Source organism: Thermodesulfobacterium hydrogeniphilum (assembly GCF_000746255.1).
Lineage (GTDB): Bacteria > Desulfobacterota > Thermodesulfobacteria > Thermodesulfobacteriales > Thermodesulfobacteriaceae > Thermodesulfobacterium > Thermodesulfobacterium hydrogeniphilum.
Window position 1 is genome coordinate 115344 of sequence record NZ_JQKW01000007.1, and the last position, 115343, is coordinate 230686.

107 protein-coding genes (2 of these 107 cut by a window edge) are annotated in these 115343 nt (G+C 30.1%); 62 read left to right on the forward strand and 45 right to left on the reverse strand.

Annotated elements, in window-relative coordinates:
- Together flgK and flgL are read left to right on the forward strand one after the other, a co-directional pair.
- Positions 1-2457, forward strand: the 3' portion of a protein-coding gene (flgK, locus tag CC87_RS02945) for a flagellar hook-associated protein FlgK (RefSeq protein ID WP_038055976.1). 846 nt of this gene lie to the left of the window's left edge; only the last 2457 of its 3303 coding nucleotides appear in the window; its start codon lies beyond the left edge, outside the window; it ends in the stop codon at positions 2455-2457.
- Between the two features lie 16 nt (positions 2458-2473).
- A complete protein-coding gene (flgL, locus tag CC87_RS02950) occupies positions 2474-3415 on the forward strand; it encodes a flagellar hook-associated protein FlgL (protein WP_038055978.1) in 942 nt (313 codons plus the stop codon).
- Here flgL and CC87_RS02955 read toward each other — a convergent pair.
- On the reverse strand, positions 3410-4636 hold the full coding sequence (locus tag CC87_RS02955; protein WP_038055980.1) for a TolB-like translocation protein: 1227 nt from the start codon (positions 4634-4636) through the stop codon (positions 3410-3412). The two genes, flgL and CC87_RS02955, sit on opposite strands and share 6 nt — an antisense overlap.
- Positions 4626-6428: a triose-phosphate isomerase gene (locus tag CC87_RS02960; protein ID WP_038055981.1), complete on the reverse strand. Its 1803-nt coding sequence runs from the start codon at positions 6426-6428 to the stop codon at positions 4626-4628. Before CC87_RS02960 ends, CC87_RS02955 begins: the two co-directional genes overlap by 11 nt.
- Positions 6429-6611: 183 nt before the next feature.
- Between CC87_RS02960 and CC87_RS02965 the strand changes: the two genes are divergently transcribed.
- The 25 genes from CC87_RS02965 to der all read left to right on the forward strand — a co-directional run bounded on the left by CC87_RS02965 (position 6612) and on the right by der (position 31197).
- Complete coding sequence (locus tag CC87_RS02965; protein ID WP_038055984.1) at positions 6612-7817, forward strand: aminotransferase class I/II-fold pyridoxal phosphate-dependent enzyme; 1206 nt, start codon at positions 6612-6614, stop codon at positions 7815-7817.
- Complete coding sequence (gene selA / locus CC87_RS02970; RefSeq protein ID WP_038055986.1) at positions 7817-9199, forward strand: L-seryl-tRNA(Sec) selenium transferase; 1383 nt, start codon at positions 7817-7819, stop codon at positions 9197-9199. The genes CC87_RS02965 and selA overlap by 1 nt, the downstream gene beginning before the upstream one ends.
- Positions 9177-10715, forward strand: coding sequence for a tetratricopeptide repeat protein (locus CC87_RS02975; protein ID WP_038055989.1), 1539 nt, complete (start codon positions 9177-9179; stop codon positions 10713-10715). Before selA ends, CC87_RS02975 begins: the two co-directional genes overlap by 23 nt.
- A complete protein-coding gene (locus CC87_RS02980; protein ID WP_038055992.1) occupies positions 10712-11473 on the forward strand; it encodes an MBL fold metallo-hydrolase in 762 nt (253 codons plus the stop codon). Before CC87_RS02975 ends, CC87_RS02980 begins: the two co-directional genes overlap by 4 nt.
- Before the next feature lie 20 nt (positions 11474-11493).
- The gene (locus CC87_RS08850) at positions 11494-11664 is read left to right on the forward strand and encodes a DUF2703 domain-containing protein (RefSeq protein WP_084222173.1); all 171 of its coding nucleotides are present in this window, start codon (positions 11494-11496) and stop codon (positions 11662-11664) included.
- Positions 11639-11884: a DUF2703 domain-containing protein gene (locus CC87_RS02985; protein WP_038055995.1), complete on the forward strand. Its 246-nt coding sequence runs from the start codon at positions 11639-11641 to the stop codon at positions 11882-11884. Before CC87_RS08850 ends, CC87_RS02985 begins: the two co-directional genes overlap by 26 nt.
- Positions 11885-11899: 15 nt before the next feature.
- Positions 11900-12118 carry a hypothetical protein gene (locus tag CC87_RS02990; RefSeq protein WP_038055998.1) on the forward strand — a complete coding sequence of 73 codons (219 nt, stop codon included), beginning with the start codon at positions 11900-11902 and terminating at the stop codon, positions 12116-12118.
- A 10-nt stretch (positions 12119-12128) separates the two neighbouring features.
- Positions 12129-13523 carry a threonine synthase gene (gene thrC / locus CC87_RS02995; RefSeq protein ID WP_038056000.1) on the forward strand — a complete coding sequence of 465 codons (1395 nt, stop codon included), beginning with the start codon at positions 12129-12131 and terminating at the stop codon, positions 13521-13523.
- 25 nt (positions 13524-13548) lie between these two features.
- The gene (mreC, locus tag CC87_RS03000; RefSeq protein ID WP_156955568.1) at positions 13549-14370 is read left to right on the forward strand and encodes a rod shape-determining protein MreC; all 822 of its coding nucleotides are present in this window, start codon (positions 13549-13551) and stop codon (positions 14368-14370) included.
- Between the two features lie 2 nt (positions 14371-14372).
- A complete protein-coding gene (locus CC87_RS03005; RefSeq protein WP_038056005.1) occupies positions 14373-14879 on the forward strand; it encodes a hypothetical protein in 507 nt (168 codons plus the stop codon).
- A complete protein-coding gene (mrdA, locus tag CC87_RS03010; RefSeq protein ID WP_051920481.1) occupies positions 14866-16728 on the forward strand; it encodes a penicillin-binding protein 2 in 1863 nt (620 codons plus the stop codon). Before CC87_RS03005 ends, mrdA begins: the two co-directional genes overlap by 14 nt.
- A gap of 8 nt (positions 16729-16736) precedes the next feature.
- A complete protein-coding gene (locus tag CC87_RS03015) occupies positions 16737-17831 on the forward strand; it encodes an FtsW/RodA/SpoVE family cell cycle protein (RefSeq protein WP_038056007.1) in 1095 nt (364 codons plus the stop codon).
- Between the two features lie 111 nt (positions 17832-17942).
- Positions 17943-18368: a F0F1 ATP synthase subunit B family protein gene (locus CC87_RS03020; RefSeq protein WP_038056008.1), complete on the forward strand. Its 426-nt coding sequence runs from the start codon at positions 17943-17945 to the stop codon at positions 18366-18368.
- Positions 18365-18961 carry a F0F1 ATP synthase subunit B gene (gene atpF, locus CC87_RS03025; RefSeq protein ID WP_038056009.1) on the forward strand — a complete coding sequence of 199 codons (597 nt, stop codon included), beginning with the start codon at positions 18365-18367 and terminating at the stop codon, positions 18959-18961. The genes CC87_RS03020 and atpF overlap by 4 nt, the downstream gene beginning before the upstream one ends.
- Positions 18958-19506, forward strand: coding sequence for an ATP synthase F1 subunit delta (gene atpH, locus CC87_RS03030; protein ID WP_038056012.1), 549 nt, complete (start codon positions 18958-18960; stop codon positions 19504-19506). Before atpF ends, atpH begins: the two co-directional genes overlap by 4 nt.
- Entirely contained in the window at positions 19507-21051 is a 1545-nt protein-coding gene (gene atpA, locus CC87_RS03035; RefSeq protein WP_038056015.1) for a F0F1 ATP synthase subunit alpha, read from the forward strand. It abuts the gene before it with no gap.
- Between the two features lie 46 nt (positions 21052-21097).
- The gene (gene atpG, locus CC87_RS03040; protein ID WP_038056017.1) at positions 21098-21985 is read left to right on the forward strand and encodes an ATP synthase F1 subunit gamma; all 888 of its coding nucleotides are present in this window, start codon (positions 21098-21100) and stop codon (positions 21983-21985) included.
- A 43-nt stretch (positions 21986-22028) separates the two neighbouring features.
- Positions 22029-23450 carry a F0F1 ATP synthase subunit beta gene (gene atpD, locus CC87_RS03045; RefSeq protein WP_038056019.1) on the forward strand — a complete coding sequence of 474 codons (1422 nt, stop codon included), beginning with the start codon at positions 22029-22031 and terminating at the stop codon, positions 23448-23450.
- 11 nt (positions 23451-23461) lie between these two features.
- Complete coding sequence (locus tag CC87_RS03050; protein WP_038056020.1) at positions 23462-23890, forward strand: F0F1 ATP synthase subunit epsilon; 429 nt, start codon at positions 23462-23464, stop codon at positions 23888-23890.
- A gap of 360 nt (positions 23891-24250) precedes the next feature.
- Positions 24251-24826, forward strand: coding sequence for a 5-formyltetrahydrofolate cyclo-ligase (locus tag CC87_RS03055; RefSeq protein WP_038056023.1), 576 nt, complete (start codon positions 24251-24253; stop codon positions 24824-24826).
- Positions 24813-25511, forward strand: coding sequence for a YggS family pyridoxal phosphate-dependent enzyme (locus tag CC87_RS03060; protein WP_051920483.1), 699 nt, complete (start codon positions 24813-24815; stop codon positions 25509-25511). The genes CC87_RS03055 and CC87_RS03060 overlap by 14 nt, the downstream gene beginning before the upstream one ends.
- Positions 25512-25701: 190 nt before the next feature.
- On the forward strand, positions 25702-27885 hold the full coding sequence (locus CC87_RS03065) for a ComEC/Rec2 family competence protein (RefSeq protein ID WP_169740255.1): 2184 nt from the start codon (positions 25702-25704) through the stop codon (positions 27883-27885).
- A gap of 23 nt (positions 27886-27908) precedes the next feature.
- Positions 27909-28343: an archease gene (locus tag CC87_RS03070; RefSeq protein ID WP_038056025.1), complete on the forward strand. Its 435-nt coding sequence runs from the start codon at positions 27909-27911 to the stop codon at positions 28341-28343.
- Positions 28313-29890: an ASKHA domain-containing protein gene (locus CC87_RS03075; protein WP_084222175.1), complete on the forward strand. Its 1578-nt coding sequence runs from the start codon at positions 28313-28315 to the stop codon at positions 29888-29890. Before CC87_RS03070 ends, CC87_RS03075 begins: the two co-directional genes overlap by 31 nt.
- Complete coding sequence (gene der / locus CC87_RS03080; protein WP_038056029.1) at positions 29878-31197, forward strand: ribosome biogenesis GTPase Der; 1320 nt, start codon at positions 29878-29880, stop codon at positions 31195-31197. The genes CC87_RS03075 and der overlap by 13 nt, the downstream gene beginning before the upstream one ends.
- Here the strand turns inward: der and CC87_RS03085 are convergent.
- From CC87_RS03085 to CC87_RS03095, 3 genes are read right to left on the reverse strand one after another with little or no spacing between them, the layout of a single operon-like run.
- On the reverse strand, positions 31194-31973 hold the full coding sequence (locus CC87_RS03085) for an OmpA family protein (RefSeq protein ID WP_051920486.1): 780 nt from the start codon (positions 31971-31973) through the stop codon (positions 31194-31196). The two genes, der and CC87_RS03085, sit on opposite strands and share 4 nt — an antisense overlap.
- Positions 31973-32830, reverse strand: a complete 858-nt coding sequence (motA, locus tag CC87_RS03090) for a flagellar motor stator protein MotA (RefSeq protein WP_038056031.1) — start codon at positions 32828-32830, stop codon at positions 31973-31975. Before motA ends, CC87_RS03085 begins: the two co-directional genes overlap by 1 nt.
- Positions 32830-33342 (reverse strand): PilZ domain-containing protein, encoded by a 513-nt coding sequence (locus tag CC87_RS03095; protein ID WP_038056032.1) that lies wholly within the window; start codon positions 33340-33342, stop codon positions 32830-32832. Before CC87_RS03095 ends, motA begins: the two co-directional genes overlap by 1 nt.
- Before the next feature lie 186 nt (positions 33343-33528).
- Here CC87_RS03095 and CC87_RS03100 point away from each other — a divergent pair, with 186 nt between their 5' ends.
- Complete coding sequence (locus tag CC87_RS03100; protein ID WP_038056033.1) at positions 33529-34482, forward strand: manganese-dependent inorganic pyrophosphatase; 954 nt, start codon at positions 33529-33531, stop codon at positions 34480-34482.
- A 28-nt stretch (positions 34483-34510) separates the two neighbouring features.
- Here the strand turns inward: CC87_RS03100 and nadC are convergent, their stop codons facing one another.
- Positions 34511-35356, reverse strand: a complete 846-nt coding sequence (gene nadC, locus CC87_RS03105) for a carboxylating nicotinate-nucleotide diphosphorylase (protein WP_038056034.1) — start codon at positions 35354-35356, stop codon at positions 34511-34513.
- A gap of 105 nt (positions 35357-35461) precedes the next feature.
- On the opposite strand from nadC, the gene grpE reads away from it, so the two are divergent.
- The 15 genes from grpE (at position 35462) to CC87_RS03180 (ending at position 50575) form a co-directional block, all read left to right on the forward strand.
- Positions 35462-36073, forward strand: coding sequence for a nucleotide exchange factor GrpE (grpE, locus tag CC87_RS03110; RefSeq protein ID WP_038056036.1), 612 nt, complete (start codon positions 35462-35464; stop codon positions 36071-36073).
- Positions 36074-36104: 31 nt separating this feature from the next.
- Positions 36105-38021 (forward strand): molecular chaperone DnaK, encoded by a 1917-nt coding sequence (dnaK, locus tag CC87_RS03115; protein WP_038056038.1) that lies wholly within the window; start codon positions 36105-36107, stop codon positions 38019-38021.
- A gap of 59 nt (positions 38022-38080) precedes the next feature.
- Entirely contained in the window at positions 38081-39028 is a 948-nt protein-coding gene (gene pdxA, locus CC87_RS03120) for a 4-hydroxythreonine-4-phosphate dehydrogenase PdxA (protein ID WP_038056040.1), read from the forward strand.
- A gap of 45 nt (positions 39029-39073) precedes the next feature.
- A complete protein-coding gene (locus CC87_RS03125; RefSeq protein ID WP_038056042.1) occupies positions 39074-42739 on the forward strand; it encodes a hypothetical protein in 3666 nt (1221 codons plus the stop codon).
- On the forward strand, positions 42714-43466 hold the full coding sequence (locus tag CC87_RS03130) for an RluA family pseudouridine synthase (protein ID WP_051920488.1): 753 nt from the start codon (positions 42714-42716) through the stop codon (positions 43464-43466). The genes CC87_RS03125 and CC87_RS03130 overlap by 26 nt, the downstream gene beginning before the upstream one ends.
- Positions 43453-43653 (forward strand): CooT family nickel-binding protein, encoded by a 201-nt coding sequence (locus CC87_RS03135; RefSeq protein ID WP_038056044.1) that lies wholly within the window; start codon positions 43453-43455, stop codon positions 43651-43653. The genes CC87_RS03130 and CC87_RS03135 overlap by 14 nt, the downstream gene beginning before the upstream one ends.
- The gene (locus CC87_RS03140) at positions 43637-43834 is read left to right on the forward strand and encodes a hypothetical protein (RefSeq protein ID WP_038056046.1); all 198 of its coding nucleotides are present in this window, start codon (positions 43637-43639) and stop codon (positions 43832-43834) included. The genes CC87_RS03135 and CC87_RS03140 overlap by 17 nt, the downstream gene beginning before the upstream one ends.
- Complete coding sequence (argS, locus tag CC87_RS03145; RefSeq protein ID WP_051920491.1) at positions 43815-45467, forward strand: arginine--tRNA ligase; 1653 nt, start codon at positions 43815-43817, stop codon at positions 45465-45467. Before CC87_RS03140 ends, argS begins: the two co-directional genes overlap by 20 nt.
- Positions 45468-45483: 16 nt before the next feature.
- The gene (locus tag CC87_RS03150) at positions 45484-46155 is read left to right on the forward strand and encodes an SPOR domain-containing protein (protein ID WP_038056048.1); all 672 of its coding nucleotides are present in this window, start codon (positions 45484-45486) and stop codon (positions 46153-46155) included.
- Entirely contained in the window at positions 46149-46616 is a 468-nt protein-coding gene (locus CC87_RS03155) for an N-acetyltransferase (RefSeq protein WP_038056051.1), read from the forward strand. Before CC87_RS03150 ends, CC87_RS03155 begins: the two co-directional genes overlap by 7 nt.
- 103 nt (positions 46617-46719) lie before the next feature.
- Positions 46720-47040, forward strand: coding sequence for a TusE/DsrC/DsvC family sulfur relay protein (locus CC87_RS03160; RefSeq protein ID WP_038056055.1), 321 nt, complete (start codon positions 46720-46722; stop codon positions 47038-47040).
- Positions 46994-47527: a ComEA family DNA-binding protein gene (locus CC87_RS08590; RefSeq protein WP_051920493.1), complete on the forward strand. Its 534-nt coding sequence runs from the start codon at positions 46994-46996 to the stop codon at positions 47525-47527. The genes CC87_RS03160 and CC87_RS08590 overlap by 47 nt, the downstream gene beginning before the upstream one ends.
- Positions 47528-47597: 70 nt before the next feature.
- Positions 47598-48749 carry an acyl-CoA dehydrogenase family protein gene (locus CC87_RS03170; protein ID WP_038056057.1) on the forward strand — a complete coding sequence of 384 codons (1152 nt, stop codon included), beginning with the start codon at positions 47598-47600 and terminating at the stop codon, positions 48747-48749.
- 14 nt (positions 48750-48763) lie between these two features.
- Positions 48764-49558, forward strand: coding sequence for an electron transfer flavoprotein subunit beta/FixA family protein (locus CC87_RS03175; protein ID WP_038056058.1), 795 nt, complete (start codon positions 48764-48766; stop codon positions 49556-49558).
- 9 nt (positions 49559-49567) lie between these two features.
- On the forward strand, positions 49568-50575 hold the full coding sequence (locus tag CC87_RS03180) for an electron transfer flavoprotein subunit alpha/FixB family protein (RefSeq protein ID WP_038056059.1): 1008 nt from the start codon (positions 49568-49570) through the stop codon (positions 50573-50575).
- A 12-nt stretch (positions 50576-50587) separates the two neighbouring features.
- Here CC87_RS03180 and CC87_RS08855 read toward each other — a convergent pair whose 3' ends face one another.
- On the reverse strand, positions 50588-50953 hold the full coding sequence (locus tag CC87_RS08855; protein WP_281170001.1) for a uracil-DNA glycosylase: 366 nt from the start codon (positions 50951-50953) through the stop codon (positions 50588-50590).
- 171 nt (positions 50954-51124) lie between these two features.
- On the opposite strand from CC87_RS08855, the gene CC87_RS08990 reads away from it, so the two are divergent.
- From CC87_RS08990 to CC87_RS03190, 3 genes are all read left to right on the forward strand, one after another.
- Positions 51125-51286, forward strand: coding sequence for a hypothetical protein (locus CC87_RS08990; RefSeq protein ID WP_156955569.1), 162 nt, complete (start codon positions 51125-51127; stop codon positions 51284-51286).
- 161 nt (positions 51287-51447) lie between these two features.
- Complete coding sequence (locus tag CC87_RS03185) at positions 51448-52689, forward strand: DNA methyltransferase (protein WP_038056063.1); 1242 nt, start codon at positions 51448-51450, stop codon at positions 52687-52689.
- Positions 52689-53357 (forward strand): MjaI family restriction endonuclease, encoded by a 669-nt coding sequence (locus tag CC87_RS03190; protein WP_038056066.1) that lies wholly within the window; start codon positions 52689-52691, stop codon positions 53355-53357. The genes CC87_RS03185 and CC87_RS03190 overlap by 1 nt, the downstream gene beginning before the upstream one ends.
- Before the next feature lie 180 nt (positions 53358-53537).
- On the opposite strand, the gene CC87_RS03195 is transcribed toward CC87_RS03190, so the two are convergent.
- The 8 genes from CC87_RS03195 to leuC all read right to left on the reverse strand — a co-directional run bounded on the left by CC87_RS03195 (position 53538) and on the right by leuC (position 60796).
- On the reverse strand, positions 53538-54002 hold the full coding sequence (locus CC87_RS03195; RefSeq protein WP_038056071.1) for a Mut7-C RNAse domain-containing protein: 465 nt from the start codon (positions 54000-54002) through the stop codon (positions 53538-53540).
- Positions 54003-54005: 3 nt separating this feature from the next.
- Positions 54006-55808, reverse strand: coding sequence for an aspartate--tRNA ligase (aspS, locus tag CC87_RS03200; protein ID WP_038056073.1), 1803 nt, complete (start codon positions 55806-55808; stop codon positions 54006-54008).
- A gap of 71 nt (positions 55809-55879) precedes the next feature.
- Entirely contained in the window at positions 55880-56665 is a 786-nt protein-coding gene (locus tag CC87_RS03205) for a TatD family hydrolase (protein ID WP_038056075.1), read from the reverse strand.
- Positions 56665-57489 carry a metal ABC transporter permease gene (locus CC87_RS03210; protein ID WP_038056077.1) on the reverse strand — a complete coding sequence of 275 codons (825 nt, stop codon included), beginning with the start codon at positions 57487-57489 and terminating at the stop codon, positions 56665-56667. The genes CC87_RS03205 and CC87_RS03210 overlap by 1 nt, the downstream gene beginning before the upstream one ends.
- Before the next feature lie 5 nt (positions 57490-57494).
- Positions 57495-58226: a metal ABC transporter ATP-binding protein gene (locus CC87_RS03215; RefSeq protein WP_038056079.1), complete on the reverse strand. Its 732-nt coding sequence runs from the start codon at positions 58224-58226 to the stop codon at positions 57495-57497.
- A complete protein-coding gene (gene mazG, locus CC87_RS03220) occupies positions 58223-59005 on the reverse strand; it encodes a nucleoside triphosphate pyrophosphohydrolase (RefSeq protein WP_038056081.1) in 783 nt (260 codons plus the stop codon). Before mazG ends, CC87_RS03215 begins: the two co-directional genes overlap by 4 nt.
- 4 nt (positions 59006-59009) lie before the next feature.
- Positions 59010-59504 carry a 3-isopropylmalate dehydratase small subunit gene (leuD, locus tag CC87_RS03225; RefSeq protein WP_038056083.1) on the reverse strand — a complete coding sequence of 165 codons (495 nt, stop codon included), beginning with the start codon at positions 59502-59504 and terminating at the stop codon, positions 59010-59012.
- Positions 59505-59506: 2 nt separating this feature from the next.
- Entirely contained in the window at positions 59507-60796 is a 1290-nt protein-coding gene (gene leuC, locus CC87_RS03230; RefSeq protein WP_038056085.1) for a 3-isopropylmalate dehydratase large subunit, read from the reverse strand.
- A 188-nt stretch (positions 60797-60984) separates the two neighbouring features.
- On the opposite strand from leuC, the gene CC87_RS03235 reads away from it, so the two are divergent.
- Genes CC87_RS03235 through CC87_RS03245 form a run of 3 tightly spaced genes read left to right on the forward strand, consistent with a single transcriptional unit; the run spans position 60985 to position 65420 of the window.
- Positions 60985-61284 (forward strand): phasin family protein, encoded by a 300-nt coding sequence (locus CC87_RS03235; protein WP_038056086.1) that lies wholly within the window; start codon positions 60985-60987, stop codon positions 61282-61284.
- A gap of 26 nt (positions 61285-61310) precedes the next feature.
- Complete coding sequence (locus CC87_RS03240) at positions 61311-63002, forward strand: ABC1 kinase family protein (RefSeq protein ID WP_038056088.1); 1692 nt, start codon at positions 61311-61313, stop codon at positions 63000-63002.
- Between the two features lie 42 nt (positions 63003-63044).
- Positions 63045-65420 carry a Lon protease family protein gene (locus CC87_RS03245; protein ID WP_038056090.1) on the forward strand — a complete coding sequence of 792 codons (2376 nt, stop codon included), beginning with the start codon at positions 63045-63047 and terminating at the stop codon, positions 65418-65420.
- Here CC87_RS03245 and selB read toward each other — a convergent pair.
- Genes selB through purM form a run of 4 tightly spaced genes read right to left on the reverse strand, consistent with a single transcriptional unit; the run spans position 65417 to position 71312 of the window.
- The gene (gene selB, locus CC87_RS03250) at positions 65417-67342 is read right to left on the reverse strand and encodes a selenocysteine-specific translation elongation factor (protein WP_038056091.1); all 1926 of its coding nucleotides are present in this window, start codon (positions 67340-67342) and stop codon (positions 65417-65419) included. The genes CC87_RS03245 and selB overlap by 4 nt on opposite strands.
- 2 nt (positions 67343-67344) lie before the next feature.
- Positions 67345-69411, reverse strand: a complete 2067-nt coding sequence (gene glyS, locus CC87_RS03255) for a glycine--tRNA ligase subunit beta (protein ID WP_038056092.1) — start codon at positions 69409-69411, stop codon at positions 67345-67347.
- Entirely contained in the window at positions 69408-70253 is an 846-nt protein-coding gene (gene glyQ, locus CC87_RS03260) for a glycine--tRNA ligase subunit alpha (protein ID WP_038056094.1), read from the reverse strand. The genes glyS and glyQ overlap by 4 nt, the downstream gene beginning before the upstream one ends.
- A 12-nt stretch (positions 70254-70265) precedes the next feature.
- Complete coding sequence (gene purM, locus CC87_RS03265; protein WP_038056096.1) at positions 70266-71312, reverse strand: phosphoribosylformylglycinamidine cyclo-ligase; 1047 nt, start codon at positions 71310-71312, stop codon at positions 70266-70268.
- A gap of 91 nt (positions 71313-71403) precedes the next feature.
- On the opposite strand from purM, the gene CC87_RS08595 reads away from it, so the two are divergent.
- Entirely contained in the window at positions 71404-71865 is a 462-nt protein-coding gene (locus CC87_RS08595; RefSeq protein WP_051920495.1) for a hypothetical protein, read from the forward strand.
- Here CC87_RS08595 and CC87_RS03275 read toward each other — a convergent pair whose 3' ends face one another.
- Entirely contained in the window at positions 71866-72432 is a 567-nt protein-coding gene (locus CC87_RS03275) for a M23 family metallopeptidase (protein WP_169740256.1), read from the reverse strand.
- Positions 72433-72641: 209 nt separating this feature from the next.
- Here CC87_RS03275 and CC87_RS08995 point away from each other — a divergent pair, with 209 nt between their 5' ends.
- The gene (locus CC87_RS08995; protein ID WP_156955570.1) at positions 72642-72866 is read left to right on the forward strand and encodes a hypothetical protein; all 225 of its coding nucleotides are present in this window, start codon (positions 72642-72644) and stop codon (positions 72864-72866) included.
- 543 nt (positions 72867-73409) lie between these two features.
- Here CC87_RS08995 and CC87_RS03285 read toward each other — a convergent pair.
- The 7 genes from CC87_RS03285 to CC87_RS03315 are packed head-to-tail and all read right to left on the reverse strand — an operon-like array spanning position 73410 to position 80288.
- Entirely contained in the window at positions 73410-74087 is a 678-nt protein-coding gene (locus tag CC87_RS03285) for a cell division ATP-binding protein FtsE (protein WP_038056102.1), read from the reverse strand.
- Positions 74084-74779 (reverse strand): tetratricopeptide repeat protein, encoded by a 696-nt coding sequence (locus CC87_RS03290; RefSeq protein WP_245605484.1) that lies wholly within the window; start codon positions 74777-74779, stop codon positions 74084-74086. The genes CC87_RS03285 and CC87_RS03290 overlap by 4 nt, the downstream gene beginning before the upstream one ends.
- Positions 74715-75593 (reverse strand): hypothetical protein, encoded by an 879-nt coding sequence (locus tag CC87_RS03295; RefSeq protein ID WP_038056104.1) that lies wholly within the window; start codon positions 75591-75593, stop codon positions 74715-74717. The genes CC87_RS03290 and CC87_RS03295 overlap by 65 nt, the downstream gene beginning before the upstream one ends.
- On the reverse strand, positions 75590-77662 hold the full coding sequence (locus CC87_RS03300) for an urea transporter (protein WP_038056106.1): 2073 nt from the start codon (positions 77660-77662) through the stop codon (positions 75590-75592). The genes CC87_RS03295 and CC87_RS03300 overlap by 4 nt, the downstream gene beginning before the upstream one ends.
- The gene (locus tag CC87_RS03305) at positions 77659-79014 is read right to left on the reverse strand and encodes a type III PLP-dependent enzyme domain-containing protein (protein ID WP_038056108.1); all 1356 of its coding nucleotides are present in this window, start codon (positions 79012-79014) and stop codon (positions 77659-77661) included. The genes CC87_RS03300 and CC87_RS03305 overlap by 4 nt, the downstream gene beginning before the upstream one ends.
- Before the next feature lies 1 nt (position 79015).
- Positions 79016-80044, reverse strand: a complete 1029-nt coding sequence (locus tag CC87_RS03310) for an ATP-grasp domain-containing protein (protein WP_038056110.1) — start codon at positions 80042-80044, stop codon at positions 79016-79018.
- Between the two features lie 7 nt (positions 80045-80051).
- Entirely contained in the window at positions 80052-80288 is a 237-nt protein-coding gene (locus tag CC87_RS03315) for a PqqD family peptide modification chaperone (RefSeq protein ID WP_038056112.1), read from the reverse strand.
- 220 nt (positions 80289-80508) lie between these two features.
- Here CC87_RS03315 and fbp point away from each other — a divergent pair, with 220 nt between their 5' ends.
- The 3 genes from fbp (at position 80509) to carB (ending at position 86672) form a co-directional block, all read left to right on the forward strand.
- Entirely contained in the window at positions 80509-81474 is a 966-nt protein-coding gene (fbp, locus tag CC87_RS03320; RefSeq protein WP_038056114.1) for a class 1 fructose-bisphosphatase, read from the forward strand.
- Positions 81475-81542: 68 nt separating this feature from the next.
- Entirely contained in the window at positions 81543-83363 is a 1821-nt protein-coding gene (locus CC87_RS03325; protein ID WP_038056116.1) for a peptidylprolyl isomerase, read from the forward strand.
- A 54-nt stretch (positions 83364-83417) separates the two neighbouring features.
- Positions 83418-86672 carry a carbamoyl-phosphate synthase large subunit gene (gene carB, locus CC87_RS03330; RefSeq protein WP_038056118.1) on the forward strand — a complete coding sequence of 1085 codons (3255 nt, stop codon included), beginning with the start codon at positions 83418-83420 and terminating at the stop codon, positions 86670-86672.
- Position 86673: 1 nt separating this feature from the next.
- Here carB and CC87_RS03335 read toward each other — a convergent pair whose 3' ends face one another.
- Genes CC87_RS03335 through CC87_RS03355 form a run of 5 tightly spaced genes read right to left on the reverse strand, consistent with a single transcriptional unit; the run spans position 86674 to position 93036 of the window.
- Positions 86674-87462 (reverse strand): biotin--[acetyl-CoA-carboxylase] ligase, encoded by a 789-nt coding sequence (locus tag CC87_RS03335; protein WP_038056120.1) that lies wholly within the window; start codon positions 87460-87462, stop codon positions 86674-86676.
- Complete coding sequence (locus tag CC87_RS03340) at positions 87450-88109, reverse strand: biotin/lipoyl attachment domain-containing protein (protein WP_038056122.1); 660 nt, start codon at positions 88107-88109, stop codon at positions 87450-87452. The genes CC87_RS03335 and CC87_RS03340 overlap by 13 nt, the downstream gene beginning before the upstream one ends.
- A gap of 15 nt (positions 88110-88124) precedes the next feature.
- Complete coding sequence (locus CC87_RS03345; protein WP_084222181.1) at positions 88125-90335, reverse strand: acetyl-CoA carboxylase carboxyl transferase subunit alpha/beta; 2211 nt, start codon at positions 90333-90335, stop codon at positions 88125-88127.
- 9 nt (positions 90336-90344) lie between these two features.
- Entirely contained in the window at positions 90345-91736 is a 1392-nt protein-coding gene (locus tag CC87_RS03350; protein ID WP_038056124.1) for a biotin carboxylase N-terminal domain-containing protein, read from the reverse strand.
- A 7-nt stretch (positions 91737-91743) separates the two neighbouring features.
- On the reverse strand, positions 91744-93036 hold the full coding sequence (locus CC87_RS03355; RefSeq protein WP_038056126.1) for an adenylosuccinate synthase: 1293 nt from the start codon (positions 93034-93036) through the stop codon (positions 91744-91746).
- A 90-nt stretch (positions 93037-93126) separates the two neighbouring features.
- Between CC87_RS03355 and CC87_RS03360 the strand changes: the two genes are divergently transcribed.
- A complete protein-coding gene (locus tag CC87_RS03360; protein ID WP_038056128.1) occupies positions 93127-94713 on the forward strand; it encodes an ArnT family glycosyltransferase in 1587 nt (528 codons plus the stop codon).
- Here CC87_RS03360 and CC87_RS03365 read toward each other — a convergent pair.
- The 11 genes from CC87_RS03365 to CC87_RS03415 all read right to left on the reverse strand — a co-directional run bounded on the left by CC87_RS03365 (position 94696) and on the right by CC87_RS03415 (position 103971).
- Entirely contained in the window at positions 94696-95658 is a 963-nt protein-coding gene (locus CC87_RS03365; protein WP_038056130.1) for an NOL1/NOP2/sun family putative RNA methylase, read from the reverse strand. The genes CC87_RS03360 and CC87_RS03365 overlap by 18 nt on opposite strands.
- Positions 95645-96298 (reverse strand): HAD family hydrolase, encoded by a 654-nt coding sequence (locus CC87_RS08600; protein ID WP_051920498.1) that lies wholly within the window; start codon positions 96296-96298, stop codon positions 95645-95647. The genes CC87_RS03365 and CC87_RS08600 overlap by 14 nt, the downstream gene beginning before the upstream one ends.
- The gene (locus CC87_RS03375) at positions 96295-96573 is read right to left on the reverse strand and encodes a DUF167 domain-containing protein (protein WP_038056132.1); all 279 of its coding nucleotides are present in this window, start codon (positions 96571-96573) and stop codon (positions 96295-96297) included. The genes CC87_RS08600 and CC87_RS03375 overlap by 4 nt, the downstream gene beginning before the upstream one ends.
- Before the next feature lie 3 nt (positions 96574-96576).
- A complete protein-coding gene (locus tag CC87_RS03380; protein WP_038056134.1) occupies positions 96577-96879 on the reverse strand; it encodes a YggT family protein in 303 nt (100 codons plus the stop codon).
- Between the two features lie 3 nt (positions 96880-96882).
- Complete coding sequence (locus CC87_RS03385) at positions 96883-97881, reverse strand: PhoH family protein (RefSeq protein WP_038056136.1); 999 nt, start codon at positions 97879-97881, stop codon at positions 96883-96885.
- Between the two features lie 83 nt (positions 97882-97964).
- Positions 97965-99056, reverse strand: coding sequence for a histidinol-phosphate transaminase (gene hisC / locus CC87_RS03390; protein ID WP_038056138.1), 1092 nt, complete (start codon positions 99054-99056; stop codon positions 97965-97967).
- 13 nt (positions 99057-99069) lie between these two features.
- Positions 99070-100221 carry a SufB/SufD family protein gene (locus tag CC87_RS03395; protein WP_038056140.1) on the reverse strand — a complete coding sequence of 384 codons (1152 nt, stop codon included), beginning with the start codon at positions 100219-100221 and terminating at the stop codon, positions 99070-99072.
- Positions 100222-100225: 4 nt separating this feature from the next.
- Positions 100226-100993, reverse strand: coding sequence for an ABC transporter ATP-binding protein (locus tag CC87_RS03400; protein ID WP_038056142.1), 768 nt, complete (start codon positions 100991-100993; stop codon positions 100226-100228).
- A 135-nt stretch (positions 100994-101128) separates the two neighbouring features.
- Entirely contained in the window at positions 101129-102142 is a 1014-nt protein-coding gene (cydB, locus tag CC87_RS03405; protein ID WP_038056144.1) for a cytochrome d ubiquinol oxidase subunit II, read from the reverse strand.
- Positions 102143-102167: 25 nt separating this feature from the next.
- Complete coding sequence (locus CC87_RS03410) at positions 102168-103505, reverse strand: cytochrome ubiquinol oxidase subunit I (RefSeq protein WP_038056146.1); 1338 nt, start codon at positions 103503-103505, stop codon at positions 102168-102170.
- Positions 103506-103542: 37 nt separating this feature from the next.
- Positions 103543-103971: an RrF2 family transcriptional regulator gene (locus tag CC87_RS03415; protein ID WP_038056147.1), complete on the reverse strand. Its 429-nt coding sequence runs from the start codon at positions 103969-103971 to the stop codon at positions 103543-103545.
- Positions 103972-104222: 251 nt separating this feature from the next.
- Between CC87_RS03415 and CC87_RS03420 the strand changes: the two genes are divergently transcribed.
- From CC87_RS03420 to waaC, 5 genes are read left to right on the forward strand one after another with little or no spacing between them, the layout of a single operon-like run.
- Entirely contained in the window at positions 104223-106322 is a 2100-nt protein-coding gene (locus CC87_RS03420) for a polyribonucleotide nucleotidyltransferase (protein ID WP_084222183.1), read from the forward strand.
- Positions 106300-107133 carry a purine-nucleoside phosphorylase gene (locus CC87_RS03425; RefSeq protein WP_038056150.1) on the forward strand — a complete coding sequence of 278 codons (834 nt, stop codon included), beginning with the start codon at positions 106300-106302 and terminating at the stop codon, positions 107131-107133. Before CC87_RS03420 ends, CC87_RS03425 begins: the two co-directional genes overlap by 23 nt.
- Positions 107134-107136: 3 nt before the next feature.
- Entirely contained in the window at positions 107137-108600 is a 1464-nt protein-coding gene (locus CC87_RS03430) for an Rne/Rng family ribonuclease (RefSeq protein ID WP_038056152.1), read from the forward strand.
- A 3-nt stretch (positions 108601-108603) separates the two neighbouring features.
- A complete protein-coding gene (locus CC87_RS03435; RefSeq protein ID WP_038056157.1) occupies positions 108604-109182 on the forward strand; it encodes a D-glycero-alpha-D-manno-heptose-1,7-bisphosphate 7-phosphatase in 579 nt (192 codons plus the stop codon).
- Positions 109163-110176, forward strand: a complete 1014-nt coding sequence (gene waaC, locus CC87_RS03440) for a lipopolysaccharide heptosyltransferase I (protein WP_038056159.1) — start codon at positions 109163-109165, stop codon at positions 110174-110176. The genes CC87_RS03435 and waaC overlap by 20 nt, the downstream gene beginning before the upstream one ends.
- Here waaC and CC87_RS03445 read toward each other — a convergent pair.
- Positions 110173-111903, reverse strand: a complete 1731-nt coding sequence (locus CC87_RS03445; RefSeq protein WP_038056160.1) for an ABC transporter ATP-binding protein — start codon at positions 111901-111903, stop codon at positions 110173-110175. The two genes, waaC and CC87_RS03445, sit on opposite strands and share 4 nt — an antisense overlap.
- A gap of 9 nt (positions 111904-111912) precedes the next feature.
- Positions 111913-112776 carry a zinc metalloprotease HtpX gene (locus tag CC87_RS03450; RefSeq protein ID WP_038056164.1) on the reverse strand — a complete coding sequence of 288 codons (864 nt, stop codon included), beginning with the start codon at positions 112774-112776 and terminating at the stop codon, positions 111913-111915.
- 175 nt (positions 112777-112951) lie between these two features.
- Between CC87_RS03450 and CC87_RS03455 the strand changes: the two genes are divergently transcribed.
- Both CC87_RS03455 and CC87_RS03460 read left to right on the forward strand, forming a co-directional pair.
- Positions 112952-114814, forward strand: a complete 1863-nt coding sequence (locus tag CC87_RS03455; RefSeq protein ID WP_038056166.1) for an ASKHA domain-containing protein — start codon at positions 112952-112954, stop codon at positions 114812-114814.
- A 14-nt stretch (positions 114815-114828) separates the two neighbouring features.
- Positions 114829-115343, forward strand: partial view of a phosphatidylserine decarboxylase gene (locus tag CC87_RS03460; protein ID WP_038056168.1) — the 5' portion only. Its footprint extends 130 nt past the window's final position; 515 of the gene's 645 nt are visible here — the first part of the coding sequence; the start codon lies at positions 114829-114831; the stop codon falls past the right edge of the window.

A 115343-nucleotide genomic window follows, 5' to 3' on the forward strand; every position in this document is an offset into this window, starting at 1 on the left:
TTGGAACAACTTTCAGATGAGTATAATTATGAATATGTATCTGGAAATAAAGTAGTGGTTAATTCAACCACAGGTAATTTAATCAGTGAGGATGATAAGTTGTCTGAATTTGGATTGAGTGGAACAGTTTCTTTTACAATTAATGGAACAGACCATTTTGGAAATAATATAAATCAAACTATTAGTTTTGATTTAACTACTAATCCAGATACTACTGTTAGAGATTTGTTAGATAAAATAGAAGAAGCCTATAATTTTACAGTCAAAGCTTATATAAAAAATGGTAGACTATTTATAGAGGATCAATTTAGAGGGCCTGGAAAACTAAGTTTTTCAATTAGTGGGTCCTCTCAGCTTGATTTCGGTTCTTTTGATGATCCCGCTTTTCAAAGAAGGGTTACAGAGCTTAATTTAGCAGGAAAACTTAAGCTTTTCGGAGAAGAATTAATTAAAGCCGTAAATGAGCTCCATACACAAGGTGTTGGATTAACTTTTTATGAAAAAGAATTGGAAGGAGCTTATTCAGCTAATCAGTATATTAAAGAACTTCCATATTTCTTGGATCTTAAAAAGGATTCCACTGGAAATAATTTAGCAGGATTTTTTTATATATGGATTAAAGATCCTGCTGGTAAAATAACACCTGTAAAAGTAGATTTGGATGGCTTAAGTATAAATTCTACCTTAGATGATTTGGCAAATCAAATAAATTCAGCTTTAAATGAAGCAGGATTTTATACAAATTCTACTACTTGGGATATAAGAGCTTATATAAGGAACGGAAAACTTGTTTTTCAAGTCCAAGATGGTTATGCTTTTGGTTTTTCAAATGACACCTCAGGTATACTTCTCTCTACAGGAATAAATCTTTTTTTCAATGGTGATGATCCAGCATCTGTTGAGGTAAATCCTTTTTTAATTCAAAAGCCTGAATTAATCGCTACAGGAAAAATGGATATTACAGCTTTCAGAAGCGAAAGACCTTTATTTGGAATCTTTAAAAGTAACAATACAGTAAATGCTTCTCAAACTTTTGCTATAGATCGTATTTACTTAAAATATTATAATAATAAAGGAGAAAATATTCCTATTTTTACAGAAAATCCTAATCAAGAAAAGTTCTTCTTTGTTCTAAAAAATAATATAACAGAAAATACTAAATTAACAGACTTAGGATTTAGAGAAGGGGATACTATAACTTTTTCCGGTGGTCTTCATGATGGAACTTTGGTTAGTAGCACATCTTTCACTATAGATTCTTTTAGCACTGTTCAAGATTTGATAAACCAAATAAAAACAGCTTTTAATAATAAAATAAATATAAATATTAAAAATGGATTGCTTGTTTTTGAAGATGAAACTACAGGAAGTAATAACTTTACTTTAACTATTTCTTCTAACAATACTTCAGCTTTTGAAACAAATTTTGGACCAGAATATAGATGGGATATAGATAGTAATATAGGTTATTATGTAGAGATTCCTATTAATTCTTCCTTATCAGCAACTCCGGATACCCTTGCAGACATTTCAAGTAAAATAGATAGACTTCCTTATATAAGATCTTATATAGATACTACTGGTTATTTAGTTATGACTCTTGAACATGATCAAACTACAGCATATGGATTTGAAATAGGAGAAAACTATATAGGAAGTGATACAATTAATTATTCTGATAGTTTTGTTCAATTATTAAACAATCAACAAATGTATATTCCAGCTTTTAGATGGGATGGAACTTCCAATCCTACAAGAGTTATTACAGGTTTTGAAGGAATTCCTTTAGATGTGAATAATAATGATTATATCCATTTTTACCTTTTTGATAAAAATGGAGAACCAATAGAAGATATAGATATAGATGGAGATGGTAATCCAGATCCATTCAGAATAAATCTTGATAATTTGGATAATATATTTTCGCTTTTAAAGGAGATAAATAATCCAAAAAATGTACAATATGGACTTTCAGCTTGTTTAGACAGAGAGGGAAGATTCATTGTAGAAACTACAGGACTTTATGATACCAAAACTTTCATTGTGCAGGATGAAATAGAAACAGCATCAAATACCTATGTTCAGGCTCCAAATAATCTGGGTTTGATAAATTATCTTAAAGGCTATGAATTTAAACGTGGAGATAACAGAACTGCACAAAGCATTGCTGATTTAAGCTCTACTACAAGAGAAAAATTGAATTATTCGTCCTTAGAGGATTATTATGCCAGCATGGTGGGGGAAATTGGTGCTGTGACAAAATCTGTTAAAGAAAATAAAAATTTTTTAGATACTTTGATTTCACAACTTAAAGCTATAAAAGATAGCATTTCAGGAGTTTCCTTAGATGAAGAGATGTCTAATTTGATAAAATATCAGCAAGCTTTTATGGCCTCTGCAAAAATTTTATCAACTGTAGAGGACATGTTTGAAGCCCTTATTAATGCTAAAAGATGATAAAAGAGGTATTTAAATGAGAATAGGGTTTAATACCAAGTTTAACAGCATTTTAGCAGATTTAAATCGTCTTTCTTCAGATATAAATCTGACTCAATTAAAAATTTCTTCTGGAAAGAATTTCCTTAACCCTTCTGATAATCCTTCTGATGTAGTTATAAGCCTTAATTATAAAAAAAGTATCGGAAAAATTAATAAATATCAACAAGCTATAAATGATGGACTTGCTTTTTTAAAATCTCAGGAATCTACATTAGGAAATGTACAGGATTTAATTGCGAGAGCTAAAGTTCTTGCTATTCAGGCAGCCAATGCTACTCAAGATAAAAATGCTCGTAAAGCTATAGCTAATGAGATAGATGGTATTTTAAAAAGTATTTTAGGTCTTGCTAATTCACAGCTTGGTGAAAAGTATTTATTTGCGGGTCAAAAAACAAGTGGTTATGCCTCTGGAGAAACACCTTTTGAATTAATTAAAGAAAGTCTTCCTGATGGACAGGTTATAGAAAAAGTTATTTACAATGGTTCAGTAGAAAATTTTGAGATAAGTTATGATAAAGATATGAAAATGGAACTTGGAGAAAATGGACAAAAGATTTTTATGGATTCAGGAATTTTTGAAACTCTTATAGGTTTAAAAAGAACATTAGAAGCTGATAATCAGGTAGATTATAATAAAGAACAATATGATATTCAAAAATTTATTGGAAAATTAGACAATATATATAGTTATATTTCTACTAAAAGAGACAAAATAGGTGCACAGATTTCACATTTAGAAACCAAGAAAAATCTCTATGAGGACTTTAAACAGACTTTGCAAAGTAATCTTGGAAATATAGAAAGTGCGGATCTTGCAGAACTTGCTACTAAAATGCAACAACTAACCATAGCTTATGATGCTGCACTTAGAGCAACTGCCATGGTTAGTGGTCTAAGCTTGGTTAGATATCTATAATCTACTCCAATCAGGGTAAAGAAAGTTTTTTCCTTTTATATATAAATAGCTTAAATTAGAATCAAGATGAATTAAATATAATCCTGTGCCTTTGGGACCCTTTCCATAGGCTATAATATAATCACCTGTAGGTGAAAAAGCAGGATCCTCAAGACTTCCAGGAAAAACTATCTCTTTTTTATTATGGCTATGTAAATTATATAAAACTATGAAAGTATATCCTCCACTTTTTGCCAGATAAAGTAAATAGTCTCCTTTTGGAGAAAATCTTGGAGAAGTATTATATCTCACAGCTTTTGAGATTCTATAACTTTTTAGTGTATTTAAATCTAAAAGATAAATTTTAGGTTTCCCTGTTCTTCTGTCATATACATACGCTAAAAATCTACCATCTTTTGAAACAGAACCTACTTGATAAACACCTTCGCCTCTTAGTAAAACTTTTAGGATTCCGGTTTTAATATTAAATTCATTTATACCAATTTTACTCTTATTTTCGATAGTTAAAAATATTTTTTCTCCATCAGAAGACCAAACAGGAGTGGAACAAAGACCTTTTATGAAAAAACTTTTTTTAATATGTGTTTTTAAGTCATAAATCTCTAAAAAATACCTTCTTTTTTTATAAATTAAATAAGCTAATTTATCTCCTTGTGGAGAAAATTTGGGAAATAAAATAAGAGGAGCAGTTGTTATAAGATGAGGATTTACCTTTGAAAAATCACTAATATAAAGCTTATCTCCATAAGAAGTTCTTTTTACAAAAACAATTTTAGAAAAAGCTAAACCTTTGTAATTACTTAATTTTTCTATTACTTTATTGCAAAGAGAATAAACAACCAAATAGGGATAACTAAGAGGTCCTTCTATTTTATAAGATTCTAAGACTTTATTTTCCAATTTATCCCATAATTCCGCCACCAAACAGACTTTATTTCCCTTTTTTTGAACAACGCCCTTTATTAAATACTCTTTATGAAAGGTTTTAATAAGCGGTGAATTGGAAGAAGCCAAAATGAAAATATGATAGTTTAAAAGTCTGATTAAAATAGGTGTAAGTTTATAAGAAAGTTTTTTATCTCCTTCAAAATAAGAAACTTTTACGACAATTTTGCTAAAAGAATAAGGTTCTACTGTAATTTTAGGAATTTCTTCAGAAAAAAGAAACTTGTTAAAAAATAGAAATAATACTATTACTAAGAAAAAAGACTTAAATTTCATAGGAACCGTTTTCCATTTTCACCACATCTTCAAATTTGATGTCCATTCCCAGAATACCTGTAATTTCTTCATATTTATCTCTTATAGGTGTAGAGATAGTTATACATAGGTTTGAAGTAATTTTTGATGTGTAAAATTTAGAGGTATAAGTTTTACCTGTTTTCATAGGTCTTATAAACCACTCTCTGTCTTCAAAAGTTTCTTTGCCAAAGAATTCTGCGAATTTTTTAGCATATTGAAAATCATTAGTTAATCCTATGATAGGTTTTCCTTCAGCATCTACTACATAAATAAATTGCACATAAGGATGATCCTCCAAAAATTTTTTCAAAACTTTTCTGATTTTAGCTGGATCTAAGGATCTCACATCTGGATCTTGAGCAAGATCTTCAATATATTTTGTCATTAGATTTATTACAAAATCTCTCAAATGATCTAATTCAGAGATAAATAATTCAGGTATATATTTTTTAGTATAATTGAGCATTTCTTCATTAGATATAGGAGTGATTCTTCCTTTTTCATACTCTTCCAGTATCTTTTTATAGATTTTAGCTACACCAGGATGCCTTTTATCAATCCTTTTATCTCCTTCCAAACCAAAGTGGGTATTAATCCAATAAGCAATACCTGCAGTTCCGCTTTTATCAGTAATAATAATTTGAATAGGTCTTTTAAGTAATTTCCAAGTATCAAAGGAATTATAAATTTCTTCATTTTTAATAATTCCATCAATATGAATACCTGCTTTAGTAGCATTAAACTCTTCTCCTACAAATGGTTGTCTGGTAGGTATTTTCTCATGAAGAATGTTTTTATAATAATTGGTAATATCTGTAATTACAGTAGTATCCATACCATCGGAAGTTCCTCTCAAAGAGATATATTCAAAAACCATAGCTTCTAAAGGTGTATTTCCGGTCCTTTCTCCTATACCAAGAAGAGACGTATTTACATAAGTACAACCATATAACCAGGCTACAGAGGCATTGATTACAGCTCTATAAAAATCGTTATGTCCATGCCATTCAAGAAGTTCTTCAGGAACTCCGGCTTCCTCTATAAAAGCTCTGATTAACTTAGGTACACTAATTGGAAGACAGGCTTCAGGATAAGGAACTCCTACTCCCAATGTATCACAAAGCCTTATTTTTATATCTATTCCACTTTCTTCTCTTAATTTCATAAGTTCTATAGCAAAGGGAATTACAAAGCCATATATATCAGCTCTTGTAACATCTTCAAAATGGCATCTCGGTCTTATTCCAAGAGATAAAGCTTCTTTAACAATAGCTAAATAATCTTCCATTGCCTGTTTTCTATTCTTTTTAAGCTTTAAAAAAATATGATAATCAGAACATGAAGTGAGAATTCCAGTTTCTTTAAGACCGGCTTCTTTGACCAATTTTAGATCTTCCTTTTTTGCTCTGATCCAACCTGTAATTTCAGGATATTTATACCCTAAGGCTAAACATCTTTCTAAAGCTTCTTTGTCCTTGGCAGTATATAAAAAGAATTCGGTTTTTCTAATTATTCCCTTAGGTCCACTTAATTTGCTTAAAAATTTATAAAGAGTTTCTATCTGTTCAGGAGTATAAGGAACTCTGGCTTGTTGACCATCTCTGAAGGTAGTATCTGTAATATAAAATTTTTCAGCAGGTTGAGGAGGAATGTATTTTCCATCAAAAAAGATTTTAGGAGGTTCTGAATAAGGAAAAAAGTCCTTGAAAAGATTTGGTGTATCTACATCTTTCAAAGGATAATTCTCTTTTTTAGGTTTGTATTTTAACATTCAGTCTCCTCCGTATTTAAAATATATTTTCCAAATATTAAAATTAAATAAGAAAAAATCAAGTTTTTAAAATTGAAAAAAAATTTTTTTATATTACCCCAAAAAGGGATTGACAAATATTTTTTTGGTAGAATTATATAATTTTTAATAAAACTCTAATTTATAATAAGAGGCAATTTATAAATGAATAACCCATTTAAAGTGAATCCAGCTTTTAGAACTTACCATGTAGAGTATGCTATAAGAGATATAGTAGAGGCTTCTAAAGAAGCAAAAAAGCAGGGAAAAGAGCTTATCTATTTAAATATTGGCGATCCTGTTCAATATGGATTTAAAACACCTGAGTCCATTTTAAAAGCGGTTTGCGAAGCTCTTTATAAGAACTACAACTCCTATTCTGATTCTGTAGGCGTTCCTGAGGCAGTTGATGCTATTAAAAGTTATGCTTTAAAAAAAGGAATTAAACCTCTAGATATATATGTCACTCAAGGCGCTTCAGAGGCTATAGAATTTGCAATAGCAGCTTTAATAAATCCTGGAGAGAATATTTTATTGCCTTGTCCGTGTTATCCTTTGTATCAGGCTATTGTGGCTAAATTTGAGATAGAGCCAAGATTTTACTTTTTAGATGAAGAAAACAATTGGGAACCAGATTTAGATAATATAGAAGCTTTAATAGATAAAAAAACTAAAGCCATAGCTATTATCAATCCTAATAATCCTACAGGAGCTATATATTCAAAAGAAACACTTGAAAAAATATTAGAAATAGCTAAAAAATATCAATTAGTTATTCTTTCTGATGAAATTTATGATCAGTTTATTTTAGAAGAAAATTTAGAGCATATTTCTATAGCTTCTTTAACTGATGAAATACCTGTAATTACTTTTAATGGTTTGTCTAAGAATTATTTTGCTCCTGGTTTTAGAATAGGCTGGGGTATTATTTCAGGTCCTAAAGAAATGCTAATAGATTATATAGAAGCTATCCATAAATTGTCCAGGACTCGACTCTGTGCCCCTCATCCCTTACAATTTGCTATCCCAGAGGCTTTAAATAATGAAAATGGATATATTAAACAGGTCATTAAAGACTTGCGTAAAAGAAGAGATTTGCTCGTTGATGGTTTAAACCAAATTTCACATATTTCCTGTGTTAAACCTTTGGGAGCTTTTTATGCTTTTCCAAGAATTGATATTTCAGATATAAGTGATTTAGAGTTCACAAAAAGGCTTATTCTTGAAGAAGGAGTCGTAGTGGTACATGGTAGTGGTTTTGGACAAAAACCAGGAACTAAACATTTTCGGATTATTTTTCTTCCTGAAGAAGAGAAATTAATCAAAGCTTTAGAAAAGATTGAAAAATTTGTGAAAAAAATTACTTCCTGATGAGAATTCCTTCAGTAAACGAATTAAAAGAAAAATATTCTCAGATTTATTCCAATTATCCAATTTCCTATTTCTTAGAACCAGCTCGCAGAGTAACTCAAATTATTAGAGAAAAATGGCAAAAAGGAGAATTAAAGAAATTGCACGATGTTTATTTAGAAAATTTAATGAAAAAAGTCTTTGAGGAATACGAAACTCCTTCTTTAAAAAGAGTTATTAATGCTACAGGAGTTGTTATACACACCAATTTAGGAAGATCACCTCTTTCAGAAGAAGCTATAAAAGAAATTGTTAAAATAGCTAAGTTTTACTCTAATTTAGAATTTGATTTAGAAAATGGAAAAAGAGGAAGTAGGTATGTTCATGTAGAGGAAATTTTAAAAGAAATTACAGGAGTAGAAGGTGCATTGGTAGTTAATAACAATGCTGCTGCAGTTTTAATTTCTCTTAATACCTTGGCATGTGGTAAAGAGGTTATTGTTTCTCGTGGAGAGCTTGTAGAAATTGGAGGTTCATTTAGAATACCAGAAGTTATGAAATGGGCAGGGTGTATCCTTAAAGAAGTAGGAACTACTAATAAGACCCATCTTTTTGATTATGAAAATGCTATTACAGAAAATACAGCTTTACTTTTAAAGGTCCATAAAAGTAATTTTGCTATAGTAGGTTTCTCTAAAGAGGTTTCCACTCAAGAGTTGGTCACTCTTGGTAAAAAATACGGATTACCTGTTATGGAAGATCTAGGAAGCGGATGTTTTGTAGACTTTTCTAAATATGGATATAAAAAGGAACCCACTGTTCAAGAAGTTTTAAAAGCAGGAATAGATATTGTTACTTTTTCTGGAGATAAACTTCTTGGAGCAACACAAGCAGGAATTATTCTTGGTAAAAAGGAGCTTATAGAAAAAATAAGAAGAAATCCTTTAAATCGTGCTTTAAGAATTGATAAACTTACTTTGGCAGGTCTTGAGGCTACTTTGCGTCTTTATAGAGATGAAAATCTGGCAGTAAAACATATTCCTGTTTTAAAAATGATTTTAACTCCTAAGGATGAATTAAAGAGAAAGGCATATAATCTCTGTAAGAAATTAAAAAAACTTAATATTCCAGAATTTGAATTTAAAATTGTAGAAACCGCTTCCAAAACAGGAGGTGGGGCTTTACCTACATTGGACTTACCTTCCTATGCTGTGGGAATATATTCTTCTAAATTTTCACCTCAAAGATTACAGAAAATTTTAAGAGATAATAAACCATCTATTATTGTAAGGATAGATGAGGATATTTTGTTAATTGATGTGAGATGTTTGTTTAAAGAAGATTATTTAGAAATAATTAAAGCTTTTGAAAGGATTAAAAATGAAATTGAAACAACCTCCTAATTTAGATTGGTTTCTTCCATCCTTAGGCAAGCTGGAATTTTTTAAGGGTTTAAATTGGAAGGAACTTTTTCAATATTCTACAGAGGAAATTTTAAAAAAATATGAGAGGGAGTCTAAGGATGGCTTGATTAATTTAGTTTTAGCTGAAAGATTTATTATTGAAAATATAGAAAATAATATTTATTCTAAAAAATTTTTGGAATTTGTTTTAGAAGATCACGAAGTTCGGGGAAATCTTATAGAATTGCCAGAAGAAGTTATTTATAAAGATTTAGAAAATTTTAATTTTATTAGATTGGAGGAAGATAAATTTTTTTATCCTTTAGAATGGGGTAATATTGGAAAATTATTAATAACTTTATGGAAAAAAGGGAAGTCTTTTTGGACGATAGAGGTAGTTTTAAAAAATAAGCAAGATTTAGAAAAAATAGAGAACTGGTTGAAGCTATCTAAAATTCTGAATTTTTCTTATCTTTCTCAAAAAACTTTGAAAATTTTACAGAAGTACTTACCAACTTTGGATCTAAAAATTTTAGAAGATTTAAATAGCAAATTTTTAACAGGATCCTTAGAGGTTTTAGCTTTAGTAGATTTTAATCATGAAATTCCTAAAGATGCAGAGAATTTTATAGATAATTCACAAAGATTTATCAAATCAAAAGATAAAATTTTATTTTTGGGAAAAACTTATCAAGAGATAGAAGTGATAGAAAAATTTTCCAAATTACCAGCTAAAATAGGGGTTTTGACTAAGGATTTATGGGAAAAATATAAAGCTGAAGAAGCCACACCTTTAAATTATTTAATAGGGGCTTTAGAACATGCTAAACGCCTTAATAATGAAAATATAATAATGTTTGAGGGTTTTACCTATCATGTGATAGGAGACCTTTATTATGAATGGGGAGATCTTTATAAAGCCCTTAAATATTATTCCTTAGCTAAGGAATATACCAAGCAACCTGTGGAACTTGCATTGAGTGAATCAGCAATTTATTATACTTTGGGAGATCTGGATGAAGCAGAAAAGATTTTGAAAGCTCAACTTTGTGGATGTTTAAAAGAGGATCCAATGGTGCATCATAATATAGGTTTAATTTATTTTAAAAAGGGAGAAACAGAAAAAGCTAAATTTCATTTTTATAAAGCCTATCTTTTGGAGCCGGAAAATCATGTATTTAGAGAATCTTTAATGAAATTTCTCTGGGATATAGAAGCTTATGAGGAGTTAGAAGAACTTTTAAATTCAGTTAAGAATCTTACAGATAAAGAAGAAATATTTCTTGGGAAACTTGCATTTTATAAAAAAGATTATAAAAAAGCTTTTGAATATCTTAAAAAAGTTTTTACTTATCCAGATAAAGATGGAGAAACTTTATTATTTTTGGCGTGGTTATACCTTTATTTTAATAAAGAAAAAGAAGTTTCCGAAATCTTATTAAAAGAGGCTAAAGGGGTTTTAAATAAAAAAGAGTTTGATAAAATTGCTAAAGAACTGGGGTTAAATTTAAAATGAAGTTAACAATTCTTGGTTCTGGAACAGGTTGGATACGGTTAGATAGAAATGCACCAGGGCATTTATTAGAAGCTGAAGATTTTTGTCTATTGCTTGATTGCGGTGCAGGTGTAATAAAACAAATTTTAAAATTGGGCAAAAAATTGGAAGACATTTCTGCTATATTTATTTCTCATTTTCATCCAGATCACGTTTCAGATTTGATTCCTTTCTTTTTTGCTACAAGATACAATTTGGGTTATAAAAGGATCTTACCTATCAATTTATATTCAGCTGAAGATTTTTCTATATTTTTTGAATTGTTAAAAAGAGCTTTTAATAACTGGGTAGAACCTCCAGAGGGATTATTAATAATTAATACCCTTCCTAAAAAGAAAAGTCATTCTTTTTTTATAGGTCCTTTTAGAGCATTTACTTCTCCTGTAAAGCATAATCCAGAAAGTTTGGCTATAAGGCTTGAATATAAAAATAAAAGTTTAGTTTATTCAGGAGATACAGGTTATTGTGAAGAGCTGATAGAACTTTCAAAATGTGCAGATTTATTACTTATAGAGTGTTCCAATTCCGAAGAAGTATATGTGGAACATCATTTATCTCCTCAAGATATTGCAGATATTGCAAAAAAGGCTAAAGTAAAAAGGGTGGTGTTGACCCATTTTTATCCTCATAGTGAGAAGGTAAATTTAGAGAGTTTTAAAAAGAAAGGTTTTTTAGGGGAAATAATTTTAGCAAAAGATTTAATGGAAATAAATTTGTAATTTTAAAGGGGGTAGACAGAATGGAGATAATTAAAATTACTTGGCAGAGATTTGTGAATGGAGATGGAGAAGTTATAGATAGATGTAACAAGACTTACTTAAATTTAGAAAAAGCTATTTTTAAATTAGAACCAGTGCTTTTAAATTTTGGAGTAAAACTTTGTTTTGAGAAAAAAAAGTTTACCTTATGAACTTATAAATGAATATCCAGATTTAAACAATACCATTTTAATAGATGACCAACCTATAGAAAAATTTGTAGAGATTAAAAAAGACAAATGTTTAAATATCTGTGGAAAATTTTGCCAAGAGGATTGCGAAGAAATAGATGAAGAGGTAATACCAGAACATTTAATTGTGACAGCTATTTTAAGTAGGGTAAAGGAAAGAGCTTTAAAATTACTTTATTAGGAGGAACTTTTAATTATGGATGGTTTAGATCCCAAGGTTTTGGCTAAGTTAAAAGAAAAAGTTCAGAAGGAACTTGCTCAAAGAGAAAGGGAAACTATAGAGTATTGGTTAAATGAACTTTTAAAAGTGTATCAAAAAAATCATCAGAGTTTATCAGAATTTAAAGCTGATATTCGTCAATTTATAGATAAAATGAGGAATAGATTAGAGATTTTAAAAACCAAAGGATATTAGGTGATAAATAATGGAATATATAAGCACTCGTGGTGAAATGTCAAAAATAAAATTTAAGGATACTGTCTTTGAAGGTCTTGCTCCTGATGGTGGATTAATTTTACCCGAAAAAATCCCTCAACTTTCAGAAAGAGAGATTGAAAAATTAAAGAAATTAAATTATCAAGAATTAGCTTTAGAAATTTTCAAGTATTATGTATCTGATATACCTGAAAATGAGCTAATAGAAATTATTCAAAGAGCTTATGCTAATTTTAGAGCAAGAGATATTACCCCAATAATTAAGATAGGAGATATTTATATTTTGGAGCTTTTTCATGGTCCCACTTGGGCTTTTAAGGATATAGCTTTGCAATTTTTAGGAGTTCTTTTTGAAAAACTACTTTTAGAAACAGGTAAAAAAATAAATATTTTAGGAGCTACCTCAGGAGATACAGGTTCAGCAGCTATTTATGGAGTAAAAGGTAAAAAAAATATTGCGATTTTTATTTTACATCCCTATAAAAGGGTTTCACAAGTTCAAGCTTTAATGATGACAACTGTAGCAGATCCTAATGTTTTTAATTTAGCTATTAAAGGGACTTTTGATGATTGCCAAGCTATAGTTAAGACCATTTTTATGGATTTGAATTTTAAAAGAAAGTATAATCTTACTGCTATTAATTCTATCAACTGGGCAAGAGTAATGGCTCAAATAGTTTATTACTTCTGGGCTTATTTTAGAGTAACAGAAATAGAAAAAGTGGAACAGGTAAGAATTGCTGTTCCTACAGGGAATTTCGGAGATATTTTTGCAGGGTATTTAGCAAAAAGAATGCTTGGGGATAAAAGAATTGAAAAATTGATTTTAGCTACAAATGAAAATGATATTCTTTATAGATTTGTTAATTACGGAGATTATTCTGTAACAACAGTTAAACCTACTATCAGCCCTTCTATGGATATTCAGATTGCCAGCAATTTTGAAAGATATCTTTATTATTTTTATAATGAAGACTCAAATAAAGTTAAAGAGGCTATGGAAAAATTTGTTAAAGAAAAAGCTTTGAAATTTTCTGAAGAAGAAATAAAGCGTGTGCAGGAGGATTTTTTTTCTGAAAGGGTTACAGAAAAAGAAACTTATAAAATGATCAAAGATTTTTATGAAAAAACTGGTTATATTTTAGATCCTCATACAGCAGTGGGAGTAAGAGCAGGTTTTAGATTTAAAGAGAATTATCCTATGATTTGTTTAGCTACTGCGCATCCAGCAAAATTTCCAGATACAGTGAGTAAAGCTTTGGGTTTTGAAATTGATCTTCCAGAAGAGATTGAGAAATTCTTTAGTCTTCCTCAGAGATATGAAGTATTACCAGCTGATATAGAAAAGGTAAAAGAGTTTATTAATCAAAAGGCTATTCAATAAATAAAATTATTTTTTGAAAGTTCTTATGAAATTTAATAGATTGTGGATAGGAATAATATTATTATTTTTAATAAGTGGCTTATGGTATATTGTAAATAGATCCAATTTTATAAATGAGATTTTAGGTTTTGGTTTAAAACCTATATGGAAAGGAATTTCCTTTTCAGGGAGTGAAAGCCGCAGTTTTTTTGAACATTATCTTTTTTTAATTAATTTAAAAAAGGATAATGAAAGGTTAAAACAGGAAGTTTTAATATTAAAATCTCAACTTGCTCAATATAAAGAAAGAGAAAGAATTTATAAGAAATTAGAAAATTTTTACAAAATTTCATTTAATCTTAAATACCCTAAAGTTGCAGCTCAAGTTATTTATAAACCATTAGATCCCTTTTCTGGAATAATTTTTATAGATAAAGGTAGTAAAAATGGTATTATGCCTCAAATGCCAGTTTTAGCTGCTGCAGGTGGTGAAGCTGTAGCATTAATAGGGCAAGTAGTAGAGGTTTATAAAAGTTGGAGTAAAGTGATACTTTTAACCCATCCTTCTTTTGCTGCAGATGTAAAGATTATAAGAACAGGAGATAGAGGAATTTTAAAAGGAAAAGCCGAGAAGTATTGTGATTTACAATATTTACCATCTACAGCGGATGTAAAACCAGGAGATGAAGTAATAACCTCAGGACAAGATGCTTTATTTCCTAAGGGTTTGTTAGTAGGTAAAGTAATTAGAGTTGGAAGGGATCCATCACAAGCCGTTTTTAAATTGGCAGAAGTAGCACCCTTAGTAGATTTTCATAATTTAGATTTGGTTTTTGTACTTTTAAAAATTCCTGAAATACCATTATAATAATGAATTTTAAAGATTTTGTTTTTATATTTTTACCTTTATTTTTTCTGTCTTTGTTTGCTAAAATTTTTTTTACTAATTTTTTTTTAGTTTATCCTGGAAATATTCTTTTTTCCTTAGCTATAGCTACTTTAACTTTTGTAGATTCAGGTTTATGTTTATATTTTTTTCTTTTTATATTAGGCTATATAACTGGATTAGATAATAATTTAGAATTCTTAACAAGTTTATATTTTTTATCAATTTTATTGATATGGAAAAAACTAAAAACAATTTTACAATTAGAGATTTCTAAAACTAGATTATATTGGTGGTTAGTTAATATACTTTTATTTTTAACATTTCAAAATTTAATATATTTTTATCGGTTAGATGCACCTATAGATTGGGAAATAATTGAAAATATTATAATAAAAAATATTTATTATTTAACAATAACCTTATTATGGATTTTAATTTTTTATCGCATTTTGAAGAGCCTGTTGAATAAAGAAGATGAAAAAAGATAAGGACATAGAAAAATTTTTAATAAGAGATTTTAAAGAAGCTAAGCAAAAGATTTTAAAAGCTTATTTTTGGGAAAATAGAATAGCTTGGGCTAAAGCTTTGATATTAGTTATTTTTCTAATTCTTTGGGGTAGAATTTTTTATCTTCAGATTATAAGACATGGATATTATTATAAAAAAGCTAAGGAAAGATCTATAGTAACTTATGTAGTAAAAGCCCCCAGGGGTCAGATTATTACTTCAGATGGTGTAATAGTTGCTACTAATAAAGCAGTATTTCAGCTTTATGTAGATGTGAATGTTATCAAAAATAAAGAAGATGAAATTTTGTATAAACTTAGCAAACTTTTGGGAGAAGACTTAGGAAATTTAAAAGAGAAATATTATTTAGAAAAAAAGAAATGTTGGGGTAGGGTTTTATTGAAAAAAGATTTAAGATGGGATGAAATAGCTAAAATAATGGTAAGGCTTTATTACTTACCTGGAGTTATAGTAGAGGTTGAATCAGAAAGATATTATCCTTATAAAGATATTTATTTTCATTTAATTGGATATGTTTCAAGGATTACCAAAAAAGAATATCTTAGATTAAAAGATAAAGGATATTCTATAGAAGATTTTATAGGTAAAAGAGGTATAGAAAAAGCTTATGAAAGTTATTTAAAAGGAAAGAACGGGTTTATAGAGATTGAAAGAGATGCTTATGGACGTTTAGGTAGGATAGTAGCAAGGCACAAACCTATACCTGGAAAAGATTTAATTCTGACTATAAATCATAAGTTACAAATGGAGGCTTATAAGCTTTTAAAAGGAAAAAGAGGTGCTATAGTAGCTTTATCTCCTGAAAATGGAGCAATTTTGGCTATGGTAAGCAGTCCTTCTCTTAATCCTCAAAAATTTGTAGAGGGATTTAACCCCAAGGAATGGAAAAGGGTGATTTTATCCAAGAAAAAACCTTTCTTAAACAGGGCTTTGAGTGCTTATCCGCCTGGTTCTACTTATAAGGTTGTTACAGCTTTGGCTGCTCTACAAAACGGTATTATAAAAGATATTAGTCAAACTTACTTTTGCCCTGGGTTTTTTAAATATGGAAAAAGAATATTTAGATGTTGGAAATTTAAAGGACATGGTAATGTTAATTTAATAAAAGCTATTTCAGAATCCTGCGATGTATATTTTTATAATATAGCTACTAAGTTGGATATAGATTATTTAGCAAAATTTAGCAGGAAATTGGGGTTAGGTGAAAAAGTTTTAAATTGGCCTGAAGAAAAAGAAGGTCTGGTTCCTGATAGAGAATGGAAGATAAAGAACAAAAAAGAGCCTTGGTATCCAGGGGATACAATAAATACAAGTATAGGCCAAGGAGATTTACTTGTTACACCTATACAATTAGTCAGATTATATATGGTTATAGCTAACGGAGGATATCTTTATAAGGCTTATTTGGTTAAAGCAATAAAAGATTTAAGAGGTAAAACCATAAAATTTAATCCTGTGATTGAGAGAAAGATAAATATTAATCCACGATATTTATCTTGGATAAGAAGAGGGCTTATAGAAGCTGTTAAATCAGGAACTGGAAAGGAAGCTTTTATTCCGGAATTGTTAGTAGCTGGAAAAACAGGTACAGCACAGGTAACTTCCAAGAATTCTCGTTTGGAATACCATGCTTGGTTTGTTAGTTATGCAGGGAGAGACAAACCCGAAATTGTGACTGTTGTATTTATAGAACATGGAGGGCATGGAGGTTCTTCTGCAGCTCCTATTGCTCGTGAAATTTACAAAGCTTATTTCAATATAAATGAATTTTCTGATTCTATAAATGGATTTCAAAAGAAAGATCAATAGAGCTAAAAATGAGATGGAGAAAAAATAAAAGTTTTCTAAACGCTTTAAAAGAAAATTGGAGTGGATTTTTATTTTTATTTCTTTTAATAAGTTGTGGACTTTTAAATCAGTTAGGTATGGGAGATGGATTAACCTTCTTTTTTAAAACTTTAACTTGGCATGTATTAGGATTAACAATTTTTGTAATTTTGACTTTTTTTATAGATTATAGAACCCTTTCTTTTAGATTGGTATGGTATATCTATTTATTTTTAAATTTTATTTTACTTGTTATGTTTTTTTTGAAAAAACGCTGGTTAAATTTGGGTTTTTTTAATTTTCAGCCTTCAGAATTTTTAAAACCTCTTTTGGTTTTTATTATAGGGTATATAGCTTCTTTGGAAGCTTCTCCATATCTTAGCAAAAGAGTTCTTATAAAACTTTTAATAATTTTAGGTGTGCCGCTTATTTTGGTTATGAGAAACCATTTGGAATATAGTTTGGTAATGGGTTTTATGTTTTTTACTTATTTAATATTCATAGGAATTGAGCGCAAAGTGCTTATTACTATTTTTTTAAGTGTAGTAATAATAGGAGCTGTAGTTATTCCAATAGGTTGGAAGCATTTAAAACCTTATCAAAAAGGTAGAATTTATGGCTACTTATATCCTGAAAAATATGCTAAAACTTGGGGTTATCAGTTAAACCAATCTCTTATAGCCATAGGTTCAGGAGGTTTATTTGGTCATGGATTTAAGAAAGGATGGTCTACAAGATTAAATTACATTCCAGCTAAACATACTGATTTAGCTTTTGCGGTTTGGTGTGAAACTTGGGGTTTTTTAGGAGCAAGTATTTTTTTCTTTTTATATGGCTCTTTTTTATTTTTTGCTTTAAAGGTATCTCAAACAGCAAAAGATTGGTTAGGAAAATATATAAGCCTTGGTGTGGTTTTGATTTTAAGTTGGCAGATATTTTTTAATGTAGGTGGGATTACAGGGATTTTACCTATGACAGGGATTCCATTTCCTTTTCTTAGTTATGGTGGATCTTACCTCATTTCTCTTTATATTTTGCTATCTTTGCTTTTTAATATTGCTTTAAGGCGTTATTTCTTTAAATAGTTTAGTTTTTTATATATTTTTAAAACTTGACTTTTTATGAATTTATAATACAAATGTAGCTTTAAGAAATAAATAAGGGATAAATTTTAAAATAAAGGAGTGGGGTTAGCGATGATAAATCTTGATATAACTCTTATTATCCAAATAATAGAGGCTTTGCTTTTGACTTTTATTTTGTATCAAATTTTGATTAAACCTGTTATGTCTTATATAAAAGAAAGAGAGGCTCATTTTCAATCTTTAGAAAGAGAAACTCAGGAATTATTAGCTTCAGCAGAAGAGACTGTTAGAAAATATGAAGAGGCTTTAGCTAAGGCTCGAGAAGAGGGGGTTCGCAAAAGGGAGCTTTTAAAAGAAGAAGCTCGTAAAGTAGAAAAGGAGCTTTTGGCTAAGGTTATGAAGGAGGTAGAAGAATATAAAGCAAAATGGGCTCAAGAATTTGCAAAACAGTTGGAGGGAGTAAGAAAACAGATTCAGAGTAATATAGAGATGTTTGCTTCACTTATTGTTGAAAGAGTATTAGGGAGGAAGGTATGAGAAGGTCAAAAGATCTTTTTATTTTTGTTTTATTTTTAATAATTTTAGGGGTTGCTAAGGTTTGGGGAGCTGAGACAGGAGAAGAGCATCATGGAGGAGTAACGCCTGAACAGATTAGGAATTTTATTTGGTTTACACTGAATTTTATAGCGTTAGTATTAATTCTTTATAAGTATGCGAGAAAGCCTGTTGCTGATATGTTTAGAAATCGTCGTGAAAATTTATTAAAGCAATATAATGAACTTTTAGAAAAGAAAAAAGAGGCGGAGGCTAAATATATAGAACTTCAAGAAAAGGTTAAAAATTTAGAAAAAGAAGCAGAAGCCATCTATCAAAACTATGTAGAGCAGGGTATAAAAGAGAAAGAGAGGATTATAGCTGAGGCAGAGGCTCAAGCAGAAAGAATTAAGCAACAAGCTGAATTATATATTCAGCAGGAGATTGAGAAAGCCAAAAAAGTTTTAGCAGAGGAAGCTGCTGAAGCTTCAGTAAAATTAGCAGAGGAAATTCTTAGAAAAAATATTAATGAAGAAGACCAAAAAAGAATTTTTAAAGAATTTATAAATGAAATTAAAGGGAGGGTACTCCATTGAGAGGACTGGTGATAGCACTCAAGTATGCTAAGGGTCTTTTTAATGCAGCTAAGGAATTAGGTAAAACTAAAGAGTTTGGGGAACAATTAAAGCAGATAAAAGATTTATTAAATGAAATGCCAGAAGTATTAGCAGCTTTACAGAATCCTATTTATCCTCCAGATTTAAAGATGGAGATTATAAATGAGGTTTTAAAAGCTGTAGAGGTGGCCCCAGAAGTTGAGAGATTTTTAAAACTTCTGATAGAAAGAAGGAGAATACAATTTATTGAAGAAATTGTAGAGATGTATCAGAGATTACTTGATGAAGAATTGAATATTGCTCGTGGAATAGTTATTACTGCTTTTCCTTTAAGTGAAGAAGAAAAGAAGGAACTTGAAGAGGCTTTAAAAGCTTATTTTAAAAAGGAAGTGATTTTGGAATCCAAAGTTGATGATAGTATTATAGGTGGGGTAAAAATTGAGATAGGGGATTTTGTATTTGATGGAACCATTAAGACCCAATTGGCGAAATTTAAAGAAATCATAAAAGGGGAGGTGCTATAAATGCAGGCAATAAAGGCACAAGAACTTAGCGATTTAATTAAAAAAAGGATTGAGGAATTTGAGAAAAAAATAGATTTGGATGAGATGGGAGTAGTTATATCTGTTGGAGACGGTATTGCTCGTGTTTTTGGATTAAGGAATTGTGAATATATGGAGCTTATTGAATTTCCAGAAAGTGGAGAAGTAGGAATTGCTTTGAATTTAGAATTTGATAATGTTGGTATTCCTATTATGGGAGATTATACAAAAATTCAGGAAGGAGATACTGCTAAAAGAACTGGAAGAGTTGCGTCTATTCCTGTAGGAGAAGCAGTTATAGGAAGAGTTATAGATCCTGTAGGAAGACCTTTGGATGGAAAAGGACCTATTCAGGCTAAGGAGTATAGGAGAATTGAGATTAAAGCTCCTGGTATTATTCAAAGAAAGCCTGTTAATGAACCTATGTATACTGGTATAAAGGCTATTGATGCTATGACTCCTATTGGAAGAGGTCAGAGAGAGTTAATTCTCGGTGACAGACAGACTGGTAAAACTGCTATAGGAATTGATGCTATTTTAGCGCAAAAAGATTCAGATGTTTATTGTATTTATGTAGCTATAGGTCAAAAAAGATCTACAGTGGCTCAGATTGTTGAGACTTTGCGTAGATATGGAGCTATGGAATATACTACAGTAGTTGCAGCTTGTGCTTCTGACTCTGCAGCACTTCAGTGGATTGCTCCTTATTCTGGATGTGCTATTGGTGAGTATTTTAGAGATACAGGTAGACATGCTTTGATTATTTACGATGATTTATCTAAACAGGCTGCAGAATACCGTGAAATTTCACTTCTTTTAAGAAGGCCTCCAGGACGTGAAGCTTATCCTGGAGATATTTTTTATAATCACTCCAGACTTTTGGAAAGAGCTGCTAAATTAGATGATAAATATGGTGGTGGATCTTTAACAGCTTTGCCTATTGTTGAAACTTTGCAGGGTGACGTATCTGCATATATTCCTACTAATGTTATTTCTATTACTGATGGACAGATTTATTTAGAGCCTGGTTTATTCTTTGCTGGTATTCGTCCTGCTATTAATGTTGGTCTTTCGGTTTCTCGAGTTGGTGGTGCTGCTCAGATTAAAGCTATGAAACAGGTTGCAGGTAGATTAAGACTTGAATTAGCCCAGTACAGAGAATTAGCAGCTTTTGCTCAGTTTGGATCTGAACTTGATAAAGCTACACAAAGAGTTTTACATAGAGGAGCTCGTTTAGTAGAAATTCTTAAACAACCTCAATATCAACCATTACCTGTAGAAAAAGAAATTTGTATTCTTTTTGCAGGAACCAGAGGATTTTTAGATGAGATGCCTTTAGAAGTTTTAGGACAATATGAGAGAGAACTTTATGAATTTATTGAAAGTAAATATCCTGAAATTTATAAAGAGATTAAAGAAAAGAAAGAGATTAGTCCTGAATTAGAAGAAAAGATGAAAAAGGCGTTAACAGAATTTAATGAGCAGTTTAAGAAAAATAACAATATAGAACCAGTGCCTGTTCCATAAATGGATGAATAGATTATAGATTTGGTTTTAAATAGAGGGGGATAGGATGCCAAGTTTAAGAGATATTAGGAAGAAGATAGAGGCAGTTAAGAAAATTGGTCAGATTACTAAAGCCATGAATATGGTGGCTTCTGCTAAATTACGTTCTATCCAAGGGAGATTAGAGGGTTTCCGTCCGTACAGAAATAAATTTGAAGAGGTTATTGCAGATTTATTAAGTTCCGGAGGAATTAATGCTCAAAGAATAGAGCTTTTACAAGTGAGAGAAGTTAAAAAAGTAGGGATTATTTTAATAACGGCTGACAGAGGGTTATGTGGAGCTTTTAATGCTATGTTAATAAAAGAAGCTGAAAAAGCTATAGCTAAATTTAAAAAAGAAGGAAAAGAGGTAGAATTAATTTGTGTAGGTAAAAAAGGAGTTCAATATTTTTCAAAGAGAGCTACAGTAAAAGAGGTGTATACTGATGTTATGGGTAAGGTTTTAATGCAGGATGCTCGTAAGATTGCTCGTTCGGCTATGATGGCTTTTCTTTCTCAGGAATGGGATGAAGTTTATATAATTTATGGATATTTTATTAATATAGTAAAACAAATTCCAAAGATGGAAAAATTGTTACCTTTAAGTTTTGAAAAAGCTACTGAAGAAGTTGCTGAACAAAAGAAAACAGCATATTCTTATATTTATGAACCTGAAGAAGAGTTACTTTTACCTGAGCTTTTACCACTTTATATAAATACTATAGTTTTTGCTGCTATGCTTGAAACAGCAGTAAGTGAGCAGGCAGCTCGTATGACAGCTATGGATAATGCTAATAGAGCTTGTGGAGATATGGTAAAACAGTTAACTTTATTCTATAATAAAGTAAGGCAAGCAACAATTACAAAAGAGTTAATGGATATTGTAGGTGGAGCTGAGGCAATAAGTAAAGGATAAAAAATATAGAACAAAAAAGAGTTTAAGTAAGGGAGGTTAAAATATGGCTGAAGAGAAAGTATTAGGGAAAATAGTTCAGATAATGGGATGTGTTGTAGACGTAGAGTTTCCTCCTGGAAAAGTTCCTAAGGTTTTAGACTGTTTAAAAGTTACCAATCCGATGATAGACGATAGGGAATGGAATTTAGTTTTAGAAGTTGCTCAGCAGTTAGGAGATAATGTAGTTCGTTGTATTGCTATGGATTATACAGATGGATTAAAGAGAGGACAAGAGGTTTTGGCCACAGGTGCTCCTATTATGGTTCCTGTAGGAAGGGGGACCTTAGGAAGAATTATAAATGCTGTGGGTGATCCTGTTGATGAAGCCGGTCCTATCCAGACTGATAAATATTATCCTATTTTCAGACCAGCTCCAGCTCTTACAGAACAAGATGTTACTATTAAAGTATTAGAAACAGGAATTAAAGTATTTGACCTTTTGGTTCCCTTCCCTCGTGGTGGTAAGATGGGAACCTTTGGTGGTGCAGGAGTTGGTAAGACAGTTGTTATGATGGAAATGATTCATAACATTGCTATGGAGCACGGAGGTATTTCAGTTTTCTGCGGAGCTGGAGAGAGAACCCGTGAAGGAAATGAATTGTATTTAGAGATGAAGTCATCTGGAGTTATTGATAAAGCAGCACTTGTTTATGGACAGATGAATGAAACTCCTGGGCATCGTGCAAGAGTTGCTCATACAGCAGTATCCTTAGCAGAATATTTTAGAGATGAAGAAGGTCAAGACGTGCTTCTCTTTATTGATAACATTTATCGTTTTACTCAGGCTAACCAGGAAGTTTCAGCGCTTTTAGGAAGAATGCCTTCTGCAGTTGGATATCAGCCTACACTTGCTACAGACATTGGTGCTTTACAGGAAAGAATTACATCTACCACTAAAGGATCTATTACCTCCGTTCAGTGTGTTTATGTTCCTGCAGACGACTTAACAGACCCAGCACCAGCTACTACATTTGCTCACCTTGATGGAACAGTCGTTTTATCAAGACAGATTGCAGAGCTTGGTCTTTATCCAGCAGTTGACCCATTAGATTCTCAGTCTCGTATTTTAGATCCTAATGTTATTGGGTGGGAGCATTATAGTGTAGCTCGTCAGGTTCAGCAGGTATTACAGAGGTATAAAGATCTTCAAGATATTATTGCAATTCTTGGTGTAGAAGAACTTTCTGAGGAAGATAAACTTATTGTTGCCCGTGCAAGAAAAGTTCAGAGATATCTCTCACAGCCCTTCCATGTAGCTGAACAGTTCACAGGGCTTCCTGGAAAGTATGTAAAACTTGAAGATACTATTAGAGGATTTAAAGAAATTTTAGAAGGTAAATATGATGACTTGCCTGAACAGGCTTTCTATATGGTTGGAACTATAGAAGAAGCTGTAGAAAAAGCTAAGAAGTTAATGGAGGGCTAACGGAGGGTTAAATGGCTAAGATTTTACTTGAAATAATAACCCCAGATAGGGTAGTAGTTAGTGAGGAAGTTGATATAGTAACTGCTCCTGGTGTAGCTGGTGAATTTGGTGTGCTTGCTAATCATGCACCTATGGTAGCTGCAGTTAAGATAGGCCCTTTGCATTATAAAGTAGATGGTAAGGAAGAATGGGTAGCTATAAGCGGTGGTTTTTGCGAAGTTTCAAATAATAAAATAACTTTTCTGGTAGAAGCTGCAGAGCGGGCTTGGGAAATAGATGTAGAAAGAGCATTGAAAGCAAAAGAAAGGGCTGAGAAAAGACTTCAACAATATGCAGCTCAGGCTGAAAAGATTGATTATGCCAGAGCAAGAGCTGCTCTTCAGAGAGCTTTAACCAGATTATTGGTTGCCGAAAAAGGAAAGGCAGGAACTCCAAGATAAAAAGATTTTTCATTTTTTTAAAGTGAAGAATTTTGAGCCCCCATTTTGGGGGGCGTTTTATCTTTTTAAGATTTTTGATAATTGTAATTCTATGCGAAATTTTGAAACATTTTTAGTATAATTGCAAATTCCAATATGATTACCAGCTTTATACTTATCTCATTCTAACATTAAAAACTTGAGAGTAAGCAATATTATTCAATTTTTATTAAAAATGAGTATATCATATTTTTTTAATTAAACTTTAAAAGTTCTAAATGAATGAGTAAATAAATTTTTCAAATTCACCATCACTGTTGTCTTGCTTAGAATTAAGATTAAAATTTAAAAATTGATATCAGAAATTTTAAAAAATCAAAAATGAAAAAAAATTTTTCTAAAAAAGAAATAAGAAAGTTGATTTATGCTTTACGAAAAAAACATTCTTTGGAATTACTAAATAAATGGAGTAAGGAAATCTGCAGAAAAATTGCGGAACTTTCTGTTTATAAAAAAAGTACTTATATTGCTTTTTATTTTGCAAAAGCAGGAGAGGTAGATTTAAAAATCTTAATAGGAAGAGCTTTTTTAGAAGGAAAAAAGATTTTTTTACCAAAAACTCATCTGCAGGAAAGGATTCTTACATTTCATCAAATTTTTTCTTTTTCAGACCTTATACCTGGGTCGTTTAATATATTAGAACCTCCTTATCAAAATCCAGAGATTGATATAAAAAAACTTGAGCTTATTTTTGTGCCAGGAGTTGCCTTTGATATGAAAAAAGGTAGAATAGGTTATGGAGGAGGATTTTATGATAAAGTGCTTGCCAAGACCAAAGCTTTTAAAATTGGAGTTGCTTTTTCTTTCCAAATTTTTGATACCCTTCCTTTGGAACCACATGATCAAAAATTAGATTTAATAATTACTGAAAAGGAGATTATAAATGGAAGATATTAAGAAATTTATTAAAGAAAATTTTTATAGAATAAAAGAAAACATAGAAAAAGCCTGTCAAAAAGCAGGAATAGATTCAGGAAAAATAAAAATACTTGGAGCTTCTAAAAAGCAGTCTGTAGAAAAAATTAAGATAGTTTATGAATTGGGAATAAAACTCTTTGGAGAAAATTATGTGCAAGAAGCTGAAAAAAAGATAAAAGAATTAAAAGACTTTTCTATAGAATGGCATTTTATTGGAAGACTCCAAACAAATAAAGTAAAAAAAGCTCTTAAACTTTTTAGTCTTATTGAAACACTTGATAGAATTGAGCTTGCTAAGACTATACAAAAATACGCTAAAAAACTGGATCTTGTGGTTCCAGTTTTTATAGAAGTAAATATTGGAGAAGAGCTCACCAAAGCCGGAATTTTACCAGATAAGCTTGAAGAATTTATTCAGGAAGTAAAAAATTTTGATAGAATTAAAATAAAAGGACTTATGTGTTTGCCTCCTTATAAAGAAAATCCTGAAGAAGCTCGCCCTTATTTTATAAAAATGAGAAATCTGTTTGAGAAGCTTAAGCCTTACATGAATGAAGATTTTACAGAGCTTTCCATGGGCACAACTAACGACTATGTAGTAGCTATAGAAGAGGGAGCTACGATTATAAGGATTGGAGAAGCCCTTTTTGGAAAAAGGGAATAATATATTAAATAGTATATTCTATGAAAAAAATAGTTTAATTTTTATTTTTCTTTCTGCTTTTATCTTGGGTTGGTTCTTGTCTTTTTATAAATTCCCTTGGTATTTTCTAATAATATTTTTTATTGCTTTAAGAAGATCTAAAATTTGCATTATTTGGATTGTTTTCTTGATTTCCTCATATTTTTTCGGATTGTTTTATTGGAATAAATTGTTTGATAAAAACAAGCCAAAATTAAAACAGGAAACAGAGTTGTTAACCCAGATTAAAAGAGTTGATCCCTATTATAAAGGCTATCTTGTTTTAGCCTATAGTCCTTCTATAGGAGACTTTATTTTTAAAACAGATAAAAAGCTTTTTATTCCTGGAGAAAAATGTTTAATTAATTTTAAATTCAAAAAGTATAAAGAATATTTAAACCCTTTTTATACAGAAAAATATAAAAGACTTTTGGTAAAAGGAATAGAACAGGAACTTGTTCTGGTAAACGATGAAGATTTTATATGCAATTTTGAAAACAAATTTAGTTTAGAATATTTAAGATACAAATTATTGAATTTTTCTGAAAAATTATCAAAAACCAGCAAAGGGCTTTTTCAGGCTCTTGTTTTAGGAGTAGAATATAATTTGCCTGAGGAATATTTAGAAAAGCTTAAAAATCAAGGTCTTTATCATCAATTAGCTATTTCTGGATTTAACTTAGCTATTTTATTTGGTCTATTTTATAGTGTTAGCTATTTTATTCTTAAATATACATCAGTTATTAGAATTGGTTATCCGTTACAAAATATTTCTTATCTCTTAGCTTTGCCAGGAGCTTTTCTTATTTTAGCTTTTTCAGGATTTTGTCCTTCAGCTCTGAGAGCTTTTGTTTTTTTAAGTCTTTTTGTTTTAAACAAATTGATTTTTAGATCTACTTCGTCTTTAATTATACTATTTCTTACAGCTTTTTTTATTCTATTATTTCAGCCCTATTTGATTGGAAATTTATCCTTCCAGCTTTCTTTTATAGCAACCTTAGGTTTAATTATAGGAAACAGATTATTTGATATTTATTTTAAAGATAGGTTTAATTGTGATATTGTATATTATAGATTTTTAAAATTTATTGCTTACTCAATTTTTATTTCTTTAATTGTTAGCTTTTTTATAGCCCCTTTTATTTTTTATATAAACGGCAAATTTCCAATTGCTATTATTTTAAATAATCTATTAGCTACAATATTTTGGAGTTTTATTTTTATTCCATTCTCTATTTTTATAGCTTTATTATCATTCATAAATGAAAATATTGCTATTAAACTAAGCAATGTTTTAGGCTCTTTATTTAATTTTTATATAAAAATTCCATTTTTTGAAATAATTTATAAACCAAGTGTTCCTATTAATATATTTTTACTTTTCTGGTGTTTTGGAATAATTTTGCTTTTTATTTTAAGCAAATATTATAAAAATATATACAAAAGATATGGAATATTTTTACTTGTTATGGCTATTAGTTATACGCTTATGAATTATTTTTATACAAAAATATTTTATATTACTATATTTGATGTTGGAAGAGCAAATGCTATTTTGATTAAAAATCAAAAAGATTATATTATGATTGATACAGGTCCTAATTATCTATATAATAAGTTTAACTGGACTAAGATTTATTTAGAGCCAGTTTTAAATAAATTAGGCATAGATACAATGAATTTAATAGTTATTTCCCATCCTGATATGGATCATTGCGGAGGCTTAAATATTTTAACACAGGATTTTTATGTAAAAAGAATAATTTCAGGAGATTTCAAAAGTGAAGACTGGCAAAAGGTTAATCCTTTATATTTTCCTGAAACAATTAAAACTTCACAGGCTATTAAAATCAATGAAAGTGAGTTTTTTCTTTTTCCTGGTAAAAGACCATATAAAATTCTTAATAGAGAGAGTTTAGTAGTTTATTTGGAATATAAAGGATTAACAGTTCTTTTTCCAGGAGATATTGATAAAGAGCGATTTTACAGAATGAAAAAAAGAGGAGAAATATTACCAGTAGAAATTTTAATTTCTCCTCACCATGGTTCTAAATGGGGTCTGGATAAGAGAATTTTAAATTGGCTAAAACCTGAGGTAATTCTAACTTCTGGAAGAGGAAAATATCATCCTCATAAAGAGTTTTTAAAATTGTTAAGGAAAATGAAACTTGAGCATTACACAACTTTTGAAAAAGGAGCTATTTATATTTTTCCAAAAGATGATTATTTTTTAATATGTTTTGAAAAAGAAAAAAGAAAAAATTTTTTGGCTTCTGTTTTATTTCCTTTTATACCTGTTTATTTAGAAAGTGATAATTTTTGCAAAAGATTTACCTATAATAAAGAATTAGATTAAATTTAAAATTTTGGAGAGAGGAAATGAGAAAATTCGAAATTTTTGAACATGGAGCAGATATTGGTATAAGAGGTTATGGAAAAACCTTAGAAGAGGCTTTTTCCAATGCTTTAAAAGCGCTTTCTAATCTTATTATAGAAGATGTAAACTTGGAAGATCTTAAACCAGATGTTTCCTATTCAATAGAATTGAAATCTGAATTTTTAGATGAGTTGTTTGTTATATTTATTAATAAAGTTTTGACCTTATTTTATTTAGAAAAGGTCTTATTTTTAGAATTTAAAGGAGAGATTAAAGAAAAAGAGAGGGAGTATGTATTAAAAGGAGAACTTTCAGGAATTTTTTATGATCCTGAAAAATTTGGTTATGGTGTTGAGGTAAAAGGAGCTACTTTTACTTTGGCAGAGGTAAAAAAAGGAAATAATTTATGGATAGCACAATGTGTAGTGGATGTTTAAAAGACAAAGATTTAAAAGAAGCTATTCAGGTAATATTTTTAGATGTGCCTAAACCCATTTTAGGTCAATGGAATTTTGATTCTCAAATTTTGCTTAAAGCTTTAAATAAGCATATAAAGGATCCTATAAAGATACCTCTTTATATTTTAAAAAAACTTCCTTATGTTTTGAGAGAAAAAGATTTCAAAGTCTGGGTAGTTTTAGGGAAAAAAGAAAGAGAATACGAAATTCTGGAAATATTTTCAGAAAAACCCTCAGAGATTTTAGGAGTAGCTATAGATTTAGGAAGCACAACTATAGCTTTTTATTTTTATGATTTTATAAAAAAAGAAGTTTTAAAAAAGTTCTCTATAACAAATCCCCAGATTGAAATAGGAGAAGATATTCTTACAAGGTTACACTTTGCCAGAAAAAAAGAAAAATTAGAATATGTGAACAGAATAACTATTGATGCTATTAATAAAGAATTAAGATCTGTTAAGGATAAAATTTATTATATTACTGTTTGTGGAAATACAGTTATGAGTCATTTTTTAACAGGTTTACCTGTAAATTATATCTTTTTAGAGCCTTATGTTCCTTGCACCAATTGGTATGATCTTTTAGAAGCTAAGGAGCTTGGTTTAGAAGCTCATCTTTTGGCTAAGGTTTTTATTTTCCCTTCAGCAGGAACTTATTTTGGAGGAGATATTATAGCAGGTCTTTATTTTTCTGAAATTTATAAAAAAGAGGATGGTTTTTATTTTTTTATAGATGTAGGAACAAATGCAGAGGTAGTTTTAGGAAATAAAGATTTTTTGTTAGTCTGTTCAGGTGCAGCTGGTCCAGCTTTAGAGGGAGGAATATTAGAGTGTGGTTGTCAGGCTAAAGAAGGAGCTATAGAAAGGGTTGAAATAGATATTTTAACTAAAAAAATAGAATATAAAACCATAGGAAATAAAACTCCTATTGGAATTTGTGGTTCAGGCATAATTCAACTTATAGCACAGATGTTTATTAATGGACTTTTATCTTTTGAAGGAAAATTCCAAAAAGAATCTTTCCCAGAGAGGTTTAAAAAAATAAATGATGAATTAGCTTTTATAGTGGCTTTTCCTGAAGAAACAGCTATGGGGAATTATATTTATATTAAAGAAAGAGAGGTTAAAAATTTTTTAAGGTCTAAAGGTGCTATGTTTACTATTTTAACTTTACTCTGTGAAAAAATAGGGATTACTTTTAAGGATATAAATACTTTTTATTTAGCAGGAAGTTTTGGAAATAAAATAGATGTGGATTCAGCAGTGACCTTAGGAATGTTGCCTGAAGAGGCATTAAGCAAAACTATAGGAGTAGGTAATGCAGCAGGAGAAGGGGCCTTAAAATTTCTTAAAAAGGCTGATTTTGAAGAGATAAGATCTATTCTGGGAAACATAACTTATATAGAACTCAATAGAGAACCTAAATTTATGGAAATATTTACTGGAGCTCAGTTTGTTCCAAATGTTAATTTGGAATTATTTCCAAAAGTAAGAAAAAAATTAGAAGGTAAGGTATGTTTAAAGTAGTAATTGTTGGAAGACCAAATGTAGGTAAATCAACCTTATTTAACACCTTAATAGGAGAAAAAAAGGCTATTGTAGAAAGAACTCCTGGAATAACCAGAGATATGATAGAAGGCTATTTAGAATTGGAAGAAAATAAAGGAGTTTATGTGCTTGATACAGGTGGTATTGATTGGGGTGGAGAAGGGTTTTTTAATAAAACTATTATAAAGATTGTAGAAGATGCTTTAAAAGATGCGGATCTTATTCTGTTTGTAGTGGATGCTAAACAAGGCTTAACAGCTGAGGATATAAATGTAGCAGAATTTTTGAGAAAAAAAGGTAAAAAGGTTATTTTAGTAATTAATAAAGTTGAAAGTAAAAAGGATAAAGATAATGCTTTGGATTTTTATTCCTTAGGATTTGAGGATATTGTTTTTATCTCTGCTAAAAATAATAAGAATGTAGATCAGTTAAAAAAATTAATTAAAAATTTAGCTAAGAATGCTTTAGAAGAAATTCCAGAAGAGGAACCTGTTAAAATCGCTATTTTAGGAAGACCAAATGTAGGGAAGAGCACTTTAATAAACAGGCTTTTGGGATACGAAAGAATGATTGTTTCAGAAATTCCTGGAACTACCAGAGATTGTGTGGATGTTCTTTTAACTTTACCTGATGGTAGGAAATATCTTTTAATAGATACACCTGGTATAAGAAGAAGAACTAAAATAGATGAAAGAGCTGAAAAATTTAGTGTTGATAAAGCTTTAGATACTATAAAAAAAGTGGAGGTAGTTCTTTTTATAGTTACTGCAGAGGAAGGGATTACTAATCAGGATCAGAGATTATTAAGACAGGTTCAAAAGCACTGTAAAGCTTGCATTTTTTTAATTAATAAATGGGATTTATTTGACAATAAAAGAGAAGCAGGAAATTTGTTATTAGAAAATATTAAATATGGAATTAGATTTATGTCTTGGATGCCAATTTTAACTATCTCTGCTAAAACTGGTAGAAGGATTAAAGAGATTTTACCATTGGTAGATAAAATCTATCAGCAATATAGCTTAAGAGTAAATACAGCTTTAGTAAATAAAGTTTTGGAAGATTTAAAAGAAAATTATAGTTTTAATGTAAAGGGTAAAAAAGTTAAATTTTATTATGCTACTCAAGTAGATATAAAACCTCCTACATTTGTAGTTTTTACCAACATAGATCCAGAAGAACTTCCTAAGAATATAGAAAAATTTATAAAAAATAAATTTCAAAAAAATTTAGGTTTTGATAAGGTTCCTGTAAAAGTGATTTTTAGGTTAAGGGGTTCAGATTAAGGAGCAGTTTCATTTTGAGTTTTTGAAATAAGCTTATTTTCAAAATTAAAATGAATTACCAAAGATATTCTTCTATTTCTTGGATCTCTGGGATTTTTAAAAAGAGGAAAGTTATCAGCATATCCTACTACTTCTTTTATTTTTTTAGCAGGAACTCCACTTTTTTCCAGTTCTAACATAGCAGAGAGAGCACGGGCTGTAGAAAGCTCCCAGTTTCCGATTTTACCTCTTTTGGAAGGCAAAGCATCAGTATGTCCTTCTACAGAAATACTAACAGGTAAATCCTTTAGCTCTTGAGCAAAGATATCCAGAATTTTTTTTGCCTCCGGAGTAAGTTCAGCGCTTCCACTTAAAAACATGGGTTTATTAAGTAAATCTATAATTTCAATCCTTATAGTATTTCTTTGTCTTTTTATAAGAACATTTTCTTTTAAAGATTTGAGACGAGTTTCTACTATCTTTTTTAATTTTTCTGCTTCTTTTTTAATAGTCATCTCTTTTTCAGGTAATAATCCTGTATAAGATGAAGTTATAGTTCCTTTTCTATAATATTCCATAAGCATACTGATACCAGCTTTTTTAAATATGTTAAATTTTCTAAAATAAGCTGCAATACTGGCTTTTTGTTTAGGAGACATCATACTAATTAACCACATAAGAAGAAAAAAGGTCATCATTCCAGCTAAAAAATCTGCATAGGCAATTTTCCAAGAACCTCCATGATGTCCACCTACAACTTTTTTAACTTTTTTAATAATAATAGGAGGAGTAGACACTATTTCCTACCTTTCATTAGATTTTCAAGTTCTTCAAAACTTGGTCTTATATGAGGAGGGATGATTCTTCTGGCAAATTCTACTGCTATTTGAGGAGCACCACCTCCGATGAAATATACTATAGCTGTTTTAATAACATTTAAATATTCTTTCTGTTGCCCGCAAAAAAATTCTAATTTTTGGACTAAGGGAACCATAAATCCGTAGCAGGTTAATATACCAAAGAATGTTCCTGCAAGAGCTATGGATAAATGATGACCTAAAACCTCAGGAGGCTGATCAATCATTCCCATAGTTAAAATAATACCTAAAACCGCAGCAACTAAACCAAAACCAGGCATAGAATCGGCTATCTTTTCTATTTTGTGAACAGGGCTCAGTAATTCTTCATATATTATTTCAATCTCATTTTCTAATAATGATTCCAGTTCAAAATGTGTAATATTCGTAGTAAGAATAGAACGAAAAGTATTTCTAATGAAATCCAGTGCTAAGTGATTATTGATAATATTAGGATAAGCAGAGAATATTTTACTGGATTCAGGATTTTCAATATCCTGTTCTATAGAGATAAGTCCTTCTTTTTTAATTTTTCTAAATATATCATTCAATAGAAGGAGCAGATCTACAAAATCTTGTTTTCCATAAATATGCGGTTTGGTAAGAGCTTTGATAGATCCTTGAACAACCCCTTTTAAAGCTTCTGAAGTTGAAGCTGCAACCAAAGCACCTCCTGCTGCTCCAAAAATAATCAAAAATTCAATAGGTTGAATAATAACAGAAAAGTTACCATGTTCTAAAGCATATCCTCCAAACACGCAGACTATAACAATTATAAAACCAACTATAGAGGGCATTATTTAGACCTCATTTCTCTAATTAGTTCTCTTTCTTTAAGAAGAATAAAAAAGCTTAATTTCTCTTGAATATCCTTAGGCATATTGATGAATTTTACAGCTACTTCATATTTATTGTCTTTTTTTTCATATCGCACTACCTCTCCATAGAGATAAAAACCTAGGGGTTGATATACATCTAAAACAACTTTAATTTCAACATATTCTCCGGGTTTAAGTGGTTCATTAAAAGGAAATCTTATTCCTTTTTCACTAATATTAACTTTTTGATAAGGTAACGCATTAAAGCCTTCTTTTTCTCTTGTAAAAAGATTTATTAAATAATCCAATTTAGCATTTATTAGTTTAAGCCAGGAATTTAAAGCTTCATCCATGGTATCTTTTAAAGGAATGTAAGAGAATAGAGGAACATCTCCTACTATACGAGCTATTTTATTTTTAATCTCCTTAGCTGAAATTTTTTGAACTTCTAAAGGTATAACTACATCTATTCTAACTGCCTCTCTTTCCATTATTTACCTCAATTTTAAAATAAAATCGGAAATATAAAAAAAATCTTTAATTAAAACTTTTTAGTTTTATAATTTTAAGTTTTTTCATTCTTTTTAAAATTATATAGTTAATTTTAGAGGTTGACAAGAGAAAAAAATAAGTATAATAGTTTATTTAAATTTAAAAAAAATTTAGGAGGTGATAGCATGATTTATGTAGTGGGGCACAAGAAACCGGATACTGATTCTGTATGTTCTGCTATAGTCTTTGCTTATCTTTTAAATGAATGGAAAAAGGCTGGTTGTAAAATTATGAAGGTTGATGAAGAAGCAGTTCCTGTTATACAAGGAGAACCCAATGCAGAGTCTAAGTTTGTATTGGAAAAGTTTGGTATTTCTGTACCTGAAATAATGACTGATGGAGAAGGGAAAAAAGTAGCTTTGGTTGACCACTCTGATAAAGTTCAGAGCCTTGATAATATTGATAAAGCTGAAATAATAGCAGTGGTTGACCATCATAAAATCGGGGATGTTACAACTCCTAATCCTATTTTGTTTGTAAACTTTCCTGTAGGTTGTACTGCTACTGTTTTGAAATTCCTTTTTGATAAAACAGGAGTTGCTATTCCTAAAGATATGGCTGGATTACTTTTAGCTGCAATTTTAAGTGATACAGTTGTATTTAAATCTGCTACTACTACTGATATGGATAAAGAGGCAGCAGAAGAACTTGCTAAGATTGCTGGTATTGATGACATTGTGAATTTTGGAGTAGAAGTAAAATCCAAGCTTTCTGATGTATCTGGTATGTCTGCTAAGGATATTATTATGAGAGATTTTAAAGATTATAATATGAGTGGTAAAAAAGTAGGAGTAGGTCAGGTTGAGTTAATTGATCTAAAAGCTGTAGAAAATAGAATGGAAGAAATTTACAATGAATTAGCAAAGATTAAACAAGAAAGCGGTTATCATACTATAGTTTTAATGCTTACTGATATTATGAAAGAAGGCACAGAATTGATGGTAGTTACTGATGAACCTAAAATTGTAGAAATTACTTTTGGTAAAAAATTAGAAGGTAAAAGTGTATGGTTACCTGGTGTAATGAGTAGAAAGAAACAGGTTGTTCCACCTCTTGAAAAGACTTTTGCTAATCTTTAAATAAACAAGGGGGGTATTACCCCCTTATTTATTCTAATTTTAAACTAATATCTACAGCTTTTACAGAATGAGTTAAAGCTCCAGAAGAAATATAGTCTATTCCTAATTTAGCATAATTTTCCACATTCTCTAAGGTTATTCCTCCTGAAACCTCGGTTTTTATATTCGATTTGTATTTCTTAATAAGAGATATAGCTTTTTTAATATCCTCTAAGGAGAAATTATCAAGAAGAACTATATCTATTGGGGCTTTAGATTTTAAAATAATTTCTAATTCTTCTAAGGATTTAACTTCTATTTCAACTTTAAGATAATGAGGAAGTTTTTTTAATCTGTTAAGAACTTCTTTAATCCCACCAAGAGCTTTAATATGATTGTCTTTTATTAAGATACCATCTGAAAGAGAGAATCTGTGATTTTGCCCTCCTCCTACTTTTACAGCATATTTTTGAAGCATTTTCCAACCTGGTAAAGTTTTTCTGGTATCAAGAAGAGTGGTATGATAGGGTTCTATTTTTTTTACAATTACTCTTGTATAAGTAGCTATACCTGAAAGATGTTGAAAAAAATTCAAAGCAATTCTTTCTGCTTTTAAAATACTTTTAATCAAGCCTTCTACAAAACCTAACTTAGTATAAGCTTTTACTTCTTCTCCTTCTTTTACCTGCCAATCAATTTTTATTTCAGGATCTATAAAATTAAAAACTTCCTCTACTACAGGTTTACCACAAACTATTAAATCTTTTTTAGCTAAAAAATAAGCTCTGCCTACTGCATTGTCAGATATTAGGAATTCACTGGTTATGTCACAAAAAGGAATATCTTCATAAAAAGCAGCTTCTATAAGCTTTCTTATTTGCCATTTTTCTAACATTTTTTTCTTTTTTACCTCTGGAAAATTTTAATATAAGTCTTATTTTTAATCATAACTTGAAATGCTTAAAAGTAAAGAAGAAAGTTTTTGTAGGAGGGATAATAAATGGAGGAAGTTTTAAAGGAAAAAGAAGAACAGGAAATTAAAGAAAAACAGGAAATACAGGAAGAAAAAGAATCTAAAGAATCCTTGAATGAACAGCTTAAACAAGAAGAAGAGATAAAATATTGGAAAGAAATGGCTTTAAGATATGCTGCAGAGATTGAAAATTTAAAAAAGTCTTTTAAAAGAGAAAAAGAAGAATATTATAAATTTGCATTAGAAACAGTATTTAAGGAATTGCTTCCTTCCATAGATAATTTGGAACGTGCTTTAGAAGCTTTTTCTCAATCCAAGAATATAGAAGCTTTAAAAGAAGGAGTAGAACTTACTTTGAAATCTATCATACAAGCTTTGGAAAAATTTGGTTTATCTCAATTTGAACCTGCTATAGGAGAACCCTTTCATCCTCATTTTCATGAAGCTTTATCCACAGAGATGCATCCTGAAATACCTAATGGAGGGATAACCAAGGTTTATCAAAAAGGATACAAATTACATGATAGAGTTATTAGACCTGCTTTGGTTTCTGTTTGTATGGGTAAAAAAGAAGAAGTTTCTGAAGCTGAAAATAAAGAAAATAAAGAAAATAAAGAAAATATAGTTGAAAACAAATAATTTAAAAAATTAATAAAGGAGGGATAGAGAAATGGCTGAAAAAACACCTATTGTAGGGATTGACCTTGGAACAACTAATTCCTGTGTGGCAATTTTTGAGGGAGGAGAAGCTAAGGTTATTCCTAATCGCGAAGGAACTCGTACCACTCCTTCTGTAGTTGCTTTTCAAGAGAGTGGTGAAATTTTAGTAGGTCTTCCTGCTAAAAGACAAGCTATTATAAATGCTGAGAATACTATTTTTGGTATTAAAAGATTAATGGGAAGGAAATTTAATGACTCAGTAGTTCAGGAATGGAAAAAAAGAGTCCCTTATAAAATTGTAGAAGCTCCCAATGGAGATGCTCATGTAGAGGTTAGAGGAAAAAGATATAGCCCTCCAGAAATTTCAGCTATGGTTTTGAGGAAAATTAAGCAGGATGTGGAGGAATATCTTGGTCAAGAGGTGAAAGATGTAGTTATTACTGTTCCAGCTTATTTTGATGATACCCAAAGACAGGCCACTAAGGATGCTGGTAGAATAGCAGGACTTAATGTAATAAGAATTATTAATGAGCCTACAGCTGCATGTTTAGCTTATGGACTTGAAAAGAAAAAAGAAGGATTGGTAGCTGTTTTTGATCTTGGAGGAGGAACTTTTGATATTTCAATTTTAGAGATTGGAGAGGGTGTTTTTGAAGTTAAAGCTACTTCCGGAGATACCTTTCTTGGTGGAGAAGATTTTGATATGAGAATAGTAGATTATATAGCTGAGGAGTTTAAGAAAGAACATGGTATAGATTTAAGGCAAGATAAAATGGCACTTCAAAGATTAAAAGAAGCTGCTGAAAAGGCCAAAATAGAATTATCAAGCACTTTAGAAACAGAAATAAATTTACCTTTTATAACTGCTGATGCCTCTGGACCTAAACATTTGGTAATGAAGCTTACCCGTGCAAAACTTGAAAGCCTGGTAGAAGATCTTATAGAGAAATTGGAAGAACCTTGTAGAATTGCTATGAAGGACGCTGGAATTACTCCCAAGGACATAAGTGAGGTTATTTTAGTAGGTGGAATGACTCGTATGCCTAAGGTTCAACAGAAAGTGAAAGAAATTTTTGGTAAAGAGCCTGTTAAAGGTGTTAATCCAGATGAAGTCGTTGCTATGGGTGCTGCTATTCAGGCTGGAGTATTAAAAGGAGAAGTTAAAGATGTGCTGTTATTAGATGTAACACCTCTTTCTCTTGGAATTGAAACATTGGGAGGAGTATTTACTGTGATAATTCCAAGAGGGACTACTATTCCTACAAGAAAAAGTCAGATTTTTACTACTGCTGCGGATAATCAAACTGCAGTAACTATCCATGTATTGCAAGGTGAAAGACCACTTGCTAAGGATAATAAAAGTATTGCCAGGTTTGATCTTGTAGGAATTCCTCCTGCTCCAAGAGGAGTTCCTCAAATTGAAGTTACTTTTGATATAGATGCTGATGGTATTTTACATGTTACTGCTAAGGATCTTGGAACTGGTAAAGAACAGTCTATTGTAGTAAGACCATCTTCTGGATTGAGTGAAGAGGAAATTCAGAAAATTATTAAAGAAGCTGAACAATATGCTGAAGAAGATAGAAGAAAGAAAGAACTTGCAGAAGCTCGTAACCAGGCAGATAGCTTGATTTATTCTGTAGAGAAGAGTTTAAGAGAACTTGGAGATAAAGTTCCTGAAAGTTTGAAAAAAGAAGTAGAAGAAAAAATAACAGAATTAAGAAAGGTAATGGAAGGAGAAGATATTAATGCTATTCGTAAAGCAAGCGATGAATTAACACAAGCATCTTATAAATTGGCTGAAATGCTTTACAGAGAAAAGACTTCTCAATCTACTTCTGCAGGAGAAACAACCAGTTCTGAAGACACCTCTAAGAAAAAAGGCGGAGATGATGTAATAGATGCAGATTTTGAAGAGATGAAATAAATCATTTAGAGGAGGCTTTCCCTCCTCCGCTTTTTTATCTTTATTAAGGAGACACTAATTTGAATTCTAAAAAATTTAAATTAGCCATTTCAATGGGATGTCCTGCAGGGATAGGTCCTGAAATTATAATAAAATCTCTAAACTATTTTAAAGAACAACCTCACCTTTTAGAACAAATTTTAATTATTGGAGACAAAAAGGTTCTTTCTAAAACTGCTCAAAGATTAAATTTAGAAATTCCAAAAGTTGAAATTTTATCTATTTCTGAGCTTGAAGTGGATCCTGGAAAACCCACTATAGAGACTTCTAAAGCCATGGCTCAATATGTTAAAACAGCTATAGATCTTGCTAAAAAGGGAGAAATTCAGGCTATTGTCACAGGTCCTATCACGAAGGAAGGTTTGATTAAAGCTGGAATTCCTTACGCAGGTCATACAGATTGGTTAGCAAAAGAATTAGGTGTAGATGAGTATGTTATGGCTTTTTATGGAGATAAAATGATAGTATCCTTAGTAACCACTCATATACCCTTAAAAGAAGTTCCTGAGAGTATAAATTCTGAAAGAATATTTAAAGTAGCTAAACTTTCCTATGAATTTTTAAATAAATTAGATAAAAAGGATGCTAAAATAGCTCTTTGTGGTTTAAATCCTCATGCAGGAGAAGCAGGACTTTTAGGAGATGAAGAGCAAATGATTATAAAAGAAGCTGTGGATAAATGTAAAAAAGAAAAAATCCCTATTTATGGTCCCTTTCCTTCTGATAGTTTGTTTTATTGGGCTTATAAAGGTAGATACGACTTAGTAATAGCTCTTTATCATGATCAAGGTTTAATTCCTTTCAAACTCATTCATTTTGAAGATGGAGTTAATATAACCTTGGGACTTCCTATTATAAGAACATCTCCTTGCCATGGCACAGCTTATGATATAGCTGGTAAGGGTATAGCCAATCCCACAAGTTTTGTTTCAGCTCTAAAATTAGCTTATAAGTTGCTCCATAATTAATTAGCTTGATTTTTTCTTTAACCAATTTAAAATTTTAAACCTAATATGAAAAAAAAATTAACTTTTATTTTTTTTGGATTTTTTCTTTTTTTTGTTTTATTTTTTATTTTAATAATCTCAAATTTAAACAATATTTTAAATCATCCTAAATTTCATCAAAAATTGGAAAAATTTTTTAGAAATAATTATCATATAGATTTAAAATATGATCAAATAAATGTAAATCTATCAAAAGGTGAAGTTAGTCTGAAAAATTTTTATTTTAAATCTAAAATTTATAAACTTTCTGTACCTCAAGGTTATTTAAACTTTTCTTTCTCAAAAATTTTAAAACTTAATTTTTATCCTGAAGAAATTCGGGTTTCAAATATACATTTTGAAAAACATTTTGTAAAAAAAATTTTTAACCTGAGAAAATTGATTCAAACTTTGCATAAGTTATCTCCTTTATATTTAACAGTTACAAATGCAACTATAAATTATGAAATAAAATCTGGATGGTTTAATTTTAAAGATGCAGATTTGAAATTAAGAATAGGGAAAAAACAGGTTTTATATGAGGCTAAGGCTAAATCAAATATTTTTAAAGATGGTAATATAAAAGGAAGATTTGATTATAAAAATATATTTTTAGAGAGTTTGGTAGATTTTAAAAATTTAGATCTTGCTAAGTTTAAAAAAATCTTAGATTTGGGTATATCTAAAACAGAAATTAAAAGGTTGAAAAGTGAGATAGTTTTGGAAAAAAAGACTTTAAATATAGCTTTTGTTGCTTTAGATCCTTATATAATTTTTAAAAAGATTCCCTTTCAAAAACTATTAGGAGGATATATAGAAGGTATAGTAGTTGCTGATAAGAAAGGTGTAGATATTAATTTAAATTTAATTAAATCAAAATTTCCGAAAATAAAAGGATCACTTCATATTAAAAAGAAAGATAATTATAAATTGATAGCTAATGCTGAAGAAGTAGATCTTTCCAGTATAAAAGATCTTGCTTTAAAATTGTTTCCAAAAAATAAAAGTATTAAAAAAATATTTAATATTGTCCAGAAAGGAATTTTATACGATTTAAAAATAGAAAATTCTGGAGATAACCTGAGAGCTCTTTTTAATGTCAAAAATTTAAGTTTAAAATCCTCTGTTAGCGGAGGTAATATTAGCTTAACTTTTTTGCCTTTTCCTATTAATGATATAAAAGGAAAATTGGCCTTTAAAGATCATTCCCTGTTTTTTAGTGGAAAAACACTTATAGATAAAAATATTGTGGGAAAAGTGGATAATTTAGAACTGAAATTTTTAAAAAAGAAAAAACCTTATTTAAAATTAAAAGGCACTTTTATAGGAGAGGCGGAGTCATTAAAAACTATTTTAATGAAGTTAAGTAAAAAATTAACAACATTAAAAGAATATAATTTTAAAGGATTGGTGAAAGGGAGAATAGAATTAAAAGGTCATACTTCTAAATCTGAGCTTAAAGGTGAAATAAAGGCTTATTTAAACAACTTTATGGCTAAAATACCTTATTATAAAGATCTTATTTATATTAAAAAAGGAAGTATTTTTTATGATTTTGATACAGTAAAATTTAAAAATTTAAAAACATTTACTAAAAATATTTTTGTTGACAATTTAAATTTAGTTTTTTATTTAAAAAATTCAGATTTTAATCTTTTGGCTGAAAATGCTACAATTTCTAAAGAAATTATCAGTAAAATAAAGAAAAGATATTCGGAAATAAAAAATATCTTTTCAAGATATAAGATAGATTTTCAAAAGATAAAAATAAATTCTTTAAGTTGGAATAGCAATTTGGATCTTATTTTAAAAGAAAGAGCTGATTTTAAAAATAATTTAAAGAAAAATCTTGTTTTAAGTGGAGTGATTTCAGGAGTAAAGGTAGAATATCCTTATAGAGGAGAAATCTTTGAATTAACAAGTCCTGAATTATCTTTTGAGTTTAATAAAGGTGTTATAAATATAAAAGAAAGCTTAATAAATTTAGAGGATTCTCCTTTTAAGATCAATGGAACTATTAAAGATAATAAAATTGAAATAAAAGGAACAGGACAAATAAATAAAATATTAAAAAATAAAATAGAAAATCTAATAAAATTACCTAAGAAGTATGATTTAAAAGATCCTATTAAGGTTTCTTTTTTAGATTTTGTTTATGATAACGGAACCTTTTCTCACTCCGGAGAATATATCATATCTAAAAATTATTTAAAACTTGATTTTAAAAAAGATAAAAAGATAAATTGTAAATTAAAATGGATAAGCAATGGTACAGATTTTAAAATAAATTTAACTCAAAAATTTAAAAATATCATAGTTAAAACTAAAGGCAATCTTGATCTGAGTGATATTAATCATGTGTTTAAAAATTTAGGTTATAAGTTAAAAGGCAAATTAGAAAGCTCAATTTATTTAACTTTACCTGTAAATATTAAGATTAAAAATTTGAAAGAATTAAGCAATTTCTATCTAAACAACTTAATATTTGGAGATAAAAGTTACTTAAAAATTAAAAATGCTATAATAAAGTTTCCTGATAATAAAATTTTGAGTCTTAATTTAACAAGCAGTTTTTATAAAAAGGTGCTAAAAATTTCCAATTTTTCAATAAAATGGAATGGGTCCTTAGTTAAAGGCGACTTTAAGATTAATAAAAAACCTGATTATTTTTATTTAACAGGGAATTTAAAAGGAAAGGAGGTAAATTTAAAGAAATTATTAACGAAAAAAGAAAAGAAAAATAAATCTAATAGTTTTTTGGGCTTCTTGGATGGTATTCCTTTAATAGCTGATTTGAATGTAGAAGTAGGAAAATTAATTTTTCCTACTTCTCATTATATTGAAGATTTACGAACCGATGTATTTTTAGATAATACAAATAAAATTTTAATAATCAATCTACCTGAAGCAAATTTCTGTGGACTTAAATTACAGGCTATTTATGAAAAAGAATTAAATAAACAGGATTTATATATAAAAATTTTACCATCTCAGGGTGATTTTTTGGACCTTTTTTCTTGTTTATATCCAGAAGAAATGCCAAAAGTAATTTTAGAAGGTCCTTATAAAATAAGAGGATATATCTATGCAGAAGGAGATCAGAAGGATTTGCTTAAAAAAAGCACAGGTGAAATAGAGGTTAGAGGTAAAAAGGGATATATTTATAGAGCACCTTTATTAGCCAGACTTTTTGGTTTTTTAAGTCCAATTGATCTTTTCCAAGGAAAGATACCTAATTTAGAAAACAATCTTTTAGCTTATGAAGAGTTAGACATAAAAGGTGTATTAAAAGATTTAACTTTAAGATTAAAAAATGCTTTTCTTTCTGCTACAGGATTCAGACTTTTTGGAAAAGGGACTATAAATTTTATTAATAAAAAGTTAAATTTAACTTTTTATGTTTCACCTTTTAAAACTTTGGATATAATTTTAGAAAATATCCCATTTTTAGGAAAAAGGATTTTAGGAAAACAAAGAATGTTGATTTATTTGCCTTTAGAAGTGGTTGGAACCTATGATAATTATCAAATAATCCCATTGCATCCAAGTAGCATAGGTAAAGGATTTTTTGATTTTATTTTTAGAATCTTTGGTATTCCCGAAGAATTTTATAAAAACAAATCAATTATAAACAAGTTTGAAAGAAAAGAATGGTTAAAGGAAAAGAATGAGAGAAAACTTCAAAATCCCTGAGATTTTATATGAGGATAAATATATATTAATTGTAAATAAACCTGCGGGTTTAATAGTCCAGGGTGCTTATAAAAAAGAGGAATCCTTTTTAGATTTAATTAAAAGTTTTATTAAGGAAAGAGATAAAAAACCTGGAAATGTATTTTTAGGGGTGGTTCACAGGCTTGATAAATTAGTTTCTGGAGCTTTGATTTGGGCCAAAAGAAGTAAAATAGCTAAAAGGTTATTTGAAAGCTTTCAAAAAAAAGAAGTTTTTAAAATTTATTTAGCTGAGGTTGAGGGTTGTTTAGAAGGAGAAGGATTATGGGAAAATTATCTTTTATGGGATGAAAGAAAAAGAAAAACTTTAGTTTTTAATAATGAAAAGAGACAGACTAAAAAAGCCATTACTTATTATTTTAGCCTTGAAGTTTCTAAAAAAAGTAATATTTTACTTATACCTTTAACAGGAAGAAAACATCAATTAAGAGCTGTTTTAAGTAAAAAGGGATTTCCTATTGTAGGAGATTTGAAATATGGTTCAAAAATAAAAATAAAAAATGGTAAAGCCATTTTGTTACATGCTTTATTTTTGAAATTTCCTCACCCTATGACAAAAGAAAATCTTGAAATAATAGCTCCTCTTCCTGAATATTTTTCTGCAAAAGGTCTTGACAAAAAACTAAATTTGGAGTTTCTTAATAAAATATTAAATAGATTTGAAGAGGTTTGTTGTGTGTCAGGCTAAAATTTTTATAAAGGTAGGAGATGAGGAAAGAGAATATTGTAAAGATATAGATGAAATGGAACTTAAAGAGGATAAGATAATTTTAAAAAGTCTTTTTGAAGAACCTAAGATAGTTAAAGGAAAAATAAAGTATATTAATTTTTTAAAAGCAAAGGTGGTGATAGAATCCGATGAGTTCCCAAAATAACAGAAAAGATCAAAAAGAATCAGAAATTCCTGTTCTTTGTGCAACTTGTGCCTGGAGAGAATTCTGCTCTAAAAAGTTCAGTATGGATAATACCAAACCCTTTAAATGTCCTGATTATTCCCCTGACTATACCCTTTTAAAAAAGAAAAAGGAGTCAGAAGTTGATAAGAAGGAAGATTAGGGAATTAATAGAAAATAAAATTAACGAATTATTTGGAAGTATTTCAGATTTGATTTTTGAGGTAGAAAAACCGAAAAGAGAAATTTATGGAGATTATGCTACTAATGTAGCTTTAGTTTTAAAAAACAGATTAAACAAATCACCTTTAGAAATTGCTCAAAAGTTAGCTCAAGAGTTTGAAAAAGAAACTAAAATTTTTTCCAAAATAGAGGTAGTGAAACCGGGTTTTATAAATTTCTGGATTTCTCAAAATTATTATATAGAAAATTTAAAGAAAATTTTAGAAAAAAAAGAAGAATATGGCAAAATTGATCTTGGTCATGGTAAGAAAGTTTTAATAGAGTTTGTTTCAGCTAATCCTACAGGACCTCTTCATATAGGGCATGGGAGAGGAGCAGCTTATGGAGATTCTTTAGCAAGAATTTTAGATTTTACAGGGTATAATGTAACAAAAGAATATTATATAAATAATAAAGGAACTCAAATGATTATTTTAGGAGCGTCAGTTTATTTAAGAGCAAAAGAGTTATCAGGAGAAAAGATAGAATTTCCAGAAAACTATTATAAAGGCGCTTATATATATGATATAGCTAAGGAAGCTTTGAAGCTTTATCCTGATTTACTTTCTATGGAAGAAGAAAAGGCTATAGAACTTTGTAAAGAACTTGCCATTAAAATTATTCTGGAAGATATAAAAAATGACTTAGAAAGATTTAGAGTGATTTATGATAATTGGTATTCAGAAACTGGATTATATGAAAAAAATAAGGTAGAGGAGGTTATAAATTATTTAAAAGAAAAGGGTTTAATCTATGAAAAAGAGGGAGCTATTTGGTTTAAGTCGTCTTTATTTGGAGATGAAAAAGATAGGGTAATAATTCGTTCTAATAAAGAATATACTTATTTTGCTGGAGATATTGCTTATCATTATGAAAAATTTAAAGAAAGAGGTTTTGATTTATGTATAAATATATGGGGAGCAGATCATCATGGTTATGTAAAAAGACTAAAGGCAGCTTTAAAAGCTTTTGATATTGATCCTGAAAAATTACAGATAATACTTATCCAAATGGTAAATTTAATTGAAGGAGGAGAAATAAAGAGTATGTCAACTCGCCAGGGGGAATTTGTAGAATTAAAAGAACTATTAAATGAAGTTGGAGCAGATGCTACTAGATTTATTTTTCTTTCTCGCTCAGCAGATTCTCCTTTAGATTTTGATATAGACCTTGCTAAAAAACAATCTCAAGAAAATCCTGTTTATTATGTTCAGTATGCTCATGCCCGTATTTGTAGTATCTTTGAAAAAGCCAAAGAAAATGGCTGGGATGAATTTAATTGGGGAAGGGCCAATTGGGAGTTTTTATCTAATAAAGAAGAATTAGATCTTTTGAAAAAATTAGATGAATTTCAGGATGTGGTGGAAAGTGCTAGCAGTTTGTATGCACCTTATAAACTTACTTATTATTTACTTGAGCTTGCCAAGGAGTTTCATGAATATTATTCTAAATATAGAGTATTATCCGAAGATAAAGAATTAACTTTAGCCCGTTTAGGTTTGTGTATGGGTTGTAAAATTGTGCTTAAAAATGCCTTAAATTTATTAGGAGTTTCAGCTCCTAAAAAAATGTAAAGGAGGAGGGACAATTATGGGAGAAAACAAAGTGAAAATAGAAGTGAGCAAATTAACATTGGTTTTTATTATTTTATTCGGTTTATGTATTATTATTTGGAGCTTTATTATAGGAATTTGGGTAGGAACTAAAATTGGTGTTAAAGAAGAGAATATAGCTTTGGAAGAAAAGGGTAAAAGTTTAGAGATTCCTTCTCCGGTTGCTCCTGTAGCACCATCTTCTAATAAAACTGAGGTTGGTAAAGCTCCTATCTTTTTACCTTCTCAACCCTCTGCAAAAATATCAAAAAGCTCTACACATGCTCATAAAATGGTAACCTCTAAAAAAGTTAAAAAGAAAATTTCTGTAAGTTCAAGAAAAGAGGTAAAAGAAACAGAACAACCTTCATCTAAATATACTAAAAAAGAAGTAGCGTATATAGCTTCTCAGATAAAAAATAAGAGTTTTTGTTATGCTATTCAAATAGGTGCATTTTCAAATAAAAAATCTGCAGAAAAGATGAAGAAGTTAGCAGAAAACAAAGGATATAAAACTGTTATAAAATCTGCTAAGATTAATGGGAAAGTTTTTTATAAAGTTTTTGTAGGAGAATACCTTTCCAAAAATGAGGCTAAAAAGTATATTTCTGAGGTTTCAAAAGATTTAGGAGTTAATAAACCTTTTGTAGTTAAAATAGAAAAATGGTAAGAAAGGCTAAATTATCAGATGTTAAATATATTTACAAATTAATTTCGCATTTTTCCAAGAGAGGAGATGTGATTCCCAGGCCTTTAATAGAACTGTATGAACATGTAAGAGATTTTTTTGTATACGAAGAGAGAGATTTGATTGTAGGGGCTTGTAGTTTACATATATGTTGGGAGGATTTAGCAGAGATAAGATCTTTGGTAGTAAGTGAGGAATATCAAAAAAAAGGTATAGGAGCTAAATTAGTAAAGGCTTGTGTAGAAGAGGCAAAAATTCTTGAGATACCTAAGGTTTTTGCTTTAACAAGGGTACCTGAATTTTTTGAGAGGATGGGGTTTGAGAAGATTGATAAAAAGGAATTACCTCATAAGGTATGGGCTGATTGTGTGAGATGTCCCAAATTTCCTGAGTGCGATGAGGTACCTGTAATGAAAGAAATTTTTAAAGGAACAACCCCTTGACTTTTTTAAAAAATTATATAAAAATAAATTTTAAGTAATTGGATAAAATAATTTTAAAGATATTTAAAGACTTTACTAAAAAAATTAAAAGGAGGTGTGAAGTATGCCAACAGTTGAGTACAAAGGTAAAGTATTTGAAGTTGATGAAGACGGATTTTTACAGGCTGGTCTTGATGCTTGGTGTCAAGAATGGGTTGAATATGTAAAAGAACAAGAAGGAATTCAGGAACTTACTGAAGAGCACTGGAAAGTAATTAATATTCTTCAGGACTATTACAAAAAGAATGGTGTTGCTCCTATGGTAAGAATTCTTTCTAAACTCACAGGATTTCCTTTAAAGAAAATTTATGAACTTTTTCCTTCTGGTCCTGGAAAAGGTGCTTGTAAGATGGCTGGTTTACCTAAACCTACTGGTTGCGTATAAAGGGCAGGTAAATTTTCAAATAGATTTTCAGAGGAGCAGAATTGTATTCTGCTCCTCTAATCTTATTATAAGAATTTTTGTTGTTTTATTTTTATTTGTATTTCAAAATTTTTCTTTTGGTTTTAATAAAATAGATATTAATAAAGCTTCAATAAAAGAATTAGAAGAAATTCCTGGAATAGGTAAAATTGTTGCTCAAAGAATTGTTAAGTATAGAGAGAAATATGGATCATTTAAGTCTATTGAAGAATTAAAAAATATAAAAGGCATAGGTTCTAAAAAATTTGAATTATTAAAAAAATATATAAAAGTGGAAAAGATTTCATCACTTAGTATAGATCAAAATTCTAATAAAAAATCTGAGAATAAAAATTTTAAATTAATTATTTATTATTATAAAGATAATAGAGGTATAATTCATTATACTCAATTTCCTGAAAATGTACCTTTAAAATACAAAGGATCTTTAAAAGTTTTAAATCATTAAAAAACTCTCTTGCTTAAACAAAAAATCTGTTTAAAATTAAAGAACTTAAAAAAATTAGAGGAGTTTTTTTATGTTAATATATCCTTTAACTGATGACCAAAAACTTCTTTTGGATTTAATTAAACAAATAGGGGAAGAATATATTAAACCTTATGCTTTGGAATGGGATGAAAAGGAAATTTATGATGAGAAACCTATTAAGGCTTTAGCTCATGCAGATCTTTTTGGAATAATTATTCCTGAGGAGTATGGTGGCTTGGGTTGGGGAAGTTTTGAGATGTGTTTAGCAGTGGAATATTTATCTTATTATTGTGCTGGAGTTTCTACTACTTATGCAGCTTCTTTTTTGGGATGTTATCCTATTCTTCTTTTTGGTAATAAAGAGCAAAAAGCTAAATATTTACCATTTATTGCCACAGGGAAAAAACTTTGTGCTTTTGCTCTTACAGAACCTCAAGCAGGAAGTGATGCTTTTGCTATAAAGACCACAGCTAAAAAAGAGGGAGATTATTATATTTTAAATGGAATGAAACAATGGATTACTAATGGAGGTATTGCAGATATTTATATTGTAATTGCTATGACAGATCCTGCTAAAGGTGCAAGAGGAGCCAGTGCTTTTATTGTAGAAAAAGATGACCCTGGGTTTTCTATAGGGAAAAAAGAAAAAAAGCTTGGTTTAAGAGCTTCTGTTACTACAGAACTTTTTTTTAATGACTGTAAAATTCCAAGAGATAGGCTTCTTGCAAGAGAAGGTATGGGATTTATAGTAGCTTTAAAGACCTTAGATTATGCCAGATGTGGAGCAGGAGCTCAGGCTCTTGGTATTGCTCAGGCTGCTATGGAAGTAGCTTTAAAACATGCTACTTCCCGTGTTCAATTTGGTCAGCCTATTTACAATTTTCAGGCTGTAAGTCATACTTTTGCAGAAATGGCTATGAAAATAGAAGCAGCCAGAGCTTTGGTTTATAATGTAGCTAAATATATAGATAGTGGAGCTAAAGATTTTTCAGGCGCTTCTTCTATGGCTAAATGCTTAGCCACTGATACTGCTATGTGGGTCACAGAAAGAGCTATTCAAATGATGGGTGGTTATGGATATATGAGAGATTATCCTGTGCAAAAATATTTTAGAGATGCCAAATGTCTTCAAATTTATGAAGGAACTAATGAAATTCAAAAAAATGTTATAGCAAGAGAACTTTTAAAATATTATAAATAAAAAAGAGGGAAAAAATGGAAAAAATTATAGTTTGTATAAAAGGAGTTCCCAAGCCAGGAACAGTTAAAGTTGATCCTGAGACACACACTTTAAAAAGAGAGAGTATGGAGCTTATTTTAAACCCTAATGATAGACCGGCTTTAGAAATGGCTATAAGACTTAAAGAAAAATATGGAGCAGAAATAACTGTTATCTCTATGGGACCTTCTAATATAATTCCTCTTTTAAAACAGGCTTATGCCTTAGGTATAGATCAAATGATTTTACTTTCAGATAGAGCTTTTGCAGGTGCTGATACCTTAGCTACAAGTTATGTTCTTGCCAGAGCTATAGAAAAGTTGTCTCCTTTTTCTATAGTTTTGATGGGTCTAAAATCTATAGATGGAGAAACAGCCCAGGTTCCCTCTGAAACTGCAGGTTTATTAGGACTTCCCTCTCTGATAAATATAAAAGAACTAAAAAAAGAAGATGATAAATGGATAGCTATAAGGGAAAATGAATATGGAGAAGAAGAGATAGAGGTGGAAAGTTCTTTATTAGCTTCGGTTTCACCACAAGCTTTTGATTATCTTAGACCTCCTTCTTTAAAGCGTCTTATAGAAGTTAAAGAAAAAGAACCTTTAATCTGGACTGCTTCAGATATTCAGGCTGAACCTGAGAAGTTAGGTCTTAAAGGATCTCCTACTCAGGTAGTAGATGTGTTTGAAAAGAAACTGGAGATGAAAGGGACTATTTTAGAAGGAGAGCCTCAAGAACTGGTAGAAAAATTTATAGAGGTTTTAAAAGAAAAAGAAATAATTAAAATATAGAGGGAAAAAATGATTGAAAAAATCAAATTAGAAGACCTTAAAAAAGAAAACATTTTAGCTTTTGGAGAAATTTATCAGGGAAAACTTCATCCTTCAAGTTTGGAGATTTTAACTCCTTTAAAAGAAATTGCTGAAAAACTTGATAAAAGTTTAATCTTAGTTTGTTTAGCAGATTCCTTAGAAAGTATTCATGATTTAGAAAGTCTAAAAAAAAGTTTGGCAGATGAAGTTTGGTTTATTTTTCATTCCAAATTAAGAGATTTTAAAGATGACCTTTATGCAAGGGTTTTTATAGAAATAATTAAATCTACTAATCCTTATGGAGTTTTTTTTCCAGCCACTCTCATAGGAGTTTCTATAGCACCAAGAATTGCAGGAGTTTTAAATTTAGGACTTTGTGCTCATGTTAATGCTTTGGAAATTGAGAATAATCAGATTATTATGGCAAGACCAACTTATGGAGAAAATATTATTGCTAAACTTACTTCTAAAACTATACCTGTTATGGCAACTATATCTATAGGAGCTTTTAGTCCAAAGACTTCTGAAAAAACACCAGTTTTTAAAGAGGTAATTTTTCCAGAAAATTTTTCTTGGGAAAGCGCTTTGAAAGTTAGAAGTTTTAGATCCTCTAAAAAGAAACCTTCTCGTCTATCCACTGCTAAGGTAGTAGTAGCAGGGGGAAGAGGGCTTAAAAATAAAGAAAATTTTCAGAAACTTTTTGAATTAGCGGAGATTTTAAAAGCAGAGGTAGGAGCTACCCGTCCTGTTTGTTACGAAGGCTGGGTAGAAGAAGAAAGAATGATAGGAGTAAGTGGTGTAACAGTAAAACCTAAGGTTTATATAGGATTTGGTATTTCTGGAGCTTTGCAACATACCGCAGGAATGGAAAATTCTGAATTTATTATAGCTATAAATACAGACAAAGAAGCACCTTTAGTAAAAATGGCTCATCTTTCTTTGATAGGAGATGCTAAAAAAATTTTAGATCTTTTATTAAAGAAATTGAAGAGATAAATTTTTTATAATTTATTTCAATTTATTTCTAATTTTTTTAAAATCTTTTTCTAAAATTTCTTTAATTTTTGGAAATCTTAATCTAGCAGCAGGATGATAAGTAACAAAAAATTCTTTATCTTCTTTTTTAATCCATTTCCCTCTAAAATCTTTTAGTTTTTTATCTGTGAAGAATACTGAAAAAGCAACTTCCCCTAATAAAATAAATTTTTGAGGATTAATAATTTTAATTTGTTTTTTTAACCAAGGAAGGCAGGCTTTAATTTCTTCTTTTTTTGGTTTTCTATTTATTGGAGGTTGAGGTAGGCATTTTAAAGGAGATGTAATAAAAATTTCTTCTCTTTTAATACCAGCTAAGTTAAGTAGATCATTTTTTATTTCTTCGTTTAATTTTTTCTGTTAACATTTTTTAAAGTTTAATTTTAAAAAATTCTGTAATATTTAAAAGACAAAAATAAAAAATTTAAACAAGTTTAAATTGCTTTACAGTAGAAGATTTGTATTATATAATCTTTTTATAAAATAGCAAAGGAAGGCGAAATTTTCTCTGTGAAAATTGGGTTTGGAGGAATTGATAAAGAAAGTAAAAACCATTTCTGGAAAAAGATGGAATTCAAAGGAAAAATACTGGGAAGTATTTATGTAAGCAAAGCAAACATCGCAAGCATAAAAAGCCCTCTTGATACAATTTTGAAGGAGGAAGAAACGTGATTACATCCAGCGGGGAGCATATACTCAATATTGCGTATATTTTCCAAAATTGGAACAATATCTGCAATACGGATATGAACGAGTTATGTACAATTTGCCCGAAAATTGCCCGAAGCCCTTTTGTAAAAAATATTAATATCAGCAAATTGTAAGGTGAAGTGATGAAAATTCAAGCAAAAATAATAATCGGTGATAGCCGTAAAATGATAGAAGTCGAGGACAATAGCATAGATTTGGTTGTTACTTCTCCTCCTTACTGGCATATTAAAGATTACGGAGCTCCCGGACAGATTGGTTATGGGCAAAGTTTACATGAATATTTGAAAGATTTATACAGAGTATGGAAAGAATGTTATCGTGTTCTTAAACCGGGACGAAGGTTATGTATAAACATAGGCGATCAATTCGCCAGATCTATAATTTATGGCAGATATAAAGTTATACCACTACATGCCGAGTTTATAGCTCAGTGCGAGGATATAGGTTTTGATTATATGGGCTCAATAATCTGGCAGAAAAAAACCACAATGAACACTACTGGCGGAGCAAATGTGATGGGTTCTTATCCGTATCCATCTAATGGAATGATTGAAATTGACTATGAATTTATACTTATTTTTAAAAAATTCGGAAAAAGCGAAAAAATTCCAAAGGAAATCAAAGAAAAATCTAAGCTAACTAAAGAAGAATGGAAAGAGTATTTTTGTGGGCACTGGTATTTTGGTGGAGCGAGACAGATAGAACATGAGGCCATGTTTCCCGAAGAATTACCAAAAAGACTGATAAAAATGTATACATTTGTTGGTGATACTGTTCTTGATCCTTTTCTTGGAAGTGGAACTACCGTAAAAGCGGCTTTAAACCTAAATAGAAATGCAATAGGTTATGAAATAAATGGAAAGTTTTTGGATGTAATAAAAGAAAAACTTGGACTAAAACAAAGTTTGCTACAATTCAGCGAAAACATTCAGATAATAAGGCGCGAGTCTTCAATAGATATTGATGAAATTGACTATGTTCCAAGAATTAAAAACGCTAAGCCCAAAATAGATCCTAAGAAATTCAATTTTAGAAACGATAGACTTTACAGAGTTGTTGATATTATAGACGAGCAAACTATTAAATTAAATACCGGTCTACTTGTTAAGTTTTTGGGCGTTAAAATAATTAATAAAGAAAAAGCACTAGAATATTTGCAAAGCCGTATTTTGAAAAAAGAGGTTTATCTTAAATTTGACAATAACACTATCGTGGATGAAAATACAGTCAGCGCCTATGTTTATTTAAAAAATAGGATATTTGTTAATGCCTTTTTAATAAAATCTGGAATAGCTGAGGCAGAGAAGACAAAGGATTATAAGTATAAAACAAAGTTTCTTGAATTAGAAAAAGAGGTGAAATGATGGCAAAAGAATGGATATTAAATATGGCAACAAACAGATGGGGACTGAATAAGAAAAACAGCGTTGGACCAGTGTCTCAATGGATCCGTGAATGTAGCCCCAAAACAATCAAAGATTGGAAAGATTTTTATTACAAAAAACTTGCTGATTTCCTTAAAAGAAAAGGTAATTCTTTATCTCCTGAGGAGTATATTGAAGATCTGGGGAGAAAATTGTATGTGAAAATTACAGAAGTTATCCAGGCGGAAATTGAGGAAGTAACAGAGGAAGATTGTATTCAGTATATTTACAATCTTGTGATTAATAGGACATACGATGGTTATCTAACGGAAATAAAAACGATATATGGGAAATTACAGAGAGATTTGGGTGTTGAAATAAAACCCGCACCTGATGAGTGGGATAGACTTTACAATGTGGATTTTTATATTCAGGTTGGGAATAAGTATATTGGTTTACAAATAAAACCCATAACATATGAACAAACACCAGAGATTTACAGATGGAAAGAATGGCTTGGTAAGACACATAAAAAGTTTGAAGAAAATTTTGGTGGAAAAGTGTTTATTGTATTTTCAATTAAAAAAGACAACAAAAAGGAAATTTATAATCTGGAAGTTGTTGAAGAAATAAAGAAGGAAATTGAAAGGCTTAAAGGAGGCAAGTAAATGACGCCGTCTAGCCGGACTCTCTGCTTCGCTTAGGTACTATCGCCCACGCTTAACAGGTGGATATGTGGCTCATTATCGCTTGTCCAATTTCGGCATAGCTGAATTTTGCATACTTACCAAACGTTATATTATACTAAAAACACGGAAAAGTCTGTTTTTCATAAATACCAAAATTTCTTAATCTTCAAACTTTTGGCTAAGCAAGAATTTTAATTTTTTTTCTAATCTTTTTATGTGATCACCTTGCCAGTAAATTTTTTCACATTTTGGGCAATAATTAAATTCATTATAATAAGCATAAACTTTTGGAGGAATTAAGTCTTTAAAATTTTCTTTTTTAACAGGAATTAATTCTTCTCCACAAACTGTGCAAATATTGAGTTTTAATTCAGTTTTTAGATCCAACTTGTTAATTAATAAACAAAGCTGTGCTTTAAGACTTTCTCTTGGTAAAAGCAAATATCTTACTCCTGCTTTTTCAAGCATTTCTGCTGTTTCAGGACTTGTAATAAGAAAAAATTTATCTTTATATTTAAAAATGTCTTCTTTGGTTATTTTACTTTCGCAGATCTTGGTTTTGTGTCCTAAAAATCTAAGCCATTTACTCAAACCTTTTAGAGAGGCTTCAAGAAAAAATTCCATTTTTTAAGATTTTTCTTTTTTCTTTTCCCAGCCTGGTAATAGATGTAATTCTAAAATTTGTTCTATTTTGACTTCTGCAGGAGCTCCAGTAAGAAGACACTGAGCTCTCTGGGTTTTTGGAAAGGCTATAACTTCTCTTATACTCTTTTTACCAAGCATGAGCATTATTAAACGGTCAAGTCCAAAGGCTATTCCACCATGAGGAGGAGCTCCATATTCTAAAGCTGTGAGTAAAAAACCAAACTTCTCTTCTGCTTCTTCTGGAGTTATTTTTAATAACTTAAAAATTCTTTCCTGGAGCTCTCTTCTGTGAATACGAATGCTTCCTCCACCAATTTCAATTCCATTTAAAACTAAATCATAGGCTTTAGATTTAACCTTAGCAGGATCAGTTTCTAAAAACTCTATATCTTCTTCCTTAGGATGAGTAAAAGGATGATGCATAGAAATCCAGCGATCTTCTTCATCATCCCATTCAAAAAGCGGAAAATCAACTATCCAGACAAAACTATATGTTTTTTCAGAGATAAGTCCTAAATTTTGTGCAAGATGCTTTCTCAATTCAGAAAGAACTAAATTAGCAATATCCTCTTTATCAGCTACAAAAAAGAATGTTGCTTTTTCATCAGAAGTATCAAAAATTTCTTCTAATTTTTCTAAAGCTGATTTTTCAAAAAACTTTACAATAGGAGAACTCCATTTTTCTTCAAAAGAAGCAGCAGTTTTAGTATATTTTATCCAAGCAAGACCTTTGGCTCCAAGTTCCTGAGCAAATTTAGTGAGATCATCAAGTTCTTTTCTTGAAAAATGAGAAGGTGCTTTAAGTCCTTTTACAATTCCTCCCGAATCTAAAGCACTTCTAAAAACCTTGAAAGAGGTTTCTTTAGCAATAGATGAAATATCTTTTAATTTCATATCAAATCTAATATCAGGTCTATCTGTGCCATAATCTCTTAAAGCTGTTTCATAAGAAAAAACAGGAAAAGGAGTTCTTAGAGTAATTCCTAAAGTTTTTTCAAAAAGATAAGCTATTAATTCCTCCACCATTTGCATTACATCTTTTTCTTCTACAAAAGACATCTCCATATCAAGCTGAGTAAATTCAGGCTGACGATCTGCTCTTAAATCTTCATCTCTAAAACATCTTACAATCTGATAATATTTATCTACACCTGCAACCATAAGAATTTGTTTAAATAATTGAGGAGACTGGGGTAGGGCATAAAATTTCCCAGGATAAAGTCTGCTTGGAACTAAATAATCTCTTGCTCCTTCAGGAGTGCTTTTGGTAAGATAAGGAGTTTCTATTTCTAAAAATCCCTGGCTGTTTAAAAATTCTCTGATGGTCTGATTTACTTTATGTCTGAAAACAAAAGGTTTAAGTCCGTCCAAGGTTCTCATTTCTAAATAACGATATTTTAATCTTATAGCTTCTGAAACTTCAGAAATATCTTCATCTAAAGGAAAAGGAGGTGTTTTGGAGGTGTTTAAAATTTCCACATCACTTGCTACAAGTTCTATATCACCAGTAGGAATTTTGGGGTTTTCCATACCAGGTGGTCTTTTTCTAATTTTTCCTTTTACACTTATTACATACTCAATTCTTATAGAATCCGCTAAATCATGAATTTGAGGGTCTATACCTTCTTCAAAAACAACTTGTAAAAGACCTGTTTTATCTCTAAGATCTATAAAGATAACTCCTCCATGATCCCTTCGTCTTAAAACCCACCCAGAAACAATAACTTCTCTATCTATAAAATTTTTGTTTAATTCACCTATGTAAAGACTTCTTTTAAGACGCATGAAAAACCTCCACTCTTGTAAGATTTTAGGAATGATGGTTTTAAATTATAACATTTTATCCTTTTCTTGCATTATGAATTCAAAATTATTTTAAGTCCAAAAAATTCTACAGTGTTTTTGCTTGTTTTTTCTGCAAGAGTTTCCAGGTCTAAATTTTTTATTTCTGCAATTTTTTTGGCAGTATAAATCAAAAAGGCAGGTTCATTCCTTTTTCCTCTCATAGGGATAGGAGCTAAAAAAGGACAATCTGTCTCTAAAAGAATTCTGTCAATAGGGATATATTTTACTGATTCTCTCAAAATATCAGCATTTTGGAAAGTTACTATTCCTGGTATAGAAATAAAACCGCTTAAATCAAGTATTTTTTTTGCAGTATCTTTATCTAAAGTAAAACAATGAGCCACAAATTTAAGAGGTAAAAATTTTTTGATTATAGTAAAAGCTGTATCCCAGAGATCCTTTTCTCCTCTTAAATGTAAAACTACAGGTTTGTTATATTTTTTGGCAAGTTCTAATTGTTTTTCAAAATGCTCTATTTGTATCTCCTTAGGAGAATACTCTTTAACCCAATCAAGTCCTATCTCTCCTATTGCATAAACTTTATTTAAACTCTCCTCTAAAACCAAATAATCTTCTTCTTTAATCTTATTTACTTCATGAGGATGAAATCCTATTACAGGAGAGATAAAATCAGGATATTTTTTTGCAAGTTCTAAGGCTTTTTTATTGGTAGAAGGGTTTATTCCTATTACTACAGTATGAATCACATAATTTTCTTTTGCTCTTTTTATAACTTCTTCCAAATCCTTCTTAAACTCTGGAAGATTTAAATGGGCATGACTATCTATAAGTTTCATCATATTCTCCTATTGTTATTTAAAAATTTACTAACAACAAAAAAGAGAAAATAAAAGCTCATAAAAACTACTACTGATCCTGAAAAAGGTAAATCCCAAAAAACTGAAATAAGAGTTCCTCCTAAAATTCCTAAAATATTTAAAAAAGCTGTGTAAATAATAGCCAGTTTAAAATTAGAAGCAAGTTTTAAAGCACAGCTTCCTGAGAATACAAAAAAAGCCGAAATTAAAAGAATTCCCATCAATTTTATACCTATAATAATTTGTAAAGTTATAATAACCAAATAAAAGGAATTGGCCCATTTAAAATTTATACCAGGAATTTCTTTATCTGTTATTTGAGCAGTCCATAGGGGATAAAATTTGTAAAAAAAAGCAAAGCTCAATAATAATACGATTATACTTTCATAAAAATCTTTCTGAGAAACTGTTACCAAACTGCCAAAAAGGTAAGAAAGAAGACGAGCATCATATAAATTAGTCTTGGCAGCTACAATTAAAGCTAAACCCAAGGCTAAATGAGTTATTATAGAAGTTGCGGTATCTTCGTAAAGTTTAAAGTATTTGTTCAAAATTAAAATTCCTAAAACTGAAAAAAGAGTTAAACATATAATAACAGGGTATTCCAAATAAGAAGAAATATAATTAGAAAAAGCAGTAGTAAAGATTATAGCAAAAAATAAAACATGAGTTAAAGCATGGGGAAATAAAGCATTTTTCTTTAAAATCAAAAAAGGAGATGTTAAAGAAAGAGATATTCCTAAAAGAATTCCTGCTAAAACTCCAAATTTTACTAATTGTAAAGAGAATAAAAGTTCTTCCACGGCTTTTACCAGTGTAAATGTTCAATTTTATGGTAATCAGAAAAAAATTCAGGTTTACTACTTAAAACACAAAAGCTTTCATGATCTCCATGGAAAAAGAGAGTCTGATTTATACAGGCAACTTTGTTAACCCATTTAGTTAAAAGCCAGGTTTCATGGGTTATAAGAACAATAGTAAGACCTTTTTGATGAAATTCTCCTAAGGTTTTATAAAAGGCATCTTGAGAAAAGAAATCTAAGCCTACAGAGGGTTCGTCTAAAATCAAAAGCTCTGGTTCTAAAATAAGGGCTCTTATAATATAAGCTCTTTGAAGCTGTCCATAAGAAAGTGCTCCTAATTTTTTATTTAAAAGATCTTTGATCCCGAATTTTTCTATTAAAAGATCCTTTATTGCAGGATGAATAGTTTTTTTATACCATTTAGAAGGCATAGAAAGGAATTCTTTTACAGTAAGAGGAGTAAGAGATTCTACTAAATCTCCAGCTCTCTGAGGAACATATCCAATTTTATACCAGTCTTTAAAGTCTTTTAATCTCCTTCCCCATAAATATATTTCTCCTTTTAAAGGTTTTAAAAATCCCAAGATACATTTTATAAGGGTGCTTTTACCCCCTCCATTAGGTCCAATAATAGCTAAAAAGTCCCCCTTTTTTACCTCTAAATTGATATTTTTAAGAACTAAATGTCTTTCATAAGCAAAGGAAAGATCTTTAACCTGAATTATGGTTTGATTCATTTTTTAATTTTGATTTCTTCCCAAATTTTATCCAGATCTTTTATAGTTAATTCATTCCAAGAAAGATCTCTGTTTTTTATTTCCTTTTCAAGTAGCTTGAAACGGTTTTCAAATTTATCTAAGGCTAAACGCAAAGCTTCTTCTGGATTAATATCTAATTTTCGAGAAAAATTAGCTACAGTAAAAAGTAGATCCCCTATTTCTTCTTTAAGCTTATCTTCAGAAGAGGTTTTAATGGCAGATTTTATTTCTTCTATTTCTTCCTGAACTTTTTCAAGCACATCTTCAGCTTTTTCCCAATCAAAACCAACTCTACCAGCTCTTTCTCCCAATCTAAAAGCTCTTTGTAAAGCAGGAAGACTTTTAGGAATGTTTCCAAGAACAGAAGAACTTTTGCCTTCTTCTTTTTTAATTTTCTGCCATTTTATCAAAACTTCTTCTGCGGTTTTGGCTACTTCGTTTCCAAATACATGGGGATGACGTCTTATCATTTTTTGAGCAGTAAAATAAAAAAGATCTTTTAAAGTGAAAAGCCCTGCTTCTTCATAAAGATAGATAATAAAAACAAGCAAAAATAGCAAATCACCCAGCTCTTCTCTTATTTCTGATATATCATTTTTATCTATAGCCTCCAAAACTTCGTAAGTTTCTTCTAAAAGGTATTTTTTTAAGCTTTGAGGGGTTTGCTGTTTATCCCATGGACAGCCATTAACCCCTCTTAAAGTTTTTACAATCTCCCATAAAGTTTCTAAACTGGCTTTCTCTCTGTCTACTTTCATATTTTTACCTGAATTTTTTCATAATATGGGGAATTAAACCACCATCTTCTAAGATTTCTTTCATAAAAGAAGGCAATGGTTTGGTATGATATATTTTATTCTTAGTAAGATTTATAATTTTCCCTTCTTCAGGATAGATTTCCAGTTCATCACCTGTTTCAATTTCACTTGCAGCTTCGGGACATTCCAAGATTAAAAGCCCTGTGTTAAAGGCATTTCTATAAAATATTCTTGCAAATGATTCAGCGATTACACAAGAAATTCCACAGGCTTTTATAGCGATAGGAGCATGTTCACGAGAAGACCCACATCCAAAGTTTCTGCCAGCTACAATTATGTCTCCTTTATTAACTTTAGAAGCAAAGGCAGGGTCTGCATCTTCCATACAATGTTTGGCAAGTTCTTCTGGATCAGTAGTATTTAAGTATCTTGCGGGAATAATAACATCTGTATCTATATTATCTCCAAACTTCCAGGCTTTCCCTTTTATTTTTTTCATTTTTAATCCTCCTCTTTTAATCCTAATTCTTCAGGAATAGCAATATAACCAAGAACTGCACTTGCAGCAGCAACCGCTGGTCCTGCAAGATAGACCTCACTTTCAGGATGTCCCATTCTTCCAATAAAATTTCTATTGGTAGTAGCAACAGCTCTTTCTCCTTTTGCAAGGATTCCCATGTGTCCACCAAGACAAGGTCCACAGGTAGGAGGAGAAACTATAGCACCAGCTTCTATAAAAATTCTGAGATAATCCTTTTTAATAGCTTCATAGTAAACATTTGGAGTAGCAGGAATAATGATACATCTTACATTAGGATTAACTTTGCGACCTTTTAAAATTTTAGCAGCTATAGCAAGATCTTCCAATCTTCCATTAGTGCAGGACCCTATAACAACCTGATCAATATAAATTTTTTGCGGAAGCTCTTTTACAAATCTTACATTAGAAGGAAGATGTGGCAGGGCTACTACCAGATCTAATTTAGAAACATCGTATTCTTTAATATCAGCATATTTAGCTTTTTTATCAGCCTTTAAAATTAAAGCTTCCCTTTTTAAGCGATTTTTGATATAAGACAGGTTTTTTTTATCAGGCTCTATAAGACCTACTTTACCCCCAGCTTCAATAGCCATATTAGACATAGTGAATCTTTCAGCCATAGAAAGATTTTTAATAGCCTCACCTGTAAATTCCATAGCCTTATATAAAGCTCCATCTACTCCAATATCTCCTATAGTGTAAAGAATAAGGTCTTTTCCTGTTATCCAGGGTTTAGGTTTGCCATAATAAATGAATTTAATAGTTTCAGGGACCTTAAACCAAGTTTTACCTGTAATCCAGGCTCCTGCAAGATCAGTTGAGCCTACACCTGTAGCAAAAGCTCCTAAAGCTCCATAGGTGCAGGTATGACTGTCTGCGCCTATAACAATATCTCCTGGTCCAACCAAACCAATCTCTGGAAGAAGGGCATGCTCTATGCCGCATCTACCACCTTCATAATAATGAAGAATACCATATTTTCTGGCAAACTCTCTACAAACACGAACTTGTTCAGCACTCTTTATGTCTTTATTAGGAGTAAAATGATCCATTACCAAAACAATTTTTTTTGGATCAAAAACCTTATTTATCCCTGTTTTTTCAAAAACTTTTATAGCTAAAGGACCTGTAATGTCATTAGCCAAAGTTAAATCAACAGAAATTTCTACCAGTTCTCCAGGTTCTACATAAGGACGATTAAGTTTTGTTGCTAAAATTTTTTCTGCTAATGTCATTGGACGTTTTTTCATGATTAAACCCCTTAAAAAAATTTACAGATTTTTAATTTTACTTTTTTTCTTTATTTTTGCAAGGTAAATATTTTATTTAAAAAACTTTTAAATTTGAAACCACATTAATTTTGGTAAACTTGAAAAAGTGGTAAAATCTAATTTAGTGCTTATATTTTTTTAAATAATCATAAGGAGGGGGGACAAAAATGGATTTAATTAAAAAGGCTATGTTAATGGGGTTGGGAATGATAAATCTTACTAAAGAAAAAGCCGAAGAAATGGTTGATGAATTAATTAAAAAAGGAGAGATTGCTAAGGAAGAGAAATTTAAAATAGTTGATAGACTTCTTAAACAGGCTCAGGAGCAAGAAAAAGAATTGATGCAAAAAATTTCAGAAATGGTTAAAAAAACAGTAACTGAAATGGGAATGCCTACTAAAGAAGATTTGGAAAAAATACTAAAAAAGCTTGATGAAATAGAGAAAAAAATTTCTCAAGGTTCATAAAAAGATAGATCAAAAATTAAATAAAAGTGTTTATTCTTAAAATTCGTCAAAATTATAAAGAACTTAAACGTTATCTTAAAATTTTTGCAGTTTTAATACGTTATGGATTTGGAGATATTATTGATAAAATTAGTGATAGATTAAAATTTAAATATTTTATCATTTGGCGAAGATTTATAAAAAAAGAAACAGAAGAAGTAAAACGACTTTCTACTGCTGAGAGAGTTAGATTGGTTTTAGAAGATCTTGGTCCTACTTTTATAAAATTTGGTCAGATATTAAGTTGCAGGCCAGATCTTCTTCCTCCAGAATTTATAAAAGAACTAAGCAAACTTCAGGATGAGGTTCCTCCTTTTCCTTTTGAAAAAGTTAAAGAAATTGTGGAAACTCAATTGAAAAGACCTTTAAATGAGCTTTTTAGTTTCTTTGAAGAAAAACCTTTAGCAGCGGGTTCCTTAGCTCAGGTTCATAGAGCAAAAACTAAAAATGGAGAGGAAGTAGTTGTTAAAGTTCAAAGACCTGGAATAAAAAAAATTATAGAAACAGATATTCATATTTTATATGATCTTGCTTCTCTTTTAGAAAGACGTTTTCCTGAGTTAAAGTATTATGAACCTACCAAAATTATAGAGGAATTTGCCAAAACTATTCGTAAAGAATTGGATTTTGTTAGAGAAGGAAGGAATATAGAACGTTTCAGAAATTGTTTTAAAAATGACAAAACTGTTTATTTTCCTAAGGTTTATTGGGATTTAACAGCTCCTAAGGTTTTGACTATGGAATATATAAAAGGGTTTAAACTTTCCGAAATTGATAAACAAAATAATTTAAACGTAGATAAAAAAATTATAGCCCTTAATGGAGCTGATTTTATTCTTAAGGAAATTTTTGAATGTCATTTTTTTCATGCTGATCCTCATCCTGGAAATATTTTTATTCTGAATAACAATATGATAGCCCTTATAGATTTCGGAATGGTTGGAATTCTTGATGATGTAATGGTGGAGTGGATTATTAAAATTTTAAAAGCTATTTTAGATAAAAATGTAGATCTATTAATAAAAGCTATTTTAAGTCTTAATATTGCCCCGCCTCCTTCAGATATAATAAGTTTTAGATTGGAATTATTTGATTTTCTTGAGCGTTATTATGGAGTTCCTTTAAAAGACCTTGATATAGGAATTTTGATAAATGAATTTTTAGATATTATGAGAAAATATCGTGTGCGTTTCACTCCTTCGTTAGTATTAATGCTTAGAGCTTTAGTAATACATGAAGGAATCGGAAGAACTCTTTATCCAGAGTTTAATATGATAGAGCATGTAAGACCTTATGTTAGAAGATTTATGCTGAAAAAATTTGATTTTTCTAAACAATGCAAGGAAATTAATTTGTTTTTGGAAGATTCTGCTTTACTTCTTAAAGAACTTCCTTCAAATTTAAGAGAAATTCTTTTAAAGCTAAAAAAAGATGAGCTTGCTATAAAGTTTGAACATAGAGGTTTGGAAAGGCTTATATATCAACTTGATAAGTCCAGCAATCGTCTTAGCTTTGCTATGGTAATTGCTGCTTTAGTAATAGGCTCTTCTATTATTTTTCAAACTCAGGCAGGACCTAAGTTATTTGGATATCCACTATTAGGATTTTTAGGTTTTATTCTGGCAAGTTTATTTGGTATAAAACTGCTTATTGAAATTTTGCGATCAGGGAAATTATAAAAAAGCTTGTTTTTTATAGATAGTTTTTTAAAATAAAAATTTATGAGTTGGAAAAAACTAACTTTTGATAAACTCAAAATTGACATTTCTTATTCTTCAGGTACTGAAGCCTTTCAGGAAGAAGAAATTTTTTTACAGCAGGACAGAGTAGAAAAAGCTTTTGATCTTGCTTTGAAATTGGAGAAAGATGGCTATAATGTTTATGTTTGCGGACCCAATGGGATTGGTAGAACTACTTATACACTTAATAGATTAAAAAAAATTGCTCAAACTAAAGAAACACCTTCTGATATATGTTATGTAACTAATTTTAAAGATTCATATAAACCAAAAGCCCTTATTTTACCTGCTGGTTATGGTAAAAAACTGGCAGAACATATTGAGAATATTTTAGAATTTTTAAAAAGAGAGACTCATAAAGCTTTTGAAGGAAAAGAGTATGAAGATGAATTAAGCACCCTTGGGAAAGAAATAGATTCTCAGAAAGAAAAAATAATTAATGAAATGACTGAAGAAGCTAAAAAATATAATTTAATGGTTCTTTTTGGCCCTGAAGGGGTAAGACTTCTTCCTATGTTTAAAATAGAAACATCTGTTCCTCAAGAAGAACTTTTGGCCAATCCTCAAATTCGTGAAGAATATCAGAAAAATCTTCAAGCTTTTGAGCCTAAATTTAGAGAATACATGAGAAAATTAAGAGAACTTGATAGCTCTTTTGGAGAAAATCTTATTAAGCTTAGAAAAAGAATAGCTGAAAAGCTGGTAAATAAAGCTTTTCAATCCTTAGAAGAGGATTTCAAAAATGTTATGGAAAATTTGAAGGATTATATAAGTAGTCTAAAAAAAGAACTTATTAAAAATATAAATATATTTATAGATTGGGAAAAAGCTAAAGGCAATATAATGCTTCAAACGAGTATTAATAAAGCTTTAAATGTTTTTAGAGTAAATGTATTGGTGGATAATTCTGAAATCCAAGGGGCACCTGTAATATATGAGAAAAGTCCAACTTTAAAAGGACTTTTTGGACAAATTAATTATAAGGCAGAGATGGGAATTTTATATGCAGATCATCTTAGTCTTACTCCTGGAATTCTTCACAAAGCAAATGGTGGTTATTTAGTCCTGGATTTATGGGAGATTCTTAAAAATCCTTATATATGGATTTTGTTGAAGAGGACTCTTCTAACTAAAAAACTCTACATAATGGGAGGTATGGTGGAAGAAATACCAGTGCCTCATGTAGGGATTCTTCCTGAATCTATACCTTTTTCTGCTAAAGTCTTTTTAATAGGAGATACCTATTTATATCACCTTCTTACTACTTATGATCATGAATTTAAGGAACTTTTTAAAATTAAAGCTGAATTTAATCCTGTTGTAGATCTAAATGACGAAATTATTCAAGCTTTCCCTAAGATTATTAAAAATATAATCAAAAAAGAAAATTTAAAAGAACTTGATGCCTCAGGATTATCAGAACTTCTTAAATATGCGATTTATCAGGCAGAAAATAAAAAGAAAATTGCTCTTATTTTACAGGATATTATAGATCTTTTAAGAGAGGCTAATACTATTTCACAAAATGAACAAATTACAGAAAAAGATATAAAACAGGCTCAAAAAGAAAAAATTTTAAGAGTTAATCTTATTGAAGAGAAAATAAGAGAACTTATTAAAGAAGGTAAAATTATAATAGATGTAGAAGGTAAAAAGGTAGGACAGATAAATGGTCTAAGTGTATATATCCTTGGAGATTATAACTTTGGAAAGCCTTCCAGAATTACTGCCAATGTTTTTCCTGGAAGTAGAGGAGTGGTTAATATTGAAAGAGAAATAGATATGAGCGGTCCTATACATTCCAAAGGGGTTCTTATATTTTCTTCTTATTTTTATAATAAATACAGTTCAACTTTTCCTATACAATTCTCATGCACTCTTACTTTTGAACAGGCTTATGAACCAGTAGAAGGAGATAGTGCCTCTGCTGCAGAACTTATGGTTATACTTTCTGCTGTATCTAAAATTCCTATTAGACAAGATATAGCTATTACTGGTTCTATTGATCAATTTGGTAATATTCAGCCTGTAGGTGGTATAAAAGAAAAAATAGAAGGTTTTTACCGATCTTGTAAGATGACAAAATTTACAGGAAATCAAGGTGTTATAGTTCCTGCTAAAAATTTTGATAATATTCTTCTTGAAGATGATGTGTTAGAAGATATAAAGGCTGGAAATTTTCACATCTATACTGTAGAAACCATAGATGATGTTATAGAAATTTTGACAGGTTATAAACCAGAAAAGTTTCATAAAGAAGTAAGTAAAGGACTTAAAAAGCTTTACGAATTGAGTAAAGAAAAGGGAAAAAAAGAAGAAACTAAAAGAAAAAAGAAAACTTCTAAAAAGAAAAGTTAACCCCTTTTTCTTAAAATTCTTTTATCTCCGACTCTTAAAGTAATTTTTTTCTTATCTAAATATTCTACCAAAGGGATTAAATATTTTCTACTTATTTGAATATTTAAAAGTTTTCTAAAATCAGCAAGACTCATTTCTTTATTTTTTTGTAAAAAATCCACTACCTTTTTTTCCACTTCTTCCAAAATATTTTTATGATATACTAATTTTTCAGAAACTTTTACTAAAACACCATCCCTTAATAAACTTTGAGAAAGTTCTTTTACTGCTTTGTAATTTTCTTTAAAATCTAAAAGAATATCTTCAAAATTCTTAGGAGTAAGCCCTTCTTTTAAAAATTTTTCCTCTATTTCTTTTTTAAGCTTTTCTTTTTCTTTAGAATCTATTTGTTTAAATTCTGTTAAGGATAGAATTTCTTTTTCTTTAATAATTAAGCCTTTTTGAATTAATTTTTCTAAAACATAATTAAAAAACACCTCAGGGATAAAAGAAGAGATTCTACTTTTCAAAAGTTCCTTAGTTAAACCCGGACTAAAAGGATTATTCTGATGAAATTTTTTGAGAACTTCTATAATTTCTTTTTTTAGATCTTCTTCAGCTTTTTTACTGAAATATAAAATATTTTCTCCATCTTTTAATTTTATTATTTTTGAAGAAAGCTTATTAACAAGTTCTTGAAACTTTTTGTCAAATATTGAAAGCAAAAGCTGTAAATCTTTTCCATTTATACCTAAATATTCCTTTTTTTCTACATAATGTTTTAATAATTCTTCAGAAGAAGCTTTAGCTATAAACTCCAGCTCTTTTCTTTCCCATGGTTTGGTTCTTTTTCTTCTATAAGAAATAGGATTTAAGATTTCTCCACCTGCTACTGTAGTATTAGTAGAAGGACGTCTTAAAATAAATCTATCTCCTTTCCAAGCTACTATTGGTTTTTGTAAGAATATTTGAGCTATATCAGTTTCTCCTGGTTTCAAATAATCTTTATTAAAAAGAATGATTTTACCAAGAACCTCAGAAGTTCCTATATAAAAAAGAAGATTTTCATAATTTTTAATGGGTTTATCTATATCTTTTAAAGAAGTAATTTTAAGATCCAACCATTGAGAAGGTTTTAAAATTCCTGGATCTGCCACTACATCTCCTCTTTCAATTTCTTCTTTCTCAACACCCTGAAGATTTAAGGCGGTGCGCATACCTGCATAAGCAGTTTCTACATTTTTTCCATGCACCTGAATATTTCTCACCTTGGTTTGAATTCCTTTAGGATAGATTTCTACAGCTTGATTTATATTTACTTTTCCTGAAATAGTAGTTCCTCTTACTACTGTTCCAAAACCTTTTACAATGAATACTCCATCTACAGGAAGTCTAAAGGGCTGATCTTCGGGTTTCATAAGAATTTGAGAGGCTTTTTCATCAAGGATCTTTAAAATTTCTTCTTTTCCTTCCTCTGTTATCGCAGAAAAAGTAAGAATAGGGGCATTTTCCAAAAAAGTTCCCTTTAAAAAATTTTGGACATCCTCTTTAACCAGTTCTAACCATTCTTTATCTACTAAATCTATTTTAGTTAAAACAACTATACCATCTTTTATTCCTAAAAGTTCACAAATTTCCAAGTGTTCTTTGGTTTGAGGCATAACTCCTTCATCTGCTGCAATTACAAGAATTACAAAATCAATTCCTGTTGCACCTGCTACCATATTTCTAATAAATTTTTCATGTCCAGGAACATCCACAATTCCTGCTAAGGTTCCAGAAGGTAACACTAAGTTAGCAAAACCTATATCTATAGTAATTCCTCTTGCCTTTTCTTCTTTTAAACGATCTGTATCAATGCCAGTAAGAGCTTTTACCAGAGTAGTTTTACCATGGTCTATATGACCAGCTGTTCCTATGATTACTCTACGACTTATATTCATACCTAAATAAGAGCTGTAAAATCTCCAAAATTATTAAAAAGTTCTGCTGTTTTAGCTAAAAGCTTTAATCTATTGGATCTTAGTTTTTCCTCCTCAACCATTACAAAAACTTTATCAAAAAAAGCATCAATGGTTTCTTTTAAAGAAAGCAATTTTTCTAAATAATTTGTATAATCTTTTTTTCCCAGAAGTTCTTTTAAATGGGGTCGTAAATCATTAATTTTATTAAATAATTCTTTTTCTTCTTTTTGTTCAAAAAGAGAAGGATTAATTTCTGGTAGTTCCTTAAGGTTTATATTTTTAAGAATTTGGGCTACTCGTTTAAACCCTATAATTAGATCTATAAAATCCTGTCTTTCCTGAAAATCTTTTAAAGCTTTTATTCTTAGATAAGAATCAAAAGGATTTAAAGGCAAATCTATAATTACTGAAACAAGATTTTTATTAAATCCCTGAGATAGAAATTCTCCTTCTAAGCGTTTTTTAATGAAATTTATAATTTCAGGTAAAATCTCTTTTTCTCTTAAAAAGTTTTGCTTTGTAAGGAGTTCTAAGTTGTAATTTAAAGGATCTTCCAGATCCAAGGATATTTCTTTTCCTATCAAAATTTTAATAATTCCATAGGCTGCTCTTCTTAGTCCATAAGGATCAGCTTCTCCTGTGGGTTTTTCTCCTGCTCCAAAAAGAGCACAGAGATGATCTATTTTATCTGCCAAAGAAAGAACAATCCCTTCCTTAGTTTCAGGAAGTTTTTCATACTGAGGAGAGGGTAAATACTGCTCACAAATAGCTAAAGCTATTTCTTTTTTGCCAAAATATTCAGCATAAATACTTCCCATAATACCCTGAAGAGAAGTAAACTCTTTAACAACCTCAGAAGCAAGATCAGCTTTAGCATAAAAACAGGCTTCTTCAATTTTTGAAGAAATATAGTTTAATTTTTGAGCTAAATATTTTCCCAGTTCTACAAGTCTCTGGGTTTTATCCCATAGGGTTCCACATCTTATATGATAAACTATACCTTTTAGCTTTTCCACTTTATTTTCCAAAGGTTCTTGCAAGTCCTTTTCAAAATAAAATTTAGCATCTTCTAATCTGGCTTTAGTAACTTTTTCATGTCCTTTTTTTACAATTTCAGGATTCTTGGGTAAATTGTTATTTACAGCTATGAAATAATTGATAAGCTTTCCTTCAGAATTTCTTAAACAAAAATATCTCTGATGCTCTTTAAGAGCTGTAATAATTAATGGTTCAGGCAAAGATAAAAATTCTTCTGGGAAATGCCCCACTATAGGAAAAGGATATTCTACTAAATTAGCATTTTCTTCTAAAAGATCAGACTCTATTTCAGGAATACCTACTTTTTTTCCAGCTTTTAAAATTTCTTCTTTTGTTTTTAAAAGCCTTTTTTGAGGATCAACAATTACGTAGTTTTCTTCTAAAAGCCTTTCATATTCTGTCCAGGAAGCTTGAGAAAGAAAAAGACTCTTTTCAGAAAGAAAACGATGTCCTTTAAATTTATTAGAAGACTTTATATTAGCAACTTCTAAAGGAATAATCTCCTCTCCATAAAGACAGAGCATCCATCTTATAGGTCTTGCAAATCTAAATTTATAATTTCCCCAACGCATGGTTTTAGGAAAATAAATATTTTTTAAAATATCTAAAAGGAGATTAGGTAATATTTCTACAGTTCTTTGTCCTTTTAAAATTCTTTTTAAACAAAAATACTCACCCTTGGGAGTTTTTTTAATAATAAGATCTTCTGGTTTAACTCCATATTTTTTAGCAAAACCAACAACAGCTTTGGTGAAATTTCCATTTTTATCCAATCCTACTTTAATAGAAGGACCAAGTATTTCTTCTTCTTTATCTTTCTGTTTTTCAGCTAAATTTTTGACAAACAGAGTGAGTCTTCTAAAGGTTCCAGCGGTTTTAATTTCATCAAAAGATAATCCTATATCTTTCAATCTTTTTTCAGCTAAATTTTTCAAGCTTTCTAAAGCTGGATTTATAAACCTTGCAGGAAGTTCCTCTGTTCCGATTTCCCAAAGTAAATTTTTACTCATTTTTTCTCCTCACTTAACCATGTTTCTGCTGCTTTTTTAGCAAGACCTCTTACTCTTCCTATATAATTAGCTCTTTCTATAGGAGAAAGAATTCCTCTGGCATCAAGAAGATTAAAGGTGTGAGAACATTTTATTACAAAATCATAACCTGGAAGAGCTAATCCCAAATCCAAAAGCCTATATCCTTCTTTTTCAAATTCATCAAATAGAGTTTTAAGAAGATTTACACCAGCTTCTTCAAAATTATAAATGGAATATTCCACTTCTCCTCTAAAATGAATATCTCTATAAGTATATCTTTCATTCCATTTAATATCAAAAACATTTTCCACTTCTTGAAGATACATGGTTATTCTTTCAAGCCCATAGGTAATTTCTACAGTTACAGGGAAACAATCAAAACTCCCTATTTGTTGAAAATAGGTAAACTGTGTAATTTCCATACCGTCTAACCAAACTTCCCATCCTAATCCCCAAGCACCAAGAGTAGGTGATTCCCAGTCATCTTCTACAAATCTTATATCATGTTCTTTTGGATCTATACCAAGAGCTTTAAGACTATCCAAATAAATATCCTGAATATCATCTGGAGAAGGTTTTATTATAACCTGATATTGATAATAATGTTGAAGTCTGTTTGGATTTTCTCCATAGCGTCCGTCTGTAGGGCGTCTGCAAGGCTGAACATAAGCAGTAGCAAAAGGTTCAGGACCTAAGGATCTTAAAAAAGTAGCAGGATGAAAAGTTCCTGCCCCCACCTCCATATCATAAGGCTGAAGAATAACGCATCCCTGTTTAGCCCAAAATTTATTTAAGGTAGCAATAACATCCTGGAAATACATTGCAAAACCCCTTTAAACTAAAATTACCTGTTTCTCTTCATCTTTTCTTTTTTCAATATGTCCTATAGTGTAACAATTTTCTCCTAAGGCTGAAATAAGACTTTGCATCTCCTCCAAAGTATCTTCATTAACTATCAAAATTAAACCTATTCCACAGTTAAAAACTCTATACATTTCTTCTTCAGAAATATTTCCCAATTTTTGAAGAAAAGTAAATATAGCAGGTTTTTCCCATGCATTTTTTTCAATAACTGCTTTACAATTTTTGGGCAAAATTCTGGGAAGATTATCTATAAAACCACCTCCTGTAATATGAGCACAGCCTTTAATTTCTAAATCACGATTTAATAAAGTTTTTATTATAGGAACATAAATTTTTGTAGGAGTTAAAAGAACTTCTCCTAAGGGTTGGCCCAGTTCTTCTGGAATATAATCCAATTTTAATTTTTGTTCTTCAAAGATGATTTTCCTTACCAAAGAAAATCCATTGCTATGAAGTCCAGAGGAGGGTATGCCTATTATTATATCTCCTATAGAGATACTTGAACCATCAATTATTTCATTTCCTTCCACTATTCCTACTACAAAACCTGAACAATCATAATCTGAAGGGGCATACATTCCTGGCATTTCTGCAGTTTCTCCACCTAAAAGAGTGCATTGGGAAATTTGACATCCTTCAGCAATACCTTCTATTAATTCTGTAAAAATTTTTTCGTTAAATTTTCCAAAAGCTAAATAATCTAAGAAAAACAAAGGTTTAGCTCCGCAGGTAATAATATCATTCACACACATAGCTACTAAATCTATACCAATTCCTTTATGTTCATTAGCCATAATAGCAATTTTAATTTTTGTTCCTACTCCATCTGTAGAAGAAACAAGAATAGGATTTTTATAAGATGAAACATCTAAGGAAAAAAGACCTGCATAACCTCCTATTCCTGAAACCACACCTCTTTGGGGAAGTTTCTCTGTTATTTTTTTAACAATATCAACCAAACGGTTAGCTTTTTCTAAATCTACACCAGCAGCCTTGTATTTTTCTGCAGCTCCCATATTTAACCTCTCCGACAAATTAGTTTTGAACTTCCTAAATTTTATATTATATTTTGCTAAAAACAAGATTTTGAGGTAAAATTGAAATTCTATGGAAAATAGATTTCCTCATATAGTTTCAGAAGAAGAAAGGCAAGAAGTTTTAAAATATCTGGAAGATCGTTTTGGTATTTCAATTAATATTTTTGATAAATATGAAATCTTAAGAGGTGTGTCCAATTTCTGGCTATTTCCTAAAAATCAATATTTAGAAATATTGGAAAGTCTTCAGGTCCAAACAGTGGGACTTTTATTTTTAAGAAAGGTTTCTCGTTATTTAAAGCCAACCTCTGCTTTTTTACAAAGATTTGGTTATCTTGCTACCAAAAATATCGTTACTCTCTCAGAAGATATTATAGAGGTTTTAAAAGAAAGAAACAAAGTAGAAATAAATCTTAATTTAGAACCAGGTTATGTAATTTTGAGAAATAAATACTGGATCCTTGGATGCGGTTTGTATTTACCTGGTAAATTGTTTTCTTACTTAGAATCTAAGGTTATTAAAAATTTATGATCAATTTTTACAATTTATAGAAATTTTAAATTTTTTAGGCTTATTTATACTACCTATGATTTCATTTGTGTTTACATAATCTCCTACATTCACTTTTATATCATCTAAATTTTTAAGATAAACTGTACAATTTTCATTTTCTATAATTATTGATATATTATTTTCTTTATAGCCTATAACTTTTACTATACCTGAAATAGGACATTTTATTTTGGTAGGTTTAGTTATTTTAAAAACATAAGATCCGGATTTTATTTTTCCATTTTTTATAGGATAAGCTATGTCTTCCTGTTGTAATTTCTGTTTTAAGCTCTTAGCTTGAAGAATTTTAAGCTTCTTTATTTCTTTACTAACTATTTTATAACGGCTTTTCAAAAATTTTTCTTTTTGTTTTATAGCTATAATTTTTTTTAATAAAATATTCTCTATTATTTCAAAATCTTCTGTTTCTAAAAAACTGGATTTGTTAATGTTTAACAAAAGTTCTTTTTCATTAAAAAGATTTTTGATATGTATATTAATGTAAAGCTTTAAAAGATCTTTTTCCAGTAATTTAAGAGATTTCAAAACTTTCTGTATATATTTAAGTTCTTTGAATTTTTTAGATAAAAGGAGATTATAATTTACAGTTTGACAAAAACCCGATGATATAAAAAAAATGAAGAAAAAAATAAAACAAAATTTTTTAATTTTCATATTTTTTATAACTAAACCAAATAATAATAGCAGGAAAAACTAAAATTGTTAAAATATAATAAATAAAAATATTAAATAAATTGTTTGAAAACAGAAAATATGAAGAACTTTGGGTAAGCTTGGTTATATTAAAAATATTAGATAAGTTGTTTGCAATATACAAAAATAAAATAGTAGAAGTAATAAAAGCTATAGATGAAAAAGCAGAAATAAAAAAAAGTCTTATAATTTTAAAATTATTTAAAGAACCACCCAATAAAATGAAAATCTGTATTTGCTTATCTAAGAAGGAATTTAAAAAATAATTAAAAAATAATAAAAATAAAATATAAAAAACTATCCATATAATAAAAAAGCAAAAAAAGCCTGGTTTTAACACAAAAGCAAAATTAACCATTTTTGAAATTTTGGCTTCATATATATCTATTTTATTGTTAGAGGATTTTAACAATTGAAGTTGATTCTTTAATAAGCTATAAGACTTAAAAGAAGTTGGATAAATTTTAACTACATAAGGAAAATAATTTATGATTTCGTTTTTTTTGTAATTTTTAAAAATTTCTGAAGGGAGAGAATTTTTTATTTTTTGGAATATTTTTTCAGGGGGAAAAACTTCAACTTTTTTAACATGTAGCAATTGTTTTAAATTATTAACCAGATTAGTAACTGTGGTATTATCAGATTTTTGAGAATAAATTATAAGATTTAAATAAACACGGTTTTTATAAATATCAGCTATTTTTTGAAAATTGGTATATAAATATATCGTGAATAAAGAAAAAAAATTCCAAAAGAAGAAAAAAATAAGCAAGAATAAATAATAAATAAGGCTATTTTTAAGTTCTAACCTACTCAAATAACTCCACATTATTTATCAATTCTCCTTGTTTAAGCCTGATTAATTTCCCCAATTTTTGATTTATAATGATCGGATCATGAGTAGCTAAAATAATAGTTTTTCCTTTATTATGAAATTCTTTTAAAATTTGCAGAATTTCCTTAATACTATCAGGATCAAGATTTCCTGTGGGTTCATCTGCAATAAGTACCTCGGGATCTCTTATAAGAGCTCTTATAACCCCTACTTTTTGTTGTTCTCCACCTGACAATTCTTTTATTTTCTTTTGAGCTTTATGAGCTAAAAGAAATCTTTCTAAGTATTCATAAATAAAAATTTTCATATTTTTAAATTTCTTTCCTGATAGAATCAGAGAAATTTTTATATTTTCATATACTGAGAGATCTGGAAAAAGTTTATAGTCTTGAAAAATTATTCCCCATTTTTGTCTTAACTGATTAAATTGTCTGGTTTTAAGTTCAGAGTAGGATATATTTTTATAAAAAATTTCTCCTGAGGTTGGTTTTTCTTCTCTGTAAAGTAATTTTAAAAGGGTTGTTTTCCCAGCTCCTGTAGAACCTGTTAAAATAATAAAATCACCTTCTTTAATTTCCAAATTTATATTTATAAGAGCTTTAAAATAAGGTGGATAAATCTTATTTACATTTTGAAAAGAAAACAAATTCATTTTTTTATTAATTTAAGAAATTTTTTAGCTATAAGATTTTCTGGATCAAGAATTAAAATATTTGAAAAAATTGACAGAGCTTGGTTTTTCTTATTTTGGTAATATAAAGAAATGGCAAGCTCTGTTAAAAAATTAACATCTGTAGGATAAATAGCAAGCATTTTTCTTGCTACAGCTTCAGCAGTAGAAAATTTTTTTTGATTCCTGAGAGCAATAGAAAGCCTTAGATTTCCATAATAATTATAGTAGTCTATTTTTAAAATCTTGTACATCAGTTTTTCAACATCTTTCCACTTTCCCTCTGCCATATAAGGAAGAGAAAGACCAAGCATTGCTTCAATTGATGAAGGAACAACTTTAAGAGCTTTTTCATAATGAAATTTAGAATTAGCGTAATTTTTATTTAAATAATAAAGCCATCCTAACCTCAAATTTACAGTATAACTCTTAGGATAAGCTTGATATACAGGCATTAAAGCCCGAATTGCATTCTTGTAATCTCTGCGTTTTTCATAAGTATAAGATTTATAATAGTCTGACTTTATTTCTTTATAATTTAAAGCATAAACAAAATTTGCAGATAATAAAGTAAAAATTAAGAAAAGGGGCAGAGCCCCTAAGAATTTTCTAAAATTTATAACTAATGGAAAATGTTCCAACAGTCTGAATAGCACTATCACCATTTTCTTCATAATTATTTACCCCCAAATTAAAAGATAATCTTAATCCGTTCTCAAAAGTATATCCCATTTCTCCATAAATTCCACCTTTATATTCTTCTTTTAAATTATAAACTACAAAACCGTTATTTTTAACTGCAAAAACTTGCTGACCAATCCAACCTCCTATTTTAAAATCGTATTTTCCGTAATAATATCTTAAATCTCCCTCTAAGGAATAATAATTAGACTCGTCAATTCCTATTTTATTAGATCTATCAACATAAATATAATATCCTAAAGCATCAAGGTATAAACCTCCTTTCTGATAATCTGAAAAGATTTTGAAAGTTGCATGAGGAGTAAGTTGTAATACATCAAAGCTTATAAGTTCATCATAGTTAGAATAATAAATTCCCAATCCTCCACTCCATTTAAACTCATTATTTTTATAATTTAAATAAGTTCCATCAAAAAAAAGAGTACATCCATGATCTGTAAGATCATCATCACTTTCTATGTAATGAATTCCTAAGGTAAAAGAATGGTTTTTCAAAATTTGGTTAGTATTTGAATAAGCAAAGGTAAAATCTTGCTGATCCAGATCTGAATAATTGTTTTTATAATTAATATGAGTAGAAGCAATTCCAATTTGGATATTATGATTTATACCATCTCCTATACTTAAATAACCTGTAACTGCATAACCATTATCTTTTAATTTAGAACCACTGTAATCAAGATAGGTTCCATAAAGAGCTCCATAGGTATTTAATTTTGTTTCTCCTGCCCAGGCTTTAAAACAGCCAAGGCACATAATAAGAATAAATAAAATCAACTTTTTCATTGGATCCTCCTCCTTCTTTGAATTTTTATTTTTTTATCAAAAATCACTTCCTCAATCCCCCTATCCTTAGAAATTCTAATCAAAGCCTCTTTATTCTCCTTGGGTAAATGAATTTTAGATTTTATAGTATCTGGAGATTGCCACATACTTTCCACTTTTATATTAAATAAATCATGTTTAAAAGAAGACAAAAATAAATATAATTCTCTTTTTATTTTAGAAGAAATTGTTAGTAAAGGCAAGTAGTCTTTCCAGTAAATATTTTTTTGATAGAACAATGGAATTTTAGGAGATGAAAAAAAGAAATATTTAAGAGGAGAATTAATATCTCCATCAAGATGATAAAAATAAAAAGTGGAGTTCAAAATTCCAAAATAGAGTTTAGCCTTTCCATCAGTTAAATAAAAACTACCATCTGGAGCCATTTTAATAATGGCTTTGAAATTATAAGATTTTTCTCCATCCTCAAAATAAAAATCCATTTCCTGATCAATTAAAAAGTTTAATTTATTATAAAGGGATTTGTCAGAAATCACCGGTTGAACTATCTCTCCTTCTTTTGGAATGCCAATATCTTTAAAAATATTTTCTGAAATATAAGAGGTAAAATTAAAAGGAACTGTAGGAGAACCTAAACGAGGTAAAAGCTGAACCTGAATATGAATATGCGGTTGAGGTGAATACCCTGAATTACCACAAAGTCCTAAAAAAGCACCTTTCGAAACATAATCTCCTGTTTTAACTTTTATAGATTTTTGTTTAAAATGGCAGATAAGGACATAAAAACCTCTATTATCGTAAATAATTACATAATTTCCCCAATTGTTTTCTTTATCTGCCATTCCTGGAGGATTATCTGGAAGAGAATCAAGAACTGCTACAATATGCCCATCTACAGGAGAAAGTACAGGTTTCCCAAAGGCATAATAATCTGATAACTCTTCACCATTATTTTTATAGGTTTTTCCTTTTTCATCTGTAATAACAAAATCTACAGCATATTTCCAGATACCTTTATGAGTCCATTCACCATCAAAGGATTGCCATACTGTCCAGCTTCCAGAAAAAGGAAGCCCTATTTCTCTTCCAGTAAAAGGAAATCTTCTGGTATAAGTAATATAATAGTCTAAGGTTCTTTCTGGTGTGCCTTTATAAAGCTTGGTTATATAATAAAAACTAACAGAAAATAGAACATAAAGACAAAGATGAGTAGTAAGATTAAAAGGAAGAGCAAAAACAGGTAATCCATAACTTTCCCAGAGAATTTTTGAACCCCCAATTATAGGAACAGAAATCAAAGTAGAAAGAATTGCAAATTTATAACTTTTTAAAGAGGGTATAAGAAAAACTCCACCTATTGCCATAGCTGTGAGAATATAATTAAAAGAAGAAGTATCTGTAAAAGCCTGGTAAAAAGAACCAGATAAAAAACCATGAATAAAAACTCCTACATAGTAACCGATTATAGATAAAAATGATAAAATTCTTGAAACCAAAAGAAGCATAAGAAAGATGATGAAACCGCTTAATACATCTGGAAGAAAAAAAATTGCTCCTAAGGATTTAAAATATCCTGTTATTGCTATAGGTAGATTTGAAAATGGGTTTGTTTGAAAATGGGGATATAAATCACTTACAAAAAGATTGGAAAATTTGAAAGAGGCAAGATAAAAAAGTGAACTTACCAGAACAAAAGGAGCACTTAATACAGGCAATCTAAGATAATTATAAAAAATATTAACCATAGTGTAGGTTAATAAAAAAGTTAATATACCTGCTGTAAAAAAAATAATAAAACTAACAAGATTGATTTTAAAAAGATAACCTAAGGAAAGACCAACTAAAAGAGGATTGAAAATATAATAGTCAAATCTTAAAAATTCAGATTTAAAACCTATTAATCTGGCAAAGACATAGGCTGAAATAACAGAAATAAAACCACCTATTCCAATATTAGGATTCAAAAAGGTCAGCCCTAGAAGAACCAAACCACCCCAGACACTAGAATTAAATAAAACAGCTGAATAACTTTTTAATATAGGTAAAATATAATCTTTTAAACGTTTCATTTTAATTTTAATCTCTCAGGAAGATGTTCTCTTCTGGTAATATCAGTTAAATCTTCAGCCTCTCTTATTAAATCCACCTCTTTATTTTCTCCTATTAATACTACTGCGGGTCTATAACGAATAAATTGCATCCATTGAGTTATATTATAGGCACCTACAGGTGAGATAATAAGCTTTGTTCCTCTGGGAATAGGAGGTAAATAAGCTGTATCTTCCACTACATCTATATTCATACAAAGAGGGCCGTAGAGAACACAGGGTTCACAAGGGCCATTTACTTCTCTGTCTATTTCTATATTAAAATGATACCAAAAAGCTGTAAAAAGAATATTTACCCCTGCATCTAAGATATAAGCTTTTTTACCATCAGGTAATCTTTTTATAGCATTTACAGTAGTTATAAGGTATCCTGCTTCATCTACAATAGCTCTTCCACTTTCAATTATTAATTTAGGATAATCTCCGGATCTTAAATTAGAAAGTAAAGTATCACAGATTTTTTCTGCAAACTCATCTATAGAGGGGATAATTACATCAGGAGGCAAATATATTCCTCTAAGTCTATTTCTTGAAGGAAATCCTCCTCCAATATCTAAATATTCTATTTTAAAATTAAATTCATCTTCAATTTTATAGGCAAAATCAATTAGTTTTTTCATTTCAATTTCATAAGCTTTAGATTCTAAAATAAAAGTTCCGATATGACAATGAAGCCCGTTTATTTCAATTTTTCCTCTGGAAACAATTCTTTTTACAGCTCGCCAAGCCTGACCATTTTCAAGATTAAAGCCAAATCTTCCCCATTGCGGATATATACCTGTATCCATATTCAATCTTATTCCAGCTTTTATTTTTATTCCAAGCTCATCAGCGATCTTCTCTAAATCATTTATTTCATCAAAATGATCTATATTTATTTTAGCTCCCTCTTGTATTGCTGTTTTTAAAAATTCAATAGGCTTATAAGGTCCGTTATATATAATTTGATTACCTTCTATGCCTAATCTTTTAGCCTTTTCATATTCAAACTCAGAAACTACTTCTGCAGTTTCTCCCTCACTATGCAGAATGGCACAAATGGCATCAAGATAATTTGTTTTATAAGACCAGCTGAATTCAACATTAGGATATCTCAAAGTAAAGGCATTTTTAATTTCTCTAAATTTTTGTCTTAGTTTTCTTTCAGAGAAAACAAAAAGAGGAGAACCAAATTTTTCAATAAGACTACTTATAGGAACTCCATCTATTTCTTTTCTGACTTTTTTACCATAAGGAGAAAAAATATTAGCAAATTTGTTAATGTAACCTGTTATTAATTTTTGAATTACAGGTTTTTCATAAGGTTTTTTCATTTTAACACTCTCCTTTTAAAGTAATTTTTTGAAATTCAGAAATATCTGTAACAAAGTCATCAGTAAATCTTATATAAAATTTCCCTGGTTCGTAATTCCAATCTCTCTCAACTTCCAATCCTAAAGCAGCTTTTAATAATCTTGCAGGAAGATTTATTCCTACTCCGGTTGCAAAATATACCCAGGCAGGAAATCTGGGATTTATTTCTATAAGATAAATTTCATTGTCTTTGGTAATACACTCAAATTCAAAAGCTCCTTTCCAATGAAATTCTGAGATAAATTTTTCTGTAGCAGATAGAAGTTTTTCATTTTTTATAGTTACTCCAGTCCATATTTTCCCAAGACTTGTAATCCAAAGCTTTTTTATTCCAAGCAATCCAAAATGTCCACCTTTTCCATCTCCAACTCCTACAACATTTATTTCCTCTCCTGAAATAACTTCCTGCACAATAACAGGATATCCCCATTCCTCAACAATGGAGTTAAAATAGGAAGTAGCTTGGCTAATGTTATAAGCTTTATAAGCTTTGTAAAAAAGCCCTTTTATCATTACTGGAAAACCTAATTTTTCTGTAGCTTCTATAAGTTCTTCATAAGAAGTAATGACCTTTGTTTTGGGTATTTTTACACCAATTTTATCTGCAACTTCAGGTAATTTATCTTTTCCTCTTAATTTAAACTGGTCATTTGTGGGTAGAAATGTTTTTATTTCATAATTTTCAAGAAGGCTTGCATTTTTTATAAAAAGAGGAAGTTCTGCATCCAAAGCAGGAATAACTGCATCAAGCCCGAAATTATTCTTGATATACAATAATCTTTCAATAAGAAGATTTTCTCCTTTAGAAGGGTAGGGCATAATATAACTTTTATCTATCAACCATTTCATATATATTCCAGGTTCCATAGCATCATAAGCAAGTCCTAAAACCATTACTTCTAAATCACTTTCCTTAAGACTCTTAGCAATACCAATTCCAGGTCCAGGATTATCTACTGCATTTATGCCTGAAACAGCAACTTTATACATTTTTATCCTACAGCAATCCGTAAAGCTTTAATTGCTCCATAAAATCTATCAAATCTCTTTGAGCTTCTTTTTCCTCCACTTCAAATTCCTCTTTTAAAAGTTCCAAGATCTCTTTTTCGGTTTTATTTTCTTTTAAGGCTTTAATAATAAGTAGTCCAGTTTGGTTAACTGTAAAACTATTCCCAGTATCAGGATCAAAAATAAATCCTTCTTCATTAATGGCAAGTCTATTTAATTTACTCATTTATTCTTCCTCCTTGTTTTATTTTCAAACTATAAAATTGTAAAATTTTAGCTAATATTATACTATAAAAAATATTATTTTGAATTTAGAAATTTCAATTAATCAGTAAACAATTGATTTTAACTGTTTAAGTTTTTATATTATATTAATATATTTAAAAATTGCCTATAATTAAAATTGTTATATACTATACCAAATTTTTAATATAAGGAGGAAAGCAATGTATAAAAAAAAGGGTATTGATTTGGCAAGATTTATTTTGGAAGAAGAAAGGCGTTATCCCCATGCTACAGGGACTTTATCTCATGCACTTTTAGCTATTGAAAATGCAGGAAAGGTTATATCTGCGCATATTAATAAAGCTGGATTGGTTGATATTCTTGGAAGAGCAGAAAAAATTAATATTTATGGAGAGGATGTTAAAAAATTGGATGAATTAGCCAACAAATGGTTAATTGAGCATTTAAGTGCTAGTGGAGATTTTTTTGCTATAGCTTCTGAAGAGCTTGAAGAACCTGTTTTCCCTGAAGTAGGAAAAGATGGAAAATATGTAATCCTTTTAGATCCTTTAGATGGTTCTTCTAATATAGATGTAAATATTAGTGTGGGGACAATTTTTTCTATATTTAAAAAGATTTCTGATGATGTGACTACCTTTTTTCAAGAAGGATATAAGCAAGTTGCTGCAGGATATATAATTTATGGATCTTCTACCATGATGGTCTATACTACAGGAAATGGAGTGCATGGGTTTACTCTTGATCCTATGATAGGGACTTTCATTCTTTCACATCCAGATATTAAAATTCCTTCTAAAGGAAAAATTTATTCAATAAATGAGGCATATTATTTGCGTTGGGATGGAAGAATTAGAAATTGGTTAGATACCATTAAACAAAATAGATATAGTCTTAGATATGTAGGAAGTATGGTAGCTGATGTTCATAGAACTCTTTTAAAAGGTGGAGTGTTTGCTTATCCTGCAGATAGCAAAAACAAGAATGGAAAATTGAGACTCCTTTATGAAGCTTTTCCCATGAGTTTTATAATAGAACAAGCTGGGGGAATGAGCACCAATGGTGAGAAAAGTATTTTGCAGATAAAACCCACTGAACTTCATCAAAGGACACCTGTATTTTTGGGGAGTCCTGAAGACATAAAAGAACTGTTAAACTTTTTGAATTAATTATTAATAAAAATTTTTTGACAATTTAAAAGTTTTTGGTATATTAAAGAAAATCTGAGAGTGAAAAAATGTTTAAATTTTTAAGAAAGGGTGCTACTTCTCTTTTAGCCAAGGTCTTTTTAGGTGTAATTGCTATAGTTTTTGTTTTTTGGGGTATAGGGGTCTTTACTTATGGAAGAAAAGAGCTTATAGGTAAAGTTAATGGGAATCCTATTTCTATTAAAGATTTTCAAGAATATTACAATTTCCAGATTTTCAGGTTAAAACAAACTTTTGGTGAGCTTTCCCCTGAAGATCTTAAAAAATTGAAAATAAAACAGCAGGTTTTAGAAAATTTAATAAAAATAAAAATTATTGAAAATGAAGCGAAAAATTTAGGCATAAATATATCTCCTGTAGAAATTAATTATGCTATTTCTCAAATTCCATCTTTTCAAGAAAATGGAGTTTTCAGTCCTCGCAAATATAAATATATTCTTGAACAATTAGGCATTTCTTCTAACTTTTTTGAATTTATTATTAAATCTGATCTGATTCAACAACGTTTGAAATTGCTTCTTACAGCTCCTATAATAGTTTCCGATGAAGAAGTAAGGGATTATATAAAATATAATAAACAAACTTTAACGCTTCTGGAAGGCATCCTACCTATAAATTACTGTGAATCTAAGGTAAGTTTTACAGAGAAAGATCTTGAAAATTATTATCTTGCTCACAGGGATATTTATAAGGAAAATGAAAAAGTGAAACTTTATTATTTATTTATTCCTTATAAAGGAAAAGTAGATGTTAGTTCTAAAGAGATTAAGGAATTTTATGAAGAGAATCTAAGCAGGTTTAAACAACCCTTCCGAGTGAAATTAAGGACCATTTATATTGCTGGAAAGGATAGTAAGGCTTTTCAAAAAGCCCAGAAAATAAAATCCAAACTTAAAAAATTGAAAGATTTTGATAAATATGGAGCACAACCAAGTCAATGGTTTGAAGAAACAGCTTTACCAGAAGATTTAAAAAATACCATTAAACAGTCTAAACCAAGTCAGATAATAGGTCCAATAAAAATTTCTACAGGATATTTGATTTTGGGAATAGAAAAGATTCAACCAGAGAGGTTACTTAAATTAGAAGAAGTGAAAAGTGAAATAAAAGGATTTCTTAAAGATAAAAAAATAAGAGAACTTACCAAAAGAAAGGTTGACAAAATTTATAGTGAAATTGTTAAAGAAAATGGTTTAAAATTCTGGGCTAAGAAAAACAATATCAAGCTTTCTGAAACAGGCTGGCTAACTCAAAGACAGGCTATAGAATTGTTAAAAGATTTTAGATTGGTAAGAAAAATTTTTCAATCGCCTAAAGGGGAGTATTTTGCTCCTATAGAAACATCTAAAGGTATTATGATAATTGAAATAAAAGATAAGAAACCTCCCAGAATTTTATCTTTTAAAGAGGTCAAAGAAAAAGTCAAAAAAGATTACTTAAATGCTAAAGGTAAAGAGTTTTGTGAAGAAAAAGCTCAGAGTTTTTTTGATAAAATAAAGGATAAGACACTTTTAAGTGCCAAAGATTTTTCTAAAAAAGGATTTAGACTTAAAAAGATAAAATGTAAAAGATATGAATTAAACAAATATTTTGATCCTGAAATTGCTCAGGAATTAGGGAAAATAGGCAAACCCAAATTATTAAACAAATATTTTTGGGATAAAGAGGGATTGAAAATTTTTTATGTTGAAGAAATAAGGCCTTTTAATGGAACAATTACAGATCAGGAAATTTTGCAGGTTTCTTCAATTCTTCTTCAGAATAAAAGAGAAGTTTGGTTTAATAGATGGTATCAAACTCTTAGAAAAAAAGCCAAAATTAAACTTTATCAAAATTTAGAAAGATTTTAATATCTAATGAAAATCCTTTAAAAGTTTGAGAATAAAAAATTTTAGAGGGGTGGTATGCCTAAAAGGACTGATATAAAAAAGATTCTTATTATAGGATCAGGTCCTATTGTAATAGGACAAGCCTGTGAATTTGATTATTCAGGAAGTCAAGCTTGTAAGGCTTTGAAAGAAGAGGGTTATGAAATAATTCTTGTTAATTCTAATCCTGCTACTATTATGACTGATCCAGAAATGGCTCATAGAACTTATATAGAACCACTTACTCCTGAAGTTTTAGAATATATTATAAAAGAAGAAAGACCTGATGCCTTACTTCCTACTTTGGGAGGACAAACTGGTTTAAATATAGCCTTTGCTTTGGCAAGAAAAGGGGTTTTAGAAAAATATAAAGTGGAATTAATTGGTGCTAATGAAAAAGCTATAGAAAAAGCTGAGAGTAGGGAACATTTTAGAAAAGCAATGGAAAATATAGGTTTAAAGATACCGAAAAGTGTTATTGTGCATTCTTTTGAAGAGGCTGAAAAAGCTATAAAAGATATAGGTTTTCCAGTAATAGTAAGGCCAAGCTTTACCTTAGGAGGAACGGGTGGAGGAGTAGCCTACAATATTGAAGAACTGAGAGAAATTGTAGAAAAAGGACTTGAGATGTCCCTTATTCATCAGGTAATGCTGGAAGAGTCTGTCATAGGATGGAAAGAATTTGAACTTGAGGTAATGAGAGATTTTAAAGATAATGTAGTTATTATATGCTCTATAGAAAATTTTGATCCTATGGGAGTTCATACTGGGGATTCTATCACCGTTGCACCTGCTCAAACCTTAACTGATAAAGAATATCAAAAAATGAGAACTGCTGCTCAGGCTATTATCAGAGAAATTGGAGTTGAAACAGGAGGTTCTAATATTCAATTTGCTATTAATCCAAAAAATGGAGATATGGTAGTTATCGAAATGAATCCCAGAGTTTCTCGTTCTTCAGCTTTAGCAAGTAAAGCCACGGGTTATCCTATTGCTAAAATTGCTGCTAAGCTGGCGATTGGTTATACCTTGGATGAATTACCCAATGATATTACTAAGGAAACCAAAGCTGCTTTTGAGCCAACCATAGATTATGTAGTGGTAAAAATTCCCCGTTTTACCTTTGAAAAATTTCCGGAATGTCCTGATGAAATAACCACTTCTATGAGATCAGTTGGTGAAACCATGGCTATTGGTAGAACCTTTAAAGAAGCTTTACAGAAAGCTATTATAGGATTAGAAATAGGTCGTTTTGGATTTGGTGCTGATGGTAAATCCCCTTCTGATCAGGATATTATCCTTTCTAAGGAATTAATTAAAGAAAAATTGGTGCGTCCAAATAGCCAGAGATTATTCTATATTAGAGAGGCTTTTAAAGCTGGTTTTAGCATAGAAGAAATTTATAATTTAACCTATATAGATCCCTGGTTTCTTTATCATCTTAAGGAAATTTTTGATAAAAGTGAAGATATAAAAGGAAAAAATTTAAAAGAGCTTTCAGCAGAAGAAATAAAAGAATTAAAACAAATGGGTTTTTCTGATTATCAGATTGCCTATTTAACCAATTCTAATGAAATTCAGGTAAGGGAATATAGAAAATCTCTTGGTATAAAAACTACTTTTAAACTCATTGATACCTGTGCTGCGGAATTTGAGGCTTATACACCTTATTTTTATTCCACTTACGAAGTGGAAAACGAGTCCAGAGCCTCTAAAAATAGAAAAATTTTAATTATTGGGGGAGGTCCTAATAGAATAGGACAGGGAATAGAATTTGATTATTGCTGTGTTCATGCCTCTTTAGCTTTAAAAGAAAGAGGAATAGAATCTATTATGGTGAATTCTAATCCTGAGACAGTATCTACAGACTATGATATTTCTACCAGACTTTATTTTGAACCTCTTACTTTTGAACATATTTTAAATATCTATGAAGAAGAAAAACCAGAAGGTGTAATAGTTCAATTTGGAGGTCAGACTCCTATTAATTTAGCAGTTCCTCTTTATAAAGCAGGAGTAAAAATTCTCGGTACCTCTCCTAAAAATATTGATAAAGCTGAAGATAGAGAAAAATTTGACCAATTATTAGGCAAATTGGGTTTAAAAAGACCTAAGGCAGGTATAGCTTATAGCGCAGAAGAGGCTATTAAAGTAGCTTCTTATATTGGTTATCCTGTTTTAGTGCGTCCTTCTTATGTGCTTGGTGGAAGAGCTATGAGAATAATTTATACTGAAAAAGAACTTAGAAATTTTATTGAAACCGCTGTAAAAGTTAATCCAGAACATCCTATTTTAATTGATAAATTTTTGGAAGATGCTTTAGAAATAGATGTAGATGCTATTTCTGATGGAGAGACTGTGGTAGTAGCAGGTATAATGGAACATATTGAAGAAGCAGGTATTCATTCTGGAGATTCAGCCTGTATTTTACCTCCGCTTCATATACCTTCTAAACTTTTAGAAGAGATAAAAGAAGCCACTAAACTTTTAGCTAAAGAATTGGAAGTAAGAGGCCTTATAAACATTCAGTATGCTATTAAAGATAATGAACTTTACGTATTAGAAGTAAATCCCAGAGCTTCAAGAACAATCCCTTTTGTTTCTAAATCCATAGGTGTACCTTTAGCAAAACTTGCTACCTGGATTATGCTTGGAGAAACTTTAAAGGAAATAGGTTTTACCAAAGAGATAAAGCCTCCTTATTATTGTGTTAAAGAAGTGGTTTTTCCTTTTAAAAGATTTCCTAAAGTAGATGTTATGCTTGGACCTGAGATGAAATCTACTGGAGAAGTAATGGGAATAGATTGGGATCCTGCCTTAGCCTATGCCAAAGCTCAGTTAGCAGCAGGAATGAATCTTCCTACTAAAGGAACAGTTTTTATTTCTGTAAAAGATGAGGATAAGCCTTTAGTTGTTCCTATAGCTAAAGTTTTAGCAGAACTTGGTTTTAGATTGATAGGAACCAAAGGAACTGCAGAATATTTAAGATCTTATGGAATTAGTATAAAAGAGGTTCCTAAAATCTCAGATCTTAAAAGGCCTAATATTTTAGACTTAATCAAAAATAAAGAAATAGATCTTGCTATTAACACAGCTAAAGGTAAAGAAAGTAAAGAAGATGCTTATTTAATCAGAAGATATACTATGGAACTTGATATTCCTTATGCCACCACTCTCTCTTGTGCCAGATCTATGGTAGAAAGTATTAAAAAATTGAAATCCAAATCTTTTTCATTTGCACCTTTGCAAAAATATTATAGCTATTTAGATTATAAATTTTATAAAATGTAGATTACCAAAGATAAATTATTTCTCCTGAAGAGACCTCAACTATTTCTGAATTTTCTAAATTTATTAAAAGAGAACCTTTATTAGTAATATCTATGACTTCTCCTATTAAAACTTCTTCTGCTTTATCTAAATTATAAGAAAAAGCTATACATCTTTTTAAGGTATCTGAAAATTTTTTATAATTTTCTATAATAATATTTTTTACTTCTTTCTCATCCAATATATTTCTTTCATAAAATCTTAAAAAACCAAAATAATATCTTAACCAAAAAATTAAGACTTTTAAGACTGTTAACAAAGAAATCTCTTTTTTTAAAATTTTTTTAAAACTTATAGCAGGGATTTTTTCAGGAGGGTTATTATTAACATTTATTCCTATGCCAATGATATACCAACTTTCAAATTTTTCTATTAAAACACCAGCTATTTTTTTTCCTTTATAGTGTAAATCATTGATCCATTTTATTTTAGCTTCTTTTATTCCAAAATGATAAGCAGATCTTACTAAGGCTAAACCTAAGATAAGAGGGATTAAGCAGGAATTTTCCGGAAGAAATTCATCATATATACTTAAGGCTACCCAGAGTCCTCCTTTTTCTGCAAACCATTTTCTATTAAATCTACCTTTAGATTCTAAAAGAATATCTGCTTTTATAATTCTTCCATTAGCCGTTTTGGGAAAGAGTCTTATAAATTCTTTTAATAAAGCCATAGCTCTTGATAGAGAAGGAAAATGCCAGACTTCTTGACCAATTTCTGGAAAAAATTTAGAATAATCTAAAGAGGCCATTCGTCTTTTATTCTTTCTATAATTTTTTTTAAATAAGGTAGATTTTCTTCTGGACACAGACCTATTAAAGGACTATCTCTTTCTATTAATTGAAAAGGTGAAAAATAAATATTATAGATAACATAAGTTCCTTTTTCTGTTAGATAAATAGGGGTTTCTCTTTTCATAAAGGTCATAATTAAAAGTTCATCGCCTTTTTTAACTTTAACTTTTCCAAGTCCTTCTTTTTCAATTTTATTTGCTATAGCAGGGCTTAAAATATATCTTGCAGTCTCAGGAGCTCTGATGATATAAAGAGCGGAGAGAAGTATTTCTGAGATAATCTCTTTTTGAGAAAGAGGATGTTTAATTTCTAAAATAACTTCTTCAGCCTCTACAAATCTATTTAAAAAATCAGTTCTTAAATTTTGCACTATACCACTTATTTTTGCTCTAATAATTTTAGGATTTCTTTCTCTTTCTAAAATAAAAAGAGGGGTTCCTGGTTTTTCCAGCCATTTACCACTTGGACCAACTACTTGATCTCCTTCTTTTACTTTAAACTCTTTAATGTATCCTGTATGGGGTGTAACCACCTTAAAAGTTTTATAAGGATTGGCTTTAAATTTCTGCAAAATTTTGTTTAAATTTTGATATTCAATTTTCATAGTTAATAACCTATATTATCTGTAATATAGATTTTTACCTCCCATAGTAAGAAGAGCTGTAAAAAGTTTTTTTCTTAATTCTCTTCTATCCCAGATTCCCTGAATATGTCCTCTTTTTAAAGCATTTTCAGCACTATGATAATCCGGAGGAATATCCTGTCCTGTAGTTTCTCTTATCACTCTTGGACCCGCAAATCCGAGTCTTGTAGATTTAAGAGCAAATTGATAGGGTGCAGAACCTAAAAAACTTGCTACAGGTCCTGCATAAGAATTATTATCATACACAACAATATATAACCCCCCAGCATCAACATAATCTCTAACAGCCATGGTGCATCTTGGCATTTGAACCACTCCCAGTGTTCCTTCATGGATTCTTATTCCACCTGTAGTATGAACCAAAGCTAAAAATGGACGGCGTGTAATTTTAGCAAGTTCTATAGCTCTTATAAATTTTTCTCCTTCTGCCACTCCAACTGTTCCTTGTCTGAATTCTGCTAACAGCATTACTGCTATTAAAGATATACCTCCTATCTTAACTTCAAAAGACAAAAGAGCAGATTTAAGACCTGTTTTTTTTCTGGCTATTTTTAATTTTTCAGCATAACCTTCGTATTCTAAAGGGTTACCTGAAGCAATATCATCATTAAAAAATTTTACACTACCTTTATCAAAGATATTATTTAAATACCATTTATATTCCAAAGGAAAATGATAACCACAATTAGGACAAACTCCACAAAATTCTCCGTAAAGATCAGGAACCCAAATATCAGGGCATCCATATTTTTCAGCCTGAGGACATGTTACAGTTTTATCCTCTAAAGCTAAAGGACTTACATAAGTAAATATTTCTTCCTCCAAAATTTGTGTAGGAACTTTGGGAATTTTTTTACCTACTATTAAATTATAAACACTTTTTACAGGATCTGAAACAGGTTTTAAAAGTAAAGAAGATTCGCTTGTTAATTCATCTAAAAATTTCTTAAAACTTTTATGTCCTTGTTTTAAAATTTTATATTTAAATTCATTTTTAATTTTAAGCCCTATATTATGCCCGAAACTAAAAACCTGTTTAAATATACTCTTGGGTTCAGTTATAGCCCATTGGGTCATTTTTCTATATTTTTTATATCTATTTTCTATCAAAATTTCAATTTCATCCTCATCCAAATCCCAGTTTACAAAGTACTTAAAATCTTCAGTATCTTGTTTTGCCATAGCGTATTTTCTTAAAAACTTCATACTTCTTGTTTGTAAAACCACTTCATCAGTAGCTCTGATCAACTCAATTTTTAACCTTTTAAAAAACTCATAATCTTTTTTTCTTGCTCCTAAAGGAGGTTCAGGGATAATTTTATCTATAGTACCAAATTTTAAATTATCCCTGGCTGTAAGTTTTAAAGCTTTGGCACATTTTTCAACTAATTCACGAGGAGGTCTACCTTCTTTTAATTTAGCTTCTATAGCAGCAGCTCCCTCAGGGCTGATAACAGAATAATAACCTTTTTCAGCCATTAATCTTATATCTGTGAGTCCTATAGCTTCTGCTCCACCTGAGCCACCTTCAGAAATAAAAGCTACAGTTGGAACTTTTAATTTAGCCATATAATAAAGATTTCTTGCTATTTGTTGAGCAGCACCAGGATAATCTTCTATAGGATAGGCTCCAGGGGTAAAAATAAAAAAATGTATCGGAATTCCTTCAGTTTCAGCCATTTTCATATAACGAAGAGCCTTCTCATTACCCCAGGGTTTTGCACTTCCACCCTGACGAAATTCCTCTCCATGCCCTTTTTCATGCCCTATAACCATTACCTGATGAAAATAAAGATCATGTCCTACTTTTCTCACAATCATTGCTTTGGCGCATACTATAGCAGGATCTATGTTTAGCTCTCCCTCTCCTCCTAATTCCATATAACTATCATAGACATTTTCTAAAATATCTTGCAAAGTAAATCTCTGAGGATGTCTAGCTATTTTTACTATTTCATAAGGAGTAAGAGTTTTTTCTGCCTCATCTATGATATAGTTTAAATGAGCACTTGTTTCTTTAACAAATTTTTCTATATAACTTTCTTCATAATTATAAAAGTTTTCATAAATTTCTGAAATACGCTCAATTAAAGAATCAATATTTAAAAAATTTTCCCCCTTTATGTCTTTTATATAAATTGCTGTATCCAGAAGATTTTTTAAATTTTTATGTAAAGCTATCTTCATAAAAATCCTTTAGCCCTCTACGAATTTATAAAGATTATAAGTTTGTTCTTTTAAAAACTCTATATTAGTCTTTAATTTCTCACCTTGAAGATTTTCTCCTTCTATAATAATATCATTTAAAAATTCTAAACCTCTTTTTTTTGCTTCATTAAAAGTCTTTCCATAAACTATAGCTAAGGCTAAATTAGGATCAAACTGGGTAGGAATATTATAAGGTTTATCCTGAGGAACATGGGTTCTCATTGTTAACCATGGTTTAGGAGTCCATTTAAATTTATTAATAGTTCCGCTTAAAGGAATAAATCCTCTTTTAGTATCTTCTGCTATAAGACGATATTCTATACTTGTTCCCTTGAAAGTAATATTTTCTTGAGAATAACCTAATTTATCCCCAAAGGCAATTCTTATTTGTTCTTTTATCAGATTAACCTGTTTATCCTTAATAAAAGATATTTTGGCAGAAATTTCGTTTTCAACCTGAATACGTGTATTAATTTCCATGAGATAAAATTTCCCTTCTGGTGTAACCAGCCATTCCCAAGTTCCTACACTATCATAATTAAAGTGTTTAGCCAATTTTAATGAATATTCAATAATAGCTTTTTCTATTTCTTCAGGATTAAAATTACATTTTTCTTCATAATTAAATCCTGGTGCTACTTCTATTCTTTTTTGTTTAAAAGGGCTTTGAATTGTGCAATTTCTTGTTCCAAAATGGACAAATTCTCCATGTTTGCTTCCCAATATTTGAACTTCTATATGTTGGAAAACAGGTATTTTAGCTTCAATAATAATTCCTTCATCTCCAAAAAGTCTTTTAGCATAAGCTCTGACTTTTCTAAAAATAGGGCGAAGTTCTTCTAAGTTTTTAACTTCTTCAATTCCCATTCCACCACCACCAGCTACTGCTTTTACAAGAAGTGAAGGGTTATTAAAACCTTCAGAAGAAAGAAAATCTAAGAGTTCCTCAGCTCTAAACTCTGCCTCTATTTCATTATAAATAGGCTCGGTTGTTCCGGGGATAACAGGAATATTAAGTTCTTTAGCAAGTTTTTTCATAAAAAGTTTATTTCCTAAATCTCTTATAGCCTCCCAGGAAGGCCCTATAAAAATAAGAGGTCTTTGTCTTTTTACTACTCTTCTGGCAAACCTGAAATTTTCTGCTAAAAATCCATAGCCTGGATGAATAGCAGTGCATTTAGTTTCATCAGCTACTGCTAAAATATCATTCATATCTCTATAATCACAGATTCTATATTTCTTATCTGCCAGTCTTACATGAAGGGATTCTTCATCTTCTTTGGTATAAAGAGCTACATAATCTATCCCTAATTCTTTACATGCTTCCATTATTCTTAAAGCAATTTCCCCCCGATTAGCTATAAGAACTTTTTCTTTCATAAAAAAATTAGTTTTGAAAAGGATTTTTTATAATAAGACAATTATCCCTCTCAGGTCCTGTAGAGATGAGATAAAGAGGAACTTTCAAATAATCTTCTATAGTTTTTAAATAAATCTTGGTAGTCTCAGGAAGTTTGTCAAAATTTTTAATCTGACTTATATCTTCTTTCCATCCAGAAAGTTCTTTATAAATTGGTTTTAATTTAGATATTTCAATAAGAGTAGAAGGTAAATAATCTATGGTTTTACCTTCATATTCATACCCTATACATACTTTGATTTTATCCAGACCTGAAAGAACATCAAGTTTGGTTAAAGCTAAAGCGTTTATTCCGTTTAATCTTATAGCGGTTTTGACCAAAACTAAATCCAACCATCCACATCTCCTTGGTCTTCCAGTGGTTGAGCCATATTCAAAACCTCTATCCCTTAAAAAATTCCCTGTTTCATCTTCTAATTCTGTAGGAAAAGGTCCTTCTCCTACTCTAGTGGTATAAGCTTTTACTATGCCTAAAACCAAATCTATTTCAGAAGGACCTATTCCTGTTCCACAACAGGCATTTCCTGCTATAGTATTAGAGGAAGTTACATAAGGATAAGTTCCATGATCTATATCTAAAAATGTTCCCTGAGCCCCTTCAAAAAGAACATTTTTATTATTCTTTTTAGCTTGCCATATAACCTGGGAAACATCAGTTAAATAAGGTTTAAGATATTTTCCATATTCTATATATTTTTCATAGATATCTTCAAATTTTAAAGGCTCAGTTTCTAAATATTTTAGAATGACATTTTTTTCTTCTAAAACGTTTTTAAGTCTTTCTTTAAAAATATCTGGATAGGTCAGGTCTATTAATCTAAAACCTTTTCTTGCAGCTTTATCTTCATAGCAAGGTCCTATTCCTCTACAGGTAGTGCCAATTTTATTTTTATGAGCTTTATTTTCTCTTGCCATGTCAAGAGCTTTATGATAAGGCATAATAGTATGAGCTTTTTCACTGATCATAAGCTTGTTGGAATCTATATTTAATCCTTCTTTTTTTAACTTTTCTATTTCATTTATTAATACCTCTGGATCCACTACCACACCATTCCCTATTACACAGGTTGTTTGAGGTCTGAATATTCCTGAAGGAATAAGATGGAGAATATATTTTTTTTGATTGATTACCAAAGTATGTCCAGCATTATTTCCGCCCTGAAAACGCACTACATAATCAGCCTTTTCTGTAAGAACATCTACAATTTTGCCTTTTCCTTCATCTCCCCATTGTGTTCCTACCACTACTACAGCAGGCATGGTATCCTCCTTAGGTATATTCCAAATAGGATATTATAGCATAATATTACGAATTGACAAAATATTTTAACGTAGTATTTTCAAATGATTATGAATAAAAATAAAACTGTCCCTCAATCTTGGTTGATTTTATTTTTTCTTACTGCTTTTTTACTTGTTTTTATTAACTTAGGTATAAGACCTTTCTTTGGTGTAGAAGGACGCTGGGCTGAAGCAGTAAGAGAAATGATATTAAGAAAGGATTGGTTTGTGCCTACCATCAATTTTGAACCACATCTTACCAAACCTCTTGTTCCTTTCTGGCTAATTAAACTTTCAGCTTTAATATTCCAAAAAATTAATGAAGGAATAGTAAGATTTCCAGGTGCTTTATGTGGTTTTTTTTCTGTATTTCTTTTTTATTTTCTCAGTAAAAGATTTTTTAAATATCCCTATGACTTGATCTCTACAGGTTTGTTTTTTACTTCTTGGGGATTTTTAGAATTTTCCAGATTAGCTCAATCAGAAATTTTTCAATTATTTGGTATTATCTGGGCTTTAACAGCTTATATCTATTACAGAGAAAAAATAAGTTTTACAGGGTATTTTCTTTTTTGGCTTGGTATAGTATGGGGAGCTTTATCTAAAGGGCATACTGCCTTTGCGGTAATGCTTCCTGCTTTTTTTATAGAAATTGTTTTAAATAAAAGATTTTATCATTTAAACTGGAAAAATCTTTTAGCTTTTTTAATAGCTTTTACCTTATACATTTTTCCTTTTTTAAAAACTGTTTCAGAAATACATAGCGACTTACCTTTTTACCTTTTATTTAAAGAAAATTTAAAACAAGCTATTAACCCTTATGATAATCTTAGACCTTTTTATATCTATTTATACTATTGGCCTATCTGGATAGCTCCTTGGAGTTTATTTTTAATCGGAGCAATTTATTATAGTCTGCGTTATTTTAAAAATTTAAACACCGATGAGAAATTTATTTTTCTATCTAATTTAGCTATTTTTATTATTTTTACTTTAGCAAAAGCAAGAAGAGGTTATTATATCTTACCGATTTTACCTTATACTATTTTGTTAGTGGTTTATTATTTACAAAATCTTTCTTCTCAGATTTTAAAAAAATTATATTTCAAATTAAGTTATATTTTCCCAATTATTTTAATTTTATGTCCTTTGATACTTTTAAAATTAAAACTTGCTTCCTCTTTACCAGGTATTTTAATTTATCTTCCTCCTTTTTTAGGAGTTTTTAGCTTTTTATTAATTCTTTTATTAAAAAATGAAAAAGTTTTTTTTAGATTGATTTTACAGGTGGCCTTAATAGAACTTATCTTTTTTGGTTTTGTTCAACCCTATTTTTCTTCTGCTTCTGAAAAAGAAACAGGAAATTTTATAGCAAAAATTAAAAAACAAAATCCTGATTATAAAATATGCTCCTATTCTCCCTTTGGTAAACCGGTAGCTAATGTTTATTTTTATGCAGGACTAAATAAAAGGATTCCAGATTATAAAATTTTAGAAGAAGCTTTAAGTAATTGTGGGGTTCTCATAGTAAGAAAAAAATTGGATTCAAAATTAAAAAGTATTGTTTCTAAACAGAATTTGAAGGTGTATTCTTTTAAAGCCAAAAAGGATAAATCTAAAAGTTATTATATAATTCTTTTAAGCAAGTCTTTTTAATTTAGCTACAAAAAAGCCTACTGCTTGAATTTCGTGGGTATAAAATCTTTTTGTAAATTTTAAAGAAGGATGATAAGGCTTTTCTTCCCATTCAGTAAGCCCTTCATGATAGGGAAGCGGGGATTCCCAATCCAAAATTTCAGCCTGTCTTTTTCTTAAAAGATAATCTACTACTTCTTCATTTTCCTTAGGATTTATAGTACAGGTGCTATAGACGATAATTCCTCCGGGTTGCACTAAATCAAAAGCTCTTACTAATAACCCTTTTTGAATAGAAGGAAGATTAGCTCTTCCTGTGCCTTTTTGATAAAGAATTTCACCCTCTAAACCTATCCTATATCTTCCTTCTCCAGAACAAGGAGCATCTACTAAAATTTTATTAAAAGGGATACCAAAGGGAAATTGTTCTCCTCTATAACGTGTGGTAATAGCACAGGTTATTCCAAGTCTTTTTATATTAGAAACTAAGGCAGTAAGACGGTCTATTCTTTTATCATTAGAAACAATAACAGCTTGATCATTGGTAACCATTGCCATAAGACCTGTTTTTCCACCAGGAGCAGCACACATATCTAAAATCAAATCTCCTGGTTGAGGATCTAAAGCAATTACTGGGAGACTGCTTGCTAATGTCATGGAATGAATTAAACCCAAACTATACTCCTCTAAATTTCCTAAGGAGATTTCTTCATTATTTAAAACTCTGTAAAAATAAGGAACTTCTTTTACTTCTTCAAAATTAGCTCCTTTAGCTTTTAAAATGTTTAAAAGATTTTTTATTTCTTCAGGATGAGAAATTTTTAAAGTGTTAATTCTAAAATATTGAGGCATGGGAGTTTTTAAATATTCTAAAAAAGTCTCATAATTTGGAATTAATTGAGAGTATCTACCAAAGTATTCTTTATAATGAAAAACAGGATATTTTTCTCTTTTACGTTTTGCCATTTACCAAAATATCCTTTAATTCCTGATGATTTTTGACTATGAGATCAGCTAAGGATAGGTGTTTTTCTGGTAAAGTTGTGGTAATACCTATGCAAAAAAGTTTAGCATTTTTAGCAGAGATAATTCCAGCAGGAGAATTTTCTACTACCGCAGAGAGATCCTTAGAAGCTTTTAAAGCTTTCAAAGCCTTTAAATAAGGATCTGGATGAGGTTTGCGTTTTTCTATTTGATCTCCTGTGATTATAATAGAAAAATAAGATTTTAAACTTTTAGGAAAAACCTCTTCAAAAATTTCGCTATGAGAGCTTGTAACCAAAGCAAGCTTTTTATCAGCTTTTTTAAGGTTTTCTAATAAATCCGGAACCTCTGGAAAAGGTTTAACTAATTTAGCATATTTAGTTTTAAAAATAGTCTTTTGAAGTTTAAATAAATTTTCAAAAAATTCACGAGTAGGGTTAATTCCTTTTTGTAAAAAAAGATTCTTGGCAGAATCAAGTTCTATAGCTCCTTCATGTAAATATATATCTTCCTCATTGAATTCAAGACCATACTGAGAAAAAGCCTCTAACCAGGCTTTGGCATGATAGGGCATACTGTCCAATAAAGTTCCATCAAGATCAAAGAAGATATATCTTCTCATTTTTCTCCTTTTAAGAAAGTTTTTATCTTTTCAGAAAAATTTTTTTCCGAAAGTTCTTCAATCTTAAGAATTTTATTTTTAGATGTCTTTCCTCTAACAATTTTAATTTCATTTTTAGAAACTTTTAAGATTTTACTTAGAAATTTACATAAACTTTCATTGGCCTTATTATTTTCAGGTTTGGCTTTTAAAGAAACTTCTAAGAAATTAGGTTCTTTAAAAACAATAATCTTATCTTTTCGAGCTCCAGGCTTGACCTTTATTTCTAAAATCATTTTTTAAAGTGGAAAGGCATATTTATAGATAAATAATTTAATAAGAAAATAGTGTATCATGTTTTTAATAAAATAAATTGCAAAGATTACCAAAATTGGACTTAAATCTAAACCATAAATAGGAGGAATTATCTTTCTTGCAGGAGCTAAAACAGGTTCAGTAATTCTGTATAAAAACCTAACAGCTGGGTGAAAAGGATAGGGCATTATCCAAGAGATTATACATCTTGCAATAATAACCCATATATAAAGGGTTAAAAGTAAGTCTATCACCTGGAGTAAACTTCCTATAAATACATCTAACAAAGTTTAATCCTCCTCCTTTTTGTTTTGTTTTTCTTTTCTTTCATAAGCCTCTATTATTTTTTGAACAATAGGATGTCTTACCACATCTTTTTTTGTAAAATATACAAAGCTGATTCCATTTATACCTTCTAATATCTCTATTGCTTCTACTAATCCAGATTTTTTAACATCAGGAAGATCTATCTGGGTAATATCTCCAGTTATTACAGCTTTGGAATTTTGTCCTAAACGTGTAAGGAACATTTTCATCTGCTCAGAGGTGGTGTTTTGAGCTTCATCTAAAATAATAAAGGCTTCGTTAAGAGTTCTTCCTCTCATAAAAGCAAGAGGAGCTATTTCTATAACACCCTTTTGAAAAAGTCTTACCACTTTATCAAAAGAAAGCATGTCATAAAGAGCATCATACAGGGGTCTTAAATAGGGATTGACTTTTTCTGTAATATCCCCAGGTAAAAAACCAAGCTTTTCGCCAGCTTCTACTGCAGGTCTTACCAAGATAATTCTATTTACTTCCCCTTTCATAAGATAAGAAACAGCCATAGCGACTGCAAGATAGGTTTTTCCTGTTCCAGCAGGGCCTATTCCAAAAACTACTTCAGATCTTCTTATAGCTTCAATATACTTTTTCTGTGTTACACCCTTAGGGCTGATAATTTTTCTACCAGAAGTTACAAAAATGGTATCCAAAAAAATATCTTTTAAATTAGCCTTGGGATTTTCCAAAATTATACGAGAAGCATATTCTACATCCGCAGGATAAATATTATAACCGGATTTTATAAGTCCGTATAATTCTTCTATAGCTTTTTCTGCCAGCTCTGAATCAAGAGGTTCTCCTGTAATAAAAACATGATTTCCCTTTAAAGTTAGATGGACCCTGAAAAAGTTTTCCAAAATTTTAAAATGATGCCCTCTTTCTCCATAAAGGGTACGCAGAACAGGATATTCTTCAAAAACCAATTCTTTTGTAATTACCTCATCTTTTAAATTTTGTACCTGCATACTGGTTATACTATCACCCCTTTTTAAATTTTTTAGTTACTTAAATAATAGATAAACTTAAAAGATTTTCAAGAGTAAATCTTTTAGCCATTTAAAATATTTTTAATATTTTCAATTAAAATCTCATTTTCCTCTGGAAGCCCTATAGAAATTCTTAAACATGTGGAAAAACCATAAGCTTTTAAAGGACGAATTAAAATTCCTTTTTTTAATAATTTTTGATATAGTTTATCAGCTTTTTCTCCAAAATCAACCATTATAAAATTAGCCTGAGAAGGAAAAACTTTAAAACCAAGTTTAGTAAGTTCATTGGTCAAGTATTTTCTGCCTTCTTTAACAATTTTTATGCTTTTTTCAAAATATTCTTTATCTTCCAAAACAGCTAATCCAGCTTTATATGCAAAAAGGTTTATATTAAAAGGCTGTCTTACAGAATCAAGCACCTTAGCAAGTTCTAAAAAGGTTATACCGTAACCTAATCTTAATCCCGCTAAACCATAGGCTTTAGAAAAAGTTCTAAGTATGATAACTTTATAACCCTTTTTTAAAAACTCTATCCCCAAAGGGATAAAATCTTTATCTATAAATTCTCCATAAGCTTCATCTATAATTAATAAAATTTCCTCTGGTAAACTATTAATAAAACTTTCCCATTCTTTCCTGTTTAAGACACTTCCTGTAGGATTATGGGGGTGATCTAAAAAAATCAATTTTGTTTTTTCTGTAATATTTTCAAGAAATCCTGGAAGGTTATGTTTTAAATCTGAATTTAAAGAAATCTTCTTTACCCTTGCTCCATAGATTTCTGCAAATTTTTCATACATAAGAAAACTTGGATTACTTATGAGAATTTCATCTCCTGGTTCTATTAAAGCTTTAAAAATAAATTCCATTACCTCATCAGATCCATTTCCTAAAACAACCTGTTCAGGGGAAACTTCCCATTTTTTAGCCAAAGCTTTTTTCAATTCTATATAACTTGCCTCAGGATAATGATTAACCTCAGAAAGATAGGTTTTTAAAACCTCTATCACCTTAGGAGAAGGACCTAAAGGATTTTCATTGGAATTAAATTTATAAATAGCACCTGCAATTCCCAGCTCTCTCCTAATCTCATCTATGGTTTTCCCAGGAGGATAAGGAGTAAGATTTTTCAAATAAGATTTTATTTTCATTTAAACTCCTTTTTTAAAATCCCAGACTTGCTAATTCTAAGGTTTTATCAATTTGTTTTTGTAATGCAGGAGGAATTCCTTCTATTTTAATAGTTAAAAAGCCTTTTACAATAAGAGAGGTTGCTTCATCTTCGCTTAATCCTCTTGCCATTAGGTATTCAACTTCCTCTTTGGCAATTTTACCTACTGCAGCTTCATGAGTTAGTTCTACATCAGAAAAATAACTATCAAGCTCTGGAATAGCTTTCATAATCCCCTTATGTGAAAGCATAAGCCCCTGACATTCTAAATGTCCTTTAACCTTAGGTGATTTGGCTACAATTTTTCCTTTTGCTATATTTTCTCCTCCGTAAACTACAGTGCGTGAAATTATCTCGGTTCTGGTATTTGGAGCTTCTAAATAAACTTCTCCTCCAATATCTATATAAGAATCAGGATGATTTACTACAATAGTAGCAAAAGAAGCCCTGGCTCCTTTACCTAAAAGTCTACACACAGGAGAAGTTTGAATGCTTTTTACAGGGAAAAGGTTTACATAAGTGGAAATATAAGTTCCTCCTTCTTCTACTATAATACCTGTTCTTGGTCTTACTATAGTTTCTTCTCCCCACATATGTATCATACTAAAAGTTAATTTCCCCCCTTTTTTTATATAATACTCTGAGACACCTATATGTAAGGCAGAAGTGATATGGGGATGAACTGCACAGGAGGTAATAAGATTTAACTCTGCTCCTTCTTCTACAATTACTATATTATGAACTTTTTGAGATATATTTTCTGTTCTTATATACAAACAAGCTTGGACAGGATAAATAAGTTTGTAATTAGGCAAAACCCTAACAAAATAGCCATTATCTAAATCTTCAGCTGCTGCTTTAGTAAATTCATCTTTTTCAGGAGAAAGAGCTTTCCAATAGTAATCTTTAAGCCATTTATATTTTTCTAAAGCCTCTGTAATAGGTAATATTTCAAGCCCTTCAACTTCTTTTTTACACAAAAGAGGTTTTGCATCTACTTGAACAAATTCTCCTTCCCTTTTTAAAGACTCATCCAAGCCCAAAACTTTTAAACGCTCTCTTTCTTCCTCACTTAACTCTGATAAATCCTTAGGAATATCACTTTTTTTAGCAGATTTGAATTTCTTAGGATCTATTTTAGACATATTTTTATCCTCCTGTCTCAGATAAAAAATTGAATCTTTTTAAACATTTTTTGCATCCTTCATAACCATATTTTTGAATTCCTTCAAATATTTCTATAGGATTACCTTTGCAATAAATTTCCCCATCAATAATTACATATCCCAGATCTGCAGCTATATATTTAAGAATAAAACCAGTATGGGTAATAATTAAACCACTTTTTGTTCTTGGTTTATGATGAATGTCTTTTTGTAAAAGCTTTTTTATCATTTCTCCTATAAGTTGCATGTTTTCTACATCTACTCCAGATTCTGGTTCATCAAGTAAAACCAGATCAGGATTTTGAATTAAAAGCTGAAGAAGTTCACTTTTTTTAATTTCACCTCCTGAAAAACCTTTATTAACTTCTCTATCTAAAAATTCTTCAAAACCAAATGACTGAGCCAGTTCTTCTATTTTTAGATTATTTTCTTTAGCACACAATTTTAAAATATCCCTTAGTTTTACACCTTTAATTGTAGGAGGTCTTTGGAACATTATACCTATTCCTTTTTTTGCTCTTTCATAAGGGGGAAGATCTGTTATATCTTCACCTTTAAAAATAATTTTTCCATGTTTTACTCTGTAAGCAGGAAATCCCATTATAGTCATAAGTAAAGAAGTTTTCCCTGATCCATTTTTACCAAATATTACATGAGTTTCTCCTACAGGAATAGATAAATTTATTCCTTTTAAAATTTCCTTACCCTCTATTTCAACCCAAAGATCTTTAATTTCCAAAAGTATTTTCATAATAAACTCCTTCTTAAATTTTGAAAAAATAAGCTTTTACCATATACTAATAAAAAAGGAAAAAATTGCAAGTAAGAACCCCCAAGGGGGGTTAAAAATTTGATTAGAATTTCTAAAAAAAGCCTAAAACAACTCTTATTGAGTGGGTACTTTGAAATGTAAAATTTTATAAGCCCAAATAGTATAGGCTAAAATAATAGGGACAAAAATAAAAGCAACTATGGTCATAATTTTAAGAGTTAATACACTGGAAGAACTATTAAAGCATGTTAGACTCCATGAAGAATTGAGAGAAGATGGAAACATATTCGGGAACAGCCCAATAAAAGCCCAGGCTGAAAAACCGAAAATTCCTAAACCAGATGCTATCCAGGCTTTTAAATATTTTTCTTTAGAAAGCATAGGAGGAACCAAGAAAAAAGCTGTTAAAGATAAAACAGGGAATATGCAAAGAATTGGGTGATTAAAATAGTTTTTCCATAGATCGGTGGAAAGATAAGAACCGGAGAAGAAAAGAGCAGCTAAAATAATAGCTACAATCCAGAGTTTTTTGCCTAAACTGGCAGCTCTTTCTGCTAATCTTCCTTCAGTTTTAAAAGCAAGCCAGTTTGCTCCATGCACAGCAAAACAAAATACAAAAAGAAATCCTCCCAGGATACCATAAGGATTTAGCAAAGTGAACAGATTTCCGTGATAATTACCTTTTTCATCTATAGGAAGCCCCTGAAAAATATTAGCAAAGGCAACCCCTAAAAGAAAAGTAGCTAAAATACTTCCTAAGAAAAAAGCCAGATCCCATAGATTTTTCCATATAAAATTTTCATATTTATTTCTATATTCTACTGCTATACCTCTTATAATTAAACAGAAAAGTAATAAGAGGAGCGGAGAGTAAAGAGAACTAAACATTACAGCATAAGTTTTGGGAAAAGCTGCAAAGGTAGCTCCTCCAGCAGTTATTAACCAGACTTCATTTCCATCCCAAAAGGGTCCAATAGCTTGATAAACTACTGTTCTTTCTTTTTGATTTTTTCCGATAAAATAAAGTATACTTCCTGCCCCCAAATCAAATCCATCTAAAACAAAATATACTGTCCATAGCACTGCCCAGAGAATATACCAGATAACTTGATAAATATTTCCTTCCATAATATCACCTCCTTTTCTAAAATTTTTAATAATCAATAGAGGTTTTTATTTTTGAGTTTTCTACTTCTGGTCCTTTTCTGGCATATTTTATTATAAGCCAGAAGCAGATAATTCCTAAAATACTATACACTACAATAAAAGCTGGAAAACTGATACCAACCTGAGATGCAGAAATAGGAGAAACTGCATCGTTTGTTTTTAAAAGACCATAAATAATCCATGGTTGTCTTCCTACATCTGTAACTATCCACCCAGCTTCACAGGCAATATAAGGAAGAGGAATATTTATCAAAAGAAGTCTCAAAAGAAGTGGATAATTTTCAGGATTTTTTCTTTTTATTACAGCCCATATACTGAGAAGGATGAATAAAAGTCCTAACCCTACCATTATTCTAAAACTCCAAAAAGTTAAAACTACAGGTGGTCTTTCTTCTTTGGGCCATTCTTTGAGACCTTTTATTTCAGCACTAAAGTCATTATAAGAAAGAAAACTTACGAGTCCGGGTATTTTAAGAACTTCTACTACATTTTTTTCTTTTTTTTCATCAGGGAAAGCTATAAGTGGGAAGTCTGCTCCTTTTTTAGTTTCCCATATAGCTTCCATAGCAGCAAGTTTAGTAGGTTGTTTTTTAGCTACTTCCTCTCCATGAAAATGACCAGTTATCAATAAAGATATAGACCATATTAAAGTCCAAATAGCACCAACCTTAAAGGATTTTTTAAAGAAAGTTAATTCATTTTTCTTTAAAAGATGATAAGCTGAGATTCCAAGCACAAAAAATCCTCCTAATACATAACCAGCAGGAACAGTATGTAAAAATTCTAACCATCCAAAGGAATTAGTAAAAACATCCCAGAAACTGGCAAGTTCAGCTCTACCATTTTTGATAACATATCCTACAGGGTTTTGCATCCATCCATTAGCAAGTAAAATCCATAGAGCTGAAATATTAGAACCTATTGTAGTAAGCCAAATAGCAAGAGTAGTAATTTTAGGACTTAATCTATTCCACCCAAACCACCATATTGCTATAAAAACAGATTCTAAAAAGAAAGCCATAGTGGCTTCAATAGCTAAAAGTGGTCCGAAAACATCTCCTACAAATTCAGAATAATGACGCCAGTTAGTTCCAAACTGAAATTCTAAAGTAATACCGGTTACTACTCCTAATCCAAAATTGATAATAAAAAGTTTCCCCCAAAATCTGGCTGCTCTTTTGTAATCCTCATCCCCTGTTTTTAACCATAGAGTCTGATAAATAGCAGTTAAAAAAGAAAGACCAAGTGTTAAAGGCACAAATAAAAAATGAAACATTGCTGTTGTAGCAAATTGCAATCTTGATAACCAGACTATAATTTCCATAATTATCACCTCCTTTTAATGTAATAAATTAATATTTTTAATCCAAAGAAATATAAAGGAAACAGGGTCCTTTTTCTGCGAGATCTTTAAAATGGGATTGTGAAAGAATTATTCTGAAAAAATTCTTAATTTCTTTCCAAACTTTATGGACAGAACAATAAGAACTGCGATGACAGGCTTTGGAATTAAAAAGGCATTTATTTAAAAAAATTTCACCTTTAATTTCCTCTATAACCTTAAGAAGAGTAACTTTTTCAGGTTCCTTAGTTAATTTGTAACCTCCTTTTCGTCCTTTGTAAATTTTTATAATTTTAGCTTTTTCAAGTTTTTGAGCGATTTTAGCTAAAAAATTCTTAGAGATTTGCATTATTTTAGATATCTCGCGTCTCGGAATAATCCTTTCAGGATATTTAGCTAAATAAGTTACTGTTCTTATAGCATAATCTTCTTCAATGGTAATTTCCATTTTTATTCCCAAAAAATATATTAATTTTATCTACTTAAAATAATTTTAGAGTAATTACAAAAGTCGTCAAGAATAAATTCTTAAATAATAAAGACTCCTTCCTTTAAAAAAGCTTTTATTATCTAAGAAATAAATTCAAAAATTTATTAAGATTTTTAATGTTTTTAATAATTTCTCTTGAAAAATTAAAGATATACTCTAAACTTTAAACTGGTTTAAAAATATTTTAATCTTTATAAGGGGTTATGGTTATGGAAAAGGTGGAAGCTGAAATTGGTGCAGAAGTTCCTATTATTATTGAAACTGGAGAATATGCTAAATTAGCAGATGCTTCTGTAATTGTTAAACAAGGAGATACTGCAGTTTTAGTTACAGTTGTGATGGGAGAAAATATAGTAGAGGGAATAGATTTTGTTCCTTTATCTGTTGATTATAGAGAACAATCTTCAGCCTGGGGTAAAATCCCAGGAGGGTTTATAAAAAGAGAAGGGAAACCTACAGATAGAGAAATTTTGGTTTCTCGTTTGATAGATCGTTCTATTAGACCTCTTTTTCCTGAGGGTTTTTTTTATGATGTAGTTGTAACAGCTCTTACCCTTTCTGCAGATGAAAAATATGATCCGGATGTTCTTGCTATGGTGGGAGCTTCAGCAGCTTTACATCTTTCCAAAGTTCCCTTTGAAGGACCCATTGCTGGTATAAGAATAGCAAGAGTTGAAGGTGAATTTGTAGCTAATCCAACCTATGAACAAAGACAAAAAGCAGATTTAGATATAGTAGTTGCTTGTTCAAAAGATGCTATTGTTATGGTTGAAGGAGGAGCTAAAGAAATAGATGAAAAGGTTATTACAGAAGCTCTTTATTTAGCTTTAGAAAAATGTCAGCCTTTGATAAAAGCTCAGGAAGAATTAAAGACCAAGGCAGGGGTTCCTAAATTAGAGGTAGAATCTTTAAAACTTTCTGAAGAAATCCAGAAAAATCTGGAAGAATTCTGCTCTCCTCGCATAAAAGAAGCTTTAAATATTTCTGATAAAAGACAGAGAAAAAGTACTTTAAATAAAATTTTAGAAGAATTTTTATCAACCTTGGATACTCAAGAAATAAATAAAGTAGCTTTAGGGTACGCCTACAAAAAATTAATAAGTAAAATTTTAAGAGAAAAACTTTTTAGTGAGGGTAGAAGAATAGATGGACGCACTCCTGATGAAATAAGACCTATAAGTATTAAAGTTCATCCTTTTGAAAGACCCCATGGAAGTGCTATTTTTACACGTGGACAAACTCAGGTTTTTGCTACAGTAACACTTGGATCTCATGAAGAGGCTCAATTGGTAGAAAGTATTTATGAAGGAGAAACCTTTAAAAGATTTATGCTTCATTACAACTTTCCTCCATTTTGTACAGGTGATGCAAGACCTTGGGGACCACCTCGTAGAAGGGAAATAGGACATGGCGCATTGGCAGAAAGAGCTTTAGAGCCTTTTATACCTCCTGAAGAAGAATTTCCTTATATTATTCGTATAGTCTCAGATGTTTTGGAATCTAATGGTTCATCTTCTATGGCTACAGTTTGTGCAGGTTCTTTAGCTCTTTTTGATGCAGGAGTACCTCTACCAAAACATGTAGCAGGAATAGCTATGGGACTTGCTGTTGAGGGAGATAAATATGTAATTTTGACAGATATTCTTGGTGAAGAGGATCAACTGGGTGATATGGATTTTAAAGTGGCGGGGACAAGAGAAGGGGTAACCAGTATCCAGATGGATATCAAAATAAAAGGACTAAAAAAAGAAATTATGGAAGAAGCACTCTTAAAAGCCAAAAAAGCTCGTTTATTTATTTTAGATAAAATGTATGAAGCTATTCCTGAGCCAAGAAAAGAATTATCTCCTTATGCTCCTAAAATTGAGATAATTACTGTCCCTGAAGATAAAGCTTTTCTCATTATAGGACCTGGAGGAAAAACTGTTAAAGAGATTAGAGAAAAAACTAATACAGTTATCTGGGTTCTTGAAGGTGGTAAAGTTTCTATTACAGGACAAACTAAGGAAGATATAGAAGCAGCTAAAAAAGCAATAGAGAAGTTGGTATGTGAAGTAGAAATTGGTAAAATTTACGAAGGCAGAATTACAAGAATAGAACCTTATGGTCTTTTTGTAGAGATTTGTCCAGGGAAAATAGGACTACTTCATATTTCTAAAATGGAAAATCCACCTAAGGATTTAAAATCAGTTTATCGTATAGGTGACACTATTAAAGTAAAAATCTTAGAAATAGATGAACTTGGAAGACCGAAATTTACAACCAAATTTATAGAAGAGACCAGTAATGGAGAGGGATCTCAATTTTAAAAAAGTTAAAGAAACTTACGAATATTTAGAGAAAATAATACCCTTTAAACCTGATATTATAATAACTCTTGGCACAGGGCTTTCTTCCTTAGGAGACAGGGTTAATAAAATTGCTGTATTTCCATATAAAGAAATTCCCAATTTTCCTGTTTCTACAGTAGAAACCCATAAAGGACAGCTTGTTTTTGGTATTTTAGAAGGAAAAAAAATAGCTGTTTTACAAGGAAGATTCCATTATTATGAAGGTTATTCTGCTAAGGAGCTCACTTTTCCTTTAAGAGTGCTTGCTCTTTTTAAGCCAAAAATTTATATTGTTTCTAATGCCTCAGGTGGTTTAAACTTGTCTTTTAAATCAGGTGATATAATGCTTATAAAGGATCATATTAATTTAATTCCTGATAATCCTTTAAGAGGTCCAAATTATGAAGATTGGGGACCAAGGTTTCCTGATATGTCTCAAGCCTATGATCCAGAATTAAGAGAATTATTTAAAAAAGTAGCAAGAGATTTAGAAGAGGAAATAAAAGAAGGAGTTTATGTAGCAGTGCCAGGTCCAAGTCTGGAAACTCCTGCAGAAACCAGATTTTTAAAAATAATAGGAGCAGATGCTGTAGGTATGTCCACTGTTCCAGAAGTGATAGTAGCAGTCCATGCAGGACTTAAGGTCTTAGGACTTTCTGTTATTTCTAATGTAAATGATCCAGATAATTTCAAGCCTATTTTATTTTCTGAAGTGGTAGAACAATCTAAAAAAGTAGAAAAACGTTTAGAAAAATTGGTAAAAGCATTTATAAAAGAATTAAAATTTTAAACTATGGCAAAACTTCTCATTAATTATGCACCTTTTGAGATAAGAGTAGGTCTTATAGAAAATGGACAATTAGTAGAATTTTATGTAGAAAGACCCTCAGATAAAGGCTTAGTTGGGAATATTTATAAAGGAAAGGTGGTAAGAGTTGTTCCAGGAATAAATTCTGCATTTTTAGATCTTGGTCTTTCAAGAACAGCTTTTCTCTTTGGTGATGATATAATGCCTTCTTCAGAGATAGATTGGGGTAAAGAAAGTGTAATGATAAGTAATTTACATGAAGTTCTTAAAGAAGGTCAGGAAATTTTGGTTCAGGTTATAAAAGAACCTATTGGTAATAAAGGAGCCAGAGTCTCAACAAATCTTACTCTTCCAGGCCATTATTTAGTATATCTTCCTTATATGAATCGTATAGGGGTGTCAAGAAAAATTAAAGATGAAAAAGAAAGAACCAGATTAAAAAAAATAGTAGAAAAAATAAGACCAGAAAATACAGGCTGGATTATCAGAACCGCAGCTGTAGATGCCATAGAGGAAGAATTAAAATCAGAAATGGAATTTCTTTTATGTTTATGGAATGAAATTAAAGAAAAAGCTGAAAAATTTAAAGCACCGGCTTTGATTTATGAAGAACTTAATATAGCTTTAAGAGCAATTAGAGACCTTTTTAATAAAGAAATTTCTGCTATAGTGGTTGATGATAAAAAATTTTATGAAGAAATAAAAAATTTTTTAGAAAGATACTTTCCCAATTTAGCACCTTATGTAGAACTTTATCAGGGAAGAGAAGACATTTTTGCAGTTCATGGAATTCAAATAGATGTTAAAAAGATATTATCTCGTAAAGTCTGGCTTAAATCTGGAGGTTTTATTGTTATAGAACCCTGTGAAGCTTTTACAGCTATAGATGTTAATACAGGAAGATACACAGGAACAAAAGAACTTGAAGAGACGGTTTTTAAAATAAATTTAGAGGCAGCTGAAGAAATAGCTTATCAATTAAGATTAAGAAATATAGGTGGATTGGTTATAATAGATTTTATAGATATGGAAGACCCTGAACATCAGGAACTGGTATTACAGACCTTGAAAGAGGCCATGAAAAAAGATAAAGCTAAAAATAGCTTTCTTCCTATCTCACCTTTAGGAATTTTACAGATGACGAGAGAAAGAAAAAGAGACTCCCTTTATCAGATTTTTTATGAAACCTGTCCTTATTGTCATGGAGAAGGTAAAATAAAAAATAAAAAGACGATTTATTATGAAATCCTTAGAAGACTAATAAAAATGGGACCTCATGTAAAAAATAAAAAGGTTCAAATAGAAATTAATCCAGAATTATCAGAGGTTATAGGAGAGGAAATACAATACTTGGAAGATTTAGAAAAACAATATGGTTTTACTACGGTTTTAAAACCTAATAAAGAATTTTTAATATACGAATATAAGTTTCATATTTTAAATGAATAACATATGAAGTATCCTGCAGTATTTTTAGATAGAGATGGAACTATTAACGAAGAGGTTGGATATTTAAATGATCCCTCTCGTTTGAAATTATTACCTGGGGTAGCAGAGGCTTTAAAAATTTTAAAAAATGCAGGGTTTAAGCTTATTGTAATCACCAATCAAAGTGGTCCTGCGAGAGGCTATTTTCCAAAGGAACTTGTTTTTGAAATAAATGAGCTTATTCAAAAAAGGCTCTCTAAAAAAGGTGTGATATTAGATGATTTTTTTATCTGCTTTCATCATCCAGATGAAAGATGCAATTGTAGAAAACCTAAACCAGGATTAATTTTGCAGGCTTTAGAAAAATATCCTATAGATTTGAAAAAATCTTATTTAATCGGTGATAAAATTATAGATATAGAAACTGCTAAAAGTTTAGGAATTAAAAATATTTTAGTCCTTACTGGATATGGTAAGGGTGAATTGAAATACATTGCTCCAAAAAAAAAGATTTATCCTGATTTTATAGCCAAAAATTTAAAAGAAGCAGCTGAAATTATTCTTAAAGATTTCAGGAATTCAGGTGAGGATTTTAATAGTTAAACTTTCAGCCTTAGGAGATGTGGTTCAAACTCTACCAGTCCTTACTCTTCTTAAAAAAACTTTACCTTCTGTTCAAATTGATTGGGTAATAGATAGAAGAAATGCAGAGATTTTGGTAGATCATCCTTATTTAAATAAACTTATTGTTTTTTCCAAAGATTTTCTTAAATCTCCTTTAAAATTATTAAAATTTTTTTTAGATTTAAGAAAAGAAAAGTATGATATAGCTATAGATTATCAAGGTCTTTTTAAAAGCGGTATTATTATAGGATTTTGTAAAGCTAAATATAAAGTGGGATTTAGTAATCACAGAGAAGGTAGTCCTTTATTTTATAATATTAAACTTCCTCCTTATGATAAAAATTTACATGCTGTAAGAAGATATTTAAATTTAACTAAGGAAGTTTTTAAAATTTTAGAAGTTCCTGATAATTGGGGAGAAAAAATACCTGAAGTTCACTGGTCTGAAGATATTTTTTTAAATAAGTTAAATTTTATTGACAAACCTTATATAATTTTTGTTCCTTCAGCTCGCTGGAAGACCAAGTTATGGCCTTTTTCTCATTGGGAGGATCTAATTAAAAAATGTAAGCACTTGGGAAAGGATTATGATATTTTTATTACAGGTTCTCCTTCAGATTCAGAGCTTAAAGCCTGGGCTGAGGTTATAGAAAAAAGATATTTTTATGTGAAATCTTTGGCAGGTAAGTTAAAACTAAAAGAGCTTGTTAGTCTAATTAAAGAAGCCAAAGTAGTGGTAACTGTAGATACAGGACCCATGCATATAGCTTCAGCTTTGAAAGTTCCTACTATAGCTCTTTTCGGACCTACCTCTCCAGAAAGAACAGGTCCTTGGGGAGAAAGGGATGTTATTTTGAAAAGTTCTTTGCCTTGCAGTCCTTGTTTTAAAAAGGAATGTAAAAATTTTAAGTGTATGGAAAGTATTAATACAGAAGAAGTTAAAATGGCTTTAGAAAAACTTCTTATTTTTTAAGTTTTTTGAAAAGTTAAATATAAATTTTTATAAAGAGAACACCTTTCCAGAAGTTCCTGATGAGTGCCTTCTGCTACAATTTGTCCTTTATCAAGCACAAAGATTCTATCAGCTTTGTTAACAGTTGAAAGTCTATGAGCTATGATAATTATAGTGTAAGAGCCTTTAAAATTATCTAAAGCTTCTTGAATAGCTTGTTCTGTAATAGTATCAAGCTGACTTGTAGCCTCATCCAGAATAATAACAGGAGGTTTTTTTAGAAAAACTCTTGCTAAAGCAAGTCTTTGCTTTTGGCCTCCGGATAAAGAAAGGCCTTCTTCTCCCAGAACAGTATCATAACCCTTGGGAAGTTTTTCTATAAATTCATGAGCTTTAGCCAGTTTACAGGCTTTTATAATTTCTTCTTCTGTAGCTTCAGGTTTAGCCATAATTAAATTTTCTTTAATAGAAAGGTTAAAAAGGAAAGGCTCTTGTAAAACCATTCCAAAAAGAGATCTTAAACTTAAAATATCAAAATCTTTAAGAAGTGTATTATCCAGATAAATTTTACCTTGTTGAGGATCATAGAATCTTGGAAGTAAAGAAACCAGAGTGGTTTTACCTGACCCACTTGGTCCTACAAGAGCTATAACTTTATTAGCAGGGATAAATAAATTAATATCTTTTAAAACCCATGATAATTCTTCTGAATATTTGAAATAGACATTTTTAAATAAAAAACCCTTTTTAGGTGGAAAAGCTTTTAAATTTCCTCCTTTTTCTTCTTCTAATTGTAAAACCTCTTGAATTCTTGTCCAGGCTCCTTGGGCTTCTTTTAATCCTGTATAAGCTTTAGCTAATTTTCTCATTGGATTAAAAATAAGAAGAATGGCAGTTAGGATAGATAAAAAGGCTCCTGGGCTTAAAGCTTCCCTTATAATTAAATATCCTCCATATCCTATTACTAAAGCTCCTCCTAAGCCCGTTACTGCATCAACTAAGCTTTTGGATCCTTCACGATACTTGGTTATTTTTAAACTCCATTTATAAAATTTATCAAGTTCTTTAGAAAAAAGTTCTATAATTTTTTCATAAGACCCACTTAATTTTATTTCTTTTATTCCTCCTAAGATTTCATGCATTTTATGGGTTAATTCTCCAGTAGCATTTTGAGCTAATTTACGAGCTCTTCTGGTTTTAAAACCTAAAATTTTTGCTCCAAAGATGATTATGGGAACAGTAGAAAAAGCTATTAAAGTTAAATCCCATTTTTGTAAAAAAGCAACTATTAATAAAGAAAGAACAGTAAGGCTCTCTTTAAAAATGGTTTGAAAGGTATTTCCTAAAATTGGTTCTATTTGAGCAGTATCGTTAATAACTCTTGAAACTGTTTGCCCTGTAGTTTGTTTGCTTAATTTTAAAACAGGCAGAAATAAACATTTTTTAAAAAGCTCTAACCTTACAAGATTTACTACTCCTGTAGAAACAGCTTTCATAAAATAAGCCTGAAGTAAAGAAAAAAAGCCCAATAAAGTAAAAATTATGATTAAAAAAGGAGGGACAAACTTGAAATATTCATAATGCTTTTCCACAAAAACAAAATTAAAAACAGGTTTTATAGCCCAGGTACTAAAACCTGTAATAAGAGAAGTTAAAACTGCACAAGTTAGACCTATGAAAAATTTTTTCCAAAAAGGTCTAATAAAAGAAAAAATGGTTTTTATAAAAGAAAAAAGATCACTTTTCAAGAAAACCTCTTATTTAATTTCTTTAGCAAGTTTTACAAGTTTTTCAATTCTTTCCTCAACAGGAGGATGTGTAGAAAGTAGTTTTAAAAGGGTTCCTCCTGAAAGAGGGTTTACTATATACATTTGAGCATGAGCAGGATTTATATCCATAGGATAGGCTCTATTCCATTCTTCAAGTTTTTTTAAAGCACTGGCTAAAGCTAAAGGATTTTTAATAATTTTAGCCCCAGTTTCATCAGCAAGAAATTCTCTACTTCTACTTATAGCAAGTTGAATAAGGGTAGCAGCAATAGGAACTACAATTATAGCAATAAGGGTTGCAATAAAAGCTAAAGGATTTCCACTATCCTCATCATCTCTATGAAAGCCCCCAAATATAAGAGCCCATTGAGCTATCTGAGCTAAATAAGTAATAGCTCCTACAAGAACTGCAGCAATAGTAGAAATCAAAATGTCTCTATTTTTTATATGAGAAATTTCATGAGCTATTACTCCTTTTAATTCATCCCGTGTCAGAAGCTTTCTTATACCAGAAGTTACAGCTACTACACCATTTTTAGGATTTCTTCCTGTAGCAAATGCGTTGGGGGTTTCAACAGGTATAATATAAACCTTAGGTTTAGGAATACCAGCTTTTCTTGCAACTTCTTCTACTATAGCATGAAGCTCTGGATCCTGATGAGGTTCTACAGGTACAGCCCCGCTTGTTGCTAAAACAATTTTATCAGAAAAGAAATAAGCAATAAAATTCATTAATCCTGCCATAATTAAAGCTATAGTAGCTCCTGTTTTTCCTCCAATAAGATTACCTGCTACAATAAAAAGAACTGTTAATATAGCCAAAAAGAAAAAAGTTTTAAATACATTATACATATACTAACCCCTTTTTATATTTTTGAATTTATAAAATAAGAAAAATTAAAAAGTTGTCAAGATTTATAGAAATGAAGAACTTTATAATTTGTAATAAAAATTTGCTACTATTGACATCCTTAATATTTAGGAAATACTTTAATTCTTAAGAAGTATTTTTTTGAGGAGGTAAAGAATGTTTAAGATAAAATTTTTACCTTATAATATAGAGGCTGAAGTTTTTCCTGAGGAGACTATCTTAGAAATAGCTATGAGATATGGTATTCATATCAACGCTTCTTGCGGAGGAGTAGGAAGTTGTAATAAGTGTAAAATTATAATTGAAGAAGGGAAAGTAAAAGGAGAACTAATAGAAGGAAAATATTATAAAGCCTGTGCCACAATTCCTCTTTCTGATTTAGTTGTAAGAATCCCTGTAGAAAGCGAAGTAGATAGGAGAGCTTTATTAAGAAAACCAAAGAAAAGAGCTCAAGCTTTAGTTTTAGAGAAAAAAGAACCGGTTGAATCTCCTTATCAAAAATTATATTTTCAATTAAATCCTCCTACTATTGAAGAAAATTTAGCAGATTGGATAAGACTTAAAAGGGCTTTAAATAAACAAAATATTTCTAATCCTGAAATAAATTTAAATTTTTTACAGAAACTTCCTTATACTTTAAGAGAACAGGATTTTCAAATTACTTTAAATGTATATCATGATCCCCGCAAAGACAGATTTTATCTTTTAGATATAGAATCAGGAGATAAAAGAAATATTAATCTTGGAGTTGCTATAGATATTGGAACAACCACTTTACAACTTGAATTGGTAGATCTAAACACAGGTGAGGTTTTAGCTTTTACCTCTGATTATAATCCTCAAATTAGTTATGGAGAAGATGTGATCAGTAGAATTGAATTTGCGAGAAAAAAAGATGGATTAAAACTTCTGGCAGAAAAAGTTAGAGAAAAGTTGAAAGAGTTAATAAAAGAACTGTTAAGGATTGCTAAGAGAGATTTAGATGAGATCAATTTAATTTCTGTAGCAGGAAACTCAGTTATGAGTCATTTATTTTTAGAGCTTGAGCCAAGATATTTAAGAGAATATCCCTATGTCCCAGCAACTACAGAATTTCCAATTATTTCTGCTAAGGATTTGGGATTGTCTTCAAAAGAAAGTACTTTGGTTCAATTAGCTCCTTGTAGAGCAAGTTATGTAGGAGGAGATATTACAGCTGGCGTTATAGCCTCATTGATAGCTGAGGAGGATCCACTTACTTTGTTTATAGATCTTGGAACCAACGGAGAAATTGTGATAGGAAATAAAGATTTTTTAATATGTGCAGCCTGTTCTGCTGGTCCTGCTTTTGAAGGAGGAGGTATAAAACATGGAATGAGAGCTACCAGCGGAGCTATAGAAGCAGTGAGTATAGATCCTATTAGTTTTGAACCTATGATTATAACCATAGGTAAAAAAAAGCCTCGTGGAATCTGCGGTTCAGGGATAATTTCTCTTTTAGCCAATTTATTCAGGGTGGGGCTTGTGGATAAAGCTGGTAAATATAGAAAAGACATAAAACATTCAAGATTAAGAGAAGGAGAAAATGGCTGGGAATATGTTTTGGTATGGAAAGAAGAAAGTGCTACAGGAGAGGATATAGTTTTTACAGAAAATGATATTGAAAATTTAATCAGAGCCAAAGGTGCTATGTTTGCAGGTTATCAGATTTTATTAGAATCTATAGGTTTATCTGTAAATGATTTGGAAAGGGTCTATTTAGCAGGAACATTTGGAACTTATATTGATCTTGAAGAAGCTATAACCATAGGGCTTCTTCCTGATTTATCCCGGGAAAAATTTTATTTTTTAGGAAACACCAGTCTTAAAGGAGCAAAATTTGCTCTTTTATATAAAGATACCCTTTTAAAAATGGAAAAAGTTGTTAATATGATGACTCATATAGAACTTTCTAATTATCCAAATTATATGGATTATTATATGGCTGCTTTATTTTTACCTCATACAGATGAAAATCTCTTTCCATCAGTTAAAATATAAAAGAGGGTAAAGTTATGATTCATAAAGAAGGTTATCCATGGGTTTTATATCCTTTGGTTTTTTCAGCAGGTTCTGCGATTTTGAAAAAGAAAAAAATAGCTCTGTTAGGATTAGCCATAAGCTCTTTAAATGCCTATTTTTTTAGAAATCCAAAAAGAGAGCCTATTTTTAATCCAGAGTTGATAATTTCTCCTGCTGATGGAAAAGTGGTTGTCTGTCAGATAGAAGAAAATTTAGAGTGGTATCCTGAACCTCTTTGGAGAATAGGTATATTTATGCGTATGTGGGATGTTCATATAAATAGAAGTCCTATTACAGGAAAAATATTGAAGATGAGTTATCTACAAGGAGAAAAAAATCCTGTTTTTAAAGATTCTGCTTTTCAAAAGAATGAAAAACAAATTTATTTAATAGAAAGAGAAGATAATATGCCTTTTTGGGTAATTCAAATAGCAGGGATAGTTGCAAGAAGAATAAAAAGTTTTGTTCTTCCAGGAGATGATTTAGTGGCAGGAGATCCTATAGGAAT

Excerpts from the sequence above, each read along its gene's own strand:
- flgL (WP_038055978.1), top strand. The coding sequence starts at position 2,474 with ATGAGAATAGGGTTTAATACCAAGTTTAACAGCATTTTAGCAGATTTA.
- CC87_RS02955 (WP_038055980.1), bottom strand. The coding sequence starts at position 4,636 with ATGAAATTTAAGTCTTTTTTCTTAGTAATAGTATTATTTCTATTTTTT.
- CC87_RS02960 (WP_038055981.1), bottom strand. The coding sequence starts at position 6,428 with ATGTTAAAATACAAACCTAAAAAAGAGAATTATCCTTTGAAAGATGTA.
- CC87_RS02965 (WP_038055984.1), top strand. The coding sequence starts at position 6,612 with ATGAATAACCCATTTAAAGTGAATCCAGCTTTTAGAACTTACCATGTA.
- selA (WP_038055986.1), top strand. The coding sequence starts at position 7,817 with ATGAGAATTCCTTCAGTAAACGAATTAAAAGAAAAATATTCTCAGATT.
- CC87_RS02975 (WP_038055989.1), top strand. The coding sequence starts at position 9,177 with ATGAAATTGAAACAACCTCCTAATTTAGATTGGTTTCTTCCATCCTTA.
- CC87_RS02980 (WP_038055992.1), top strand. The coding sequence starts at position 10,712 with ATGAAGTTAACAATTCTTGGTTCTGGAACAGGTTGGATACGGTTAGAT.
- CC87_RS08850 (WP_084222173.1), top strand. The coding sequence starts at position 11,494 with ATGGAGATAATTAAAATTACTTGGCAGAGATTTGTGAATGGAGATGGA.
- CC87_RS02990 (WP_038055998.1), top strand. The coding sequence starts at position 11,900 with ATGGATGGTTTAGATCCCAAGGTTTTGGCTAAGTTAAAAGAAAAAGTT.
- thrC (WP_038056000.1), top strand. The coding sequence starts at position 12,129 with ATGGAATATATAAGCACTCGTGGTGAAATGTCAAAAATAAAATTTAAG.
- mreC (WP_156955568.1), top strand. The coding sequence starts at position 13,549 with ATGAAATTTAATAGATTGTGGATAGGAATAATATTATTATTTTTAATA.
- CC87_RS03005 (WP_038056005.1), top strand. The coding sequence starts at position 14,373 with ATGAATTTTAAAGATTTTGTTTTTATATTTTTACCTTTATTTTTTCTG.
- mrdA (WP_051920481.1), top strand. The coding sequence starts at position 14,866 with ATGAAAAAAGATAAGGACATAGAAAAATTTTTAATAAGAGATTTTAAA.
- CC87_RS03015 (WP_038056007.1), top strand. The coding sequence starts at position 16,737 with ATGAGATGGAGAAAAAATAAAAGTTTTCTAAACGCTTTAAAAGAAAAT.
- CC87_RS03020 (WP_038056008.1), top strand. The coding sequence starts at position 17,943 with ATGATAAATCTTGATATAACTCTTATTATCCAAATAATAGAGGCTTTG.
- atpF (WP_038056009.1), top strand. The coding sequence starts at position 18,365 with ATGAGAAGGTCAAAAGATCTTTTTATTTTTGTTTTATTTTTAATAATT.
- atpA (WP_038056015.1), top strand. The coding sequence starts at position 19,507 with ATGCAGGCAATAAAGGCACAAGAACTTAGCGATTTAATTAAAAAAAGG.
- atpG (WP_038056017.1), top strand. The coding sequence starts at position 21,098 with ATGCCAAGTTTAAGAGATATTAGGAAGAAGATAGAGGCAGTTAAGAAA.
- atpD (WP_038056019.1), top strand. The coding sequence starts at position 22,029 with ATGGCTGAAGAGAAAGTATTAGGGAAAATAGTTCAGATAATGGGATGT.
- CC87_RS03050 (WP_038056020.1), top strand. The coding sequence starts at position 23,462 with ATGGCTAAGATTTTACTTGAAATAATAACCCCAGATAGGGTAGTAGTT.
- CC87_RS03055 (WP_038056023.1), top strand. The coding sequence starts at position 24,251 with ATGAAAAAAAATTTTTCTAAAAAAGAAATAAGAAAGTTGATTTATGCT.
- CC87_RS03060 (WP_051920483.1), top strand. The coding sequence starts at position 24,813 with ATGGAAGATATTAAGAAATTTATTAAAGAAAATTTTTATAGAATAAAA.
- CC87_RS03070 (WP_038056025.1), top strand. The coding sequence starts at position 27,909 with ATGAGAAAATTCGAAATTTTTGAACATGGAGCAGATATTGGTATAAGA.
- CC87_RS03075 (WP_084222175.1), top strand. The coding sequence starts at position 28,313 with ATGGATAGCACAATGTGTAGTGGATGTTTAAAAGACAAAGATTTAAAA.
- der (WP_038056029.1), top strand. The coding sequence starts at position 29,878 with ATGTTTAAAGTAGTAATTGTTGGAAGACCAAATGTAGGTAAATCAACC.
- motA (WP_038056031.1), bottom strand. The coding sequence starts at position 32,830 with ATGCCCTCTATAGTTGGTTTTATAATTGTTATAGTCTGCGTGTTTGGA.
- CC87_RS03095 (WP_038056032.1), bottom strand. The coding sequence starts at position 33,342 with ATGGAAAGAGAGGCAGTTAGAATAGATGTAGTTATACCTTTAGAAGTT.
- CC87_RS03100 (WP_038056033.1), top strand. The coding sequence starts at position 33,529 with ATGATTTATGTAGTGGGGCACAAGAAACCGGATACTGATTCTGTATGT.
- nadC (WP_038056034.1), bottom strand. The coding sequence starts at position 35,356 with ATGTTAGAAAAATGGCAAATAAGAAAGCTTATAGAAGCTGCTTTTTAT.
- grpE (WP_038056036.1), top strand. The coding sequence starts at position 35,462 with ATGGAGGAAGTTTTAAAGGAAAAAGAAGAACAGGAAATTAAAGAAAAA.
- dnaK (WP_038056038.1), top strand. The coding sequence starts at position 36,105 with ATGGCTGAAAAAACACCTATTGTAGGGATTGACCTTGGAACAACTAAT.
- CC87_RS03125 (WP_038056042.1), top strand. The coding sequence starts at position 39,074 with ATGAAAAAAAAATTAACTTTTATTTTTTTTGGATTTTTTCTTTTTTTT.
- CC87_RS03130 (WP_051920488.1), top strand. The coding sequence starts at position 42,714 with ATGAGAGAAAACTTCAAAATCCCTGAGATTTTATATGAGGATAAATAT.
- CC87_RS03140 (WP_038056046.1), top strand. The coding sequence starts at position 43,637 with ATGAGTTCCCAAAATAACAGAAAAGATCAAAAAGAATCAGAAATTCCT.
- CC87_RS03150 (WP_038056048.1), top strand. The coding sequence starts at position 45,484 with ATGGGAGAAAACAAAGTGAAAATAGAAGTGAGCAAATTAACATTGGTT.
- CC87_RS03155 (WP_038056051.1), top strand. The coding sequence starts at position 46,149 with ATGGTAAGAAAGGCTAAATTATCAGATGTTAAATATATTTACAAATTA.
- CC87_RS03160 (WP_038056055.1), top strand. The coding sequence starts at position 46,720 with ATGCCAACAGTTGAGTACAAAGGTAAAGTATTTGAAGTTGATGAAGAC.
- CC87_RS03170 (WP_038056057.1), top strand. The coding sequence starts at position 47,598 with ATGTTAATATATCCTTTAACTGATGACCAAAAACTTCTTTTGGATTTA.
- CC87_RS03175 (WP_038056058.1), top strand. The coding sequence starts at position 48,764 with ATGGAAAAAATTATAGTTTGTATAAAAGGAGTTCCCAAGCCAGGAACA.
- CC87_RS03180 (WP_038056059.1), top strand. The coding sequence starts at position 49,568 with ATGATTGAAAAAATCAAATTAGAAGACCTTAAAAAAGAAAACATTTTA.
- CC87_RS03185 (WP_038056063.1), top strand. The coding sequence starts at position 51,448 with ATGAAAATTCAAGCAAAAATAATAATCGGTGATAGCCGTAAAATGATA.
- CC87_RS03190 (WP_038056066.1), top strand. The coding sequence starts at position 52,689 with ATGGCAAAAGAATGGATATTAAATATGGCAACAAACAGATGGGGACTG.
- CC87_RS03195 (WP_038056071.1), bottom strand. The coding sequence starts at position 54,002 with ATGGAATTTTTTCTTGAAGCCTCTCTAAAAGGTTTGAGTAAATGGCTT.
- aspS (WP_038056073.1), bottom strand. The coding sequence starts at position 55,808 with ATGCGTCTTAAAAGAAGTCTTTACATAGGTGAATTAAACAAAAATTTT.
- CC87_RS03205 (WP_038056075.1), bottom strand. The coding sequence starts at position 56,665 with ATGAAACTTATAGATAGTCATGCCCATTTAAATCTTCCAGAGTTTAAG.
- CC87_RS03215 (WP_038056079.1), bottom strand. The coding sequence starts at position 58,226 with ATGAATCAAACCATAATTCAGGTTAAAGATCTTTCCTTTGCTTATGAA.
- mazG (WP_038056081.1), bottom strand. The coding sequence starts at position 59,005 with ATGAAAGTAGACAGAGAGAAAGCCAGTTTAGAAACTTTATGGGAGATT.
- leuD (WP_038056083.1), bottom strand. The coding sequence starts at position 59,504 with ATGAAAAAAATAAAAGGGAAAGCCTGGAAGTTTGGAGATAATATAGAT.
- leuC (WP_038056085.1), bottom strand. The coding sequence starts at position 60,796 with ATGAAAAAACGTCCAATGACATTAGCAGAAAAAATTTTAGCAACAAAA.
- CC87_RS03235 (WP_038056086.1), top strand. The coding sequence starts at position 60,985 with ATGGATTTAATTAAAAAGGCTATGTTAATGGGGTTGGGAATGATAAAT.
- CC87_RS03245 (WP_038056090.1), top strand. The coding sequence starts at position 63,045 with ATGAGTTGGAAAAAACTAACTTTTGATAAACTCAAAATTGACATTTCT.
- selB (WP_038056091.1), bottom strand. The coding sequence starts at position 67,342 with ATGAATATAAGTCGTAGAGTAATCATAGGAACAGCTGGTCATATAGAC.
- glyS (WP_038056092.1), bottom strand. The coding sequence starts at position 69,411 with ATGAGTAAAAATTTACTTTGGGAAATCGGAACAGAGGAACTTCCTGCA.
- glyQ (WP_038056094.1), bottom strand. The coding sequence starts at position 70,253 with ATGTATTTCCAGGATGTTATTGCTACCTTAAATAAATTTTGGGCTAAA.
- purM (WP_038056096.1), bottom strand. The coding sequence starts at position 71,312 with ATGGGAGCTGCAGAAAAATACAAGGCTGCTGGTGTAGATTTAGAAAAA.
- CC87_RS08595 (WP_051920495.1), top strand. The coding sequence starts at position 71,404 with ATGGAAAATAGATTTCCTCATATAGTTTCAGAAGAAGAAAGGCAAGAA.
- CC87_RS03285 (WP_038056102.1), bottom strand. The coding sequence starts at position 74,087 with ATGAATTTGTTTTCTTTTCAAAATGTAAATAAGATTTATCCACCTTAT.
- CC87_RS03290 (WP_245605484.1), bottom strand. The coding sequence starts at position 74,779 with ATGAAGAAAATGGTGATAGTGCTATTCAGACTGTTGGAACATTTTCCA.
- CC87_RS03295 (WP_038056104.1), bottom strand. The coding sequence starts at position 75,593 with ATGAAAAAGTTGATTTTATTTATTCTTATTATGTGCCTTGGCTGTTTT.
- CC87_RS03300 (WP_038056106.1), bottom strand. The coding sequence starts at position 77,662 with ATGAAACGTTTAAAAGATTATATTTTACCTATATTAAAAAGTTATTCA.
- CC87_RS03305 (WP_038056108.1), bottom strand. The coding sequence starts at position 79,014 with ATGAAAAAACCTTATGAAAAACCTGTAATTCAAAAATTAATAACAGGT.
- CC87_RS03310 (WP_038056110.1), bottom strand. The coding sequence starts at position 80,044 with ATGTATAAAGTTGCTGTTTCAGGCATAAATGCAGTAGATAATCCTGGA.
- CC87_RS03315 (WP_038056112.1), bottom strand. The coding sequence starts at position 80,288 with ATGAGTAAATTAAATAGACTTGCCATTAATGAAGAAGGATTTATTTTT.
- fbp (WP_038056114.1), top strand. The coding sequence starts at position 80,509 with ATGTATAAAAAAAAGGGTATTGATTTGGCAAGATTTATTTTGGAAGAA.
- CC87_RS03325 (WP_038056116.1), top strand. The coding sequence starts at position 81,543 with ATGTTTAAATTTTTAAGAAAGGGTGCTACTTCTCTTTTAGCCAAGGTC.
- carB (WP_038056118.1), top strand. The coding sequence starts at position 83,418 with ATGCCTAAAAGGACTGATATAAAAAAGATTCTTATTATAGGATCAGGT.
- CC87_RS03335 (WP_038056120.1), bottom strand. The coding sequence starts at position 87,462 with ATGGCCTCTTTAGATTATTCTAAATTTTTTCCAGAAATTGGTCAAGAA.
- CC87_RS03340 (WP_038056122.1), bottom strand. The coding sequence starts at position 88,109 with ATGAAAATTGAATATCAAAATTTAAACAAAATTTTGCAGAAATTTAAA.
- CC87_RS03345 (WP_084222181.1), bottom strand. The coding sequence starts at position 90,335 with ATGAAGATAGCTTTACATAAAAATTTAAAAAATCTTCTGGATACAGCA.
- CC87_RS03350 (WP_038056124.1), bottom strand. The coding sequence starts at position 91,736 with ATGAAAGAAAAAGTTCTTATAGCTAATCGGGGGGAAATTGCTTTAAGA.
- CC87_RS03355 (WP_038056126.1), bottom strand. The coding sequence starts at position 93,036 with ATGCCTGCTGTAGTAGTGGTAGGAACACAATGGGGAGATGAAGGAAAA.
- CC87_RS03360 (WP_038056128.1), top strand. The coding sequence starts at position 93,127 with ATGAATAAAAATAAAACTGTCCCTCAATCTTGGTTGATTTTATTTTTT.
- CC87_RS03365 (WP_038056130.1), bottom strand. The coding sequence starts at position 95,658 with ATGGCAAAACGTAAAAGAGAAAAATATCCTGTTTTTCATTATAAAGAA.
- CC87_RS08600 (WP_051920498.1), bottom strand. The coding sequence starts at position 96,298 with ATGAGAAGATATATCTTCTTTGATCTTGATGGAACTTTATTGGACAGT.
- CC87_RS03375 (WP_038056132.1), bottom strand. The coding sequence starts at position 96,573 with ATGATTTTAGAAATAAAGGTCAAGCCTGGAGCTCGAAAAGATAAGATT.
- CC87_RS03385 (WP_038056136.1), bottom strand. The coding sequence starts at position 97,881 with ATGCAGGTACAAAATTTAAAAGATGAGGTAATTACAAAAGAATTGGTT.
- hisC (WP_038056138.1), bottom strand. The coding sequence starts at position 99,056 with ATGAAAATAAAATCTTATTTGAAAAATCTTACTCCTTATCCTCCTGGG.
- CC87_RS03395 (WP_038056140.1), bottom strand. The coding sequence starts at position 100,221 with ATGTCTAAAATAGATCCTAAGAAATTCAAATCTGCTAAAAAAAGTGAT.
- CC87_RS03400 (WP_038056142.1), bottom strand. The coding sequence starts at position 100,993 with ATGAAAATACTTTTGGAAATTAAAGATCTTTGGGTTGAAATAGAGGGT.
- cydB (WP_038056144.1), bottom strand. The coding sequence starts at position 102,142 with ATGGAAGGAAATATTTATCAAGTTATCTGGTATATTCTCTGGGCAGTG.
- CC87_RS03410 (WP_038056146.1), bottom strand. The coding sequence starts at position 103,505 with ATGGAAATTATAGTCTGGTTATCAAGATTGCAATTTGCTACAACAGCA.
- CC87_RS03415 (WP_038056147.1), bottom strand. The coding sequence starts at position 103,971 with ATGGAAATTACCATTGAAGAAGATTATGCTATAAGAACAGTAACTTAT.
- CC87_RS03420 (WP_084222183.1), top strand. The coding sequence starts at position 104,223 with ATGGAAAAGGTGGAAGCTGAAATTGGTGCAGAAGTTCCTATTATTATT.
- CC87_RS03425 (WP_038056150.1), top strand. The coding sequence starts at position 106,300 with ATGGAGAGGGATCTCAATTTTAAAAAAGTTAAAGAAACTTACGAATAT.
- CC87_RS03430 (WP_038056152.1), top strand. The coding sequence starts at position 107,137 with ATGGCAAAACTTCTCATTAATTATGCACCTTTTGAGATAAGAGTAGGT.
- CC87_RS03435 (WP_038056157.1), top strand. The coding sequence starts at position 108,604 with ATGAAGTATCCTGCAGTATTTTTAGATAGAGATGGAACTATTAACGAA.
- CC87_RS03450 (WP_038056164.1), bottom strand. The coding sequence starts at position 112,776 with ATGTATAATGTATTTAAAACTTTTTTCTTTTTGGCTATATTAACAGTT.
- CC87_RS03455 (WP_038056166.1), top strand. The coding sequence starts at position 112,952 with ATGTTTAAGATAAAATTTTTACCTTATAATATAGAGGCTGAAGTTTTT.